Annotated in this window: 104 protein-coding genes, 1 tRNA gene and 1 riboswitch (1 of these 106 only partly in view); of the genes, 45 read left to right on the top strand and 60 right to left on the bottom strand. The window is 67.6% G+C overall.

The window, feature by feature from the left end; genetic code table 11:
* Positions 1–462 carry the 3' end of a TPM domain-containing protein gene (locus AC0IYU_RS10995; protein WP_472116417.1) on the top strand. It extends 981 nt beyond the left edge of the window, so 462 of the gene's 1,443 nt are visible here — the last part of the coding sequence; its start codon lies beyond the left edge, outside the window; the stop codon is at positions 460–462.
* 18 nt (positions 463–480) lie between these two features.
* Here the strand turns inward: AC0IYU_RS10995 and AC0IYU_RS10990 are convergent, their stop codons facing one another.
* Complete coding sequence (locus AC0IYU_RS10990; RefSeq protein WP_472116414.1) at positions 481–1,374, bottom strand: LysR family transcriptional regulator; 894 nt, start codon at positions 1,372–1,374, stop codon at positions 481–483.
* Positions 1,375–1,681: 307 nt separating this feature from the next.
* Here AC0IYU_RS10990 and AC0IYU_RS10985 point away from each other — a divergent pair, with 307 nt between their 5' ends.
* Complete coding sequence (locus AC0IYU_RS10985) at positions 1,682–2,362, top strand: FadR/GntR family transcriptional regulator (protein ID WP_472116411.1); 681 nt, start codon at positions 1,682–1,684, stop codon at positions 2,360–2,362.
* The gene (locus tag AC0IYU_RS10980; protein ID WP_472116408.1) at positions 2,359–3,606 is read left to right on the top strand and encodes a CynX/NimT family MFS transporter; all 1,248 of its coding nucleotides are present in this window, start codon (positions 2,359–2,361) and stop codon (positions 3,604–3,606) included. Before AC0IYU_RS10985 ends, AC0IYU_RS10980 begins: the two co-directional genes overlap by 4 nt.
* A gap of 39 nt (positions 3,607–3,645) precedes the next feature.
* Here AC0IYU_RS10980 and AC0IYU_RS10975 read toward each other — a convergent pair whose 3' ends face one another.
* From AC0IYU_RS10975 to AC0IYU_RS10945, 7 genes are all read right to left on the bottom strand, one after another.
* The gene (locus AC0IYU_RS10975; RefSeq protein WP_472116405.1) at positions 3,646–4,830 is read right to left on the bottom strand and encodes a M20 aminoacylase family protein; all 1,185 of its coding nucleotides are present in this window, start codon (positions 4,828–4,830) and stop codon (positions 3,646–3,648) included.
* A gap of 41 nt (positions 4,831–4,871) precedes the next feature.
* A complete protein-coding gene (locus AC0IYU_RS10970) occupies positions 4,872–6,374 on the bottom strand; it encodes a M81 family metallopeptidase (RefSeq protein WP_472116402.1) in 1,503 nt (500 codons plus the stop codon).
* Positions 6,375–6,428: 54 nt separating this feature from the next.
* The gene (locus AC0IYU_RS10965; protein WP_472116399.1) at positions 6,429–8,045 is read right to left on the bottom strand and encodes a dipeptide ABC transporter ATP-binding protein; all 1,617 of its coding nucleotides are present in this window, start codon (positions 8,043–8,045) and stop codon (positions 6,429–6,431) included.
* A gap of 120 nt (positions 8,046–8,165) precedes the next feature.
* A complete protein-coding gene (locus AC0IYU_RS10960; protein ID WP_472116396.1) occupies positions 8,166–9,116 on the bottom strand; it encodes an ABC transporter permease in 951 nt (316 codons plus the stop codon).
* Positions 9,117–9,144: 28 nt separating this feature from the next.
* Entirely contained in the window at positions 9,145–10,086 is a 942-nt protein-coding gene (locus AC0IYU_RS10955) for an ABC transporter permease (protein ID WP_472116394.1), read from the bottom strand.
* Between the two features lie 23 nt (positions 10,087–10,109).
* Positions 10,110–11,702, bottom strand: a complete 1,593-nt coding sequence (locus tag AC0IYU_RS10950) for an ABC transporter substrate-binding protein (RefSeq protein WP_472116391.1) — start codon at positions 11,700–11,702, stop codon at positions 10,110–10,112.
* 142 nt (positions 11,703–11,844) lie between these two features.
* A riboswitch (glycine riboswitch) is annotated at positions 11,845–11,968 on the bottom strand.
* A gap of 93 nt (positions 11,969–12,061) precedes the next feature.
* Positions 12,062–12,910 carry a hypothetical protein gene (locus AC0IYU_RS10945; protein WP_472116388.1) on the bottom strand — a complete coding sequence of 283 codons (849 nt, stop codon included), beginning with the start codon at positions 12,908–12,910 and terminating at the stop codon, positions 12,062–12,064.
* 95 nt (positions 12,911–13,005) lie between these two features.
* Between AC0IYU_RS10945 and AC0IYU_RS10940 the strand changes: the two genes are divergently transcribed.
* The 3 genes from AC0IYU_RS10940 (at position 13,006) to AC0IYU_RS10930 (ending at position 16,491) form a co-directional block, all read left to right on the top strand.
* Entirely contained in the window at positions 13,006–13,641 is a 636-nt protein-coding gene (locus AC0IYU_RS10940) for an ABC transporter ATP-binding protein (protein ID WP_472116385.1), read from the top strand.
* A gap of 149 nt (positions 13,642–13,790) precedes the next feature.
* Positions 13,791–16,028, top strand: a complete 2,238-nt coding sequence (locus AC0IYU_RS10935; RefSeq protein WP_472116382.1) for an NADP-dependent isocitrate dehydrogenase — start codon at positions 13,791–13,793, stop codon at positions 16,026–16,028.
* A gap of 124 nt (positions 16,029–16,152) precedes the next feature.
* Positions 16,153–16,491 carry a DUF1161 domain-containing protein gene (locus tag AC0IYU_RS10930; protein WP_472116379.1) on the top strand — a complete coding sequence of 113 codons (339 nt, stop codon included), beginning with the start codon at positions 16,153–16,155 and terminating at the stop codon, positions 16,489–16,491.
* Positions 16,492–16,498: 7 nt separating this feature from the next.
* Here AC0IYU_RS10930 and AC0IYU_RS10925 read toward each other — a convergent pair whose 3' ends face one another.
* The gene (locus tag AC0IYU_RS10925) at positions 16,499–17,125 is read right to left on the bottom strand and encodes a helix-turn-helix transcriptional regulator (protein ID WP_472116376.1); all 627 of its coding nucleotides are present in this window, start codon (positions 17,123–17,125) and stop codon (positions 16,499–16,501) included.
* A 232-nt stretch (positions 17,126–17,357) separates the two neighbouring features.
* Between AC0IYU_RS10925 and AC0IYU_RS10920 the strand changes: the two genes are divergently transcribed.
* Complete coding sequence (locus AC0IYU_RS10920) at positions 17,358–18,371, top strand: helix-turn-helix domain-containing protein (RefSeq protein ID WP_472116373.1); 1,014 nt, start codon at positions 17,358–17,360, stop codon at positions 18,369–18,371.
* Positions 18,372–18,386: 15 nt separating this feature from the next.
* On the opposite strand, the gene AC0IYU_RS10915 is transcribed toward AC0IYU_RS10920, so the two are convergent.
* Both AC0IYU_RS10915 and AC0IYU_RS10910 read right to left on the bottom strand, forming a co-directional pair.
* Positions 18,387–19,262, bottom strand: coding sequence for an alpha/beta fold hydrolase (locus tag AC0IYU_RS10915; protein WP_472116370.1), 876 nt, complete (start codon positions 19,260–19,262; stop codon positions 18,387–18,389).
* 67 nt (positions 19,263–19,329) lie between these two features.
* Positions 19,330–19,890: a nucleoside 2-deoxyribosyltransferase gene (locus AC0IYU_RS10910; protein WP_472116367.1), complete on the bottom strand. Its 561-nt coding sequence runs from the start codon at positions 19,888–19,890 to the stop codon at positions 19,330–19,332.
* Between the two features lie 258 nt (positions 19,891–20,148).
* Between AC0IYU_RS10910 and AC0IYU_RS10905 the strand changes: the two genes are divergently transcribed.
* Positions 20,149–20,907 carry an SDR family oxidoreductase gene (locus AC0IYU_RS10905; protein ID WP_472116364.1) on the top strand — a complete coding sequence of 253 codons (759 nt, stop codon included), beginning with the start codon at positions 20,149–20,151 and terminating at the stop codon, positions 20,905–20,907.
* Here the strand turns inward: AC0IYU_RS10905 and cynS are convergent.
* The 7 genes from cynS to AC0IYU_RS10870 form a co-directional block, all read right to left on the bottom strand.
* The gene (gene cynS / locus AC0IYU_RS10900; RefSeq protein ID WP_047784436.1) at positions 20,901–21,344 is read right to left on the bottom strand and encodes a cyanase; all 444 of its coding nucleotides are present in this window, start codon (positions 21,342–21,344) and stop codon (positions 20,901–20,903) included. The genes AC0IYU_RS10905 and cynS overlap by 7 nt on opposite strands.
* A 48-nt stretch (positions 21,345–21,392) precedes the next feature.
* Entirely contained in the window at positions 21,393–22,232 is an 840-nt protein-coding gene (locus AC0IYU_RS10895) for an ABC transporter ATP-binding protein (protein ID WP_472116360.1), read from the bottom strand.
* 31 nt (positions 22,233–22,263) lie between these two features.
* A complete protein-coding gene (ntrB, locus tag AC0IYU_RS10890; protein WP_472116357.1) occupies positions 22,264–23,133 on the bottom strand; it encodes a nitrate ABC transporter permease in 870 nt (289 codons plus the stop codon).
* A gap of 3 nt (positions 23,134–23,136) precedes the next feature.
* A complete protein-coding gene (locus tag AC0IYU_RS10885) occupies positions 23,137–24,489 on the bottom strand; it encodes a CmpA/NrtA family ABC transporter substrate-binding protein (protein WP_472116354.1) in 1,353 nt (450 codons plus the stop codon).
* 158 nt (positions 24,490–24,647) lie between these two features.
* Positions 24,648–25,316 carry a response regulator transcription factor gene (locus AC0IYU_RS10880; RefSeq protein WP_435482979.1) on the bottom strand — a complete coding sequence of 223 codons (669 nt, stop codon included), beginning with the start codon at positions 25,314–25,316 and terminating at the stop codon, positions 24,648–24,650.
* Position 25,317: 1 nt separating this feature from the next.
* On the bottom strand, positions 25,318–26,505 hold the full coding sequence (locus AC0IYU_RS10875; protein WP_472116351.1) for a sensor histidine kinase: 1,188 nt from the start codon (positions 26,503–26,505) through the stop codon (positions 25,318–25,320).
* A 158-nt stretch (positions 26,506–26,663) separates the two neighbouring features.
* Entirely contained in the window at positions 26,664–27,086 is a 423-nt protein-coding gene (locus AC0IYU_RS10870; protein WP_472116348.1) for a nuclear transport factor 2 family protein, read from the bottom strand.
* 87 nt (positions 27,087–27,173) lie between these two features.
* Here AC0IYU_RS10870 and AC0IYU_RS10865 point away from each other — a divergent pair, with 87 nt between their 5' ends.
* A complete protein-coding gene (locus AC0IYU_RS10865) occupies positions 27,174–27,788 on the top strand; it encodes a TetR/AcrR family transcriptional regulator (RefSeq protein ID WP_472116345.1) in 615 nt (204 codons plus the stop codon).
* A gap of 72 nt (positions 27,789–27,860) precedes the next feature.
* Positions 27,861–28,745 (top strand): LysR substrate-binding domain-containing protein, encoded by an 885-nt coding sequence (locus AC0IYU_RS10860; protein WP_472116342.1) that lies wholly within the window; start codon positions 27,861–27,863, stop codon positions 28,743–28,745.
* Between the two features lie 66 nt (positions 28,746–28,811).
* On the opposite strand, the gene AC0IYU_RS10855 is transcribed toward AC0IYU_RS10860, so the two are convergent.
* The 3 genes from AC0IYU_RS10855 to AC0IYU_RS10845 are packed head-to-tail and all read right to left on the bottom strand — an operon-like array spanning position 28,812 to position 30,777.
* Positions 28,812–29,795, bottom strand: coding sequence for a TAXI family TRAP transporter solute-binding subunit (locus AC0IYU_RS10855; protein ID WP_472116340.1), 984 nt, complete (start codon positions 29,793–29,795; stop codon positions 28,812–28,814).
* 20 nt (positions 29,796–29,815) lie between these two features.
* Positions 29,816–29,980: a hypothetical protein gene (locus tag AC0IYU_RS10850; RefSeq protein ID WP_472116337.1), complete on the bottom strand. Its 165-nt coding sequence runs from the start codon at positions 29,978–29,980 to the stop codon at positions 29,816–29,818.
* Positions 29,977–30,777, bottom strand: a complete 801-nt coding sequence (locus tag AC0IYU_RS10845) for a hypothetical protein (protein ID WP_472116335.1) — start codon at positions 30,775–30,777, stop codon at positions 29,977–29,979. The genes AC0IYU_RS10850 and AC0IYU_RS10845 overlap by 4 nt, the downstream gene beginning before the upstream one ends.
* 422 nt (positions 30,778–31,199) lie before the next feature.
* Between AC0IYU_RS10845 and AC0IYU_RS10840 the strand changes: the two genes are divergently transcribed.
* The 3 genes from AC0IYU_RS10840 to AC0IYU_RS10830 all read left to right on the top strand — a co-directional run bounded on the left by AC0IYU_RS10840 (position 31,200) and on the right by AC0IYU_RS10830 (position 34,521).
* Positions 31,200–32,357 carry an alpha-hydroxy acid oxidase gene (locus AC0IYU_RS10840; protein WP_435435170.1) on the top strand — a complete coding sequence of 386 codons (1,158 nt, stop codon included), beginning with the start codon at positions 31,200–31,202 and terminating at the stop codon, positions 32,355–32,357.
* A gap of 137 nt (positions 32,358–32,494) precedes the next feature.
* Entirely contained in the window at positions 32,495–33,835 is a 1,341-nt protein-coding gene (locus AC0IYU_RS10835) for an MFS family transporter (RefSeq protein ID WP_472116331.1), read from the top strand.
* A gap of 77 nt (positions 33,836–33,912) precedes the next feature.
* Entirely contained in the window at positions 33,913–34,521 is a 609-nt protein-coding gene (locus tag AC0IYU_RS10830) for a hypothetical protein (protein WP_472116329.1), read from the top strand.
* A gap of 18 nt (positions 34,522–34,539) precedes the next feature.
* On the opposite strand, the gene AC0IYU_RS10825 is transcribed toward AC0IYU_RS10830, so the two are convergent.
* From AC0IYU_RS10825 to AC0IYU_RS10810, 4 genes are all read right to left on the bottom strand, one after another.
* The gene (locus AC0IYU_RS10825) at positions 34,540–34,980 is read right to left on the bottom strand and encodes a helix-turn-helix domain-containing protein (protein WP_435482971.1); all 441 of its coding nucleotides are present in this window, start codon (positions 34,978–34,980) and stop codon (positions 34,540–34,542) included.
* Between the two features lie 133 nt (positions 34,981–35,113).
* Positions 35,114–36,091 carry a tripartite tricarboxylate transporter substrate-binding protein gene (locus AC0IYU_RS10820; protein ID WP_472116325.1) on the bottom strand — a complete coding sequence of 326 codons (978 nt, stop codon included), beginning with the start codon at positions 36,089–36,091 and terminating at the stop codon, positions 35,114–35,116.
* A gap of 27 nt (positions 36,092–36,118) precedes the next feature.
* A complete protein-coding gene (locus AC0IYU_RS10815) occupies positions 36,119–37,426 on the bottom strand; it encodes an alpha/beta hydrolase family protein (protein ID WP_472116852.1) in 1,308 nt (435 codons plus the stop codon).
* Positions 37,427–37,488: 62 nt separating this feature from the next.
* Positions 37,489–40,218, bottom strand: coding sequence for a tannase/feruloyl esterase family alpha/beta hydrolase (locus tag AC0IYU_RS10810; RefSeq protein WP_472116323.1), 2,730 nt, complete (start codon positions 40,216–40,218; stop codon positions 37,489–37,491).
* A 130-nt stretch (positions 40,219–40,348) separates the two neighbouring features.
* Here AC0IYU_RS10810 and AC0IYU_RS10805 point away from each other — a divergent pair, with 130 nt between their 5' ends.
* Together AC0IYU_RS10805 and AC0IYU_RS10800 are read left to right on the top strand one after the other, a co-directional pair.
* On the top strand, positions 40,349–41,269 hold the full coding sequence (locus AC0IYU_RS10805) for a LysR family transcriptional regulator (RefSeq protein WP_472116320.1): 921 nt from the start codon (positions 40,349–40,351) through the stop codon (positions 41,267–41,269).
* Positions 41,266–42,252 (top strand): Bug family tripartite tricarboxylate transporter substrate binding protein, encoded by a 987-nt coding sequence (locus AC0IYU_RS10800; protein WP_472116317.1) that lies wholly within the window; start codon positions 41,266–41,268, stop codon positions 42,250–42,252. The genes AC0IYU_RS10805 and AC0IYU_RS10800 overlap by 4 nt, the downstream gene beginning before the upstream one ends.
* Here AC0IYU_RS10800 and AC0IYU_RS10795 read toward each other — a convergent pair whose 3' ends face one another.
* The gene (locus tag AC0IYU_RS10795) at positions 42,253–42,816 is read right to left on the bottom strand and encodes a putative glycolipid-binding domain-containing protein (RefSeq protein WP_472116315.1); all 564 of its coding nucleotides are present in this window, start codon (positions 42,814–42,816) and stop codon (positions 42,253–42,255) included.
* Positions 42,817–42,936: 120 nt separating this feature from the next.
* Here AC0IYU_RS10795 and AC0IYU_RS10790 point away from each other — a divergent pair, with 120 nt between their 5' ends.
* Genes AC0IYU_RS10790 through AC0IYU_RS10780 form a run of 3 tightly spaced genes read left to right on the top strand, consistent with a single transcriptional unit; the run spans position 42,937 to position 45,570 of the window.
* Positions 42,937–43,575, top strand: a complete 639-nt coding sequence (locus AC0IYU_RS10790; protein ID WP_472116312.1) for a YiiX family permuted papain-like enzyme — start codon at positions 42,937–42,939, stop codon at positions 43,573–43,575.
* 52 nt (positions 43,576–43,627) lie between these two features.
* Complete coding sequence (locus AC0IYU_RS10785; protein WP_472116309.1) at positions 43,628–44,878, top strand: DNA polymerase Y family protein; 1,251 nt, start codon at positions 43,628–43,630, stop codon at positions 44,876–44,878.
* 11 nt (positions 44,879–44,889) lie between these two features.
* Positions 44,890–45,570 (top strand): TIGR02117 family protein, encoded by a 681-nt coding sequence (locus AC0IYU_RS10780; protein ID WP_472116306.1) that lies wholly within the window; start codon positions 44,890–44,892, stop codon positions 45,568–45,570.
* Positions 45,571–45,580: 10 nt separating this feature from the next.
* On the opposite strand, the gene AC0IYU_RS10775 is transcribed toward AC0IYU_RS10780, so the two are convergent.
* Positions 45,581–46,636 carry a purine-nucleoside phosphorylase gene (locus AC0IYU_RS10775; RefSeq protein WP_472116303.1) on the bottom strand — a complete coding sequence of 352 codons (1,056 nt, stop codon included), beginning with the start codon at positions 46,634–46,636 and terminating at the stop codon, positions 45,581–45,583.
* Between the two features lie 146 nt (positions 46,637–46,782).
* Here AC0IYU_RS10775 and AC0IYU_RS10770 point away from each other — a divergent pair, with 146 nt between their 5' ends.
* On the top strand, positions 46,783–48,036 hold the full coding sequence (locus AC0IYU_RS10770; RefSeq protein WP_472116300.1) for a DNA topoisomerase IB: 1,254 nt from the start codon (positions 46,783–46,785) through the stop codon (positions 48,034–48,036).
* On the opposite strand, the gene AC0IYU_RS10765 is transcribed toward AC0IYU_RS10770, so the two are convergent.
* The 5 genes from AC0IYU_RS10765 to AC0IYU_RS10745 all read right to left on the bottom strand — a co-directional run bounded on the left by AC0IYU_RS10765 (position 47,979) and on the right by AC0IYU_RS10745 (position 53,989).
* Positions 47,979–48,659, bottom strand: a complete 681-nt coding sequence (locus AC0IYU_RS10765) for a hypothetical protein (protein ID WP_472116297.1) — start codon at positions 48,657–48,659, stop codon at positions 47,979–47,981. The two genes, AC0IYU_RS10770 and AC0IYU_RS10765, sit on opposite strands and share 58 nt — an antisense overlap.
* A gap of 170 nt (positions 48,660–48,829) precedes the next feature.
* Positions 48,830–49,009, bottom strand: a complete 180-nt coding sequence (locus AC0IYU_RS10760; RefSeq protein WP_435435151.1) for a DUF3606 domain-containing protein — start codon at positions 49,007–49,009, stop codon at positions 48,830–48,832.
* 114 nt (positions 49,010–49,123) lie between these two features.
* The gene (locus AC0IYU_RS10755) at positions 49,124–50,620 is read right to left on the bottom strand and encodes a class I adenylate-forming enzyme family protein (protein ID WP_472116294.1); all 1,497 of its coding nucleotides are present in this window, start codon (positions 50,618–50,620) and stop codon (positions 49,124–49,126) included.
* A gap of 3 nt (positions 50,621–50,623) precedes the next feature.
* Positions 50,624–51,619 carry a Bug family tripartite tricarboxylate transporter substrate binding protein gene (locus tag AC0IYU_RS10750; protein WP_472116291.1) on the bottom strand — a complete coding sequence of 332 codons (996 nt, stop codon included), beginning with the start codon at positions 51,617–51,619 and terminating at the stop codon, positions 50,624–50,626.
* A gap of 42 nt (positions 51,620–51,661) precedes the next feature.
* Positions 51,662–53,989: an acyl-CoA dehydrogenase gene (locus AC0IYU_RS10745; RefSeq protein ID WP_472116288.1), complete on the bottom strand. Its 2,328-nt coding sequence runs from the start codon at positions 53,987–53,989 to the stop codon at positions 51,662–51,664.
* A 139-nt stretch (positions 53,990–54,128) separates the two neighbouring features.
* Between AC0IYU_RS10745 and AC0IYU_RS10740 the strand changes: the two genes are divergently transcribed.
* From AC0IYU_RS10740 to AC0IYU_RS10730, 3 genes are read left to right on the top strand one after another with little or no spacing between them, the layout of a single operon-like run.
* Positions 54,129–54,911, top strand: coding sequence for a citryl-CoA lyase (locus AC0IYU_RS10740; protein WP_472116285.1), 783 nt, complete (start codon positions 54,129–54,131; stop codon positions 54,909–54,911).
* A 27-nt stretch (positions 54,912–54,938) separates the two neighbouring features.
* Complete coding sequence (locus AC0IYU_RS10735; protein WP_472116282.1) at positions 54,939–56,102, top strand: acyl-CoA dehydrogenase family protein; 1,164 nt, start codon at positions 54,939–54,941, stop codon at positions 56,100–56,102.
* A 14-nt stretch (positions 56,103–56,116) separates the two neighbouring features.
* A complete protein-coding gene (locus AC0IYU_RS10730) occupies positions 56,117–57,478 on the top strand; it encodes an MmgE/PrpD family protein (RefSeq protein ID WP_472116279.1) in 1,362 nt (453 codons plus the stop codon).
* Here the strand turns inward: AC0IYU_RS10730 and AC0IYU_RS10725 are convergent.
* The 10 genes from AC0IYU_RS10725 to yaaA form a co-directional block, all read right to left on the bottom strand.
* The gene (locus tag AC0IYU_RS10725) at positions 57,447–58,193 is read right to left on the bottom strand and encodes an arylmalonate decarboxylase (protein WP_472116276.1); all 747 of its coding nucleotides are present in this window, start codon (positions 58,191–58,193) and stop codon (positions 57,447–57,449) included. The two genes, AC0IYU_RS10730 and AC0IYU_RS10725, sit on opposite strands and share 32 nt — an antisense overlap.
* 101 nt (positions 58,194–58,294) lie before the next feature.
* The gene (locus AC0IYU_RS10720) at positions 58,295–59,308 is read right to left on the bottom strand and encodes a Bug family tripartite tricarboxylate transporter substrate binding protein (protein WP_472116273.1); all 1,014 of its coding nucleotides are present in this window, start codon (positions 59,306–59,308) and stop codon (positions 58,295–58,297) included.
* A gap of 104 nt (positions 59,309–59,412) precedes the next feature.
* Positions 59,413–60,567, bottom strand: a complete 1,155-nt coding sequence (locus tag AC0IYU_RS10715) for a mandelate racemase/muconate lactonizing enzyme family protein (RefSeq protein WP_472116270.1) — start codon at positions 60,565–60,567, stop codon at positions 59,413–59,415.
* Positions 60,568–60,667: 100 nt separating this feature from the next.
* Positions 60,668–61,555 (bottom strand): LysR family transcriptional regulator, encoded by an 888-nt coding sequence (locus AC0IYU_RS10710; RefSeq protein ID WP_472116267.1) that lies wholly within the window; start codon positions 61,553–61,555, stop codon positions 60,668–60,670.
* A gap of 13 nt (positions 61,556–61,568) precedes the next feature.
* Positions 61,569–62,459, bottom strand: a complete 891-nt coding sequence (locus AC0IYU_RS10705; RefSeq protein ID WP_435435140.1) for a LysR family transcriptional regulator — start codon at positions 62,457–62,459, stop codon at positions 61,569–61,571.
* A gap of 101 nt (positions 62,460–62,560) precedes the next feature.
* Positions 62,561–63,466, bottom strand: a complete 906-nt coding sequence (locus tag AC0IYU_RS10700) for an SDR family NAD(P)-dependent oxidoreductase (protein ID WP_472116264.1) — start codon at positions 63,464–63,466, stop codon at positions 62,561–62,563.
* Between the two features lie 122 nt (positions 63,467–63,588).
* Entirely contained in the window at positions 63,589–64,479 is an 891-nt protein-coding gene (gene queF / locus AC0IYU_RS10695; protein WP_472116262.1) for an NADPH-dependent 7-cyano-7-deazaguanine reductase QueF, read from the bottom strand.
* The gene (locus tag AC0IYU_RS10690; protein WP_472116259.1) at positions 64,476–65,378 is read right to left on the bottom strand and encodes an alpha/beta fold hydrolase; all 903 of its coding nucleotides are present in this window, start codon (positions 65,376–65,378) and stop codon (positions 64,476–64,478) included. Before AC0IYU_RS10690 ends, queF begins: the two co-directional genes overlap by 4 nt.
* Before the next feature lie 20 nt (positions 65,379–65,398).
* Complete coding sequence (locus AC0IYU_RS10685; protein WP_435482945.1) at positions 65,399–66,241, bottom strand: 2OG-Fe(II) oxygenase; 843 nt, start codon at positions 66,239–66,241, stop codon at positions 65,399–65,401.
* A gap of 153 nt (positions 66,242–66,394) precedes the next feature.
* Positions 66,395–67,180, bottom strand: a complete 786-nt coding sequence (gene yaaA, locus AC0IYU_RS10680; protein WP_472116257.1) for a peroxide stress protein YaaA — start codon at positions 67,178–67,180, stop codon at positions 66,395–66,397.
* A 106-nt stretch (positions 67,181–67,286) separates the two neighbouring features.
* Between yaaA and AC0IYU_RS10675 the strand changes: the two genes are divergently transcribed.
* Together AC0IYU_RS10675 and galU are read left to right on the top strand one after the other, a co-directional pair.
* On the top strand, positions 67,287–70,166 hold the full coding sequence (locus AC0IYU_RS10675) for a valine--tRNA ligase (protein ID WP_472116254.1): 2,880 nt from the start codon (positions 67,287–67,289) through the stop codon (positions 70,164–70,166).
* A 102-nt stretch (positions 70,167–70,268) separates the two neighbouring features.
* Positions 70,269–71,159: a UTP--glucose-1-phosphate uridylyltransferase GalU gene (galU, locus tag AC0IYU_RS10670; RefSeq protein WP_472116251.1), complete on the top strand. Its 891-nt coding sequence runs from the start codon at positions 70,269–70,271 to the stop codon at positions 71,157–71,159.
* A 69-nt stretch (positions 71,160–71,228) separates the two neighbouring features.
* Here galU and AC0IYU_RS10665 read toward each other — a convergent pair whose 3' ends face one another.
* Genes AC0IYU_RS10665 through cysM form a run of 3 tightly spaced genes read right to left on the bottom strand, consistent with a single transcriptional unit; the run spans position 71,229 to position 72,990 of the window.
* On the bottom strand, positions 71,229–71,462 hold the full coding sequence (locus tag AC0IYU_RS10665; protein WP_472116248.1) for a sulfurtransferase TusA family protein: 234 nt from the start codon (positions 71,460–71,462) through the stop codon (positions 71,229–71,231).
* A complete protein-coding gene (locus AC0IYU_RS10660) occupies positions 71,452–72,027 on the bottom strand; it encodes an NUDIX domain-containing protein (protein WP_472116245.1) in 576 nt (191 codons plus the stop codon). The genes AC0IYU_RS10665 and AC0IYU_RS10660 overlap by 11 nt, the downstream gene beginning before the upstream one ends.
* A gap of 60 nt (positions 72,028–72,087) precedes the next feature.
* Positions 72,088–72,990 carry a cysteine synthase CysM gene (cysM, locus tag AC0IYU_RS10655; protein WP_435435129.1) on the bottom strand — a complete coding sequence of 301 codons (903 nt, stop codon included), beginning with the start codon at positions 72,988–72,990 and terminating at the stop codon, positions 72,088–72,090.
* Between the two features lie 42 nt (positions 72,991–73,032).
* Here cysM and AC0IYU_RS10650 point away from each other — a divergent pair.
* Positions 73,033–73,117 (top strand) — tRNA-Leu (locus tag AC0IYU_RS10650).
* 132 nt (positions 73,118–73,249) lie between these two features.
* On the opposite strand, the gene AC0IYU_RS10645 is transcribed toward AC0IYU_RS10650, so the two are convergent.
* The gene (locus tag AC0IYU_RS10645) at positions 73,250–74,182 is read right to left on the bottom strand and encodes an SDR family oxidoreductase (protein WP_472116242.1); all 933 of its coding nucleotides are present in this window, start codon (positions 74,180–74,182) and stop codon (positions 73,250–73,252) included.
* A 55-nt stretch (positions 74,183–74,237) separates the two neighbouring features.
* Between AC0IYU_RS10645 and AC0IYU_RS10640 the strand changes: the two genes are divergently transcribed.
* Together AC0IYU_RS10640 and AC0IYU_RS10635 are read left to right on the top strand one after the other, a co-directional pair.
* The gene (locus AC0IYU_RS10640) at positions 74,238–75,302 is read left to right on the top strand and encodes a CDP-6-deoxy-delta-3,4-glucoseen reductase (RefSeq protein ID WP_472116239.1); all 1,065 of its coding nucleotides are present in this window, start codon (positions 74,238–74,240) and stop codon (positions 75,300–75,302) included.
* 29 nt (positions 75,303–75,331) lie between these two features.
* Positions 75,332–76,309, top strand: a complete 978-nt coding sequence (locus AC0IYU_RS10635; RefSeq protein WP_472116236.1) for a Bug family tripartite tricarboxylate transporter substrate binding protein — start codon at positions 75,332–75,334, stop codon at positions 76,307–76,309.
* A 105-nt stretch (positions 76,310–76,414) separates the two neighbouring features.
* Here AC0IYU_RS10635 and AC0IYU_RS10630 read toward each other — a convergent pair whose 3' ends face one another.
* The 8 genes from AC0IYU_RS10630 to AC0IYU_RS10595 all read right to left on the bottom strand — a co-directional run bounded on the left by AC0IYU_RS10630 (position 76,415) and on the right by AC0IYU_RS10595 (position 85,708).
* A complete protein-coding gene (locus tag AC0IYU_RS10630; protein ID WP_435440664.1) occupies positions 76,415–77,176 on the bottom strand; it encodes an ABC transporter ATP-binding protein in 762 nt (253 codons plus the stop codon).
* A gap of 16 nt (positions 77,177–77,192) precedes the next feature.
* A complete protein-coding gene (locus tag AC0IYU_RS10625; RefSeq protein WP_472116233.1) occupies positions 77,193–77,969 on the bottom strand; it encodes an ABC transporter ATP-binding protein in 777 nt (258 codons plus the stop codon).
* 20 nt (positions 77,970–77,989) lie between these two features.
* Positions 77,990–79,198 (bottom strand): branched-chain amino acid ABC transporter permease, encoded by a 1,209-nt coding sequence (locus AC0IYU_RS10620; protein WP_472116230.1) that lies wholly within the window; start codon positions 79,196–79,198, stop codon positions 77,990–77,992.
* A gap of 10 nt (positions 79,199–79,208) precedes the next feature.
* On the bottom strand, positions 79,209–80,138 hold the full coding sequence (locus tag AC0IYU_RS10615) for a branched-chain amino acid ABC transporter permease (RefSeq protein ID WP_435440650.1): 930 nt from the start codon (positions 80,136–80,138) through the stop codon (positions 79,209–79,211).
* Positions 80,139–80,379: 241 nt separating this feature from the next.
* Positions 80,380–81,672, bottom strand: a complete 1,293-nt coding sequence (locus AC0IYU_RS10610) for a replication-associated recombination protein A (protein WP_472116228.1) — start codon at positions 81,670–81,672, stop codon at positions 80,380–80,382.
* A 16-nt stretch (positions 81,673–81,688) separates the two neighbouring features.
* Positions 81,689–82,321 carry an outer membrane lipoprotein periplasmic chaperone LolA gene (gene lolA, locus AC0IYU_RS10605; protein WP_435482933.1) on the bottom strand — a complete coding sequence of 211 codons (633 nt, stop codon included), beginning with the start codon at positions 82,319–82,321 and terminating at the stop codon, positions 81,689–81,691.
* Between the two features lie 181 nt (positions 82,322–82,502).
* Complete coding sequence (locus AC0IYU_RS10600) at positions 82,503–84,938, bottom strand: DNA translocase FtsK (protein ID WP_472116225.1); 2,436 nt, start codon at positions 84,936–84,938, stop codon at positions 82,503–82,505.
* A 95-nt stretch (positions 84,939–85,033) separates the two neighbouring features.
* Entirely contained in the window at positions 85,034–85,708 is a 675-nt protein-coding gene (locus AC0IYU_RS10595; RefSeq protein WP_435440646.1) for a Crp/Fnr family transcriptional regulator, read from the bottom strand.
* A gap of 180 nt (positions 85,709–85,888) precedes the next feature.
* On the opposite strand from AC0IYU_RS10595, the gene trxB reads away from it, so the two are divergent.
* The 3 genes from trxB (at position 85,889) to rpmG (ending at position 87,448) form a co-directional block, all read left to right on the top strand.
* Positions 85,889–86,848, top strand: a complete 960-nt coding sequence (gene trxB, locus AC0IYU_RS10590; RefSeq protein WP_472116222.1) for a thioredoxin-disulfide reductase — start codon at positions 85,889–85,891, stop codon at positions 86,846–86,848.
* A 181-nt stretch (positions 86,849–87,029) separates the two neighbouring features.
* Complete coding sequence (rpmB, locus tag AC0IYU_RS10585) at positions 87,030–87,263, top strand: 50S ribosomal protein L28 (RefSeq protein WP_007830293.1); 234 nt, start codon at positions 87,030–87,032, stop codon at positions 87,261–87,263.
* Between the two features lie 11 nt (positions 87,264–87,274).
* Positions 87,275–87,448: a 50S ribosomal protein L33 gene (gene rpmG / locus AC0IYU_RS10580; RefSeq protein ID WP_007830291.1), complete on the top strand. Its 174-nt coding sequence runs from the start codon at positions 87,275–87,277 to the stop codon at positions 87,446–87,448.
* A 171-nt stretch (positions 87,449–87,619) separates the two neighbouring features.
* On the opposite strand, the gene AC0IYU_RS10575 is transcribed toward rpmG, so the two are convergent.
* From AC0IYU_RS10575 to AC0IYU_RS10565, 3 genes are all read right to left on the bottom strand, one after another.
* Positions 87,620–88,834, bottom strand: coding sequence for a DesA family fatty acid desaturase (locus AC0IYU_RS10575; protein WP_435482930.1), 1,215 nt, complete (start codon positions 88,832–88,834; stop codon positions 87,620–87,622).
* Between the two features lie 132 nt (positions 88,835–88,966).
* Complete coding sequence (locus tag AC0IYU_RS10570; RefSeq protein ID WP_435482929.1) at positions 88,967–90,238, bottom strand: RsmB/NOP family class I SAM-dependent RNA methyltransferase; 1,272 nt, start codon at positions 90,236–90,238, stop codon at positions 88,967–88,969.
* A gap of 53 nt (positions 90,239–90,291) precedes the next feature.
* The gene (locus AC0IYU_RS10565; RefSeq protein WP_472116219.1) at positions 90,292–92,145 is read right to left on the bottom strand and encodes a M48 family metallopeptidase; all 1,854 of its coding nucleotides are present in this window, start codon (positions 92,143–92,145) and stop codon (positions 90,292–90,294) included.
* A gap of 48 nt (positions 92,146–92,193) precedes the next feature.
* Between AC0IYU_RS10565 and AC0IYU_RS10560 the strand changes: the two genes are divergently transcribed.
* A complete protein-coding gene (locus tag AC0IYU_RS10560) occupies positions 92,194–92,427 on the top strand; it encodes a DUF1653 domain-containing protein (protein ID WP_435440641.1) in 234 nt (77 codons plus the stop codon).
* A 69-nt stretch (positions 92,428–92,496) separates the two neighbouring features.
* Here AC0IYU_RS10560 and AC0IYU_RS10555 read toward each other — a convergent pair whose 3' ends face one another.
* Positions 92,497–92,814, bottom strand: coding sequence for an I78 family peptidase inhibitor (locus tag AC0IYU_RS10555; RefSeq protein WP_435493828.1), 318 nt, complete (start codon positions 92,812–92,814; stop codon positions 92,497–92,499).
* A 36-nt stretch (positions 92,815–92,850) separates the two neighbouring features.
* Complete coding sequence (gene purN, locus AC0IYU_RS10550; protein WP_472116216.1) at positions 92,851–93,447, bottom strand: phosphoribosylglycinamide formyltransferase; 597 nt, start codon at positions 93,445–93,447, stop codon at positions 92,851–92,853.
* Positions 93,448–93,580: 133 nt separating this feature from the next.
* Here purN and AC0IYU_RS10545 point away from each other — a divergent pair, with 133 nt between their 5' ends.
* The 4 genes from AC0IYU_RS10545 to AC0IYU_RS10530 all read left to right on the top strand — a co-directional run bounded on the left by AC0IYU_RS10545 (position 93,581) and on the right by AC0IYU_RS10530 (position 98,144).
* Positions 93,581–94,762 (top strand): acyl-CoA dehydrogenase family protein, encoded by a 1,182-nt coding sequence (locus AC0IYU_RS10545; RefSeq protein ID WP_472116213.1) that lies wholly within the window; start codon positions 93,581–93,583, stop codon positions 94,760–94,762.
* Between the two features lie 12 nt (positions 94,763–94,774).
* The gene (locus tag AC0IYU_RS10540; RefSeq protein WP_472116210.1) at positions 94,775–95,890 is read left to right on the top strand and encodes an acyl-CoA dehydrogenase family protein; all 1,116 of its coding nucleotides are present in this window, start codon (positions 94,775–94,777) and stop codon (positions 95,888–95,890) included.
* A gap of 85 nt (positions 95,891–95,975) precedes the next feature.
* Entirely contained in the window at positions 95,976–97,346 is a 1,371-nt protein-coding gene (locus AC0IYU_RS10535; protein ID WP_472116207.1) for an alpha/beta fold hydrolase, read from the top strand.
* Between the two features lie 9 nt (positions 97,347–97,355).
* Entirely contained in the window at positions 97,356–98,144 is a 789-nt protein-coding gene (locus tag AC0IYU_RS10530) for an enoyl-CoA hydratase (RefSeq protein ID WP_472116204.1), read from the top strand.
* Between the two features lie 6 nt (positions 98,145–98,150).
* Here AC0IYU_RS10530 and AC0IYU_RS10525 read toward each other — a convergent pair whose 3' ends face one another.
* On the bottom strand, positions 98,151–98,711 hold the full coding sequence (locus tag AC0IYU_RS10525; RefSeq protein ID WP_093440106.1) for an HNH endonuclease: 561 nt from the start codon (positions 98,709–98,711) through the stop codon (positions 98,151–98,153).
* Between the two features lie 167 nt (positions 98,712–98,878).
* Between AC0IYU_RS10525 and AC0IYU_RS10520 the strand changes: the two genes are divergently transcribed.
* The 10 genes from AC0IYU_RS10520 (at position 98,879) to AC0IYU_RS10475 (ending at position 110,981) form a co-directional block, all read left to right on the top strand.
* Complete coding sequence (locus AC0IYU_RS10520; RefSeq protein ID WP_472116199.1) at positions 98,879–99,916, top strand: bifunctional riboflavin kinase/FAD synthetase; 1,038 nt, start codon at positions 98,879–98,881, stop codon at positions 99,914–99,916.
* A gap of 135 nt (positions 99,917–100,051) precedes the next feature.
* Complete coding sequence (gene ileS, locus AC0IYU_RS10515) at positions 100,052–102,901, top strand: isoleucine--tRNA ligase (RefSeq protein WP_472116196.1); 2,850 nt, start codon at positions 100,052–100,054, stop codon at positions 102,899–102,901.
* Entirely contained in the window at positions 102,901–103,413 is a 513-nt protein-coding gene (gene lspA, locus AC0IYU_RS10510) for a signal peptidase II (RefSeq protein WP_472116193.1), read from the top strand. Before ileS ends, lspA begins: the two co-directional genes overlap by 1 nt.
* 164 nt (positions 103,414–103,577) lie before the next feature.
* Positions 103,578–104,597, top strand: a complete 1,020-nt coding sequence (locus AC0IYU_RS10505) for a LacI family DNA-binding transcriptional regulator (RefSeq protein WP_472116190.1) — start codon at positions 103,578–103,580, stop codon at positions 104,595–104,597.
* 55 nt (positions 104,598–104,652) lie between these two features.
* Complete coding sequence (locus tag AC0IYU_RS10500) at positions 104,653–105,663, top strand: ABC transporter substrate-binding protein (protein WP_472116187.1); 1,011 nt, start codon at positions 104,653–104,655, stop codon at positions 105,661–105,663.
* Between the two features lie 15 nt (positions 105,664–105,678).
* Positions 105,679–106,527: an ABC transporter permease gene (locus tag AC0IYU_RS10495; protein WP_472116184.1), complete on the top strand. Its 849-nt coding sequence runs from the start codon at positions 105,679–105,681 to the stop codon at positions 106,525–106,527.
* A 19-nt stretch (positions 106,528–106,546) separates the two neighbouring features.
* Positions 106,547–107,347, top strand: coding sequence for an ABC transporter permease (locus AC0IYU_RS10490; RefSeq protein WP_472116182.1), 801 nt, complete (start codon positions 106,547–106,549; stop codon positions 107,345–107,347).
* Positions 107,337–108,398 carry an ABC transporter ATP-binding protein gene (locus tag AC0IYU_RS10485; protein WP_472116179.1) on the top strand — a complete coding sequence of 354 codons (1,062 nt, stop codon included), beginning with the start codon at positions 107,337–107,339 and terminating at the stop codon, positions 108,396–108,398. The genes AC0IYU_RS10490 and AC0IYU_RS10485 overlap by 11 nt, the downstream gene beginning before the upstream one ends.
* A complete protein-coding gene (locus AC0IYU_RS10480; protein ID WP_435482915.1) occupies positions 108,395–109,255 on the top strand; it encodes a phosphodiesterase in 861 nt (286 codons plus the stop codon). Before AC0IYU_RS10485 ends, AC0IYU_RS10480 begins: the two co-directional genes overlap by 4 nt.
* 64 nt (positions 109,256–109,319) lie before the next feature.
* On the top strand, positions 109,320–110,981 hold the full coding sequence (locus AC0IYU_RS10475; protein WP_435440625.1) for a Na/Pi cotransporter family protein: 1,662 nt from the start codon (positions 109,320–109,322) through the stop codon (positions 110,979–110,981).
* Positions 110,982–111,387 lie beyond the last annotated feature (406 nt).

Genomic DNA, 111,387 nt, shown 5'->3' with positions numbered 1-111,387 from the left:
ATCGCGCTCGCGATCGCGGGGCTGGTCGTCCTGGCGTTCGCGCTCGGCGCGGAGCGGTTCTGGTGGGGCTTTCTGTGGGCCATGGGCATCGGCGGCGTCGGCCTGTTCGCCACGGTCATCGTGGTGTGCATGCGCAACACCTGGCAGCGCAGCGTGCTCGGCTTCACGGTGCGCCTGCTGGTCGTGGGGGGCATCTGTGTCTTCATGGTGTCGACGACACACCCGGGCCCGGTGCCCGACGAGACCTGGATTCCCGCGGCGCTCGCGACCTTCATCGCGCTGCTGTTCGCTTTTCTGCCTTACGGCGGGGGCAGCGGTGGCGGCAGCGACGACGGCGACAGCGGCTGGAGCCGCAGTTCTTCGTCGTCGTCCTCTTCTTCGTCTTCTTCGTCTTCTTCCAGTTCGTCCTCGTCGTCCGGCGGCGGCTCCAGCAGCGGCGGCGGCGCCTCGGGGAGCTGGTAGCTCCGGGGCGTCAGCGCGTCAGGACGCCCGGAACACACCCAGCACGTAGTCGACGAAGGTCTTGATCTTGGGCGAGTTGCGCCGCGCGGGCAGGTAGACCAGGTTGATCTCCTGCGGCTTGAGCTGGAGCGCGGGCAGCACCGGCACCAGCAGGCCGGCGCCGACCTGCGGCTGCGCCAGCGACACCGGCAGCAGCGCGATGCCGCGCGCCGACAAGGCCAGCTGCAGGGTCAGCTCCAGGTCGTCCGACTGGCACACGCTGTCCACGCAAACGCGGTGGGTCCGCTCGAGGGTCGCGAGATGCACCTCCCGCTTGCGCCCCTCGGCTTCCGCCGACAGGAAAGCGTGCGGGGCCAGGTCGGCCAGGTTTTCGAGCGGGGCGTGCGGCGCCAGGTAGCCCGGCGCGGCGCACAGCATGAGCGGCTCGTTCTTCAGGTGGCGCGCCACCAGCTCGTCGCAGCCTTCGCGCCCGCGCCGGATGGCCACGTCGGCTTCGTCGCGCACCAGGTCCGCGCGGTCGTTGCCGGTTTCGACCACCACGTCGAGCTGCGGGTGGGCGCGCATGAAATCGGGCAAGTGGCTCGTCAGCAGTTCGCGGCCGTAGTAGTGCGGCACGGCGATGCGCAACCGGCCGGTGACGGTGCCTCCGCCCGCGGACAGGTCCAGCATCACGTCGTCGAGGATGGTCAGCACGTGCTGGGCGGCCACCAGGAACTGCCGCCCCTCTTCGGTCAGGGCGAAGCGGGCGGCGCCGCGGTGCAGCAACTGGTGCCCCACCGTGGCTTCCAGCCGCTGCAGTTGGCGCGACGCGGAGGCCTTGGGCACGTTCAGAACGTCGGCCGCCGGGGTCAGTCCGCCAAGCTGGACGGCCTTGGTGAAGAGCCGCACGTCCGACAAAGAAAAGTCCTTCATTTCAACTTCTGGGGAAAACCGTTTTTTTCTGCTTTTGGGTTGTTCGGAAGGCGTGACGCGTCTGCGAGTGACCTTTAGTTTCATTTTCAGCCACTCAAGCAATAATTAGTAACAATTGCTGAACGTTTCCTCGAATCCGGAAAAAGTTCACTTTTTGATGACATATCTTTGAACCCAACTTGCGCAATCCTGCGAACAAGGGTCTGCACCTCTGTTGCGTCAATGCACGGGCCACCACCGCACCCCTGGCCCGGGCTTTCCATTGGCGGCAGAATTCGTCCAATCATTGAATGAATAGGCCCTCTCGATGCTCGCCCAAGCTCCCCGTACCTCCCTGGCAGATACCGCCGCCGACAGCATCAGGGCGGAAATCTCCGCCGGACGCTGGACGGTCGGCTCGCGCATTCCCATCGAGCCGCAGCTCGCGCAATTGCTGGGCGTGAGCCGCGGCACGGTGCGCGAAGCGGTCAAGACGCTGGTCTCGCGCGGGCTGCTCGAAGTGCGCCAGGGCTCGGGCACCTACGTGCGCTCGGGTTTCGACCCCTCCTCCAGCCTGCAGAAGATGCGCCTGGCCAGCCTGCGCGACCAGTTCGAGGTGCGCCGCGCGCTCGAGGTGGAAGCCGCGCGGCTCGCCGCCGTGCGCCACACCGCGCGCGACCTGCGCCGCCTGCATGCCCTGCTCGACAAGCGCGGCGTGCCCGAGCCGGGCGACGACGGCGCATCGTTCATCGAGCGCGACCTGGCCTTTCACCTGGCCATCGTCGACGTCTCCGGCAACCTGGCGCTGGCCGAGACCTGCCGCTTCATCACGGGCTACATCAAGGAAACCATCGCCAGCACCATGGGCACGGTGCTGCCCGAGCCCGACGAGGCCGCGCACCGCGCCGTCGTCGAAGGCATTGCCAGCCGCGACCCCGACGCGGCGGCCGCGGCGGTGCGCGCGTTCATGGCGCCGATGATCAACGCACTGTCGCTGGGCACGCCATGAACTCGGCCACCATCTCTTCTTCGGCTTCTACCGCCACCGCCGCGCCGGCACATGGCCCCCAGGGCCTGGCGCGCCGCATCCTGCTCGGCGCCAGCGTGGTGCTGATCGCCTTCAACCTGCGCCCCGTGTTCGCCAGCCTGTCGGTGGTGCTGCCGGAGATCATCCAGGCCACCGGCCTCTCGGCCACCGCCGCGAGCCTGCTGACCACGCTGCCGATCCTCTGCCTGGGCGTGTTCGCGCCGCTGGCTCCGGGCCTGGGCCGTCGCTTCGGCACCGAGCGCACGCTGCTCGGGTGCATGGTGCTGATCCTGGTGGGCACGCTGCTGCGCGGCACCGGCAACATCCCGCTGCTGTTCCTGGCCTCGGCCATCGCCGGCAGCGGCATCGCCGTGTCGAACGTGCTGCTGTCGGGCCTGGTGAAGCGCGACTTCGCCAGGCAGGCCGCGCTGATGATGGGCCTGTACACCATGGCCGTATGCGGCGGCGCCGCCAGCGCGGCCGGGCTCACGGTGCCCATCGAGCATGCGCTGGACGGCGGCTGGACCACCGCGCTGGCCATGTGGGCGCTGCCGGCCGCGCTGGTCACGCTGATCTGGGCGCCCCAGGCGCTGGCACGCAGGCCGGTGGCCAGCGAATCGGGCTTCACCGTGCGCGGCCTGTGGCGCGACCGGCTGGCCTGGCAGGTCACCTTCTTCATGGGCCTGCAGTCCGCGCTCGCCTACATCGTGATGGGCTGGCTCGCGCCGATCCTGCGCGAGCGCGGGCTGGGCAGCGAGACCGCGGGCTACGTGGTGTCGCTGTCGGTCATGACGCAGGTCGTCACCTGCCTGGTGGTGCCGGCGCTGGCCGTGAAGCTGCGCAACCAGCGCGGCCTGTCGGTGGTGCTGGCGGCGCTCACGGTGACGGCCATGCTCGCGATGCTGTTCGCGCCGCTCGGCGGGGTGTGGGCCTGGGCCGTGCTGCTGGGCATCGCCCAGGGCGGCACCTTTGCGCTGGCGCTCACCATGATCGTGCTGCGCTCGCCCGACTCGCACGTGGCCGCGCACCTGTCGGGCATGGCGCAGGGCGTGGGCTACATGGTGGCGGCCTTCGGCCCGCTGCTGGCCGGGCTGCTGCACGGCTGGACGGGGAGCTTTCGCGCCTCGTCGTGGCTGTTCATCGGCCTGGGCATCGCGCTGGTCGTCGCGGGCCTGGGCGCAGGCCGCACGATGCACGTGGGCACGACGACCGTGCCCCGGCACTGAAGCGGCCCCCGCAGGGCTGCGGCCCGGCCCTTTCCCCCTTTACTGCAGGTACGTTTCGGCCAGCAGCGCCCAGTAGGCCGCGCCGATCGGCAGGTTGCCGTCGTTGAAGTCGTAGCCCGGGTTGTGCACCATGCAGCCGCCGTGCTCGCCCGGCGCGCCGTTGCCGATGAACAGGTAGCAGCCGGGCTTTTTCTCCAGCATGAACGCGAAGTCCTCGCTGCCCGTGACGGCCGGGCCCTGCGGCTCCACGTGCGCCTCGCCCACCAGCGCGTAGCCGACGCGGCGCGCGAACTCGGTTTCCTCCGGCGTGTTCACCAGCACCGCGTAGCCCTTGCGGTAGTCGATGTGCGCCTTCACGCCGAAGCTCTCGGCCTGCGCGTTCACGATGGCCTTCAGGCGCTTCTCGAGCAGCACGCGCACCTCGCGGTTCAGCGAGCGCACGCTGATCTCCAGCGTGCAGGTCTCCGGAATCACGTTGTTGGCCTTGCCGGCGTGGATGGCGCCCACGGTGACGATCGACAGCTCCTGCGGATCGGCGTTGCGCGAGACGATGGTCTGCAGCGCCATCACGATGCTCGACGCCGCCACGATCGGGTCGGCCGTGCGGTGCGGCATGGCGCCGTGGCCGCCCACGCCGGTGAGCGTGACGGTGGCGTAGTCCGACGAGGCCATGGCCGCGCCCTCGCGGAACACCAGGTCGCCCTGCCTGCGGCCCGGCGAGTTGTGCATGGCGTACACCGCGTCGCACGGGTACTTCTCGAAGAGGCCGTCGTCCATCATCTTCACGGCGCCGCCCATGCCCTCTTCGGCCGGCTGGAAGATCAGGTTGAGCGTGCCCGAAAACTCGCCGTGCTGCGCCAGGTACTTGGCCGCGCCAAGCAGCATGGCCGTGTGGCCGTCGTGCCCGCAGGCATGCATGATGCCGGGCCGTCCGCTGCGATAGGCCAGGCCCGTCTTCTCCTCGATGGGCAGCGCGTCCATGTCGGCGCGAATGCCCACGGCGCGCGTGCCGTTGCCGCGCTTCAGGCGGCCCACGAGCCCGGTCACGCCCAGGCCGCGCTCGACCTCGTAGCCCCAGGCCGTGAGGCGCTCGGCGACCAGGTCGCTGGTGCCGAACTCCTCGAAGCCGAGCTCGGGGTTCTGGTGGATCTGCTGGCGCACCGTCACGAATTCGGCGGCGTGCTTTCTCATGTACTCGAGGTAGTGCTGTGCGTTCTGGGGCATCGTGTGCTCTGGTTCGGTGGAAGGGAAGACGGGGTGGGTGCTCAGGGCTGCAGCGCCATCGTGGCCGGCAGCCGCGTCCATGGCAGGTCGGCCGGGTCGGCGGCCATCGGGCCCGGCGCCTTGGCCACGAGGATGGTGCTGGCGATGGGCGCGAAGTCGGCGCGAAAGTGCACCGAGCTCTTGTTGACCAGCACCTTCATCGCCTCGGGCTCGATGCCCACATAGCGGAAGAACTCGCGGTCGAGCATCTGGCTCTTGCCGCTGGCCACGGCGATGCGCACGCCGTCGATCTCCAGGCAGGCGCTGGGGCCGAGCGACACCGTGCCGCCGCGCGACATCGGCCCCTTGCCCTGCACCTGGCCGTCGCTGAGCGCGGTCACGGTGAACAGGCCTTCGACCGGCACATCGCTGAACTGGCCACCCCAGGTGGGCACCGAGGTGCCCAGCGCGATGCGGATCTGCGCGCCCACGCCGGCCTCGTGCGCCGCGGCCGCGGCGGCCGGGTCGAACATCAGTCCGAGTGCCACCTTGCCCGGGAAGCGCTTGCCCGCGCCCTCGGCCAGCAGCGCATGCAGCATGCCGGTGGTGTTGCTGTCGGCGCCCGCGCCGGGGTTGTCCTGCGTGTCGGCGATGACCACTGGCTGGCTCGCGCCCTCGGCCAGTTCGAGCGCGCGCGCCACGGCCACGCGAGGCTCCAGCACGTCGAGCCGCCATTGCGAGCGCGGCTGGTCGATGCGCTCGTACAGCGCGGCCACCGCCGCGCCCGCGTCGTCGCCGTAGCCCCACACCACAGGCCCGCATTCGGCGATGTCCGCGGCCGGGAAGCCGGTGGCAAAGCTCAGCACCGCGTCGTGCTTCACGTCGAGTTCCTTCAGCAGCGCGTACACCGATGCAGCCGGCTCGATCATGGTCGACTGCACGTTCAGCGGCAGCAGGAAGCTGAAGCGCCGCGCATGCAGCGGCTCGCGCGAACCGCGCGCCATGCGGCGCTCCAGCAGCGTCGCGGCCAGGCGGCCGGTGTCGGCCATGTCGATGTGCGGGTAGGTGCGGTAGGTGGCCAGCGCATCGGCCTCGGCCAGCATCTGCGCGGTGATGTTGCCGTGCAGGTCCAGGCTCGCGACGATGGGCACGTCGGGGCCCACCAGCGTGCGGATGCGCGCAATCAGTTCGCCTTCAGGGTCTTCGAGGTGCTCGGTCACGGCCGCGCCGTGCAGGTCGAGGTACACCGCGTCGATGCCGCCGTCGGCCAGCGCCGCGGCCAGGTCTTCGGCAATGGCTGCCGAGATGCGCTCGAAGGCGTCTTCGGTCACGTGCGCCGAAGGCGTGGCGCCGGCCCATGCCGAGGGCACCAGCAGCCAGCCCTTCTCGCGCGCCGCGTCGATGAAGCCGCCCACCGGAATGTTGCGCCCCGCATAGGCCTCGACGATGACCGCGCCGCGCCGGTACGGCGGAAAGCTGGAGCCCGCGTTGAACGCAGCCCAGTCGGCCTTGCTGGGGGCGAAGGTGTTGGTCTCGTGCTGGAAACCGGCGATGAAGACTTTCATGGATTCCTTGTCGTGGGATGAAGCGATGAATGAATGAATGACCGGCGCGCGGCTTCAGCTGCGCGCGAAGGCAAAGTCGCGCCCGGGCGCCGCGGCCAGCAGTTTGCGCGTGTAGTCGTGTTGCGGCGCGAAGAACACGTCTTTCACCATGCCGCGCTCCACGATTTCTCCCTGGCTCATGACGAGCACGCTGTCGCAGATCTGGCTGGCCACGCGCAGGTCGTGGGTGATGAACAGAATGCCGATCTTCAGCCGCTGCTGGATCTCGTCGAGCAGCCGCAGGATCTGCGCCTGCACCGACACGTCGAGCGCGGACACCGCCTCGTCGGCGATCAGCACCTTGGGCTCGCAGGCCAGCGCGCGCGCAATGGAGATGCGCTGGCGCTGGCCGCCCGAGAACTCGCTCGGGTAGCGGCGCAGCGCGTCGGGCGACAGGCGCACCAGGTGCATCAGCTCCTCGGCGCGCGCCCAGGCCTGGTCGTGCGGCGTGCCGAAGTTGACCGGCCCTTCGACAATGGAAGCGCCCACGGTCTGGCGCGGGTTGAGCGAGCGGTACGGGTCCTGGAAGATCACCTGCACCGTGCGCCGGAACGGCGACAGCGCACGCCCCGTGGCATGCGCCACCGAGCGGCCGTCGGCAAAGATGTCGCCGGAGGTCGGGTCGATCAGCCGCGCGATGCAGCGCGCCACCGTCGACTTGCCCGAGCCCGACTCGCCGACGATGCCCACGGTTTCGCCGGGGCGCACTTCGAGCGTCACGTCGCGCGCGGCGTTTACCGTGCGGCGCTTGCCCGGCCAGCTGCCGGTGACGTAGGTCTTGCAGATCTTCACCGCGTTGAGCAGCGGGTAGGCATCGGCCACGGGCGGGCGCCGCGGCGCCGAGAGCTCGGGCACCGCGTCGAGCAGCATCTTCGTGTACGGCTCGCGCGGCGCGGTGAGCACCGCCATCTTGTCGCCTTTCTCGATCATGGCGCCCAGCTGCAGCACCACCACCTCGTCGGCGATCTCGGCGACCACGCCGAAGTCGTGCGTGATGAACAGCACGGCCGTGCCGCTCTCGGTCTGCAGCTCCAGGATGAGCCGCAGGATCTCGGCCTGCGTGGTCACGTCGAGCGCGGTGGTCGGCTCGTCGCAGATCAGCAGCGCGGGCTTCAGGATGAGCGCCATCGCGATCACGATGCGCTGGCGCTGGCCGCCCGAGAGCTGGTGCGGGTACGAGGCATAGATGCGCTCGGGCTCGGGCAGCCGCACGCGCGCCATGATGGCCAGGATCTTCTGGCGCCGCTCGGCCGCGCCCATGTGCACGTGCTGCGCGAGCATTTCGTCGATCTGCGCGCCGCAGGTCATCACCGGGTTGAGCGCGGTCATCGGCTCCTGGAACACCATGGCCATCGCGGGACCGCGCAAGGCGCGCAAACGGCCCTGCGGCGCCGCGAGCAGGTTCTCGCCCTGCAACTCGATCACCCCGCGCACGGGCACGAGCCCCGGCGGCAGCAGGCCCATGACCGCATTGGCGATGACCGACTTGCCCGAGCCCGATTCGCCGAGCAGGCAGACGATCTTGCCGGGCGGCACGTCGAAGGAGATGTGCGCGACCGCATGCGCGCGGTCGCCGCCGGGCGGCAACGCAATGGCGAGGTCGCGCACGGAAAGTACTGGCAACTGTGTCATTTGAATTTTCCCGTGCGAGAAACACCGTGGAACCGGCTTTGCCGGGCCACCGGTGTTGCCCCCTGCAAGGGGGTTGGCGAAGCGACACGAAGTGCGCGAAGACTGGGGGTGTTCTTCATACTAGCCTCCCCGCTTGTTGAACTTCGGGTCCAGCGTGTCGCGCAGCCCGTCGCCCAGGATGTTCACCGCCAGCACCGTGAGCGCCAGGAAGATGCCCGGGAACAGCACGTTGTGCGGGAACTGGTTGAACTGCGCACGGCCCTCGGCCATGATGTTCCCCCAGGTCGCCATGTCCGCCGGCAGGCCCACGCCGAGGAACGACAGGATGGCCTCCACCAATATGGCCGAGGCGCACACATAGGTCGCCTGGATGATCAGCGGCGCAATCGCGTTCGGCAGGATGTGGCGCGTGAGGATCTTCCAGGTCGGCGTGTCGAGCGCGATGGCCGCCTCCACATAAGGCTCCTCGCGCACCGTGAGCACCACCGAGCGCACCAGCCGCGCCACGCGCGGAATCTCGGGCACCGCGATGGCCACCACCACGGTGAGCAGCTTGCCGCCGAAGAGCGCCACCAGGCTGATCGCGAACAGGATGCCGGGGATGGCCATGACGCCGTCCATCAGCCGCATGAGCACGCTGTCGATGCGCCGGAAGTAGCCGCCCAGCAGCCCGACGACCATGCCGAACACCATGGCCAGCGCGGCCACCGCGATGCCCACGGTGAGCGACACGCGCGCACCGTACAGCGTGCGGCTCCAGATGTCGCGCCCCAGGCTGTCGGTGCCCATCACGAACAGGTGCTCGAAGGTGTCGCCGGCCAGGCTGTTGAACTCGCCGCGCGTGCCCGGCAACAGGTTCGAGCTGGCGGGGTCGATGGCGGTCGGGTCGATGGTGCCCAGCCACGGCGCGGCCAGCGACATCAGCACGAGCAGCACCAGCACGCTGCCGCCCGCGCGCACCGACCAGTTGGCCAGGATGCGCTTGAGCAGCGAGCGGCGCCTGGGTGGCGGCAGCGCCTCCACGGCGGCATCGGGTGCAACGGGAGCAAGGGAAAGGGATGAATCGGTCATGGTGTTTCTTCGTTGCGGTTCCGTGGCTTCAGTAACGGATACGTGGGTCGAACACCAGGTAGCTCACATCGATCAGCAGATTGATGAGCACGTAGATGACGGAGAAGAACAGCGTGATGCCCTGGATGAGCGGAAAGTCGCGCGACAGCACCGCGTCGACCGTGAGCTGCCCGAGCCCCGGAATGGCGAACACCGTCTCGGTGACCACCACGCCGCCGATCAGCAGCGCAATGCCGATGCCGATCACCGTGACGATGGGAATCGCCGCGTTGGCGAGCGCGTGCCGCATCAGCAGGCGTTTTTCGGAAATGCCCTTGGCGCGTGCGGTGCGGATGTAATCCTCGGTCATGGCCTCGGCCACGGCCGCGCGCGTGACGCGCGCGATCAGCGCCACATAGATGACCGACAGCGTGATCGACGGCAGTATCAGATGCTTGATCCACAAGAGCGGCCCCTGGCTCAGCCGCGCATAGCCCTGCACCGGCAGCCACTGCAGGTGCAGCGCGAAGATCCAGATGAGCACGTAGCCGATCACGAACGCCGGAATGGAAAAGCCCATCACCGAAAAGCCCATGAGCATCCGGTCGAGCCAGCCGCCGTGCCGCCACGCGGCAATCACGCCCAGCGGCACCGCGATGAGGATGGTGACCACCAGCGTCACGGCCGCGAGCGACACGGTGGCCTCGATGCGCTGGCCGATCAGCTCGGTCACCGTCTTCTTCATGAAGTACGACTCGCCCAGGTTGCCCTGCAGCAGTTGCGCGCTCCAGTGAAAGAACTGCACCGGCAGCGACTGGTTGAGCCCCAGCTGCTCGCGCACCTTGGCGATGTTCTCGCTGGTGCCGCTGTCGCCCACGATGGCGGCCGCGGGGTCGCCGGGCGCGAGCCGCAGCATCAGGAACACGATCAGCGCGACGATGACGAGCACCGGCACGGTCGACAGAATGCGGCGTGCAAGAAAGAGCAGCATGGGGCGGGTTCCGTGGCGTTGGCTCAGTTCTTCTTCAGGTTCCAGAACACGCCGACCGGCGAGCGCACGACGCCGCTCACCACACCCTTGCGGTAGGCCGTGAGCGGCTTGTATTCACCGATGGGCGCGTAGATGCCGGTGTCGTACACGCGCTGCTGGATGGCCGTGGCCAGCTCCTTGCGCCTGGGTTCGTCGGCCGTGGCCAGGAACTCGGACTTGAGCTGCTCCAGCTTGTCGTCGGTGGCCCAGCCGAACCAGCCTTTCTCGCCGTTGCCAGTGAGCGGTGCGAAGAACATCGGGTTCATGTTGTCGGCAATGCCCCAGCCGGTGATGAACAGGTTCCAGCCGCCCTTGTCGACCGGGTCTTTCTTGGCGCGGCGCGTGACCAGCGTGGGCCAGTCCATCGACTGCATGTCGACGTTGAAGCCGGCCTGCTTGAGCAGCTGCGCCATCACCGGCGGAAACTTGTTGAGCACCGCAAAGTCGGCCGGGTACATGAGCACGACGGGCTTGCCGTCGTAGCCGGCTTCCTTGAGCAGCGCCTTCGCCTTTTCGAACTGCGGCTTGCCGGCGAAGTAGCCGGTCTTGTCGGAGGCATAGGCCGAGCCGCACGGGTAGATGGAGGCGCAGCTGTTGTAGAGCTCCTTGTGCACCAGTTGCGCACGCATCAGCGCTTCCTGGTTGATGGCCATGAACGCGGCCTGCGCGATCTTGGGGTTGTCGAAGGGCGGAATGAAGTGGTTCAGGTGCAGCGCGAACGAGCCCTTGGCCACCGGGCTGTCGAGCGTGATGGCCGGGTTGTTCTTCAGCGCGGTGTACTGCTCGGAGGGCACCCACTCGATCATGTCGACCTCGCCGTTGGCCAGTGCGTTGGCCTGTGTCTGCGCGTCCTTCAGGATGATCCATTCCATGCGGTCGACGTACACGTTCTTGCCGCCCGCGGTGCCCGAGGGCGCCTCGGTGCGCGGCACGTACCTGGTGTTCTTCAGGTAGACGATCTTCTCGCCGGGGCGGTACTCGTCCTTCTTGAAGATGTAGGGACCGGAGCCGGTGGCGTCGTCGATCTGCTTGTCGGCGGGCGTGGCCGCCACGCGCGCGGGCATGATGAACGGCGGGTTCGACGACGGCTTGCTCAGCGCGTCAAGCACCATGCCGAAGGTGTCCTTGAACACCAGCCTGAAGGTGTTGGCGTCCACGGCCTCGGCCTTGTCGAGCGCGGTGAACATCTTCTGGCCCAGCCCGTCGCGCTGGCCCCAGCGCTTGAGGGATGCAATGACGTCTTCCGAGGTGACGGGCTTGCCGTCATGGAAGGCCAGGCTCTTGCGCAGCGTGAAGGTCCAGGTCTTGCCATCGGGACTGGTCGTGTACTTGTCGACCATCTGCGGATGCACCTTGCCTTGTTCGTCCACGCCGAAGAGCGTGTCGTACACCATGTAGCCGTGGTTGCGCGTGATGAAGGCGGTGGTCCAGATCGGGTCGAGGATCTTCAGGTCGGACTGCGGCACCAGGCGCAGCACCTTGCCGGCATCCTGTGCGAAGGCGGTGGCCGCCGCCGCGGCCAGCAGCGCGCCCACCAACATGGCTTTCACGGCTTTCAGTTGTCGTTTCATCAGCATGGGTCAGTTCTCCGGTTGAAAAAAGGGGACGCGAGCACGTGCGACGCCAGGGAAGACATTCGTCGTGCGGCGTTGCGGGAAGCAGGTCATGAAAGAAAGCGGCTCCGGAAGCGAACAAGGGCACCCCGCGCTCTGTGCGCGGCGTGCCCCTGCTGTCCTTTTGCCTGAGAGATTCACCCTGCGCGCACATCGCACAGGGCTTGCCCCTTCGGCGGCTGCCCTCGGCCCCTGCAAGGGGTCGGTCAGCGCTCTCCAGCGTTAGAAAAAATCCAGTCTTGGGACCTGAGCGTTCTGGGCCATCGCCTTCGGTAATGCACTAACTCGAAGCATCGAGCCGGCATTTCTCCTGGATGAACTTCTCAAAGCAGATTGCGTGCCAAACGCAGCAACGCGCGAGAAGTCTTCGGTGCCTGCTGCGGTCCGCCGCAGAAGTCCGCACGCTCGGTGGTCTTGGCGGTGAAGCGGATGCGCGTGGTGGTGGCGGCGCGCTGCGGCTCGTTCTGCGGCCACTCGCTCTGCAGCCACATGTACTGCCAGTCGTAGGGCGCGCCGGGTCTGGCGGCCTCGCCGTACACGATGCGCAGGCTGCCGTTGCTTTCGTCATGGCAGTGCTTGGAGGTCTTGTACTCCTTCTCGCTGAAGCAGGCGCGGATCATCTTGAAGCACGAGAAGGGAATGCCTTCGTGCAAGGCCTTGCCGCCTTCGAGCGGCACGAAGTCGGCGGTGTCGAACGAGGCGCCGCCGCCCGAGTACATCTCCGACACGGTCTGCAGCACGGCCACGGCCCACTTGCCTTCGGCCAGCGGGTAGAGCGCGGGCGCGAGCGACAGGCGCATGTCGCGCTTGTCGCCGGTGTCGCTCGCGGTGCCGGTGTCTTCTTTCTTGAGGGACTGCGCATAGCCCGAGAAATCGTGCAGGCGGTCGAGCTGCCAGCCCTTCGCGTCGGTGGTGCGCTTCACGCGCGCCATGGCCAGCGGCTCGGCCGAGAGCACCACGTAGTCGGCAGGCGTGGCGCCGCGCGGGCGGTACAGGCCGAGCTGCTGCACGTCGCAGGGCTGCGGCAGCAAGGCGCACAGGCGGGTGCGCCACTGCAGGTCGAGCGCCTCGGGCTTCTTCACCGCGTCGAACACCTGGGCCGACGGCGCGGCGAACACGGGCACGGCGAACAGCGACGCGAGAAGACCGGCGGTGAGCAGCAGCTTTTTCATGGAGCCGAATGGTAGCCATGCCTTGGCGTTCGCGTGCGGCTGCTCGATTGATAGAGTCGGCCCCGACCATGAACCGTTCGTCCCCTTCACCCTCCTTGCCCTCCTTGCCCCCCGTGCTCCGGATCGACGCGCTCGGCTTCGCCTACCCCGGCCAGCCGCCCATCGCCTCGCACTGGACCGCCGCCATCGGCCCCGGCGTCACGCTGCTGCACGGCGACACCGGCAGCGGCAAGTCGGCCCTGCTCCAGGTGATGGCGGGCACGCTGCCCGCCACCGGCCGCCTCACCGCGGCGGACGCCAGCCTGGACACCGCGCCCGAGGCCTACCGCCGCCAGGTGTTCTTCGTAAACCCCTCCACCGACCGTTTCGATCAGGCCACCGTGCACGAATGCACCGCCGCGCTGCGCCAGGGCGACGCGGGCTTCGACGATGCGCGATGGCAGGCGCTGGTCGAAGGTTTTTCCCTGACCCCGCACCTGGCAAAGTCGATGTTCATGCTGTCCACCGGCTCCAAGCGCAAGGTGTGGCTGGCCGCGGCGCTGGCCTCGAGCCGCCCGCTGGTGCTGCTCGACGAGCCGACGGCCGCGCTCGATGCGGGGTCGGTGCGCTGCCTGTGGCGTTCGCTGGGCGAACTGGTGCACACGGAGCCGCACAGGGCCTTCCTGGTCGCCAGCGCCGAGCGCATCGACACCGTGCCGCTGGTGGCCACCATCACCCTGCCGCTGCCCTGAAACCCCATTGACAGAGCCCCCCATGGGGGTGTTAGGCCCCTTGGCGGACCGAACCGGCCGCCGACGGGTGACAATCGGCGATTCCGGCGGTGCGATTCCGCCAGAAGTTCCAGCCAACCCGACAACTCAAGTTTTACGGAAGCCAGCGCATGAGCTCGAAGCAACCCACCATCGTCTACACCCTCACCGACGAGGCGCCCCTGCTGGCGACCTACGCGTTTCTGCCCATCATCCGCGCCTTCACCCAACCGGCCGGCATCAACGTCACCACGAGCGATATCTCCGTGGCCGCCCGCATCCTGGGCGAGTTCCCCGAATTCCTGAGCGACGCGCAGAAGGTGCCCGACAACCTCTCCGAACTCGGCAAGCTCACGCTCCAGGCCAACGCCAACATCATCAAGCTGCCCAACATCAGCGCTTCGGTGTCCCAGCTCAAGGCGGCGATCAAGGAACTGCAGGACAAGGGCTACAAGATCCCCGACTACCCCGAGAACCCGACCACCGACGAGGACAAGGACATCCGCGCGCGCTACAACAAGTGCACCGGCAGCGCGGTGAACCCGGTGCTGCGCGAGGGCAACTCCGACCGCCGCGCACCCAAGGCGGTGAAGGAATACGCCCGCAAGAACCCGCACAGCATGGCCGAGTGGAGCCAGGCCTCGCGCTCGCACGTCTCGCACATGCACGGCGGCGACTTCTATCACGGCGAAAAGTCCATGACCCTGGACCGCGCGCGCAACGTCAAGATGGAGCTGATCACCAAGAGCGGCAAGACCGTCGTGCTCAAGTCCAAGGTGGCACTGCTGGACCGCGAAGTCATCGACTCCATGTTCATGAGCAAGAAGGCGCTGCTGGCCTTCTATGAAAAGGAGATCGAGGACGCGCACAAGACCGGCGTCATGTTCTCGCTGCACGTCAAGGCCACCATGATGAAGGTCTCGCACCCCATCGTGTTCGGCCACTGCGTGAAGATCTTCTACAAGGAAGCCTTCGAGAAGCACGGCAAGCTGTTCGACGAGCTGGGCATCAATGTCAACAACGGCATGGTCGATCTGTACACCAAGATCGCCACGCTGCCCCAGAGCACCCAGGACGAGATCAAGCGCGACCTGCACGCCTGCCATGAAGGCCGCCCCGAACTGGCCATGGTCGACTCGGCCAAGGGCATCACCAACTTCCATTCGCCCAACGACGTCATCGTGGACGCCTCCATGCCCGCCATGATCCGCAACGGCGGCAAGATGTGGGGCGCCGACGGCCGCCTGAAGGACGTCAAGGCCGTGATGCCCGAATCGACCTTCGCCCGCATCTACCAGGAGATCATCAACTTCTGCAAGTGGCACGGCGCCTTCGACCCCAAGACCATGGGCACGGTGCCCAACGTGGGCCTCATGGCGCAGAAGGCCGAGGAATACGGCTCGCACGACAAGACCTTCGAGATTCCGGAAGACGGCGTCGCCAACATCACCGACCTGGACACCGGCGAAGTGCTGTTGAGCGAAGACGTGGAGCAGGGCGACATCTGGCGCATGTGCCAGGTCAAGGACGCCGCGATCCGCGACTGGGTGAAGCTGGCCGTCACGCGCGCGCGCAACTCCGGCATGCCGGTGGTGTTCTGGCTCGACGCCTACCGCCCGCACGAGGCCCAGCTGATCACCAAGGTCAAGATGTACCTGCACGAGCACAACACCTCGGGCCTGGACATCCAGATCATGAGCCAGGTGCGCGCCATGCGCTACACGCTGGAGCGCGTCGTGCGCGGCCTGGACACCATCAGCGCCACCGGCAACATCCTGCGCGACTACCTGACCGACCTGTTCCCCATCATGGAACTGGGCACCTCGGCCAAGATGCTGTCCATCGTGCCCCTGATGGCCGGCGGCGGCCTGTACGAGACCGGCGCGGGCGGCTCGGCCCCCAAGCACGTGCAGCAGCTGGTGGAAGAAAACCACCTGCGCTGGGACTCGCTCGGTGAATTCCTGGCGCTGGCCGTGAGCCTGGAAGACCTGGGCCTGAAGACGGGCAACGCGCAGGCCAAGATCCTGGCCAAGACGCTGGACACCGCCACCGGCAAGCTGCTGGACAACAACAAGAACCCGTCCCCCAAGACCGGTCAGTTGGACAACCGCGGCAGCCAGTTCTACCTGGCCATGTACTGGGCACAGGAGCTGGCCGCGCAGACCGACGACAAGGAACTGCAAGCCAAGTTCAAGAAGCTGGCCGAGACGCTGACCGCCAACGAGAAGAAGATCGTCGACGAACTCGCCGCCGTGCAGGGCAAGCCTGTCGACATCGGCGGCTACTACCTGGCCGACCCCGAGAAGTTCACCGCCGTGATGCGTCCGAGCGCAACGCTCAACGCGACGCTGGCGGCGGCGCAGGCCTGAGGCCGGCCAAGGCATGGGGGCAAGCCCCATGCCTTTCCTGCGCCCCTTCCAACAGGGGATGCACAGCGCACGGGCGTGGGACTAGACTGTTTCCCCCTCCCACGCTGTGCAAGGCAGGCCCCCCATGAAACACTGGTTGCTCCCCACCGCGCTGGCCCTTGCCGGCGCGGCCCATGCGGCGCACGGCGCCGAAAGCTGCGACGCCCTGCGCACACAGATCGAGTCGAAGATCGCCGCCGCGGGCGTGGCCCGCTTCACCGTCACCGTGGTCGATGCCAACGCATCGGCCAGCGGGCAGGTGGTGGGCAGCTGCGAGCTGGGCAGCAGGAAGATCGTCTACGAGAAAGACGCCGGGCCCGACCGCGGCACGAAGCCCGCGGCACCCGCAGCCTCTTCGGGCGCGCCCATCCTCACCGAATGCAAGGACGGCACCGTGTCCGCCGGCGGCGACTGCAGGAAATAGCGGGTGGCTATGCGCCGGCTTGGGGATTGAGCAGGCCGTTCTGCATGGCGTCGCGCACCGCCTGCGCGCGCGACTTCACGTCCAGCTTGCGGTAGATGTTCTTGACCTGTGCATCCACGGTGTGCGTGGAGCGGTAGCTCGCCTCGGCAATCTGCCGATTGCTCAACCCCTGCGAAATCATTCGCAGCACGCTGAGTTCGCGCGGGGACAACCTGCTGGCCTGACGGTCCGGCCCCGGTGGCTGCGCGGCGCGCGGGCGCCTTGCCTTCACGGGCAGCGCAACCGGCTGTGCAACGAGCGGCTGCGCACGCGCCTTCGGCTGCAGCGGCATCGAGGCCGCCTTCGGCTGCCCGGGTGCCGCAACGGACGGCTTCCCTGCCACGATGCGCTGCGCGATCCGCGACGCGGTGGCCGTGTCGCCCTCGGCGATCAGCCGCATCAGGAAAGCCAGCTCCACCTCGTTCACCTCGGAGAACAGCAGGCCTACGGCGGTGGCGGCCACGGCCGAATCGACCCGCTGCACATCGTCGTCGAGCGTGCGCAGCAAGGGCTCGTGGCTGTTGCGCCTGGACATGCCGGCGCCGTCGCCGCTGTCCCGCTGCACTGCAACCCGCTTGATTTTTCCGACGGACATGGACACCTTCATTCGCTCGGCAAGAGAGGGGGAGCGCGCGGCCCAGCGGGCCGGGCTGCGCGGGCGAGGCCTTGCAACCACGTCCACGCCGAGATTGCAGGTTTGCGGCCTGCGGGCTTGACCGTGCGTCTCAGTTTTTGGAGAATTCGCCGGTTTTGCAGCATTTGTTGGCACCTTTTCCTTATTTCCGGGTTTTTTCAACGGGCTACCCCTCGTTTTCCAAGCACCTGTGATGGGCCTGCGTCACCTCGCACCCGGCGTCCGTTCCTCCCTGCAGAACGGCCTTTCCCACAGTCATTTCAATGTGCTGGAAGAGCCGCCAGCGCGCCAGTTCCAGGCATGGCGGGAGCGCGTGGGGCATGTCATCGACGTGCAGCCCGCGGCGGGCGGCATCGGCCGGCCGTTTCACGCGGCCATCGACCGCTACGACATCGGCGACATCGCCTTCACCGACTGCCGTTCCGACGCCATGCAGCTCGAACGCTCGCTGGCACGCATCTCCACCGACAACGTGCGCAACTACGCCCTGCATGTGTTCCTGGAGGGCGACGTCGAAGGCGTGAGCGTGCGCTCGTCGGCGCAGCCCAGGACCGCCCCGCAGTCGGCCAAGGTGCTGGCGCTGGACATGGGCCAGCCGGTGCGCATGCAGCGCAACACCTGCCGCGTGCTGACCTTCTTCGTGCCCGGCACGCTGGTGGAAGAGGTCTTTCCCGACCCCGAGGCCCTTCACTGCCGGGCGATGTCCATCGACACCCCCCTTGCGCGGCTGGCCCTGGCGCAGGTCGAGGCGCTGGGCCGCGACATCGCCCACATGAGCGCGCCCGTGGCACAAAGCGCCGTGCGTGCGAGCGCACAACTGCTGCTGGCCGGCTTCGGCAAGGAGGCACGCCTGAGCGGCGGTGCGCGCGCCGCCGCACGCGCGGCCATGTTCGGCCAGGTGCGCCGCTATGTCCAGGCCAACCTGCACCGCAGTGAGCTCTCCCCGGAGCAGGTGCTGGCCACGCTGCACCTGCCGCGCCCCACGCTGTACCGCATGTTCCAGCACGAAGGCGGACTGGGCGCGTACATCCGCCACCTGCGGCTGCGTCATGCGGCCGACGACCTGGTGCGCTACCCGCACCTGATGGTGACCGACGTGGCCTACGGCGTCGGGTTCAAGAGCCCGTCGGACTTCACGCGCGCGTTTCGCAGGGCGTACGGCATGTCGCCGCAGGAGTTCAGGGCCTCCTCGGGCAAGGCGGCGTAGGCAGCTGCGGCGCGCTCAGCGCGGCTCGCCGACCACCCGCGCAATCCAGGCCAGCAGCACCGCCTCGACCTCTTCGCGGTTGGTCTCGTTCAGCGTCTCGTGGCGCGCGCCGCCGAACACGTGGCACGACACGTCGCGCAGCCCGGCCGCGCGGTAGCGCTGCACCAGCGGATAGAACCATTCGGCCTTGTTGCTGACCGGGTCCTCGTCGCCCACGAACAGGTACAGCGGCAGCTCGGGGCGGATGTGCCGGCGCATCGCCTCGGGTGCCAGGTCGGCCAGGTTCGCGAACATCGAGCCCATGCCCTCGGCCGACACGGTGAAACCGCACAGCGGATCGGCGATGTACGCGTCGACCTGCGCCGGGTCGCGGCTGAGCCAGTCGAAGGGCGTGCGCACATCGGGCAATGCGGCGTTCATGTCTTCCAGCTTGAAACCTGACTGCAGCGCGGCGCCCAGCAGGTCGAGCGCCGTGGTGCCGGAGAGCACCGCGCCCGACAGCAGTTCGCTGTGCCTGACCAGGTAGTACTGCGTGGCGAACGAGCCCATGCTGTGGCCGAGCAGGACCAGCGGCAGGCCCGGATGCACGCCGCGCACATGGCGGCTGAGCAGCGCCATGTCGTCGACCAGCCCGGCGAACCCGCGCGGACCGAACTCGCCCAGTTCGCCGCGCGCCGAGGCGCCCTGGCCGTGGCCGCGGTGCTCGTTCGAATAGACGACGTAGCCGGCCTCCACCAGCGCATGCGCCAGGTGCCGATAGCGCAGCGAATGCTCGCCCATGCCGTGCGCCAGCTGGATGACGGCGCGCTGCGTTGCGCCCTGCCAGCGATGGGCCTCCACCGTGACGCCGTCGTTGGCGGTCAGGTCGAAGTGCGTCTCGGTGATTGGCATGCGTGCTCCAGTGGTCCGGTTGAAAAAGGGGGACCGCCATCCTAGGCGGTGGCGGCCGGGGCGGGCATCAGGGGTTTCCAGCTTTAGACGCGCGACCGGCCGCGAGCACGTCGGCCATCCTGCGCAGGGCCGCCTCCGGCGTCGGCTCGATGTGGATCGAGCAGGCCAGCATGAGGTTCAGTTGCTGGCCGAAGTCTTCGACGGCAATGCCGGTGGCGCTTTCGCGCAGCACGCCGCTGGCGTCTTTCTCGCACGGCAATGCGGCCTGCGCGCGCTCTGCATAGCTGCCTTCGGGCACGCCGTAGGCCACGACGGGAATCCCCAGCGCCACCGCCGCGCCCACCTCGAACACCGTGCCCGAGTCGGGCTCCAGGCCCCGGAAGCATGCGAGGTTGGCGACGACGCCGTCGGCGCCGCGAAGGCGCTGCATGTTGGCGACGCAGATCTGCTTTTCCGGTGCTTCGGTGGTCAAGCCTTCGTTGCCGTCGGCCGGCAGCAGCGCAGCGAGGCCGAGCGCGTCGCAAGCAGCGGCGAGCCGCACGAAGTGGTCCCTGGCATCGGGGCGGAAGACATCGGGGCCCGCCAGGTAGATCCGAGGGCGCTGGGGTGTTGCTGGGGTTTCGGCCATCGACAGAGCATCTTCGATTTTCGGAGCTGGCTCAACCTGAAGCTGCCGCTGGTGAATCGGGCAAGAAATGCACACGAAAGGGTGACCACCCGCCCGATCGGTGCGACCGGCTCGCTTCGTGTTTTGCAGGATCAGGCAAAAACCGAGTTCGATTCGGATACCGCCTCCGGCCCCTGCCGCGAGACACTTCTTTCCATGCCCGGTTCACCCTCTTCTGCGTGGACCCTACTGCAACCGACCCGCACGAGGAGTTTTCAAATGAGCGCAATCCAGGAAAAAGTCGTACTCATCACCGGCGCGAGCAGCGGCATCGGCGAAGCGACCGCGCGGCTGCTGGCCCGGCGCGGCGCCAAGGTGGTGCTCGGTGCGCGGCGCACCGAGCGCCTGGCGGCACTCGTGGCCGAAATCGAGGCCACGGGCGGCACCGCGAGCTTCCAGCGGCTCGACGTGACGCACCGGCCCGACATGGAGGCCTTTGCCGAGTTCGCCCTCGAGACGCACGAGCAGATCGACGTGCTGGTGAACGCCGCGGGCGTGATGCCGATGTCGCCGCTGTGGAACCGCAAGATCGAGGAGTGGGAACTCATGATCGACGTGAACCTGCGCGGCGTGCTGCTGGGCATCGCGGCCGTGCTGCCGGCGATGCAGGAGCAGGGCTGGGGCCACATCGTGAACGTGGCGCCGGTGGCGATGCAGGGCGTGTCGCCCAGCTCGGCCGTGTACCACGGCACGCAGTACGCGGTGAACGCCATCTCCGAGGGGCTGCGCCAGGAGCATGCGGGCCGCCTGCACGTGACGGTGGTCAGCCCCGACGTGAACGGCCCGAGCGATCCGCTGGCCGAGCGCATCGCGGCCAGCTATTGCCGCGAGCGCATGCGCACCAACCGGCGCATCGCGGTGCCGGTGGATGCGGTGGCCCGGTCGATTGCCGGGGCCATCGAGGGCTACGGCATCACGGCCGGCACGATGCGCCCGCCGGCCAGGCACCGGCCGCATCCGGCCGAGTACGTTCAGTAGGTCTTGTAGGGCAGGAACTTGCCCGACAGCACCACGTTGACGCGGTCGCCCTTGGGGTCGGCCTGGCGCTGGATGTCCATGCTGAAGTCGATGGCGCTCATGATGCCGTCGCCGAACTCTTCGTGGATCAGTTCCTTGATGGTGGTGCCGTACACGCTCACCACCTCGTACCAGCGGTAGATGAGCGGGTCGGTCGGCACCGGCGTGGGCAGCGAGCCCTTGTAGGGCACCACTTGCAGCCACTTCTGCTCTTCGACCGTGAGGCCGAAGATCTTGCCGATGACCTTGGCCTGCTTGTCGTCGAGCGTCATCTGGCCGAGGCAGGCGGCAGTGGTCCACTCCTTCGAAAGGCCGACCTTCTTGGCCACGTCGGCCCACTGGATGCCCTTGCTCACCTTGACGGTGATGATCTTCTCGGTGACGTCGTTGCGGTTCATGCGGGTTTGCTCCTGATGGAATTGAAAGATGGAAAGAGAACGCGGAAGTCACGACGCCTTCGCGCGCGTGACGAGGAAATCGACGATGTGGTTGCGCAGCGCGTAGTAGCCGTCCAGGTGGTGCAGCGACGCGCGCGTGCGTTCGCGCGGTAGCGGGTTGACCACGGTCTCGACGATGTTGCCGGCGCGGTAGCCGCCGCCGGGCTGCTCGGCGCCGTTGGTCATCAGCAGGATGCGGTCGGCCAGCAGGATGGCCTCGTCCACGTCGTGCGTGATCATGAAGACGGTCTGCTGCGTCTGGCGCACGATGGCCATGAGCTCGTCCTGGATGGTGCCGCGCGTGAGCGCATCGAGCGCGCCGAAGGGCTCGTCGAGCAGCAGCATCTTGGGCTGGATGGCAAAGGCGCGCGCAATGCCCACGCGCTGCTTCATGCCACCCGAGAGCTGCGAGGGTTTCTTGTCGATGGCGCCCTGCAGGCCCACCATGGCCACGAAGCGTTCCACCTGCGCATCGACCTGCGCGGCCGACCACCCGGGCCAGCGCGAGACCACCGCAAAGGCGATGTTCCTGCGCACGGTGAGCCAGGGCATGAGCGCATGGCTTTGAAATACCACGCCGCGTTCCAGGCTGGGGCCGGCCACCTCGCGCCCGTCCATGAAGACATGGCCCACGCTGGCCTGGTCCAGGCCCGCCAGCACGTTCAGGATGGTGGTCTTGCCGCAGCCCGAGTGGCCGATGATGCAGACGAACTCGCCGCGGTCGATGGTGAACGACACGTCGGCGAACACCGGCCGCGCGGGCACGAAGGCCTTGGCCAAGCCCTCGATGCGCAGGAAGCCGCGCAGGCCCGCAACGTCCAGCGGCGTGGGAGGCACGAGTGAGGTCATGGCAACGCCCGGGTTGGGAAGATGGACGCGGTCACTCCACATAGGTCACCTTGCGCTGCAGGCCGGCAAAGGCCTGGTCGAGCAGCATGCCCACGACGCCGATCAGCAGGATGGCGAAGATCACGTTGGTGAGCGAGAGGTTGTTCCACTCGTTCCACACGAAGTAGCCGATGCCCGTGCCGCCCACCAGCATCTCGGCCGCCACGATGACCAGCCACGCAATGCTCATGCTGATGCGCATGCCGGTGAGGATGGTGGGCGCCGCCGCCGGCAGGATCACGCGCAGCGCCCGGCGCAGCGGCCTGACTTCGAGCGTGCTGGCCACGTTGAGCCATTCGCGCTTGACCGAGGCCACGCCGAAGGCGGTGTTCAGCAGCATCGGCCACACCGAGCAGATGAAGATCACGAAGATGCCGCTGGCCGACGAATCCTTGATGGTGTAGAGCGCCAGCGGCATCCACGCCAGCGGCGAGATGGGCTTGAGCACCTGGATGAACGGATCGAAGGCCTTGTGCAGCAGCGGCGACATGCCGATGACAAAGCCCAGCGGCACCGCCACCAGGCAGGCCAGCGCAAAGCCCAGCCCCACGCGCGCCAGCGAGTAGGCCAGCTGGATGGCGATGCCCTTGTCGTTGGGCCCGTTGTCGTAGAACGGGTTCGACAGGTGCGCCCATGCGGTGGCGCCCATCTCGGCGGGTGTGGGAAAGCCCGAACTCTTCACCTGGCCTTGCGTCGGGTCCTTGCCCAGCATCTTCTGGTATTCGATCTGCTCGGCGGTCATGCCGGCCGCCGCAGAGACATCGGCGCCGGGCATGGTCGCCAGCTGCCACACGCCAAGCAGCAGCAGGAACATCAGCAGCGACACCAGCGCCGCCTTGAAGGTGATGGCTTTCTTCGGCATGGCTCAGGCCATCTTCGCGATGGCGAAGCTCTTGACGTAGTCGTCGGGCTTGGACGGATCGAACACCTTGCCCATGATGGTGAACTTGGGGTACGCGCCGTCGGGCACGGCCTGGCCGAGCTCCTTCATGCGCTTCCTGGCGTCGGTGAGCAGGAACACCTTTTCGGCGATCTGTTTGTAGTTGATGTCGCCCTTCACGTAGCCCCAGCGCTTCATCTGCGTGAGCATCCACACGGCCATCGACTGCCAGGGAATGGGGTCGAAGTCGGCGCGGTCGGGCACGGTGCGGATGTTGCCCAGGCCGTCGGCGAACTTGCCGGTGAGCACCTGGTTGAGCACGACCTCCGGCTGGTTCAGGTACTGCGCGGGCGCGATCACCTTGGCAATGAGCTCGCGGTTCTTCGGGTCGCGCGCCATCGCCGAGGCGGTGAGCACCGAGCGCACCAGCGCGGCGAAGGTGTTGGGGTTCTTCTCGATGAACTCGGTGGAGGTGCCGAAGGCGCAGCACGGGTGGCCGTCCCACAGGTCCTTGGTGAGCAGGTGGATGAAGCCGATTTCCTCGAACACGGCGCGCTGGTTGAACGGGTCGGGGCCCAGGTAGCCGTCGATGTTGCCGGCGCGCAGGTTGGCCACCATCTCCGGCGGCGGCACCACGCGGATCTGGATGTCGGTGTCGGGGTTCAGGCCCGCCTCGGCCACGTAGTAGCGCAGCAGGAAGTTGTGCATGCTGTACTCGAAGGGCACGGCGAACTTCAGGCCCTTCCACATCTTCGGGTCGCGCTTGTCCTTGTGCTTGTTGGCCAGGGTGATGGCCTGGCCGTTGGTGTTCTGGATGGTCGCGACGTTCATGGGCACGGCGTTGGAGCCCGCGCCCATCGAGATGGCCAGCGGCATGGGCGACAGAAAGTGCGTGGCGTCGTACTCCTTGTTGAGCATCTTGTCGCGAATGAGCGCCCAGCCCGCCGTCTTGACCACTTCCACGTCGAGGCCCTGCTTGGCATAGAAGCCCAGCGGGTGCGCCATGATGAGCGGCGTGGCGCAGGTGATGGGAATGAAGCCGATCTTCAGCTTCGTCTTCTCCAGCGGCGCCTTCTCCTGCGCCATGGCCTGCAGCGCGCCCAGCGGCATCACCGAGGCGATGGCGGCGCGCGCGGTGTTGGCGCCCACGGCCCGCAGGAAGCCGCGGCGCACGCTGTCGACGGGGAACAGCGCCTTCATGAGGCTGGCCTCGAGCTTGTCTTCCGGCAACACGCCCGAGCTGCCCGCACCATGCACGCGCCCGCAGGCGCAGCGCATTTTCAGAGGCCGGTCGGCATCGTAGGGATCGCAGGCGGTCGGTTCGTGCGGGCTGGACATGGTGGTGCACCTCGTTGGAAAGATGCAGCCACCGTTGCAAGCGCCGGGCCGGAATTGCCGCGCACCGGCCGTTCGGCGCGTTGCGGCTTCAGATCGTGCCGCCGATGTCGAGGCCTTGTAGGGCTGGCACTACAAGCCGGGGCATGCGCGCCGGGTTTTCAGCCGGCTGCGCCCTGCTTGCCGTGGCGTTCGGCATACAGGGCCAGTTCGACGTCGTTCTTGGTGCCGGTCTTTTCGAGGATGCGTGCACGGTAGGTGCTGACGGTGTTGGGCGCCAGGCCCAGTTGCGCACCGATTTCGCTCACGCTGTGCCCGGCGCTGAGCAGGCGGTACACCTGGTGCTCGCGGTGCGAGAGCACTTCGGCGCCCTGCCCCGCGCCCCGGCCGACGGCGGTGGCCAGCGCCTCGGCCGTGGCCGCCGACACATACAGCCCGCCGGCCGCCACCTTGCGCACCGCCCCGACCATGTCGTCGGCATCGGCGCTCTTGTTCAGGTAGCCCGAGGCGCCGAGCTTGATGCAGCGCACGGCGTACTGTTTCTCGGGGTAGGTGCTGAGCATGAGCACGGGGAGCGTGGGCCACTGCTTGCGCAGCGCCTGCAGCACGTCGAGCCCGTCGCGCTCGGGCAGCGCGATGTCGAGCAGCACCACGTCGAGGCCTTCGGGGCCGCCGAGCGCCTGCACGGCCTCCAGCACTTCGGGGCCGGTCTGCGCTTCGGCGCGCACGGCCATGGCGGGCAAGCCGTTGGAGAGGTCGCCCAGCATCTGCTTGAGGCCCTCGCGCACGATGCGGTGGTCGTCGCCTATGAGGACGCGGATGTCGCTCATTTCAACGTTCCACCGCCAGCGGCAGGTGCAGGCAGAAGGTGCTCCCTTCGCCGACATGGCTTTCGATGTCGATGCGCCCGCCGAAGTGGCGCGCCCGCTCCCGCATGCCGAGCACGCCGTAGGAGGTGGCGGCCTCGAAGGCCTGCGCCGGCGCCCCGACGCCGTCGTCGCGCACGCTGAGGCTCAGCTGCCCTTCTTCGACGCCGATGCGGATGCCGAGGCTGCGCGCCCTGGCATGGCGACCGACATTGCTCAGCATCTCCTGGAAGATCCGGAACACCGCGATGGCCGCGGCCTCGGGCAGTTCCACGCCCGCCGGTACGTCGAAGCGCCAGTCGAGCGCGAGCTCGGCCGTCTGCACGAACTCGTGCGCCTGCCACTCGAGCGCGGCCCACAGGCCCTGGTGGTCGAGGATGCTGGGGCGCAGGTCGGTGATGATGCGGCCCACGTTGTCGACCGCGCGCTCGATCAGCTGGCTCATGTTGCTGCACTTGCAGCGCATCTGTTCGCGCATGGCCTGCGCCGCGTCGGGCGCGCGCTCCTGCTGCTCGCCCAGGCGCTTGCCGATCCAGTTGACGTCCATCTTCAGCGCCACCAGCAGGCTGCCGAGCTCGTCGTGCACCTCGCGCGCGATGCGGGTGCGCTCGTCTTCGCGCACCTTGTCGAGCCACGCGGACAGTTCGCGCAGTTGCACCAGCGCGTCGCTGAGCTCGCGGGTGCGCTCCTGCACGCGCAGGCCGAGTTCGTCCTTGGCCTGCTGCAGCGCCTCGGCCTGGCGGCGGCGCTCGGTGATGTCGACGAAGGTGATGACGGCGCCGCGCACCTGCGCGCCGTCCATGATCGGGTGGCTCGAATACTCGACCGCGAAGGCGCTGCCGTCGCGGCGCCAGAACACCTCGGTGTCGATGCGGCACGGCAGGCCGCGGCGGAAGGCGTTGAAGATGGGGCAGTCGGTGTCGGCATAGTGCGAGCCGTCGGGGTGCGAGTGGTGCGTGAGCTCGTGCATGTTGGAGCCGAGCACGTCGCGCGCCTCGTGGCCCAGCATCTGCGCGCCGGCCCGGTTGATGAACATGCAGTGGCCGTCGAGGTCGATGCCGAAGATGCCCTCGCCCGTCGACTCCAGCAACAGGCCGAGCTGGTGCTGCCAGAGCGGATGGCTGGCGGTCGGGTCGAGTACGGGCGTCTCCATGCACCAAAAGCAAGCAACAGCCGTGCCCGATGTCTTGCTCCCTCCCCCTCTGGGGGAGGACCGGGGTGGGGGCACGCGGCCTTCGAGAAAGCATTGCGCCTGTGCGAAGGCCTGCCCCCATCCCGACCTTCCCCCAGAGGGGGAAGGAGCCAAACCGGTCAGCGCTCCCAGCGGAACTTGCGGTCTGCCTCTGCGATGGGCTGGTCGTTGATGCTCGCGTAGCGCCGCTGCATCAACCCGTTCTCCGCGAACTCCCAGTTCTCGTTGCCATGGCTGCGAAACCACTGCCCCGCGGCGTCGTGCCATTCGTACTCGAAGCGCACGGCGATACGGTTGTCCATGAAGGCCCACAGCTGCTTCTTCAGCCGGTAGTCGTGCTCGCGCTCCCACTTGCGCGTGAGGAACTCCACCACCTGCTCGCGCCCGTTGACGAAGTCGGCGCGGTTGCGCCATTCGGTGTCGGGCGTGTAGGCCAGGCTCACGCGCACCGGGTCGCGCGTGTTCCAGGCATCTTCGGCGGCCTGGACTTTCCTGGTGGCGGATTCGAGGGTGAAGGGCGGCAGCGGCGGGCGGGATTCCATGAGCGTCTTTCGATGAAGAAGTGAAGAGGGGATGCGCCGCAATGTGCCACACGTAGACAGACCTGTCTACATGCCTACAATTGCGGCATGGACATCTCCACCATCGCCTCGCTCCCCGCGCGCGAGCGCATCCTGCTCACCGCGCACGACCTCTTCTATGCCGACGGCATCCGCGCCACCGGCATCGACCGCGTGATTGCCGCAGCGGGCGTCACCAAGGTCACCTTCTACCGGCACTTCTCCTCGAAGGACGACCTGGTGCGCGAGTTCCTCGATCACCGGCACACGCGGTGGATGGCCTGGTTCGTCGATGCGCTGGGCCGGCGCAGCGCGCACGAGCGCGCGGACGATGCCGATGCGTTGCTGCTGCTGGCCGACGTGATGGCCGAATGGTTCGCCGACCCGGCTTTTCGCGGCTGCGCCTTCATCAACGCAGCAGCCGAAGTGGGCGGCAGCGTGGAAGGCGCCTTGCAGCGCGCGCGCGAACACAAGCGCGAGATGGTCGAAGTCATCGCGGGCCTGCTGCCCGCACGGCTGCCGGCGCGCATGGCGCTGGCACAGGCGGCAGGGCTCGGTGTCGACGGCGCCATCGTCAAGGCCCAGATGGGGGACGCGGCCGTGGCGCGCGAGGCCGTGGACGACCTGCGGCGGCTGCTCGAAGCGCTGGCAGCCGTTGCTGCTGCTTCACGACCATCGCCGTGAGCGGCCCCGCACGGCACGGGCAACCGACGGCGTTTCGCTAACATCCCCTCTCACTCCCCCAACCCGCAACCGATGGCTTTCACGCGTCTCCCCTCGACCCAGGGCCTGCAGGCCTTCGAGGCCGTCGCACGGCTGCGCAGCGTGAACCTGGCCGCCGAGGAACTCAGCGTGACCCCCAGCGCGGTGAGCCACCGCATCCGCCAGCTCGAGCTGCTGCTGGGCCTGAAGTTCTTCGCGGGCAGCGACTTCGGCCTGAGCGCCGACGGCATGACCTACCTGGCGCGCGTGCGCGAGGCCATTGCGGCGCTGCAGCAGGTGCCCGGGCGCGAACCCGCCTCGCAGGTGCGGCGGCTGCGCGTGGCCGTCACGCCCACCTTCTCGCGCCAGATGCTGCTGCCGCGGCTCGCGCGGTTTCGCGATGCGTACCCGAACATCGAACTGATGCTGCAGGTGACCGCGCCGGTGCGCAACACCACAGTGGAAGAGGCCGACATCGAGCTGCGCTTCGGCACCGGGCCGTTCCACGACCGGGAGTCTTTCCAGTTGCTGGCGGACGAGGTGTCCCCGGTGTGCAGCCCCGCCTACCTGAAGCGCCACGGACCCTTCGACGGCTTCGCGACCGACGCCGAGGTGTCGCGCGCGCAGTTGCTGCGCACGCCGCTGGAGTCGTGGCGCACCTGGTTCAAGGCCTGCGGCGTGGGCCTGCCCGAGCCGGCCACGGGCCACCAGTTCAACGACCTGGGGCTGGCGCTGGACGCGGCGGCCGAAGACTTCGGCGTGGTGCTGATGCACCTGCGCCTGGGCAGCGCCTGGCTGGACAGCGGGCGGCTGGTGCGGCTGTCGGCGCGCAGCGTGCCGTCGCCGAACGCCTACTTCCTGTGCTGGCGCCCGGGCGCGATGGAGCGCTGGGAGTGCGCGACCTTCGTGGACTGGCTGCGGCAAGCGCTGCGGGACTGACCCCGCCTCGCTGGGCTTGCGCTCGGCCCACTTCCGTGGTGCCAATCGCAACGACAGACATTCGGACTACTTCGGGGAGGCGATTTTCTTGCCGCCCTGTGCCGAGATGCGAGGCGTCGCCGACTGCGTCGAGCTTGCAACTTCGGGCGGCAACTCATACCAGGCCCACTTGCCTCTGTTATTGACGTCGACTGCCTGCCACTTTGCATGCGTGCCCGTTGTTTCCTTCAGGCCCTCGATCGCCTGAAGGGCACAGACACGAAACTTGGCAAGGCTCTCGACCATCCTGGGCGTCTTGTACTCCCGCGTGACGAAAAGGGCATCGGTCGCGACAGTGGGAACGCCCGCCGCACCCATCTTCGGATAACTCAGACGCGCAGCGCGGTACACGCCTTTCAATTTGGCGGCCACGCTTTCCGGAATGGAAAGCAGCTTGAAGTCGTTCCCCAAGTTGGCCACTTCACCGTATGGAGCTCCACCGACCATGAGCGCCGCTTGGACACGTCCGTTCGAGAGAGCCGCCAGCAGGTCGGCATTGGAACTGAATTGTTCGACTTGAAACGGAATCTCGGTCTGCAGACGAATCACCTGCGCGGTGGTGAATGCCCCGCCAGCCGCCCCCACTTTGTGACCGCCGAGACCCGCGATGTCGCTGAAGACCACGGCTTTTCCGCCCACGCCCAGCATGCCGCCGGCCTTCAGACCGGAGTCGGCGCGCGCCAGAACATGAACTTCCTCGGGGTGGAGCGTCAGCAGTGTCTTGACATTGCCAAGCTCCTCCGTGCGAGCCCGAAAGTAAAGCACGTCTGTTTGCGTGAACGCGCCGTTCACCTGATTTCCTGTCAGCAACGTGATGTTGTCGTTCGACCCTGAACTGTTGACCTCGACCAACGGCACATCGGACGCACAGGCGTTATTCAATTCCTTGAACATGGTCGAGTAGGTACCTTTGGGGCCGCCCGTGGCGACCTTCAGGCTCTGGGCTTGCGTCATGGTGCTGGCCATGATGGCGACTGCCGCAAGGGCGAGGATTCGGGAGCGCAACTGCATTTCCTTGGTGTCCGGAGTGTTTAGTCGATCTTGAGGTTCTTCATCACCTTGTCGTCGCCCGAAGAGGCCGGCGGAGGTGAAGCGGTGTTGCCGGGATCTGTGAAAGCACTTCCTGCTTCGGTCAGATAAACCAGCACAGCAAGCACTGTTGCCAGCAGCAGCGACGCGATGATGCGAAAGGTCATTGCAATGCACTCTTGCCTGCGCCAGCCGTGCGCGGCGCAAGTGCCACCATCAATTCCTGGGTGTTGACCGTGGGGGCATCCAGCATCACAGGCGTCTTGAAATCGATCTGTTGCAGATCGATATCGTCCATTGGTATCTCTTCAACCATGATGGCCGTCCTTAGAGAAGCCATGCTCAGGTTCACTGTTTCGTCGACAGCGTTGAACGCGATGTCCTCGAGGATCTTGTCGAGCACTGTCCCTTGCGTTTCGCCAGCCGCCTTGGTGACTTCCTGAGCGAGAAGCGCGACGCGATACCGCGACTGTGCAAGCTCGACCTTCTGGCGTCGGGCCTTGACGTCTTCTGCTGCGCGTTTGTATTTCAGACGCCTGAAGGCGAGCAGTCGCTCCATCTGACGAAGTGTGGGCACGCCGGTGGCAGCAGCTTCGGGCTGCTCCTGTGCTTCCGCCATGAGCTGGGCGCGGAAGGTCTCGACCGCAGCATCGAACTGGCTGATCTTCTCGGCCTCCGACTTCAGGTCTCGCTCCTTTTCGGCCTGCTGGTTCTGCAATGTTTCGATGGGGTTTTTGCCGGCTTCGTGCTTGAGCGCCCTGAACTTCCAATTTGCAAACTTCATGCTCAACACAGGCGCCAGATTCACGATCGCCAGGCCCACCATCAGCGCTAAAGCCAAGCCCACCAGCCCCTTGACAGCAAGAAATATCACGGGAGATATCACTGCGGCCGCCGCGAGGACCATTCCCCATTTCATGCTGGCGGCGATTCGCCGTTTGCCGGTATCGGGGTCCGTGGTCATTGGGCCATCGCCTGCGACACTGGATGTCGGCCATCGGAAGCCGACGCTTGTACGCCGAGCCGAATGCGGCAAGCGCTCGGGCGATCGCCCAGGCGCGGCCAGCGAAATTTGCAGCAAGCACACGCCGTTTCCATGAAACGCATTGTTGATCTCTCCCTGATTTTTGTGCGTCGAAATTCTAGGCATGGCCTCTGTCAGGATCACCGACGAATACAAGTCGGATGCGGGCAAAGTGCGCGGGACTGCCAGTTCTTTCGCGTACGGCGTGCGGCTTTGCTTCTGAAGTTGACCTTGCCGGACATCACATCGCCGTTGAATTCTTTTCAGTTCGCCTCTCCGAAACTTTCAGATCTCCCCAATGGGGTCTGTCGATAATGCTCAGTTCGCTTACATAAACTAACCAACCACGCAGGAGACAGCCCGTGTCCGACCTTTCCAAGATCACCAGCATCGAAGACCTGCGGGTGATCGCCAAGCGCCGCGTGCCCAAGATGTTCTACGACTACGCCGACTCCGGCGCATGGACCGAAGGCACCTACCGCGCCAACGAGAGCGACTTTCAGAAGATCAAGCTGCGCCAGCGCGTGGCCGTGAACATGGAAGGCCGCTCGCTGCGCACCACCATGGTCGGCCAGGAAGCCGCCATGCCCGTGGCCATTGCGCCCACCGGCCTCACCGGCATGCAGCATGCCGACGGCGAGATCCTCGGCGCGCGCGCGGCCAAGGCCTTCGGCATTCCGTTCACGCTGTCGACCATGAGCATCTGCTCCCTCGAAGACATTGCCGAGCACACCGGGCGCCACCCGTTCTGGTTCCAGCTGTACGTCATGAAGGACCGCGACTTCATCGAGCGCCTGATCGAGCGCGCCCGCGCCGCCAACGTGACGGCGCTGCAGCTCACGCTGGACCTGCAGATCCTGGGCCAGCGCCACAAGGACATCAAGAACGGCCTCACCGCGCCGCCCAAGCCGACGATCAAGAACCTCATCAACCTCGCGACCAAGCCGCGCTGGTGCATGGGCATGCTGGGCACCAAGCGCCGCACCTTCGGCAACATCGCGGGCCACGCCAAGGGCGTGAAAGACCTGTCGTCGCTGTCGTCGTGGACCGCCGAGCAGTTCGACCCCGCGCTGAGCTGGGCCGACGTCGAGTGGATCAAGAAGCTCTGGGGCGGCAAGCTCATACTGAAGGGCGTGATGGACGTGGAAGACGCGCGGCTTGCGGCCTCCAGCGGCGCCGATGCGCTCATCGTGTCGAACCACGGCGGCCGGCAGCTCGACGGCGCGCCCTCCTCCATCGCGGCGCTGCCCGCCATCGTCGACGCGGTGGGCACCGAGATCGAGGTGTGGATGGACGGCGGCATCCGCAGCGGGCAGGACGTGCTCAAGGCACGCGCCCTGGGCGCGCGCGGCACCCTGATCGGCCGCAGCTTTTTGTACGGGCTGGGCGCGCACGGGCAGGAAGGCGTGACGCGCGCGCTGGAGATCATTCGCAAGGAGCTGGACATCACCATGGCCTTCTGCGGCCGCACGAACATCGACGAGGTCGATTCGAGCATCCTGCTGCCGGGCACGTTCTGACGGCAGCCGCTCTGGCAGGCCCGCGAAGGCCACTTCGGGGGTAGGCCGATGCGGCGGCGGCTGACACGCGGCACCCCGCTGCCGGCGCAGAATGTTTTGGCAACAACAACATTGCCTGCACGGCACAAGAAGGCACCATGAGCGCAGTCACGCCTGTTTCTGGAGGCCCGGCGGCCTCGTCGCCAGAAACCTCTCCCCCTCACTACTCGGCCGAAGAAAAACGCCACCGCGTCTTCGCGATCATGGCGGCCTCCTCCGGCAACCTGGTCGAGTGGTTCGACTTCTACGTGTACGCGTTCTCCGCGCTGTACTTCGCGCCGGCCTTCTTCCCCAAGTCGGACCCCACCGCGCAGCTGCTGAACACCGCCGGCGTGTTCGCCGCGGGCTTTCTCATGCGGCCCATCGGCGGCTGGCTCTTCGGCCGCATGGCCGATCGGCTCGGGCGCAAGACCTCGATGCTGATCTCCGTCACGATGATGTGCGGCGGCTCCCTCGTCATCGCGTTCCTGCCCACCTACGCGCAGATCGGCGCGTGGGCGCCCTTCCTGCTGCTGATGTGCCGCCTGTTCCAGGGCCTGTCGGTGGGCGGCGAATACGGCACCACCGCCACCTACATGAGCGAGGTGGCGCTCAAGGGCCAGCGCGGCTTCTTCTCGTCGTTCCAGTACGTCACGCTGATCGGCGGGCAGCTGCTCGCGGTGCTGGTCATCGTGGTGCTCGAACAGCTGCTGACCGAGGCTGAACTCAAGGCCTGGGGCTGGCGCATTCCGTTCGTCATCGGCGCCATTGCCGCCGTGGTGGCCCTGCTGCTGCGCCGCACGCTGCATGAAACGCAGAGCGCCGAAGCCAAGGCCAACAAGGAGGCCGGCAGCATGGCGGGCCTGCTCAAGCACCACACGCCCGCATTTCTCACCGTGCTGGGCTACACGGCCGGCGGCTCGCTGATCTTCTACACCTTCACCACCTACATGCAGAAGTACCTGGTGAACACGGTGCACCTGCCGATCAAGACCGCCAGCTACGTGATGACCGGCGCGCTCTTCTTCTACATGTGCATGCAGCCCTTGTTCGGCGCGCTGTCGGACCGCATCGGGCGGCGCAACAACATGCTGCTGTTCGGCGGCCTGGGCGCGCTGGCCACGGTGCCCATCCTGACGGCGCTGCAGTACACGACCAGCCCGGTGGTGGCGTTCGTGCTGATCATCGTGGCGCTGGCCATCGTGAGCTTCTATACGTCGATCAGCGGCATCGTGAAGGCCGAGATGTTCCCGCCCGAGGTGCGCGCGCTGGGCGTGGGGCTGGCCTACGCGGTGGCCAATGCGATCTTCGGCGGCTCGGCGGAGTACGTGGCGCTGGGGCTCAAGTCGCTGGGCCACGAATCGGCGTTCTTCTGGTACGTGAGCGGGATGATGGTGCTTGCGTTCGTCGTCAGCCTGCGTTTGCCGAAGCAGGCCAGCTACCTGCATCACGATCATTGAGCGGCTTAAGTCCCTTTGTTCGGGCAATTCAAGCGCCCGGCCCCGGGACATACTTCCAGCCTCCGAGGGGAAGAGGCATGAAGTCAAAGTTGGAAACCGTGGCGGTGTATGGCACCGCCGTGCTCATTTGCGGCGCGTTGATCGGCGTCTTTGCGGCCTATCCGCCGGTCACGCCCGGGGATTGGGCCGAATGGGCGCAGGCCTTCGGGTCGATTGCCGCCGTCGGGCTGGGCCTGTGGGTCGTGCAGCGGCAGCGCGGGCTGGAAGCGCAGCGGCATGCGGACATGGCATCGGCGGCACGGCTTTCGCTGCACCAGGGGGCCTTGCAACTGGTCGACGCGGTCTACAAGGTTGCCGAGAAGGTCAAGTCGCACCCTGACGAAACCGCGCTCGACCTGCTGCACCTGTCGCTCGAACTCGAGGGCGTGACGGCGGCGCTGGCGGCGGTGGACCACCTGCGCTTCGACATGCCGCGCGCCATCGATGCGTTGCTGGTGGCGCAGGCATCTTCAAGAAAACTGCTGGCGCACCTGCAGCGCGCCTATGACCTGTCGCTCGACGGGCGTGGGCACAAATGGGCGCCGGTGAAGGAGTTTGCCGAGCAGGCGAGCGATGCCGTCAAGCCGCCGATGGAGGCGCTGCGTGCGGAACTCGAGCAGGCGCGGCAGGCTTCAATGCCTGCCTGAACCTCTGATTCGGTGCCGTTATTCGGCGCCGAGCCGCTCGGCCACTTCGTGCTTTCCAAGCCCACGCACGGCAGCCAGGCTCTCCAGTTGCGCAGCCCGGGGGCGTGCCTTGCCCTGTTCCCAGTGGTAGATCGTCTGGCCCGACACGCCCACCAGCTTTCCATAAGACGCAGCGGAAATACCCAGCTTGGTGCGATGCGAGGCCAACCGGCCCGCGCTGAAGCGCCGCTTGGTCCCGCCCTCGTCCGCCTCGTCGCTTTCGCTGGCGCGCGCGCTGCGCGTCGCGCCCTTGGCAACGCTGCGCAGTTCCTTTTCCAACGCACTCACCTGGCGGCGCAACGCGGCAATGGCCGCGCGGTGCTGTACAGATGCCTTCTTGAGGGTCTCGATTTCCACGCGCACTTCCTTGCGGGCGACGCGTGAAATTTCGGATTTAAGGATCGATGCAATGTTTGGCATGCTGGCATTGTGCCCAGCAAATGTGAACACGCGAAAAGAATGCTGAATTTCCGAGCAATTCAAACTTGGAACTTTTGATCGCGCCGCAAGGATCCCGCACCGCGCGCAACGGGGTGCCGATAGCGGGTAGCGATCAATCCGCGTACACGCCGGCCGCCTTGATGACCGGCGTCCATTTCGCGATTTCATCGATCACGAACTTCTTGTGGCCTGCCGGTTCGATGCGCCCGTCGGTGGCCACCACCGCGCCCAGCAGTTCTTCGCGGCGAATGAAGTCCGGGTCCTTCAGCGCCACCTTCAGTGCGTCGTTCAGCTTCTTCAGCACCGGCGCCGGCGTGCCCTTGGGCGCATACAGGCCGTGCCAGATCGTGACCTGGAAGTTCTTCAGGCCCGCTTCGTCCAGCGTGGGCAGGTCTTTCAGCAGCGGCAGCGTGAGGCGGTGCGGGGTGGTCACCGCATAGGCCTTGACCTTGCCGCCCTGGATCTGCGGCGTGGTGTTGGTGGTCTGGTCGCACAGCAGGTCGATCTGCCCGCCTATCAGGTCGGTGATGGCGGGTGCGGTGCCCTTGTAGGGCACGGGCGTCATCTCCGTCCTGGTGGCGCTCTGGTACAGCAGGCCGCACAGGTGCGAGGCCGAGCCCACGCCCGCGTTGCCGATGTTGATCTTGCCCTTGTTCGCGGCAATCCAGCTCGCCAGTTCCTTGTAGTTGGTGGCCGGGATGCTGGGCTTGGCGATGAGCGTCATGGGCACGTCGTTGACGATGCCCAGGTACTCGAAATCGGTCTCGACCTTGAACGGCACGTTGCGCACCAGGCTCGGCACGGTCGCCATGGCGATGTGGTTCAGCAGCAGCGTATAGCCGTCGGGCGTGGCACGCGCCACCTTGGCCGCGCCGATGGAGCTGCCCGCACCGGGCACGTTGTCGATGATGACGGTGCCGCCACCCAGCGGCTTGCGCAACGCCTCGGCCAGGTCGCGCGCGACGCGGTCGGTCGGGCCACCGGCCGCGAAGGGCACGATGATGGTGATCGACTTGCTGCCGGGAAAGTCCTGTGCGTGGGCAGCGACGGCGGCAGCGGCGAGCGCCGCGAGAGCGAACAGTTTTTTCATGAAGTCTCCGTAACGTGGAAAAGAAAATCAGGGCGCGCGCGCGGGCACGCGGCTTTCGAGCGTGGGCGGTTGCCACGCGGGCTGGATGTGGCAGCCGTTCTTGCCGTCGGTGTCGTAGCGTGCCGCGAGCGCCTTGCAGCGTTGCGCCAGGCCTTCGGGCGTGGGCTTCTCGCCCTTGTCGATCCAGTCGAGCAGCGCGGCGAAGAGCGCGGGGTACTCCGAGTCGCTCAGGTAGCTGTGCTCGCGCTCGCTGCTGAAGCTCTGCACCAGCAGGCTGCCGGTGCCGGCCGCGTCGCGGATGCGGCGGTACGCGTTCTCCAGTTCGACGAAGGCGGTCGGGTCGTCGATGGCATGCAGGCCCACGGTGGGCAGCGCGGTGCGGCCGGTCGGCTGGCTGTCCGCCGCCAGGGCACCCATGGCCTGCGGGTCGGCCGCGTAGCGCGCCACGCCGGCATTCAGCGCCGCATCGTCGGCCGAGCCGGTGTACACCACGCCGATGTTGCCGAAGGGGTTGCGCCCGTCCAGGCGCTTCTGCACCAGGTCCTGGAACAGCCAGGTCGCCCACGTGAGGTGGCCGAGCAGCGAGCGCTCCTGGATCTTCACGACCGACAGGATGGTCTTCAGGTGCGCCGCCTGCTCGGGCGTGCGCTGCGCGGCAGGCAGGCCGACGCCGGTGCATTCCTTCACGCGCTCGGCGAGGTCGGCGCGCGTGAGCTTCGAATCCGCCGGCAGGCCCATCCACAACGGGTACTGCGGCTCGTCGGGACGCGGATGATTGCGGCAGACGTACTGGTAGACCACGCGCAGGTCGAGGCGGAAGTCGTAGTTGCTGTTGCCGCCGCCGATCACGCCGCTCGTGAGCAGCAAGCCGTCGTAGGGGCTCTTCGCATCGCCGGCGGGCGCATACAGTTCGGCCGCCTTCGCGGCCACGCCGCCGCCGTAGCTCTGGCCGTGCAGCAGCGTGCGGCGCGGCTGGCCGAAGTAGCGCACGAAGACCCGGCGCAGGCGCTCGGTGTCTTCGGCCGCCATGGTCACGCCGTAGCCGCCGCGCCGGTAGGTGGAGCCGGCCCAGGCGTAGCCGGCCTTCACGGTGACGGCCCAGCGCTTGAGGTCCTCCTCGCTGCGCGCCAGCTTGGGCGGCCCGGTCTCGGGGCCGCCGTGGGCGTGCATGACGAGCACGCCCTTGCCGTCGTTGGCCCAGTCCTTCGGAATGGCGATCCAGTACAGGGCGCCCGTGCCGTCGTCTCCGGTGTAGCAGCGCGCGGCGTCGGGCACCGGCGAGGGGCAGGCCGCGGCCTTGGGCGCGGACGGTGGTGCCGCATGCGCGGACAGCATCGGCGCCAGGCCGAGCAGGGCGAATGCCGCGATGAATGCCACGTGATGGCCGTTTGCCTTGTTCAATGCCGTACTCCGAGTTCCAGCGCCGCATTCGTGCCCGGGTTGGAAACGAATGCGAGAACGCCGCTGTTGAAAATGAAATTGCCCGGCCGGCCTGCATCGGCCTGCACGACGCCGGGCACGGGCGTGTCGTAGCTCAGCACCGCGGCCGCACCGGCGAGATTGAACCCGCTGCCGGCCACCGTGGCATCGTGGTTCTCGCCCTTGACACTGACCAGCGCATAGCTGCCGTCGGCCGCGCCGGTCACCAGGCTCTGCTGCAGGCCGAACACGCGCAGCCCCGCATTGGCGGCCGACTCGCGCACCAGGTGCAGCGGCACGGCCGCGCCGCTCACCAGCCCGATCACCATCGAGCCGGTGAGCGTGCCGCCGGTGGTGACGGCGCTGCCCGTGGGCGAGGTGGAGAACAGGTCGAAGGCGCCATGCGCGGCGTTGTAGTTGATGTAGCCCTTCTCGGTCTGCGTGCAGGCGGCGTCGTAGGTGACGAAGCCGCCGGTGACCGCGTCCCGGCAGTACTGGAAAGTGCCCGCATTGCGCAGCCGCACCGAAGACGCATGCGCCGCCGTGCCGCCCGTGCCCTGCTGCACGCCCACCGCATTGAAGACGGCCGCCACCGGGTTGAACACCGCGGGCGCCGCCGTGTTCTCGAAGGTGTTCTGGAACGCCACCAGCGGTGCGAAGCCGCCGCCGCTCGGCGCGTTCACGCCGCCCAGCAGCACGCCGCCCGGCGCGAAGCTGAAGACGGCGCCGCTCTCGCCGCTCGCATAGCTGCAGCTGCCCTGAGCGACCAGCGAGCCGGTGCGCTGCGTGCCCACGGCGCGCTGCAGGCTGGCATCGACGGTCACGGTGTAGGCCATGGTGGACGGGTGGATCAGCACGCGCAACTCTTCGCCGAAGCTGTTGCCGCCCTTGTAGCTGGTCACGGAGGCGGGCAGGTTCGGGCAGGCCAGCGGGTCGCCGACTTCGGTCACGCAGCTGTAGTTGACGGCCGCGTCCAGGCTGCCGCTGCCGCGGTACTTGGGCCATGCCGGAAACTGGCACAGCGGGCGCGTGCGGCCGTAGGTGCCGGCCACCGCATCCACCGCCACGCCGGTGGCGGGCGCGAGCCCCCCTTCCACCCAACCCTCGAGCGCGGCCAGCGAGTCCCAGTTGGGAATGAAGCTGCCGGTGCCGTGGCCCATGCCGGGCACGGTGTAGAAGCGCACGTTCTGGTCGACCGCCGCCTGGCCCACCGTGGCGATGAGCTGCTTGTAGTAGTCGATGGTCGAGTTCGGGCTGATCACCTCGTCGGCCAGGCCGTGCAGCATGATGAGCCGGCCGCCATGCGCGAAGAACGGCGCCAGGTCGGGGTTGGTCGCGTCGGTGAGGTTCGACACCTCGGTCACGCGCGCCGCGTAGGCACCCGGGTCCAGCGGGTCGAAGCCGAGCGTGTCGAAGCCGGCGATGCGCGTCACGAAGTACTTCACCCACTGGTCGCCGGTGAGGTACACGTTGGCGTCGGCCGAGGTGGCCGGATTGCCCGGCACCTTGCGCGTGCCGAGGTCGCGCGAGGTGTACGGGCCCGCCACCAGCGCGCCTTCGAGCAGGTTGTAGCCGCCCGCGCGCCTCACGCCGTTGGCCAGCGCATAGGTCGTGAAGTCCAGCGGCGACTCGATGGTGCGCACGGTGGCGATCTGCGCGTCCGACAGGCAGCTGTCGCCCGTGTCGGTGCCGCCGCTGCAGCGCAGCGAGGCCAGGACCTGCGCGTTCAGCAGGCGGCAGCTTTCCACGTTGCTCACGATGTTGTCGGCCGCGCCGTCGAGCCTGTCGCAGGCCTGCATGGCGGCCTTCTGCACCAGCAGCGTCTTGGCCACGTTCATCCAGCCCGCGCCGCCGTTGGCGTACAGCGCGCGCCCCACGGCCACGTTCGACAGCCGCGTGCCGGTGTAGTTGAGCGCGGGTTCGTTGGCGATCACGCCGTCGTAGTCCAGCGGCCAGCGCTGGATGTAGCTCAGCGCGTCGCGCCCGCCGGTCGAGGTGCCGAGGAAGTAGGCATGCTTCGGCGCCACGCCGTAGCGCGCGAGCACCAGCGCCTGCGCCACGTCGCGCGTCTTCTTGAGCGACTGGCCGCCGTAGTTGGCCAGTTGCTCGTCGTTGGCGGCGAAGCGCCCGTCGGTGATGCTGCCCGACTGGTGGCCCGAATCGTCGCCGTAGGTGGCGTAGCCCAGCGCCAGCGGCGCGGGCTTGCCGGCGGGGCCGAAGCGGATGACCTCGGTGCCGTCGATGAGCACGCCGTCGAAGCCGCCGCCCCCGAAATGGATGGTCTTGCGGTTCCACTGCTCGGGCAGGTTGACCGCGAAGTTGATGACCGACGCGCTCGCGTCCACGGGCTGGATGGTGCCGCGCACGCGGCAGTGGTCGCCGAGCGTGTTGCCCGCGTCGCCGGCGGCCACGGGCGTGGCGCTGGTGACGGTGGCGCCTTGCGTGGGCAGGCCGATGAGCGCCGCGGGCAGGCTCCTGCCCGCCAGGTCGGCGCAAGCGACGACCGGCTGCACGGGCGGGGCCGGCAGGTTGTCCGGCGGATCGTTGGCCGGCGGGGCGCTGCCGGCGGCAGGCGCCGTCGGCAGGAAGAAGCCGGCGCCGCCTGCTCCTCCCCCGTCGCTTCCGCCGCCACAGGCAGCCAGGACCAGCGAGAGGCCGGTCGCGCAAAGGACAACACGAAACTTTGGTGCGGGGCGCGGTGTGCGCATGGGTTTGTCTCCGTCGTGCGGCCTCGGTGGGCCGCTTTTTGAATGGGCGGCCGGACGATAGATTCACGGGTGACTTAGGGTCAAATAAAATAAAGTGGCACTCGCTATATAAAAAACATATGAGAGACACATGGACATCCGGGCGCTGAGGTACTTCGCCGCCGTGGCCGAGACCGGCCACATGACGCGCGCGGCCGAGCAGTTGGGCATCCAGCAGCCGCCGCTGAGCCTGCAGATCAAGTCGCTCGAGCGCGAGCTGGGCGTGCTGCTGTTTCGCCGCCATCCGCGCGGGGTGGCGCTCACCGACGCGGGCCGGCTGTTCCAGGCCGAGGCGTTGCGCATGCTGCAGGACATGGAGGCCATGAAGCAGCGCATGGCGCACGTGGCCACCGGCCAGGCCGGCACACTGGCGGTCGGCTTCACCAGCTCGGCCGCGGCGCACCGCTTCATGCCCGAGGCGCTGCGCGCGTTCCGCCGCGCCTACCCCAAGGTGGCGCTGCAGCTGCGCGAAGACAACGCGGCCGAACTCACCGAGGCGCTGGCGGCAGGCCGCCTGCACTGCGGCCTGCTGCGCGTGCCGGTGGCGCGGCCCGAGGGGCTGGTGTTCGAGACGCTGCTGCGCGAACCGGTGTGGGTGGCCATGCCCAGCGACCACCGCCTGGCCGTGGGCCGGGGCAAGGGCTCGCGCGCGCTGCCGCTGGACAGGCTGTGCGAGGAAGGCATCATCCTCGTGCGGCGCCCGGGCGCGCCCGGCCTCTATGCGGACCTGCTCGCGCTGTGCCACGCCAAGGGCCTGCGCCCGCGCGTGGTGGCCGAAGTCGATCGCATGATGACCAACCTGAACCTCGTGGCCGCCGGTGTCGGCCTGTCGGTGGTGCCGGCCTCGATGACCGGCGTGCACGCGCACGCCATCGCCTATGCGCGGCTGGCCGACGGCGGGCAGCTCGACGCGCCGCTCACGCTGGTGTCGCGCGCCGAGGAAGACAACCTGCCCGCGCGGCACTTCGCCGCCTTGCTGCGCCGGCTGGCCTCCGAGAGCCCGGAGCCATGAGCCCGCTTCGGCGCCGCGCGTTCATTCGACAGGCAGGCACCGCGCTGGCCGCCGTGTGCGCCACGCCGCGCCTGCTGCACGCCGCGGGCCCGAACCGCCCGTTGCGCCTGATCGTGGTCTACCCGCCCGGCGGCGTGAGCGACGGCATGGCGCGCGTGCTGGCGGAGCCGCTCGCACAGGCGCTCGGCGTGCCGGTGCTCGTCGAGAACCGCCCGGGCGCGGGCGGCAGCCTGGGCATGGACGCGCTCTCGCGCGCCGCGCCCGACGGCAGCACGCTGGCCTTTTCCGCCATCAGCCCGCTCACGCTGCACCCGCTGCTCGCGCGCGTGCCCTACGACCCGCTGCGCGGCTTCGTGCCCGTGGCCAGCGTGATGCGCACGCCGGTGCTGGTGGTCGGCACGCCGGCCTTCACGGGGCGCGGTTTCGGCGAACTGATCGCGCAGGCGCGCCAGCAGCCGGGCGCCGTGCGCTGGGCCACGTCGGGCGTGGCCACCATCGGCCACATGGTGCTGGCGCAGGTGCGCATGCAAAGCCGCACCGACATCACGCACATTCCCTACCAGGGCGGCGGGCCGCAGCTCAACGACGCGCTCAGCGGGCAGTTCGAGGTGCTGTCGACCAACGTCGCGGCGCAGCAGCTGCAGTACATCGAGGGCGGGCGCTTCCAGGCGCTGGCGGTCGGTGCGCCCGCGCGCATCGAGGCGCTGCCCGCGGTGCCCACGCTGGCGGAACTGGGTTTCGAGAAGGCCAACCGCGACTCGCTGTTCGGCATCTTCGCGCCGGCGCGCACGCCGGCGGCGGTGGTGCAGCGGCTCAATGCGCAGGTCAACCGGGTGCTCGGCAGCGAAGCGGTGCGCGAGCGGTTGCGCGGTGCGTACAACCTGCCGGCGGGTGGAAGCATCGACGACTTTGCGCAAGAAATCGCCGTCGACCGCCGGCGCAACCGTGCGCTGGTGGCGGGGGATCGGTCGCAGTTCGACTGATCAGTTGTCGGCGGCCCAGAGCCGCGGATAGTCGCGCACGAAGCCGTCTTCAGTGACACCCAGCGTGGCCGCATAGTCGAAGCGCTTGGCTTCGTAGGCGTATTCGCCGTCGCCCGTGCGCCGGTAGCGCTGCGCCAGCTCGCTCAGCACGCCGCCGCCATCCAGGTCGACCCAGGCGGCCGGCGCATCGGCGCTCTCGCCCTGTGCCAGGTTGAGCCGGCGCAGCTGCAGCAGGTTGGTGGCGGGCGTGAAGCCCAGGTCGAGGTCCACGCAGTGCGACAGGTCGGGGACCGCCTCGTCGTTGAGCTTCCAGTGGCCGCGCGCGTCGCGGGCAATCGACAGGTCGACCGCCGCATCCCCCAGCCAGCCGCGCACCGTGCCCCATTGCGTATGCCAGTGCAGGTCGCAGCGCACGCGGTAGTGCAACTGGCCGATGCGCCCGCCTTCCAGGCGGAACACGGCCGCGCCGTCGAGCTGCCAGGCCGAGGCGTTGCGTTCGAGACGGCAGGCATCGTGACCCGGTGCGTCGAGCCTGCGCCAGAGGATGGAGGCGACGGTTTGCATGGCGCGGATGATGGCACCGCCATGCTGCAGTGCGCAAGCAATGACCCGCGGCGCCCGCAGGTGGCGGTCAGGTTGCGGTTGCCTGGCCAGGCGCGAGGTGTGCCGCACAATGCGCGCCACATGACCTTCAAGCTCCCCGCGGCGCTGGCGCTGCCTCTGTCCGCAGCGCTCGCGCTGCTCCTGTACGCCCTGCCCTTCGGCACCAGCCACGCCGCCGCGCTGAAAGACGGCGACATCGTCTTCCACACCTCGCGCTCGGCCCAGAGCGTGGCGGTGCAGCGCGCCACCGGCTCGCGCTACAGCCACATGGGCATCGTGCTGTTGCGCGGCGGCAAGCCCTACGTGTTCGAGGCGGTGCAGACCGTGCGCTACACGCCGCTGGCACAGTGGACGGCGCGCGGCAACGGCGGGCACTACGTGGCGAAGCGGCTGCGCAATGCCGACACGCTGCTGACACCCGGCGCCATCGCGCGCCTGCACGCGAAAACCTCGGACTTCGAAGGCCGCCCCTACGACCTGACCTTCGAATGGTCGGACGGGCGCATCTATTGTTCCGAGCTGGTGTGGAAGCTCTACCAGCGCGCGCTGGGGGTGCGCATCGGCGAGCTGCAGAAGATCCGCGAATTCAACCTGAACGACCCGGCGGTGCGCGCCAAGATGCGCGAGCGCTACGGCGACAGGGTGCCGATGGACGAGCCCGTCATCTCGCCGGTGGCGATGTTCGACTCGCCCCTGCTCACGACCGTGGAAGCACGCTGACCCAATCGCCCCGCGCGGGCGCGCGGCGCCGTGCCGGGAGACAATTGTTGCCGTGAGTTCCCCGAACCCGTCCTCCCCACCAGCGCCCCCCATCCGCCGCATCGCGCACCTCGACATGGACGCCTTCTACGGCTCCGTCGAGCTGCTGCGCTATCCGCAGCTCAAGGGGTTGCCGGTGGTGATTGGCGGCGGGCGGCGGCGCGTGGACGAGGCCATCCGCGACCTGCCCGAAGGCGGCACGCTGGCCGACATTCCAATCAATTCGTTTCCCCGGCTCAAGGACTACACCGGCCGCGGCGTGATCACCACCGCCACCTACCCGGCGCGCCAGTTCGGCGTGGGCTCGGCCATGGGGCTCATGAAGGCCGCCAAGCTGTGCCCGCAGGCCATCATTTTGCCGGTGGACTTCGACGAATACCGGCGCTACTCGCGCGCCTTCAAGCAGGTGATCCTGGAGATTGCGCCGCTCATGGAGGACCGCGGCGTGGACGAGGTGTACATCGACTTCACCCACGTGCCCGGCGGCCAGCGCGACGGCGGGCGCTCGCTGGCGCGGTTGATCCAGAAAGCCATCCTCGACGCCACCGGCCTCACCTGCTCCATCGGCGTGGCGCCCAACAAGCTCATCGCCAAGATGGCGAGCGAGTTCGAGAAGCCCAAGGGCATCTCGGTGGTGTACGAGCACGACCTGGAAAGCCGCATCTGGCCCCTGCCCTGCCGCAAGGTGAACGGCATCGGCCCCAAGGCCGACGAGAAGCTCAAGCGCTTCGGCATCGAGACGGTGGGCCAACTGGCCGCGCGCGACCGCGACTGGCTCATGGCCACCTTCGGCAAGGCCACCGGCGCCTGGATGCACGAGGTGTCCTGGGGCCGCGACGACCGGCCCGTGGTGACCGAGAGCGAGCCGGTGTCGATGAGCCGCGAGACCACCTTCGAGCGCGACCTGCATGCGGTGCGCGACCGCGCCGAGCTGGGCGCGATCTTCACGCACCTGTGCGAGAAGGTGGCCGAAGACCTGCAGCGCAAGGGCTATGTGGGCAAGACCATCGGCATCAAGCTGCGCTACGACGATTTCAAGATCGCCACGCGCGACCAGACCATCGAGCGCTTCACGGCCGACGCGAAGACCATCCGCCAGACCGGCGGCCAGTGCCTCAAGCGCGTGCCGCTGGAGCGGCCGCTGCGCTTGCTGGGCGTGCGCGTGGGGGCGCTGGCCAGGGCGGACAGCCCCGAGGCGCAGGCGCCGGCCGGCCCGGGTCGTGCGGCGACGCAGCCGGTGGCGACCACGGCGTCGCTGTTCTGAATGGGCCCGCGATGAAACGCTGGCTGCGCCGCATCGCCTTCGCCTTGCTGGGCTTCGCGGCGCTGGTCGGCCTCTATGTGGCCACGGCCTGCGCGCTGATGTTCTGGCCGGCCAACGCCAAGTCGCCAGGCAAGGCCGCGCCCGAGGTGCAGGCCTGGGTGCTCAGCAACGGCGTGCACACCGACTACGTGTTCCCCATCCGCTCGGCTGCCGTCGACTGGCTGCAGGTGTTTCCGCTGCAAGACTTTCGCGCGCCGCCGCCCGATGCCGAGTTCATCGCCATCGGCTGGGGCGACCGCGAGTTCTACCTGAACACGCCCACCTGGGCCGACCTGACGGCGTCGCGCGCCTTCGGGGCGCTGTCGGGCGGCAACCGCGCGCTGTTGCATGTGAGCTACCTGCGGCGCGGGCAACTGGGGCGCGGCGCCTACGCGCTGCCGCTGTCGCAGGCGCAGTACGCCCGGTTGGTCGGCTACGTTCGCGCCGCCCTGCCCCAGGGCCGGGCCACGCCCATCGCAGGCGCGCACTACGACGACCAGGACGCCTTCTACGAGGCCAATGGCGGCTACAACCTGTTCGAGACCTGCAACACCTGGACCGGACGCGGGTTGCGGCAGGCGGGCGTTGCCGTGAGCCGCTGGACACCGTTCGACTTCACGGTGACCTGGCACCTGCAAGCTGCGGCGCCTTGAGCGGTGGTGTTCAGGGCTTCGGCACGCCCACCGACCACGTCGGCCAGTTCGCGACGATGTGGTCCACCACGCGGCTGCCCACCAGCTCGATGTTTTCCACCGTCTCCGCAAAGCCGCCCGCCGTCTCGCCCGGCGCCGGGTCCAGGTGCTGCAGCGTGGTTTCCTTCGGGCTGCCCTGGTCGAAGTTGACCGCGCCGCGCAGGCTCATCACCCGGTCGGTGCCGTGGGTGCGCTTGATGACGAGGGTGATGGCGGCGGCTTCCATCTCGGTGATGACGTAGTCGTCCGCGCCGTAGAGCTTCGCGATGTACTGCGCCTGCTTCGACATGCCCGGGCCGTGGAAGAAGGTGTCGCCGGTCATGTGCGTGCCGGTGCCCACGAAGGGCGCGCGGCGGGCGGCCGCGTCGGGGTAGCGCAGGCGGTACTTGCGGGCCGACTCGGAGTCCTTGAGCGGCGTGTCGCCCGAGAGCTTCATGGCCCAGCTCACCAGGTCGGGGTTGAGCCGGAAGCGGCGGTAGTCCTCGTAGCCCTTGCGCGGCATGAAGGTCGGCTCGCCGGCCTTGTTCTCCTCGGGCGCCCAGCGGTGGCCCAGGTCGTAGTCGACCAGCCAGGTCGCCCAGCTCACCTCGCCGATGGTGCCGCGCGAAGGCGGCGTGCCGGCCACGCCCGAAATCACGTAGTAGGCCTGCGAGAAATCGAGCTGCGGGTTCAGCAGGATGGCCTGCATCGACGACGAGGAATTGACCTTGCCCATGCCCAGCACCGCGCCGCACACGCCGTCGGCGTTGCAGTACACCGGCTGCAGCGCGCCCGGCACGGCCAGGGGCCTGGCGCCCCTCCAGTAGCGCTCGTACCAGTGCTGGAACTCGCCGGCGCGGTCGCCCGTGTTCTGGCCGATCTCGAACATGGCGGCGACGAAGACCTTGACCTTCACGGGTGCGGCCGGCGCCGGCGCCGATGCTGCCGGGGTGGATGTGGATGTGGCCGCGCACGCGGTGAGAAGCAGTGCCGCGGCGGGCACTGCCAGCCAGCGGGCGGTGAAGACGCAAGACGCGAGGGAAGTCATTCGGGTGGTCGATCGAAAGAAAAGAAAAGGGAATGCGACGGCAAAAGCAACAAGCGCGCCCAGCGCACGGCCGGCTCTTGCGGCGTCCTACAGGCGGCCATTGTCGGCGCTGGCACAAGCGGGTTGTCGCTTCACCATCTCACCCCATGCCGGCCACCACCGCTTCTTCCGCCCCCGCTGCCAAGCCCCCGTCGAAGCCCACGCCCATCGCCAACGGGCTGGTCTACGTGAACCCCGACATGCCGGGCATCCAGCGCCTGAAACACGGCGAGCGCTTTCGCTACCGGGACGCCAAGGGCCGATGGCTGCGCGATGTCGACGAGATCTCGCGCATCCGCATGCTGGCCATTCCGCCGGCCTACACCCAGGTGTGGATCTGCCCGCTGCCCAATGGCCACCTGCAGGCCACAGGCATCGACGCGCGCGGGCGCAAGCAGTACCGCTACCACGCTGACTGGCGCTCGATGAAGGACGAGAGCAAGTTCGAGCGCCTCGAGGCCTTCGCCCTGGCGCTGCCTCGCATCCGCGCCCGCGTGGCGCGCGACCTGCAATTGCCCCGGGGCAGCAAGACGCCCGGGCGCAGCCAGGTGCTGGCCGCGGTGGTGCGCCTGCTCGACACCACCCTGCTGCGCGTAGGCAACGAGGAATATGCGAGCACCAACGGCTCCTACGGCCTGACCACGCTGCGCAACCGCCATGCGGCGGTGCAGGGCCAGGCGCTGCGGCTGCGCTTTCGGGGCAAGAGCGGCGTGATGCACGACGCCAGGCTGGACGACCCGCGCGTGGCCAAGGTGGTGCGCCAGTGCCAGCAACTGCCCGGGCAGACGCTGTTCCAGTACGCGGACGACGACGGCGTGCCGCACAGCGTGTCGTCCACCGACGTGAACGACTACCTGGCCGAGGCTGCGCGCGGGGAACGCTTCACGGCCAAGGACTTCCGCACCTGGCACGGTACCGTGCAGGCGCTGGAACTCACCCGGCTGGCTTGCGAGCCCGGCCGCGCCGCCGCGGATGGCACCCGCTACACGGCAAAGGACATCCTGGCGGCCGTGGCCAAGCAGCTGGGCAACACGCCCGCTGTCTGCAAGAAGGCCTATGTGCACCCTGCGGTGCTGGCGCTGGGCAGCGCGCTGTCGGACGGCGACGAGGCCACGAGCGCGCTGTTCGAGAAGATCGGGGGCAGCAGCAAGGCCCGCACCTCACGCGGGCTGCATGCGGCGGAGCGCCGGATGCTGGCCTTCCTCAACGTGCAACGCCAAGGCCAGGCGCGCGAGCGGCGTGCCACCCGGGTGGCCGTGCCCTCGCGCAAGGGCGCGGCGAAGCCGGCCAGCAACAGCAAGGCTCAGTTGCCGGTGGCCAGGACCAGGCGCACGCTGTCCGCCTCCAGCGTCACGGCATAGCCCAGGTCTTCGGCCAGGCTCTGCAGCGCGACCGCGTCGATGGCCAGCGCGCGCGGCGCACGGTGTGCTTCGAACACCGCATGCGTGGCACCCGGCTCGCGTGGCACGGCCGTGAGGCGCAGCGCATTGGCGCCGTCCGCCACGACGCGAATGGCGCCGGCGTCGTCCACGCTGTCGTGCAGGAAGCCCAGCGAACCCAGGAACAGGTAGCGCAAGGCGGCGGCGGCGGGCCAGCGCTGTTCGCCCTCTTGCGGCGCGAGCGCGTCGTCGGTCTCGAGCGACACGCCGTGCAGGTCGAAGGCGGCGCGCATCAGCGTCACGCATTGCGCCACCAGCGCGCTGCGGCTGATGCCGTCGTCGGTCGTGGCCAGTTCCCAGTCGCGCAGGGAGCGGATGGCCTCGACCAGTTCGCTCACCTGGTTGTCGATCAGCGCCACGCGTTCCTCGCAGGCCTTGGGGTCGATGGCGGGCGCGGCGACCTGGCGCTTGAGCATCAGCAGCGCCATGCGGATCACCGAAACGGGCGCCGCCATGTCGTGGCGCAGGGCGGGCAAGGCCCGGGTCAAGAGTTCGTGGCGCACGCCGGCGGCGATCCAGCTGCGCGCGCTGGGAGAAGCTTTCATCGCGCGGCGGCCACGGGTGCAGGGTTGAACGGCACGGTCACGGTGTACTTCCTGAAACGAGAGGGGAAATACGAGTATCGTGCCCACCCCTGGCAACGGGTGTAGGAGCGTGCCTACGATGACCGCCCGGGCACCTCGGCGGGCGCCGCACGGCGCGGCCGGGGCCCGGTTCAGGGCTTGCCGAGGTAGGTGCGCACGTCCTTCACCTCGACGCCGGCGGCGGCGATCGCCGAGCGCAGTTGCGCTTCGGTCACGCCCAGGGTCTGGGTCCAGTAGCGCACTTCGTGCAGTTCGTTCACGTTGATGCGGGCGGCGTCCTGCGGTCCGCGCTTGCTCAGGTCATCGGCCATGGTGGGTGTCCTTTGTAGAAGACCCCACGATGGCGCGCATGGCGGCACCGGGCTGGAGGACGCCGGCGCGCCTGCGTGCAGGAGAACGCCCGAAGACCCGAAGGGGCCTCCCCCTCAAGGCAGGCGGCAGCGTTCCTGCAGCGCGCGCTTGAGCAGCTTGCCGTTGGCCGTGGTGGGCATCGCGTCGATCACCTCGATGCGCGCCGGCCGCTTGTAGGGCGAGAGGTGCTCGACCAGATGGGCACGCAACGCCGCCTCGTCGAGCAACGCGCCGGGCTTGAGCTCGACGAAGGCCACGATCTGCTCGTTGCCGTCGGCCTCGGGCACGCCCACCACCGCGCACAGGTGCACGCCGTCGAAGCGCCCGATCACCGCCTCGATCTCGGCCGGGTACACGTTGAAACCCGAGCGGATGATCATTTCCTTCAGCCGCCCGACCACGAACAGTGCGCCGTCGCTGTCGAAGCGGCCCAGGTCGCCGGTGGCATACCAGCCGCCGGGGCGCATCACCTGCGCAGTGGCCGCCGCGTCGCGGAAGTAGCCCAGCATCAGGCCCGGCCCGCGCAGCCAGATCTCGCCGGTGTCGCCCGGCGCCACATCGTGGCCGTCGACGGACACGATGCGGGCCTCGCCGCCCGCCACCGCGTAGCCCGCCGATGTGTCCGCGCGCGGCGCCTCGGTGCGCGTGAGGAACACCGAGCCCGCGTACTCCGACAGGCCGTAGCCGTAGTGCAGCGGCTGGCCGAACAAGGCCTCCACCCGCTGCTTGAGGGCCAGGTCGAGCGGCGCGGAGCCGGTGTACACGTAGCGCAGCTGCGGAAAACGCGGCGCGGCGCCCTCGGCCTCGATGTGCGCGAGGAGGCGCGCATACATCGTCGGCGGGCCGAGCAGGTTCGACACCTGTTCGTGCGCCAGCGCCTGCAGCATGTCGGCCGGCGAGAAGCTGCCGCGCAGCACCAGCGACGCACCGCCCGTGAGCGCGGCCATCAGCACGGTGCCGATGCCGAAGATGTGCGTCATCGGCAGGAAGGCATAGGCCCGGTCGCGCTCGCCCAGCGCGCGCACCTGCGCCGACACGCGCCCGAAATGCAGCAGGCCGCCGTGCGACACCATCACGCCCTTGGGCGTGCCCGAGGTGCCGGAGGTGAAGATGATCGCGGCGGTGTCGGCGAGTGCGGCGTCGGGCTCGGTGCGCGCCTGGGCACGCACGGCCGAGCGCATCACGCCCGGCAACGCGGCGGGTTGTGCACCGGCGCGTTGCGCATGCTTTTGGGCAGCCTCCGACGCGGCGACGGTGAAACAGCACAGCCGCGCATCGGCCCGATCGACGATGGCCGAAATCTCCCCCGGCGACATGCGCGCATTCACGCCGCACGACCACGCCCCCACGCGGCTGCAGGCCATGATCAGCGCGATGTGGGCGGCGCAGTTCTCCGCCACCAGCACCACGCGGTCGGTCGGCCGCACGCCGGCGTCCCGCAGGTCTTGCGCGGCCGCGTCGACCATCGCCTGCAAGGCCGCATAGGTCGTCGTGCCGCCTGGCTCGAAGAGAAAGACCGTGTCGGGCGTGCGTGCCGCGCGCGCCTCCAGCAGGGGATGAATGCGCTGCATCGCTTACTCGGCCTCGATGCCCTTGGACGCCGTGGCCCAGAGCCTGCGGTCCGACTGCCCCTTGGTCGCCAGCACCTCGGCCGCGCCCGACCACACGTCGTAGCCCTGCTCGCGCAGCCGGTTCGCGATGTCTTCGCGTGCCAGCATCTTCTGCGCGGCGGCGTTGATGCGCGCGGCCAGCGCCGGGTCCATGCGCGCGGGGCCGTACAGGCCGAACCAGCCGCCCACGTCGTAGCCCGGCACGCCCGACTCGACCATGGTCGGCACGTCGGGCAGCATGCGGTTGCGCTGGCGCGAGGTCACGGCCAGCGCGCGCACCTTGCCCGACTGGATGAAGGGCTTGGAGGTGGCGATGATGTCGAACATCATGGTCACGGTGCCGCCCATCACGTCGGCCAGGGCCGGCGCGCTGCCCTTGTAGGGCACATGGGTCATCTGCACGCCGGTCATCTTCTCCAGCAGCGCGCCGCTCAGGTGGTTGGACGCACCCACGCCCGCCGAGCCGTAGAACACCTTGCCGGGGCGCGCCTTCGCATAGGCCAGCAGCTCGGCCACGTTGCGCACCGGCACGTCGTTGTTGACGACGAGCACGTTGGTGTAGTCCACCAGGGGCGCGAGGGGCGTGAGGTCCTTCATCGGGTCGAAGGCCATCCTGCGCTGCACGTTCGGGTTGATGGTGATGGTCGGGCTGGCGCCGAAGAACAGCATCGCGCCGTCCGGCGCGGCCTTGGCCACGGCGTCGCCGCCCAGCGAGCCGCTCGCGCCGGGCCGGTTGTCCACGATCACCTGCGTGCCCAGCTCCTGGCTCAGCGCGGGGGCCAGCAGGCGGGCCGCACCGTCCACCGGCCCGCCGGCGGAGTAGCCCACCACCAGCTTGATGAGAGACGGCAGAGGGGGCAAGGGTTGCTGCGCGAACACGCCGGCAGGCAGTGCAGCGAGTGCCGCGCCGCCTGCCATCGCGGCCATGAGGTGGCGGCGCGAGAAGTGAGTCGATGTCATGAGCGTTGTCTCCTGTTATGAATTCTTCGGCGGCCGCATCGCTCAGGCCGGCAGGTCCAGAACCTGCCTGGCGAGGATGTTGCGCTGGATCTCGTTGGTGCCGCCGTAGATCATTGCGGCCGTGGACCCGATGAGCGGCGAGAGCACGTTGAAGGTCTGCCCGTCGAGCAACTGGTCGCCGGCCACGGCGCCCTGCTCCTCGCCCGCCTCGACCAGCAGCGCGCCGATGCGGTGAAAGGTCTCGCTGGCCCAGATCTTCAGCAGCGACACCGACGCGGGCAGCGGCTTGCCCGCGCGCACGATGTTCGCGAAGCCGGTGTAGGCGGCCGACAGGTCGAGCACGTCGAGCCGCAGCGCCGCGAAGCGCTGCGCGAACACCGGGTCGGCGAACAGGCGCCTCGCCTGCGCCAGCCGCGCCAGCTGGCCCAGCGCGTACTGCGACTGCTTGGGGCTGCCTAGAAAGATGCGCTCGAAGCCCAGCAGCGCCTTGGCAATCGTCCAGCCGCCATGCAGCTTGCCCACGAGGTTCTCCGCCGGCACGCGCACGTTGTCGAAGAACACCTCGCAGAACTCGGGCTTGCCCGCGAGCGTGTGGATCGGGCGGATGGTGACGCCCGGCGTGCGCAGGTCGCACAGCAGGAAACTGATGCCCTCCTGCTTGCGTGCGTCCTTGTCGGTGCGCACCAGCATGAAGATGTGGTCGGCGTCCTGCGCGAGCGTGGTCCAGATCTTCTGGCCGTTGACGACGAAGTGCTCGCCCTGCGCGTCGCGCGCGGGCAGCGCCTCGGTGCGCAGGCCCGCGAGGTCGGAGCCGGCGTTGGGCTCCGAGTAGCCCTGGCACCAGATGTTCTCGCCGCTCAGGATGCGCGGCAGAAAGCGCTGTTGCTGCTCGGGCGTGCCGTGCTGGATGAGCAGCGGCCCGATCATCACGATGCCCTGGTCGGGCGCACGCGCCACGCCGTGCTGCTCCAGCTCTTCGATCCAGGCGATGAGCTTGTCCGCCGGCAGTCCCATGCCGCCGTGCGCCTGCGGCCAGGCGGGGGCGATCCAGCCTTGCGCCGACAGCGCGAGGTACCAGTCGCGCATCTCGCTCCAGCGCGCGCGGTGCGACAGGTAGCGCAGCGCCTGCGGGTAGCGCTGCTGCAGAAAGGCGCGCACCATGCGGCGGAAATCGGCCTCTGGCATCGCGGACCAGTCGGCGGTGCGCGGGAACTCGCCGGTCCAGGTGGCGGCGCCTGTGGCCGCCTCGGCCTCGCCGGCCAGCACCGCATGCCGGCGCTGGTGCGCGCTGGCGTTGCCCAGCCATGCCGACAGGCACAGCACACGTTTGTAGAACAGGCTCAGGTCGCACTCCTGCGTGTAGCCGATGGCGCCATGCAGTTGCACGCAAGCGCGCGACGCCTGCAGCGCGGCGGACGTGCAGCGCGCGTTCACGCGGCTGGCCTCGGCCTCGAGCCGCTCCGGTGCGAGCCCCTTGCCCGCCAGCGCCAGCACCTCGTTCAGCGTGGCCTGCGCCACTTCGAGGTGAATGAACATGTCGACGCAGCGGTGCTGCAGCGCCTGGAAGCTGCCGATGGGCTTGCCGAACTGCGAGCGCGTGCGCAGGTAGGCCAGCGTTTGCGCAAGCATGGCCTGCCCTGCGCCCAGCAGCTCGGCCGATTGCAGGATCTGCCCGGCCGCGAGCGCATGGCGCAGCGCGTCCTGCGCGGCCGGGCCTTCGGCCAGCACCGCACCGGGGGGCAGTGCCACCTGCTCGAAGCGCAGGTTGGAGGCCTGGCCGCCGTCGACCAGCGGCACCGGGGTTTCCGTCACGCCCTCGGTGCCGCGCGGCACCCACAGCAGCACCGCGTCGTCGTTGCCGCGCGCCGACACCAGCCAGCCGCTCGCGGCCGCGCCGGGCAGCACCATGAGCTTTTCGCCCTGCAGCAGCACGCCGCCGGCGTGGCCCCCGCGCGCTTCGCAACCACAGGCCAGCGGCACCGCGCTCAGGTCCCCGGCACTCTCCTGCCAGGCCAGCGCGGGCAGGCTGCGGCCGGCGACAAGCTCCACCAGCAGGCTGCGGGCCGGCGGTGTGTCCAGACGTGCCAGCAGCAGCGCGCTGAGACCGGCCACGGCCAGCAGCGGCTCGGGCGCCACGTGCTCGCCCGCGGCGCGCAAGACTTCCGCGGCGCCGTCGAGACCCAGCGCCAGGCCGCCGGCGGATTCGGGCGCCAGCATGCCGGGCCAGCCGAGCTCGGCGACGTGGCGCCAGCCTTCGGCCTCGTCGGCATGCGGCTGTTCCGTGCGGCTGCGCCGCCGGGCGATGGCGCGGCTGCGCACGAAGTAGTCCAGGGCGGCTTCGCGCACTGCCGCGAGTGATTCGGAGTCCATGTGTGGAGTTGCCTCGTTGCGTTGCAAAGACGAACCGCAGCGTGCCCCAAGACCCCTGCGGCGGGCATTTGCATTTGCCGAAGGGAGGGTTTCGCAATCAGAGAACCTCCTCGCGCGCTGGAGGACTAGATTCGTTGCCATGACGAAAATCAAGAAATCCCTGCACACCGAGCTGGGCCACAGCACGCCGGACAAGATCACCGTGCGCGGGCGCGACCTGCCCTCCGAGATCCTCGGCCACCTGAACCTGGGCGACATGGCCTTCCTGGAGCTGACCGGGCGCATCCCGACGCCGCAGGAGTCGGTGACCTTCAACGCCATCGTCGTCACGCTGGTGGAGCACGGCATCACACCCAGCGCACTGGCCGCGCGGCTCACCTATGCGGGCGCCCCCGAGGCGCTGCAGGCCGCGGTGGCAGCCGGCCTGTGCGGCCTGGGCACGGTGTTCGTCGGCAGCACCGAAGGCGCGGCCCGGATGCTCTACGAGGCGATTCCCTTCGGCGAGAAGCCCACGCGCCCGCTGGCCGACATGGCGCGGGACATCGTGGCCGACCACCGCGCGCGCAAGCAGATCGTGCCGGGCCTGGGCCATCCGCTGCACAAGCCGATCGACCCGCGCACGCCGCGGCTGTTCCAGATTGCGGCGGAGAACGGCCTCTCCAGCCACTACGTCGCGCTGCTGCAGGCGGTGCAGGAAGAGGCCGAGCGCGTGTCGGGCAAATCGCTGCCGATCAACGCGACCGGTGCCATCGGCGCGATTGCGGCGGAGTTCGGCTTTCCGTGGAAGATCATTCGCGGCTTCGGCGTGATGGCGCGCGCCATCGGCCTGGTGGGCCACATCCTCGAGGAGATCGACGACCCGATGGCCATCGAGATCTGGCAACGCGTGGAGAAGGAAGCCGGCGGCGCACGCCCCGACTGACAAGCCACGACTGACGAGCAACGACCGATGAACAACGCCAACGACAAGAACTACCCCGACATCCGCGACGCCGTGCGCGACCTGTGCGCGCAGTTTCCCGACGCCTACTTCCGCAAGATCGACGAGGCGCGCGGCTACCCCGCCGAGTTCGTCGACGCGCTGACCAAGGCCGGCTGGATGGCCGCGCTGATCCCGCAGGAATACGGTGGCTCGGGCCTGGGCCTGACCGAGGCCTCGGTCATCATGGAAGAGATCAACCGCTGCGGCGGCAACTCCGGCGCCTGCCACGGCCAGATGTACAACATGGGCACGCTGCTGCGCCACGGCAGCGAGGCGCAGAAGCGCGACTACCTGCCGCGCATCGCGAGCGGCGAGCTGCGCCTGCAGTCGATGGGCGTGACCGAGCCCACCACCGGCACCGACACCACCAGGATCAAGACCACGGCGGTGAAGAAGGGCGACCGCTACGTCATCAACGGGCAGAAGGTGTGGATCTCGCGCATCCAGCATTCGGACCTGATGATCCTGCTGGCGCGCACCACGCCGCTGGCCGACGTGAAGAAGAAGTCCGAAGGCATGTCGATCTTCATCGTCGACCTGCGCGAGGCCATCGGCCATGGCATGACCGTGCGGCCCATCCTGAACATGGTGAACCACGAGACCAACGAGCTGTTCTTCGAGAACCTGGAAATTCCGGCGGAGAACCTCATCGGCGAGGAAGGCCAGGGCTTCAAGTACATCCTCGACGGGCTGAACGCCGAGCGCACGCTGATTGCGGCCGAGTGCATCGGCGACGGCTACTGGTTCATCGACCGCGTGACGGCCTACACCAAGGAGCGCGTGGTGTTCGGCCGGCCCATCGGCCAGAACCAGGGCGTGCAGTTTCCGATTGCCGAGGCGTTCATCGAGATCGAGGCGGCCAACCTGATGCGCTACGAGGCGTGCCGCCTGTTCGACGCGCACCAGCCCTGCGGCGCGCAGGCCAACATGGCGAAGTACCTGGCGGCCAAGGCGAGCTGGGAGGCGGCCAATGCCTGCCTGCAGTTCCACGGCGGCTTCGGCTTTGCGTGCGAATACGACATCGAGCGCAAGTTCCGCGAGACGCGGCTGTACCAGGTGGCGCCGATCTCGACCAACCTGATCCTGAGCTACGTGGCAGAGCACATGCTCGGCCTGCCCCGGTCGTTCTGAAGGACGCCATTGCCATGAACCCTGTCGATCATCCGAGCAAGGTGCTCGCCACCTTCGCGGCCGAACTGCAGTTCGCCGACATTCCCGCGCCCGTGCTGCGCCGCACCGAAGACCTGATGCTCGACTGGCTGGGCTCGGTGCTCGCGGCCCGCACGGCGCGGCCCATCCGCAGCATCGAGCGCTTCGCGCAGCTGATGCGCCCGGCCGAGGGCCCCAGCGAAATACTGACCTCGCGCCGCACCAGCTCACCGCTGTTCGCGGCGATGGTCAATGCCGCGGCGTCGCACTTCGTGGAGCAGGACGACGTGCACAACGGCTCGGTGTTCCACCCCGCCGCAGTCGTCATAGCGCCCGCGCTCGCGGTGGCGCAGAGCATTGGCGCGAGCGGCGCGCAATTGCTGACGGCGGTGGTCGCGGGCTACGAGGTCGGCATTCGCGTGGGTGAATTCCTAGGCCGCTCGCATTACAAGACCTTTCACACGACGGCGACGGCGGGCACGCTCGCGGCCGCCGCTGCAGTGGGTCGCCTGCTCGATCTCACGCCACAGCAGATGCTGCACGCCTTCGGTTCGGCCGGCACGCAGTCGGCCGGCGTGTGGGAGTTCCTGCGCGACGCGGCGGATTCCAAGCAGCTGCACTGCGCGCATGCGGCAACCAGCGGCCTGATGTCGGCCTACCTGGCGCAGGACGGCTTCACCGGCGCGGCAAAGATCCTCGAAGGCGCGCAGGGCCTGGGCGTGGGCATGTCGAGCGATGCAGACCCCGCGAAGCTCACCGACGGGCTCGGCACGCGCTGGACGCTGGCCGAAACCTCGTTCAAGTACCACGCCTCCTGCCGCCACACGCACCCCGCCGCCGACGCGCTGCTGCAGGTGATGACGCAGCACGCGCTGCAGCCCGCCGACGTGTCGCGCGTGACCACGCACGTGCACCAGGGCGCCATCGACGTGCTGGGCCGCGTGACGGTGCCGACGACGGTGCACCAGGGCAAGTTCTCGATGGGCACGGTGCTGGGCCTGATCGCGGTGCACGGCCGCGCGGGCCTGGGCGAGTTCGACCGCGACTTCCTCGCGCCCGAGGTCTCGGCCTTCCGCGACAAGGTGGCGATGCAACTCGACGACGAGGTCGACAACGCCTACCCCGCGCGCTGGATCGGCAAGGTCAGCGTGCACACCGCCGACGGGCGCACGCTGCAGGGCCGGGTCGACGAGCCCAAGGGCGACCCGGGCAACAGCCTGAGCCGCGCGGAGATCGAGGACAAGATGCAGCGCCTTGCGCACTACGGCGAAGGCGCCACGCCCGGCGAGGCGAAGGCGCTGTGCGAGCGCGTGTGGCAGCTGGAAGCTACGCCGCGCGTAGGCCGCTGGCTGGCCTGAACGGACTCCAGGCGAACAGCCGGCCCTGCCCGGGGGACCGCGCATCGAGCCCCGCGGTGCCCGCCAGATCCCAGAAGCCGGCGGGCGAACTGGACACCACGGGCACTTGCAGTTGCGCCTCGACTTCGCGCACCGCATCGAGGGTGACGAGTCCGCCGCACGAAATGAGGATGCCTTCGGCGCCGGGCTGCGCCTCGAACACCTTCACGCACAGGTCGACCAGCACCTGCGTGGGCACCTGGCCGACGGCCTGCACATCGGAGATCGAAAGCCCTTCCAGCGCCAGCGGCTCGAAGTCGCTCTGTTCGAGGTACTTGCGCAGGTGCACGTTGACCTCGTCGATGTACGCCGTGGCGACCGCCACGCGCCGCACGTTCAAGTGCCGCAGCGCGCGGACGATGGCGTTGCTCATGGTGGTGCAGGGCAGCCCGGTGGCGCGCGCCATTTCGAGTTCGAGCTGCCGGTTGAACGCCACGCCGCGAAAGAAGCTCAGCGATGTCCCCATGAGCGAAACCGCGCTCACGCCCTCGTTCTTGAGCGCGACGGCCTTCTCGACCACGGTGTCGATCACGTCGAGGTAGCCGCGCGTCGATATTTCTCCAAGGCCCAGGCCCAGCGCGCTGAAGCGGATGCGATTGCCGTAGAGCAGCGGGCCGTCCACGGGCACTGCGCCGGCTGCTGGAGGAACGATCAGGCCCAGGTGAGGGGTTGCCATGTCAATGTCTCCGGTTTGTGTTGTGCGTGCTGTCGTTCGGGGCGAGTGCACAGGCCATCGGGTCCTCCCGCCGGCGTGAGCGTCACCGCGAACGGCAGCCTTCAGTTCCCTTCAACCACGATGTGCTGATCCGAGATGATCTTTTTCCATCGCACGGTCTCCGCCGCCATGTCCTTCCCAAGCTGAGCCGGCGTGGCGTAGGCCCGCAAGGTGCCCAGCGTGGCCGCGGCGGTGCCTGCCTCCGGCGCCTCGAGCACCGACTTCACGGCGGCCGAGAGCCTGTCGACCACATCGTTCGGCGTGCCGGCCGGCGCCAGCACGAAGATGCGCGGCGCCACGTCGAAACCGGGCAGCGCATCGGCCAGCGGCGCAACGCCTTCCACGCCTTCCAGCGGGGCCGTGTTCATCAACGCGAGCGCGCGCAGCTTGCCCGCCTTGGCCTGCGCCATGCCGGCCGTGGCGCTCACCACGCCGATGGGAATCTGCCCGCCGATCACGTCCGGCACGATCTGCGCGGCGCCGCGGTACGGCACGTGCACCACCGTGCTGCCGGTGGCCTGCTTGAGCATCTCGAAACCCAGGTGCTGCACCGTGCCCACGCCCGAGGTCGCGTACGAGTAGCGCGACGGATGCGCCTTGATCTCCTTCACCAGCTCGTCCGGCGTCTTCGCTGGAAAGTCGTTGCCCGTGACGATCATCAGCGGGGAGATGAACGCGCCCGCCACCGGCTTGAAGCTGGTGAGCGGATCGATGCCGATCTTCGGCTGCAGCAGCTTGGCGATGAGCAAGGCGCTGTCGCCCATCATCAGCGTGTAGCCGTCGGGCGGCGCCTTGGCGACGACCTCGGCCGCAATGAGGCCGGTGGCGCCGGTGCGGTTTTCCACCAGCACCTGCTGGCCCAGCGCGGCCGACAGGCGCACGCCCAGCAGGCGCGCCACCGCATCGACGCCGCCGCCGGCCGAATAGCCGACCACCAGGCGAATGGGCTTGTCGGGGTACTTCTGGGCCCAGGCCATGGGCGTGGCGAGCAGGGCGACGGTGGTGGCCAAGGCCAGTGCCGTCGCTGTGCGAAGGGCCTGCCGGCGCGGCGGCCGGATCGCTTGTCTGTCTTTCATCTTGTCTCCGTGGGGTTCGGGTGTCGCCGGCCGTCTGCGCGGCCTGGTCGTGAAGGAAAGCGGTGAACGATCTCGCCGAGCAGGGAACAATCTCGCCGCCCGGCTCAGGCCTTGCCCTTGCCGTGCGAGGTCGGCAGTTTCGCCAGTTCGCGCACGCGCTCTGCGTTGGGTGTGAAGCCCAGGCCCGGCGTCTCGGGCAGCGTGAGCCAGCCCTGGTCGGGCACCGGCAGGCCGTCGAAGATCTGCTTGAGCATCTGCACCGCCACGTAGTGGTACTCGACCAGCCCGCCGTTCGACACGCCCGCGTGCAGGTGCATGTTGTGGAAGGGCCAGGCGCCGCCGTTGTCGATGGGCACGTTGAAGGCCTGCGCCATGCCGGCGATCTTCAGGCACTGCGAATAGCCGCCCGAGATGGTCACGTTGGGCTGCAGCACGTCCGCCGCCTGGTTCACCAGCAGGTCGCGAAAGCGGTAGGCCAGGCCCTCGTTCTGGCCGCAGGCCAGCGGAATGCGGGTGCGCGCGCGCAACTGGGCCATCTGGCGCACGTCGTTCTGCGTGAGCGGCTCCTCGAAGAAGGCGATGCCGTAGGGCTCGATGCGCTGCGCGAGTTCGGTGGCGTGGAACAGGTCGAGTCCGCAGTTGGCGTCGACGTAGAGCTTCACGTCGGGGCCCACGGCCTCGCGCACGGCGGCCACGCGGCGCACGTCTTCTGCAATGACTTCGTCGAGCGGGCGCGGTTCGTCGCGGCGCGCGAGCGCGTGGTTGCCCACCGTCATCTTCAGGCGCTGGAAGCCCTGCGACACCCACAGCCTGGCGGCCGCGGCCAGCTGGTCGCGTTCGAAGAAGCCGAAACCGAAGGTGGCGTACACCGGCACCTTGGCGCGCGCGCCGCCCAGCAGGCGCCACAGCGGCTGGCCGAGCGCCTTGGCCTTCAGGTCCCACAGGGCGATGTCGAGCGCGGCGATGGTGTGGCTCGCATAGCCGGTCTGGCCGCGCGGCGAGAGCAGCCAGTAGAGCTTGTCCCAGAGGCGCTCGGTGGCCATCGGGTCTTCGCCGATCAGCGCGGGGCCGGCCACCTCGCGCACCGCGGCGGCAATGATTTCTTCCTCGGTGATCGCGGTCATGCCGTGGCCGACGAGGCCGGTGTCGGTCTCGATCTCGGTCAGGCACAGCGACAGCGAGGTCTGCTTGTTCAGGCCGAGCACGTCGATGGTGACGGGAATGTTCAGCGGCGTGGCGCTGACGCGAACGATCTTCAAGGCGGTCTCCTTCGGTTTGCACGCATCTTTGCGCGCGGGCCGCGGGAGAACAATTCGTTTTTGGCGAGTTCGAGCCTTCGCGCGGCGCGAAGGCTCACGCTCAGTCGGGCCGGCCCAGGTGCTCCAGCACCGAGCGCGCGGCCACGGTCAGCTCCTGCTGCCTGCGCACGCACAGCAGGTGGCGGCGCAGCGCCCAGGGCGCGTCGAGCTTCAGGCAGCGCAGCTTCAGGATCTGCAGCTGCGGCAGGATGGCCGCATAGGGCAGCACGCCGATGCCGATGCCCTGCTCCACCATGCGGCACACCATGTCGAAGCTGCCCACCTGCATGCGCACCTTGAGCGGCACCTGGGCCTCCAGCGCGGCGGCCAGCAGCACGCGGTGCAGCGCGGTGCCTTCGCGCACCACGATATGGTCGTAGCCCAGCACTTCTTCCACGCCGATGCGCTTGCGCCGGGCCAGCGGATGGTCGCGCGCAATGACCACGGCCAGCTCGTCGGTGCGGTACGGCAGGCATTCGAGGCCGTCGGCCTGGGTGTGGCCCTCGATCACGCCGATGTCGGCCAGGCCCGCCTGCACGGCCTTCACCACCTCGGTGCTGGCACGCTCCTGCAGGTCGATCTTCAGCACCGGGTGCAGGCGCAGGAAGGAGCCGATCTGCGCGGGCAGGAACTGCGCGATGGTCGAGGCATTGGCCGTGATGCTGACCACGCCCGCCACGCCGTGCTGGAAATCGTCGAACTCGGCGCCCAGCCGGTCCATGGCCGAGAGCACGGCGCGCGCATGCAGCAGCAGGCCGTGCCCCGCCGAGGTGAGCGTGACGCCGCGCGCATGGCGCACCAGCAGCGGCAGCCGCGCACGGGCCTCGAGGTCGGAGATGCGCTTGCTGGCAGCCGCCAGCGCGATGTGGCAGCGCTTGGCGCCCTCGCTGATGCTGCCGTGGTCGGCCACGGTGACGAACAGGCGCAGCGACTTCAGGTCGGTGGACATGGCGGGCGCGCCTTCAGGGCGCGACCAGGTGGTCGAACAGCTCGCGCGCGGAAGCCGGCAGCTGCTCGCGGTTGCGCGCGATCAGCTTCAGCTCGCGCTCGGCCCAGGGGTCGCTGAGCGACACCGTGGCGATGCGCATCGCCATCGACAGCCGCTGCGCCGAAGATGCCGGCAGCACGCCGACGCCCACGCCCGCCTCGATCATCAGGCAGATGGCCTCGAAGCTGCTGACCTGGATGCGCGGGTTGAAGCCCCGGCCCGCCAGCTCGGCGCGGCGCTGCAGGAAGCGGTGGATGGCGCTGCCGTGGTGCAGGCCCACGTGCTGCTCGTCGAGCGTGTCGGCGAAGGCCACGGCGCTCGCACCCGCCAGGTGGTGCGTGGTGGGCACCACCAGCACCAGCTGGTTGCTGCCGAAGGCGCGCGCGTCGAAGTCGCCGGTGTGCACATCGCCGGCCAGGATGCCGATGTCGGCCTCGCCGTCGGCCACGGCGCGCACGATTTCCTCGCTCAGGTATTCGCGCAGGTCGACCTGCACGGCCGGGTGCTGTGTGAGAAAGCCCGCGAGTTTCTGCGGCAGGTACTCGGTGATGGAGGTGGTGTTGGCGAACACGCGCACATGGCCCTTGATGCCCTTGCCGAAGTCCTGCATGTCGCAGCGCAGGTGCTCCATCTGCTGCATCACGCGCTTGGCGTGGTACAGCACCGCCTGCCCCGCGGCAGTGAGGCTCACGCCCTGGGCGCTGCGGTGCAGCAGCTTGCCGCCCACGGCTTCTTCCATCTGCTTGATGCGGGTGGAGGCGGCGGCCAGCGAGATGCAGGCCTTCTCGGCGCCGCGCGTGAGGCTGCGCGCGTCCGCCACGTAGACGAACAGTTTCAGGTCGAACAGGTCGAAATGCAGGTTCACCGGGTGCGGGTACGAGGAAGGAAGGGAACGTGCATTGTCCGGCGAACGCGGCGGCGCGCGGCCATCTCCGCGCGCGTCACCGGGTTAGTCCCCGGATGCCTTCACACCGGGTCCCAGCTGAACACGTCGGCCGAGCGGTCCAGCGGGAAGAAGCCGGCGCGCATCGCGGGCATGGCGTGCTCGGCAATGCTCTGCGGCGTCCACCCTTCGGACCGATGAATGGAGCGCACCGGGCGCGGCTGGCTGATGAGCGAGATCTCGTTGTTGCGCACCGAGAAGATCTGCCCGTTGACCGCGCTCGCCGCATCGCTCGCCAGGTACACTGCGAGCGGCGCCACCTTGGCCGGCGTCATCTGCTTGATCTTGTCCACGCGCACGCGCTGCTCCTCGGTGTCCGTGGGAATGGCGCCGATCATGCGGCTCCACGCGAACGGTGCGATGCAGTTGGAGCGCACGTTGAACTTGAGCATGTCCAGCGCGATCGACTTCGACAGCGCCACGATGCCCAGCTTGGCCGCCGAATAGTTGGCCTGGCCGAAGTTGCCGATGAGGCCCGAGGTCGAGGTCATGTGCACCATCGCGCCCGCGTTCTGTTCCTTGAAATGCGTGGCGGCCGCCCGGCTCACGTAATAGGCGCCGTACAGGTGCACCTTGAGCACGGCATCCCACTCGTCCATCGACATCTTGTGGAAGAAACGGTCGCGCAGGATGCCCGCGTTGTTGACCACCACGTCGATGCGGCCGAAGCTCTGCACGGCACATTCGACGATGCGCGCGGCGCTGATGGCGTCGGCCACGCTGTCGGTGCTGGGCACGGCCTGGCCGCCTGCGGCGCGGATCTCGTCGACCACCTGCTGCGCGGGGCCTGCACTGCCGCCTTCGCCGTCGAGCGCGGCGCCGATGTCGTTGACCACCACCTTCGCGCCGTGGGCCGTCATGGCCAGTGCGATGTCGCGCCCGATGCCGCCGCCAGCGCCTGTGACGACGACAACTTTGTCTTCAACCATTTTTGTCTCTGCTCCGGAAGTTCGGCCGCGGGTTTCGCGGCTGAATTTCAGAATGCCACAGGCAGGGCGGATGCGGGTTTGGGGTTTCCGAAGAGGGGCTTCGGTGGCGGCCTGCTTTTTTCCTATTGCCGCGCGGTGCGGATGTTCGCCGGCAGCGCCTGCGGCCAGCTTGTGCGGAACGGGTTGATGTCCAGCCCGCCACGCCGCGTGTAGCGCGCGTACACCGCGAGCTTGACCGGCTTGCAGTGCTTCCAGATGTCCGTGAACATGCGCTCGGCGCAGGGCTCATGGAACTCGTTGTGGTTGCGAAAGCTCACGATGTACGCCAGCAGCCCGGCCTGGTCGATGGGCGGTCCGCTGTAGCGGATCTGCACGCTGCCCCAGTCGGGCTGGCCGGTGACCAGGCAGTTGCTCTTGAGCAGGCGGCTGGTGAGGGTTTCGTTCACGTGCACCTGCGTGGTGTCGCTCGCGAGCAGCTCGGGCGCGGGCTGGTAGTGGGTGCACTCGATGTCCAGGCGGTCGAGGTCCAGGCCGTCGAGTTCGTGCACCGGCTCGCGGTCGAACATGTCGGGCGCCAGCAGCGTCACGCCGATGCCGCCCGAACGGTCGCTGCCGCGCCACGCGGCCTCGGCCAGGTCGGTGCGCAGGTGCTCGCGCACCGCGTCCACGCTCGCGAACTGGCTGTTGTTGAAGCTGTTGAGGTAGAGCTTGAAGCTCTTGCTTTCGATGATGTTGGGCGTCTCGCACGGGATGGTGAAGTGCGCGATGGCCAGCTGCGGCTTGCCGCGCAGGTTGAGCCAGCTCACTTCGAAGGCGGTCCAGAGGTCGGCGCCGAAGAAGGGCAAGGCGCCGGACTGGATGCCCATGGCCTCGCGCTGCGTGGCGCGCGCGATGGGGAACAGCAGCGTGGGGTCGTAGCGGTCGGCGTAGGCCGAGGCGCGGCCGAGCTGCGATTGCTCGGGGGTGTTCCCGTTGTTCGGGTTGTGCGGGTCAAGCGGGGTGTCGTGGCTCATGGGGCTTTGTCCTTGGCGTCCGCCGCATGGGCGAACGCGGCGATGTGGTTGGCGAGGATGGTGCACACCTCGGGAGGCAGGTCGTGGCCCATGCCGGGAACGGCGACGAACTGCGCGCCCGGAATGCGCCTTGCGGTGTCTTCGCCGCAGGCGATGGGCACGAGCGCGTCGGCGTCGCCGTGCAGCACCAGCGTGGGCGACTGGATGCGAGGCAGCACCTGCGGGCGCTCGGCGTCCGCGCCGATGGCCAGCATCTGGCGCATCAGGCCGGCCGGGTGGTAGGCGCGGCGCATGCTGAAGGTCAGGCGCTCGGCCAGCTCTTGGTCGGTCTGCGGATAGGCCGGGCTCTGGATGAGCCGCAGCAGCCTGATGCTGTGCGCGACCAGCTCGGGCTCGCTGCGGCCCAGCGGGCGGCGCATGAGCATCGTCGTCACTTCGCGGCGCGGGCCGGGCAGGCCGCGCGCACCGCTGGAACTCATGATGCTCACGAGGCTGGCCGTGCGCTGCGGCGCGGTGGCGGCCAGGCGCTGGGCGATCATGCCGCCCATCGAGGCGCCGACGATGTGGGCCCTGGCGATGCCCAGCGCGTCGAGCACGCCGAGCGAATCGAGCGTCATGTCCTGCAGCGTGTAGGCCGAGCGCACCTTCAGGCCGAGGCGATGGCGGATGGTCTGCCACACCACGTTGCCGGTGCCGGCGTGGTCGAAGCCCTGGCTCAGGCCGATGTCGCGGTTGTCGTGGCGCACCACGCGAAAGCCCGCGTCCACCAGCTGCTGCACGAAGCCCGTGGGCCAGGCCACCAGCTGCATGCCCAGCCCCATGATGAGCAGGATGACGGGGCGCCCCTCGCCGCCGGTGTCGTCGACTTCGATCTGCAGCCCGTTGGCGGTGACTTTCATCCGGCTCCTGTTTGCTGGGTCTATTTGAATTCGCGCTCGCGCAGCCACTTGGTGGCGACCCACTTCTCGCCCGCCAGCACCGGCGCGCCGCCGTGCAGGGTGCGGGTGACGGGGTCGGGGCGGTCGTAGCTGAAGAACACGCCGGTGCCGCGCACGGGCGCCACTTCGAGGCCCACGTCGGGGAAGGTGGTGGCACCACCGCCCTCGGGCTCCTGCAGGTACATGACGAGCGTGGCGACGCGCTGGCCGCCGCGCTTGAGGATGGTGGGCGTGCCGGGCTCGCCGGGGTCGAAGTAGTCGTAGTGCGGGCGGTACTGCGCGCCGGGGGCATAGCGCAGGATCTGCAGGCCTTCGCCGAATTCGAGCGGCCAGCGCAGCAGCATGGCGATGCGCTGCTCCAGGCGCGCGACGATCTCGTTTTCGCCGCGCTCGAAGAACATGCCTTCGCTGGTGCGGTCCACGTTGAGCACCTCGCCGCCGGTGCGGGTCTCCACCGTGAGCGAGCGCGCCAGGCGCACGCGCGCGGCGGCAATCAGCGCTTCGCACTCCTCGCCCGACAGCAGGTTGCCGAACACCACCACACGGGGATGCCGCAGGGTCTGCAGCACCTGCACGCGGCGGTCGCCGGCGTCCAGGTAGAGCGGCGCGCCGTCGAGGTCGGGGCCGGGCATTTCGGTGCGCACGGGCGCCAGCGCGGCTTCCACGTGCGGGAAACCGGCTTCGAGCTGGGCCAGCGCCGTGTCGGCGGCGGCATCCTGCCAGCCGGCCGCCCGCATCGACACGCGCAGCGCCGACACCGTGTGCCCGGCCGCGAGCTGGGCTACCAGCCATTCGCGCAGTTCCGGACTGATCGCTTGCGACATTTCAGTATTCCTTCCAGCTGAGGCGAGGCCCGCAACGCACGACCTCGCAGCGACCCGTTCCAGAAGCACCGCGGAACCGGCTTTGCCGGGCCGCCGGTGCCGCCCCCTGAAAGGGGGTTGGCGAAGCGACACGAAGTGCGCGAAGACCGGGGGTCAATCCAGCCTCCGCCTGAACACCAGCCTTTCGGCCGTGGACACGCTCGCGTCGAAACCATAACCCTCGAGGTCGAACTTTTCCAGCGCCTTGGGCGTGGCTGCCTTGTGCAGCACGGCCCAGCGGGCCAGCAGGCCGCGCGCGCGCTTGGCGAAGAAGCTGACGATCTTGTACTTGTCGCCCTTCCATTCCTCGAACACGCATTCGACCACACGGGCCTTGAGCACCTTCTTGTCGACCGACTTGAAGTACTCCTGCGAGGCGACGTTGACGATCACCGGCGTGCGGTCGGCCGCCAGGCGCTCGTTCAGGTGCTCTGCGATGCGCGAGCCCCAGAAGGCGTACAGGTCCTTGCCATGGCGGTTGGCCAGCTGGGTGCCCATTTCGAGGCGGTAGGGTTGCAGCAGGTCGAGCGGGCGCAGCAGGCCGTACAGGCCGCTGAGGATGCCGATGTGGTCCTGCGCCCAAGCCAGTTGCGCCGGGTTGAGCGTACGGGCGTCGAGGCCGCCGTAGACGTCGCCGTCGAACGCGAAGGCGGCCTGGCGCGCGTTCTTCGGGGTGCTCTTGCTGGCCCAGGCCTCGTAGCGCGCCACGTTCAGCGCGGAGAGCTTGTCCGACAGGTGCATGAGCTCGGCGATCTGCTGGGGCGACTTCTCGCGCAGCAGCTTGATCAGCTCGACCGAAGGGCCGCGGGCGGACTCGAAATGGGGCTGGGTGGCGGGGATTTCGGAAGGAACCGGGGTGTCGTAGTCGAGCGACTTTGCAGGGGAGAGCAGGAAGAGCATCCCGGAATTATGAGTGGGTGAAGTGACGCCAGGCCACGCCGGTAAAATCGCGGGCAATCCCACCCTGTCACCGACGGCGCCCCGAGGCTGCCGTTCTGCATTCCCCATGAGCGAATCCACCACTCCCCTTGCCCAACCCGGCCTCGACAGCCTGTCGAAATCGTTCGAACCCGCCGCCATCGAGGCGCACTGGGGCCCGGAATGGGAAAAGCGCGGCTATGCCAAGGCGGGCTTTCGCGGCACGCAGCAACCCAAGGACGGCGCCGAGTCGTTCGCCATCCAGCTGCCGCCCCCGAATGTGACGGGCACGCTGCACATGGGCCATGCGTTCAACCAGACGATCATGGACAGCCTCACGCGCTACCACCGCATGAAGGGCGACAACACGCTGTGGCTGCCGGGCACCGACCATGCGGGCATCGCCACGCAGATCGTGGTGGAGCGCCAGCTGCAGGAGCAGAAGGTCAGCCGCCACGACCTGGGCCGGAAGAACTTCGTGGCGCGCGTGTGGGAGTGGAAAGAGAAGTCGGGCAACACCATCACCCAGCAGATGCGCCGCATGGGTGACACGGTGGACTGGAGCCGCGAATACTTCACGATGGACGAAGACCTTTCCGCGGTCGTGACGCAGACCTTCGTGAAGCTCTATGAAGAAGGCCTGATCTACCGCGGCAAGCGCCTGGGCAACTGGGACCCGGTGCTCAAGACCTCCGTGAGCGACCTCGAAGTCGAGAGCGAAGAGGAAGACGGCTCGCTCTGGCACATCGCCTATCCGCTGGAAGACGGCAGCGGCACGCTGACCGTGGCCACCACCCGGCCCGAGACCATGCTCGGCGATACGGCAGTGATGGTCCACCCCGAGGACGAGCGCTACAAGCACCTGATCGGCAAGCACGTGAAGCTGCCGCTGGTGGACAAGCTGATTCCCATCATTGCCGACGACTACGTCGACAAGGAATTCGGCACCGGCGTGGTCAAGGTCACGCCGGCCCATGACTACAACGACTACGCCGTCGGCCAGCGACACAAGCTCGAGATGATCGGCGTGCTGACGCTGGACGCGACCATCAACGACAACGCGCCCGGGAAGTACCGCGGCATGGACCGCTTCGTGGCGCGCAAGGCCATCGTGGCCGACCTCGATGCGCTGGGCCTGCTGGTCGAGGTGAAGAAGCACAAGCTCATGGTGCCGCGCTGCGCGCGCTCGGGCGCCATCGTGGAGCCGATGCTCACCGACCAGTGGTACGTGGCCATGACGCGCCCGGGCGCCGACGGCCAGTCGATCGCGCAGAAGGCCATCGACGTGGTGAAGTCGGGCGAGGTGCGCTTCGTGCCCGAGAACTGGGTCAATACCTACAACCACTGGATGGAGAACATCCAGGACTGGACCATTTCGCGCCAGCTCTGGTGGGGCCACCAGATTCCGGCCTGGTACGACGAGGAAGGCAATGTGTACGTGGCCGAGAACGAGGCCGATGCACAGGCCAAGGCGCCGGGCAGGACGCTGCGGCGCGACGAGGACGTGCTCGACACCTGGTATTCGGCGGCGCTGGTGCCCTTCTCTTCTTTGGGTTGGCCCGAAAAGACGCAAGACCTGGAGCTCTACCTGCCCTCGCAGGTGCTGGTGACGGGCTACGACATCATCTTCTTCTGGGTCGCCCGGATGATCATGATGACCAAGCACTTCACCGGCAAGGTGCCGTTCAAGGACGTGTACATCCACGGCCTGGTGCGCGATGCGCAGGGCAAGAAGATGAGCAAGTCCGAAGGCAACGTGCTCGACCCGGTCGACCTGATCGACGGCATCCAGCTGCCCGAGCTGCTCGACAAGCGCACGCAGGGACTGCGCAAGCCCGAGACGGCGCCCGCGGTGCGCAAGAACACGCAGAAGGAGTTTCCGGACGGCATTCCGGCCTTCGGCGCGGATGCGCTGCGCTTCACCTTCGCATCGCTCGCCTCGCTGGGCCGCAGCATCAACTTCGATTCGAAGCGCTGCGAGGGCTATCGCAACTTCTGCAACAAGCTGTGGAACGCCACGCGCTTCGTGCTGATGAACTGCGAAGGCCAGGACTGCGGCCTGCTGGAGCACACCAAGGAAGACTGCAAGGTCGGCGGCCCGGCCCACGGCTACCTGAAGTTCAGCCGCGCCGACTACTGGATCGTCTCGCAGCTGCAGCGCGTGGAGGCCGAGGTGGCCAAGGGCTTCGAGGAATACCGCCTGGACAACGTGGCCAACGCGATCTACCAGTTCGCCTGGGACGAGTTCTGCGACTGGTACCTGGAAATTGCCAAGGTGCAGATCCAGACCGGCGACGACTCGCAGAAGCGCGCCACGCGCCGCACGCTGATCCGCACGCTCGAGACGCTGCTGCGCCTGGCGCACCCGGTGATTCCGTTCATCACGGAAGCGCTGTGGCAGAAGGTGTCGAAGGTCGCGGGCCGTGACGGCGAGTCGGTCATGGTGGCGGCCTACCCGAAGAGCCAGCCCGAGAAGATTGACGAAGCGGCCGAAGCCCATGTGGCGCGGCTGAAGGCACTGGTGGATGCCTGCCGCACGCTGCGCGGGGAGATGAGCGTGTCGCCGGCGACCCGGCTGCCGCTGTATGCGGTGGCCGACGACGCCGAGGGCGCGGCCTTCCTGCGCGAGTCGGCGCCGGTGCTGCAGGCGCTGGCCAAGCTCAAGGAAGTGAAGGTCTTCGACGACGAAGCCTCGTGGCAGGCAGCCGCCGAAGCGGCGCCCGTGGCGGTGGTGGGCGCAACGCGCCTGTGCCTGCACATGGAGATCGACAAGGCAGCCGAGAAGGTCCGCATCGGCAAGGAAATCGCGCGCATCGAGGGCGAAATCGCCAAGGTGCACGGCAAGCTGGGCAACGAGGCCTTCGTGGCCAAGGCCCCGCCGGCGGTGATCGACCAGGAGCGCAAGCGCCTGGCCGACTTCACCGCCACGCTGGAGCGCCTGCGCGACCAGCTTGTGCGCCTCGGCTGACAGACGTGCGAAATCGCGGGCGTTTAGGATGCTGGTTCGGCAATTGCTTGCCGTTTCAGCACACTGATTTACATCTTCCAACGAACTGAGCCGAACCTGCCCATGCCCACACCATCGACACGTATCCGCAAGGCTGTATTTCCCGTGGCGGGCTTCGGCACCCGCTTTCTGCCCGCCACCAAGGCACAGCCCAAGGAAATGCTGCCGGTGGTCGACAAGCCGCTGATCCAGTACGCGGTGGAAGAGGCCTACGCGGCGGGCATCCGCGACATGATCTTCGTGACCGGCCGCAACAAGCGCGCCATCGAAGACCACTACGACACCGCCTACGAGCTGGAAAGCCAGCTCGAGGCCAGCGGCAAGACCGCCCTGCTGAACATCGCGCGCTCGGTCATGCCCGACGACATGACCTGTTCCTACGTGCGCCAGCCGCGCATGCTGGGCCTGGGTCACGCCGTGCTCTGTGCCGAGCACCTGGTGGGCGACGAGCCCTTCGCCGTGCTGCTGGCGGACGACCTGATGGTCGGCCCCGTGGGCGGCCAACCGGTGCTGGCCCAGATGACCGCCGCCTTCGACCGCCTCGGCGCTTCGCTGCTGGCGGTGCAGGAGGTGCCCCTGGAACACGTGAAGCGCTACGGCATCGTGGCCGGCGACGCCATCGAAGACGGCCTGGTCAAGGTCACCCGCATGGTCGAGAAGCCCAAGCCCGAAGATGCGCCGTCGCGCCTGGGCGTGGCGGGCCGCTACATCCTCACGCCGGGCGTGTTCGCCGAGATCCGCAACCAGCCCAAGGGCGCGGGCGGCGAGATCCAGCTGACCGACGGCATCGCGGCGCTGATGAAGAAGGAATCGGTCTACGCCTATTCGTACAAGGGCGTGCGCTACGACTGCGGCAGCAAGGAAGGCTTCCTGCAGGCCTCCGTCGAGCTGGCGCTGGCGCACCCCGAGGTGGGCGCGGAGTTTCGCGAGTACCTCAAGAGCCTGAAGCTGTAGCCCCGCCGATTGCGCTCGTCGCGCTTGTGAAAAGGGCCGCTGCTGCGGCCCTTCTGCTTTTTGGCCGGGTCAGCGGCGCTTCAAGACGTGGATGAAGTCGCTTCCCACCGTCTCCTGCCCCATCAGCTCGTTGCCCGTCTGGCGCGCAAAAGCCTGGAAGTCGCGGATCGATCCGGGGTCGGTCGACACCACCCTCAGCAGTTGCCCGCTCGTCATCTCGTTGAGCGACTTCTTCGCCTTGAGGATGGGCAGCGGGCAGTTCAGCCCGCGCGTGTCGAGTTCGCGGTCGACTTCAACTGGCATTGCCAGGCTCCGGCGGCAGGGCCAGTCCGCGGCGACGCTCTTCGTTTTCGGCGGCGGTGAAGAACACCGGCTCGTGCCCGCGCGTGCGCAGCCAGTCGGCCAGCGCATAGCCGGTGCCGGCGGGCCAGCACCTCAGGTCGGGCAGGTCGTACAGGCGGTAGTCGACCAGTTCGGGCGAGAGCTTCACCTCGCCGTCGGCCACCACGTGGTACGCGATGATGATCTGGTTCATGCGTTGGAAGTCGTAGGCGCCGACCAGCTTGGTGGCGCTGACGTCGAGGTTGGTTTCTTCCTTCACCTCGCGCGCGATGCCCTCCTCGGGCGTCTCGCCGGCCTCCATGAAGCCGGTGATCAGCGCGAACATCTTGCCCGGCCACGCCGCGTTTCGCGCCAGCAGCACCTGGCCGCGGTATTCGACGATGGCGGCGAGCACGGGCGTGGGGTTGTTCCAGTGCGTGTGACCGCAGTTGGGGCAGCGCAGGCGCTCCTTGGGGCCGCCGTCTTCCATCAACGCGATCCATTCGAGCGGCGTGGCGCAGACCTGGCAGAACTTGGGATGGGGCATGGGGGCTCTCTTCTTTTTTATGGCAGCGCACGCCCAGGGGGCGGGGCAGCGGGTTGTCGTTTATGCCGGGAAGACGCCCGTGGAGAGGTAGCGGTCGCCACGGTCGCATACCACGAACACGATGGTGGCGTTCTCCACGGTCTTCGACACCTCCAGCGCGGCCCACAGGGCGCCGGCCGCCGAGATGCCGCCGAAGATGCCCTCTTCGCGCGCCAGGCGCCGGCACATTTCCTCGGCGTCGTCCTGGGTCACGCTGATTTCCTGGTCGACCCGGCTCGGATCGAAGATCTTGGGCATGTACTCGGCCGGCCACTTGCGGATGCCCGGAATGCGCGAGCCTTCGGCCGGCTGCGCGCCGACGATGCGCACAGCGGGGTTCTTCTCCTTCAGGAAACGCGACACGCCGGTGATGGTGCCGGTGGTGCCCATGGCGCTCACGAAGTGCGTGACCTTGCCCTTGGTGTCGGCCCAGATCTCGGGGCCCGTGGTCTCGTAGTGGATGCGGGGGTTGTCGGGGTTGGCGAACTGGTCGAGCACGCGGCCCTTGCCCTGCCCCACCATCTGCTCGGCCAGGTCGCGCGCATATTCCATGCCGCCGCTCTTGGGCGTGAGCACAAGCTCGGCGCCGAAGGCCTTCATGGTCTGGGCACGTTCGACGGAAAGGTCCTCCGGCATGATCAGCACCATGCGGTAGCCCTTGATGGCCGCGGCCATGGCCAGCGCGATGCCGGTGTTGCCCGAGGTGGCTTCGATCAGCGTGTCGCCGGGCTTGATCTCGCCGCGTTCTTCGGCACGCTTGATCATGGAGAGGGCTGGCCGGTCTTTCACCGAACCCGCCGGATTGTTGCCCTCCAGCTTGCCGAGAATCACGTTGCCGCGCTTGGCATTTTCTGCGGCGTGGATGCGTTGCAGGGCGACCAGGGGCGTCTTGCCGATGGCATCTTCGATCGTCGGATAATTCATGTCGGCCACTGTGCCATAATTTTGGGCTTGCTTCAGAACCCTGCCCGGGTGGTGAAATTGGTAGACGCAGGGGACTCAAAATCCCCCACCGAAAGGTGTGCCGGTTCGATTCCGGCCCCGGGCACCACACTTTTTCTCGCCCCCAGGCTTCGCGCACTTCGTGTCGCTTCTCCTTCCCCCTACCGGGGGCGATACCGGCGGAGCCGGTTCCGCGGTATCCCTGGAAGGGGCCGGGCCATCTGCCCCGGCCGACCCGCAGTCAGGCTGCTTCGCGCAGGCCGGTGTGCACGGTCGGATACACCAGCCGCACCCGCAATTCGCGCTTCAGCCGCGTGTTGTCCAGCAGGCGAGACTCCCCCATGAAACTCAACAGCTGCACCGGCAACTGACGCTCGGCCTCGCCGCGTGCCACGCGGGGCGGGCGCGGCAGGCCGTAGAGGTCGGCGGCCAGGTCGATGTAGTCGCCCATGCGCAGCTCGGTGTCGTCCGAGGCATGCACGATGCGCTGCGGCTTGCCGCGGAACAGCGCCGCCACGCAGGCGCGCGCCAGGTCGTCGGCGTGGATGTGGTTGGTGTAGACATCGTCCTCGCGCCGCAGCACCGGCGTGCCGCGCAGCAGGCGGGCGCGGGGCGTGCCGTTGTCGCGGTCAGGGGCATAGATGCCCGGAATGCGCAGGATGCTGGCGCGCACGCCCGCGCTGCGGCCCAGCCAGCGCACGGCGCGCTCGGCATCCACGCGGCGGTGGGCGCGCGGGGTGTCGGGCCGCACGGCACGGGCTTCGCCCACCCAGGCGCCGCCGCAGTCGCCATAGACGCCGCTGGTCGATCCGTAGACGAAGGCCGAGGGCACCGAGCGCAGGCGCAATGCCCGCGCCAGCGCCGTGGTCCGATGGTCGCGCCACCATTCCTTGCCGCCCTCGCGGGCGGGCGGCGCCAGGTGGAGCACGCGCGTGGCGATGCCCGCCAGCCGGCGCAGGGTGGCGGCATCGTCCAGATTGCCCACCAAGGGGCGAATACCGGCCGCCCGCAGGGCGCCCACCCGGTCGGCCGACGACGTGAGCGCCACCAGCTGCACGCGGCCTCTCAGGTCGCGCGCCACGCGCTGGCCGACGTCGCCGCAACCGACGATCAGGAGGCGCTCGCGCCGAAACCGCGCCGGCAGTGCGCCGGAGGGGCTATTGATTGAAGGCAAAATCCTGTTCCCTTTCCGTTTTCAGACACAGGCTGAAACAAGCCGAAGAATACCGATGACTGCTACAGCGCCGCTCGACGCGGGTTTTTCGATCACTGTCGAACCCAGCGGGCGGCATTTTGTCGTTCAGGGGGACGAAACCATCCTCGCGGCCGGCATTCGGCAGGGCATCGGCCTGCCCTACGGCTGCAAGGACGGCGCATGCGGCTCCTGCAAGTGCAAAAAGCTCTCGGGCGAAGTCACGCTCGGCCCGCACCAGAGCAAGGCCCTCAGCGCCGAGGAACAACTCGCCGGCTTCGTGCTGACCTGCTGCGCCCATGCCAAGAGCGACGTGGTGCTCGAATCGCGCCAGGTCACCGAGGCCGGGGCCATGCCGATCCGCAAGATGCCGGTGCGGGTGCAGGCGCTCACCCGCCTGTCGCACGACGTGATGATGATGCGCCTGCAACTGCCCGCCGGCGAGCCGCTGCAGTTCCACGCGGGCCAGTACGTGGAGTTCATCCTGCGCGACGGCGCGCGCCGCAGCTATTCGATGGCCAATGCGCCGCACACGCTGGGCGAGCCCGGCACGGGCATCGAATTGCACCTGCGGCACCTGCCGGGCGGCAAGTTCACCGATCATGTGTTCGGCACCATGAAGGAAAAGGAAATCCTGCGCATCGAGGGCCCGTTCGGCAGCTTCTTCCTGCGCGACGACTCCAGCAAGCCGATGGTCCTGCTGGCGTCCGGCACGGGCTTCGCGCCCATCAAGGCGCTGCTGGAGCACCTGAAGTTCAAGGCCAGCCAGCGGCCCGCCACGCTCTACTGGGGAGGCCGCCGGCCTGAAGACCTCTACATGGACGCCTGGGTGCACGAGCAGATGGCGCAGATGCCCCACCTGCGCTACGTGCCCGTCATCTCCAACGCCACGCCCGACGACAACTGGACCGGGCGCACCGGCTTCGTCCACCAGGCCGTGCTCGAAGACTTTGCAGACCTGTCGGGCCACCAGGTGTATGCCTGCGGTGCGCCCATCGTGGTCGACTCGGCCAAGCGCGACTACGTGGCGCTGGCCGGCCTGCCCGAAGAAGAGTTCTTCGCCGACGCGTTCACCACGGAGGCCGACAAGGCCGTTCCCTGAATTTCCCGAGACCACTACCGCTAGAACAAATGAAGACGAGACACTTCCTTCTCACGCTGCTCGCCAGCGCCACGGCCCTGATGGGCGCAGCGCCGGCGACGGCCCAGCAACAGCGCCCCATCCGCCTCGTGGTTCCGTACGCCGCGGGCGGCCCCATCGACAACACGGCGCGCATCCTGGCCGAACGCGTGAAGGACACGCTGGGCCCGGTCATCATCGACAACAAGCCCGGCGCAGGCGGCAACATCGGTGCCGACATCGTGGCCAAGGCGCCCGCCGACGGCCTCACGATCGGCATCGCGGCCACCGCCACCAACGCGGTGAACCCCTGGCTTTACAGCAAGATTCCGTTCAACGCCGCCACCGACTTCGCGCCCATCACGCAGATGGTCCGCGTGCCCAACGTGCTGGTGATGAACGCCGACACGGCCAGGCGCCTGAACATCAACACCGTGGCCGACCTGATCCGCTACGCCAAGGCCAACCCCGCCAAGCTCAACTACGGCAGCGGCGGGAACGGCAGCGCCGGGCACCTGGCAGGCGAGCTGTTCAAGAAGGAAGCGGGCATCTTCGCGCTGCACATTCCGTACAACGGCGGCAGCCCGGCGCAGCTGGCGCTGATTTCGGGCCAGGTCGACTTCAACTTCGACAACCTCGCCACCGCCGCGCCGAACATCCGCTCGGGCAAGCTCAAGGCGATTGCCGTGACGACGCTGCAGCGCAGCAGCTCGCTGCCAGACGTGCCGCCCATCGCGGACACGCTCAAGGGCTTCTCCATTGATACGTGGTGGGGCCTGGTGGCACCGGCCGGCACGCCGCACGACGTGGTCGTGAAGCTGAACCAGGCCTTCGTGGCGGCACTGAACGCACCGGAAACGAAGACCCGTTTCGCCGGCCTGCTGGCCGAGCCGGTGGCCAGCTCGCCGGAGCAGTTCGGTGCTTTCATGAAGAGCGAGCTCTCCAAGTACGAAGCGGTCGTCAAGGCGACCGGCGCGAAAGTGGACTGACCCCCGGGCTTCGCGCACTTCGTGCCGCTTTCCCCCTTGCAAGGGGGCAATACCTGCGGTCCGGCAGAGCCGGTTCCGCGGTATTTCCGGAAGGGAATCCGGCGGCTATTCGCCCAGGTAGGCGGCCCGCACGCGCGGGTCGCTGAGCAGGGCCTTGGCTTCACCGTTCATGGTGATCAGGCCCGACTCCATCACATAACCGCGGTCGGCCAGCTGCAGCGCGCGGTTGGCGTTCTGCTCCACCAGCAGGATGGTCACGCCCTGCGAGGCCACGGTCTGCACCACCTCGAAGATCTTGTCGCACATGATGGGCGACAGGCCCATGGTCGGTTCGTCGAGCAGCAGCACCTTGGGGCGGGCCATCAGCGCGCGGCCCATCGCCAGCATCTGTTGCTCGCCGCCCGACATGGTGCCGGCCAGCTGGTCCTTGCGCTCGCGCAGGCGCGGGAAGGTGACGAAGACGCGCTCCATGTCGCTGGCGATCTCGGCCTTGTCCTTGCGGATGTAGGCGCCGATCTGCAGGTTCTCGGTGATGGTCATGCGCGTGAACACGCCGCGGCCTTCCGGCACCATCACGAGGCCCTCGCCCACCAGGTCCCAGGCGCCGCGACCCTTGATGCTGCGGCCCAAGAACTCGATGGTGCCGGCCCCGGGCGGCAGCGTGCCGGTGATGGCCTTCATGGTGGTGGTCTTGCCGGCGCCGTTGGAGCCGATCAGCGAGACCAGCTCGCCCTCGCGCACCTCGAAGTCCACGCCCTTCACGGCCTGGATGCCGCCGTAGCCCACTTTCAGGCCGCTGACCTTCAGCAGCGTCTTGCCTGCCGCCTTGGCCTGCGCCGCGTTCGACACGGTTTCTTGTTCGCTCATGGTTGCGGTGCTCATGTCAGTGGCCTCCGGTGCCGAGGTAAGCCTCGATCACCTTTTCGTTCTTCTGCACGTCGGCCGGCGTTCCTTCGGCAATCTGCTTGCCGTAGTCCAGCACGGTGACGCGGTCGCACAGGCCCATGATGAGCTTGACGTCGTGTTCGATGATCAGGATGGTGCGGTTGTCGCGCCGGATGCGGTCGATCAGCTCGCGCAGCGCCACCTTCTCGGTGGAATTCATGCCGGCGGCTGGCTCGTCCAACGCGATGAGCTGCGGGTCGGTGGCCAGGGCGCGTGCAATTTCCAGGCGGCGCTGGTCGCCGTAGCTCAGCGTGCGGGCCTTGTAGTCGGCGAACTTGCCGATGCCCACGTAGTCGAGCAGCTCGTGCGCGCGGTCGGCAATGGCCTTCTCTTCGGTCTTGAAGCTGCGGGTGCGCAGCATCGCGCCGAACACGCCCGAATTCGTGCGAATGTGGCGCCCGACCATCACGTTTTCCAGCGCCGTCATTTCGGCGAAGAGGCGGATGTTCTGGAAGGTGCGCGCAATGCCGGCCTTGGCCACTTCATGCACGGCCGTCGGCTGGTAAGGCTTGCCCGCAAGCTCGAAGCTGCCGCTGTCGGGCGTGTACAGGCCGGTGATCACGTTGAAGAACGTGGTCTTGCCCGCGCCGTTGGGGCCGATCAGGCCGTAGACCTGGCCGCGCTTGATGGTGATGCCCACGTCCGAGAGGGCCTGCAAGCCGCCGAAGCGCTTGGAGATGCCGCGCACGTCGAGGATGGTGTCCGTAGTCGTCATGTTGATGGGTCCTGCGGCGTTCACGGATTGATCGACATGGGGCGCGAGGCCGCGCCCGGCAATTCGTCGGCGGGCGAGTCGATGCCCGGCGCATGCGTCTGCAGCGACCCCGGAGCCACGGCCGCATGGGCCGGGTCGACGGGCACGCCGCCCTTCTTGGTCAGCGTCTTGCCGTGCTCCGGCGAAGGCCACAGGCCACGCGGACGCACCAGCATGATGATGATCATGGCCAGCGCAATGAAGAGCTGGCGCAGGATCGACGCGTCGAGGCGTCCGCCCGTGATCGATTGCAGCGGGCCGGCCACGTAGCGCAGCACCTCGGGCAGCGCGGCCAGCAGCACCGCGCCCAGAATGACGCCGGGCAGGTGGCCGATGCCGCCGAGCACGACCATGGCGACGATCATCACCGACTCCATCAGGCTGAAGGATTCCGGAGACACGAAGCCCTGGAAGGCCGCGAACATGGCGCCCGACACACCGCCGAAACTGGCGCCCATGCCGAAGGCCAGCAGCTTCATGTTGCGGGTGTTGATGCCCATGGCCTTGGCGGCGATCTCGTCTTCGCGAATGGCCATCCAGGCGCGCCCGATGCGCGAGACCTGCAGGCGGTGCGAGATGATCACGGTGGCGATCACCAGCACCAGGAACAGGTAGTAGTAAAGCGACACCGAAGAGATCGTGAAGCCGTCGAACTTCCATGCCTTGCCCAGGTCCAGGCCCCAGAACTTGATGGAGTCGATGGCCGTGATGCCCTTCGGACCGTTGGTGATGTTCACCGGCTGGTCCAGGTTGTTCAGGAACACGCGGATGATTTCGCCGAAGCCCAGCGTCACGATGGCGAGGTAGTCGCCGCGCAGCTTGAGCGTGGGCGCACCCAACAGCACGCCGAGGCAGCCGGCCACCACCAGGGCCAGCGGGACCACGATCAGCAGCGAGGTGTGCAGGCCGTTCGGGAACATCTGCGCGAACCAGGGGAAGGTCTCGGTCAGGTGCGACGACCCCATCAACGCATAGAGATAGGCACCCACCGCGAAGAAGGCCACGTAGCCCAGGTCGAGCAGGCCGGCGTAGCCGACCACGATGTTCAGGCCCAGGGCCAGCAGCACGTAGAGCAGTGCGATGTCGGCGATGCGCACCCAGGCGTTGCCCTGCATCTGCAGCAGCAGGGGCAGTGCCAGCACGGCGATGATGCCGACGACGTAGAGAGCGAGGTTCTTGCTGTTCTTCATGGTTCGCTCCTTAGGCACGGTCCGCCACGCGCTCGCCGAGCAGGCCCGACGGCCGCAGGGTGAGCATGACGATCAGCACGATGAACGCGAAGATGTCGCTGTAGTTGCTGCCCAGCACACCGCCCGTCAGCGTCCCGATGTAGCCCGAACCGATGGCCTCGATGAGGCCCAGCAGGATGCCGCCGACCACTGCGCCCGCGAGGTTGCCGATGCCGCCGAACACGGCCGCGGTGAAGGCCTTCAGGCCGGGCAGGAAGCCCATCGCATGTTGCGCGATGCCGTAGTTCGATGCGTACATCACGCCGGCGATGGCCGCGAGCACGGCGCCGATGATGAAGGTGGCCGAGATGACCATGTCGGGGCGGATGCCCATGAGGGCCGCCACGCGCGGGTTCTCTGCGGTGGCGCGCATGGCGCGTCCGAGCTTGGTGTAGTTGACCAGCCACATCAGCACCACGAGCGAGAACGCCGTGACGCTCAGGATCATGACCTGGGTGGGCGAGATGACGGCGCCGCCCAGGTGGATGGGGTCGGTGGGCAGCAGGTTCGGGTAAGCCTTGTTGGTCGGCTTCCAGATGATCATGGCCAGCGTCTGCAGCAGGATCGACATGCCGATGGCGGTGATGAGCGGCGCGAGCTTGGGGCTGTTGCGCAGCGGCCGGTAGGCCACCTTCTCGATCACGAAATTCAGGGTTGCCGCAACGATGCAGGCAATGACCAGGGAAATGAGAAGGATCAGCCACCCGGGGGTGCCGGGCATGGCGTCCTGCATGAGCCCGATGATGGTCCAGCTCGTCAGAGCCCCCACCATCAATACCTCTCCGTGTGCAAAGTTGATCAGATTGATGATGCCGTACACCATGGTGTAGCCCAAGGCTATCAAGGCATACATGCTGCCCAGTACCAGACCGTTGATGATCTGCTGCAGCAATATTTCCATAACGCGATTTCCTATGTGTTGCACCGACGCGGGGTGCCATTCACCCACCGAGGCACCGGTTTGGCGCCCTTGGCATGACAAGCAAAAAACCAGCCAACATGTGTCGCTGGCGGATTTGTGGGCGGGATTGTAAGCACGCACCAGCGCTGAATTGGTGCGTGTTGACCGGGGTTTACCCGCTCACCTCATGCTGTATGCGCGTGAGGTCATGCACTCGCTGGGTGCATGTTGCAAGACGGTATCAATCGTTGGTTTCCGCGTTTCGGCGTCGCAGTTCGCGCAGCTTCTCGCCGATGCGAATTTCGAGTCCGCGATCCACCGGTTCGTAGAAGACCTGGCCTTCCAGGCCGTCCGGGAGGTAGCGCTCGCCAGCGGCAAAACCGCCCTCCTCGTCGTGCGCGTACCGGTATCCCTTGCCGTAGTCGAGCTCCTTCATGAGCTTGGTGGGCGCGTTGCGCAGGTGCATGGGCACCGGGCGCGTGCTGTCCTTCTTGATGAGGGCGCGCACCGCGTTGTAGGCCTTGTAGACCCCGTTCGACTTGGGTGCGATGGCGAGGTAGACCACGCACTCGGCCAGCGCCAGTTCGCCTTCGGGGGTACCCAGGCGTTCGTAGACCTCGGCCGCGTCCAGCGCCAGGCGCAGCGCGCGCGGGTCGGCCAGGCCGATGTCCTCGCTGGCCATGCGCACCAGGCGGCGCGCCATGTAGCGCGGGTCGGCGCCGCCGTCGAGCATGCGCACGAACCAGTAGAGCGCGGCGTCGGGGTCGCTGCCGCGCACCGACTTGTGCAGCGCGCTGATGGTGTCGTAGAACTGTTCGCCGCCCTTGTCGTAGCGCCGCATGCGCTCGCCGAGCACGCGCAGCAACCACTCGTCGGTGATCTGCCCGAGCTTTTCGGCCTGCGCCGCGACGGCAAGCGTCTCGAGGGTGTTGAGCAACCGGCGCGCATCGCCGTCGGCATAGGCCACCAGGCGTTCGACCGCGGCGGCCTCGATGCCGGGCACGGCCTGGATCGCCTGCGCGCGCACCACGATCTGCTGGAGGTCTTGCTCGTTGAGCGACTGCAGCACGTACACCGCGGCACGCGAGAGCAGCGCGGAGTTGACTTCGAAGGACGGGTTCTCGGTGGTCGCGCCGATGAAGGTGAACAGACCGGATTCCACGTGCGGCAGGAACGCGTCCTGCTGGCTCTTGTTGAAGCGGTGCACCTCGTCCACGAAGACGATGGTGCGCCGCTGCTCGAGCCCGTCGCGCGTCGAGGTGGCGCGGTCGACCGCTTCGCGGATGTCCTTCACGCCACCCAGCACCGCGCTGATGCTGAGGAACTGGGCATCGAAGGCATCGGCCATGAGCCGCGCGATGGTGGTCTTGCCGGTGCCCGGCGGCCCCCAGAGGATGCAGGAATGCGGCTGGCCCGACTCGAAGGCGATGCGCATCGACATGCCCGGGCCGAGCAGGTGCTGCTGGCCGATCACCTCGCCCAGCGTCTTGGGACGCAGGCGTTCGGCAAGGGGCTGGTGGGCGGAGGTGGCCAAACCGATGGAGATTGCGCTATTGCTTGACGACGTCGGCGCCGGCGGGCGCCTTGAAATCGAACACGCTCGCGGGCATCGACGGGTTCACTTCGACCTTGCTGAACTTGAGCACCGAGCGCTGGCCGAAGCTGTCAAGAATCTCGAGCGCCGCCAGCGCGTCGCCCTGGAAGCCGACCTGCACGCTCTGCAGCTGGCCGTCCTTGTTCTTCGGCGTGGCCTTGACCCATTGCAGGCCATCGCGCTCCGGCGCGGCTTCCAGCGTGAAATCGGCCTGCAAGGCGCGCAGGTCGGGCGCCGCGGCAATCAACGCCGCGGGTGTGGAGCCCAGCGCCTGGGCCTGCGTACGTTGCGTGACCTGGTTGAGGTCGGCGTCGTACAGCCACAGCGTCTTGCCGTCGGCCACGATGCTCTGTGCAAAAGGCTTCTGGTAGTCGAACTTGAACTTGCCGGGACGCTGGAATTCGAAGGTGCCCGTCGAGGTCTTGGTGCGGCCAGGCTGGCCTTCGCGCGGCGGGGCGGTCACGGTCTGGGTGAAGTCGGCGCGGCCCGACTTGACGGTCTTCACGAAGGTTTCGAGGCTCTCGAGCCCGCCGGCCCATGCATTGGCGGAACACAGGAGGCCGATCAATAGCCAATGACGCAATTTCAATTTGGATTCCTCGCGATTGCTCGCAATAGCTGTGCTGTTGCACGGGGCTGTGCCACGGGCCTCGACCCTAACTGCCGTCAATTGCGGCAGCTGTAGGTCTGGATGAAGATTTGCAATGCCGTACAGCGCTTTTGCAAATTGCCTTTCAGCACGTAACCTGAATTCGAAGGCCCGCGGCCAATTACTCCGACGCGCGTGCCGGCACCAGAATTTCGCGCTGGCCGCTGCCGCTCATGGAACTGACCAGGCCGGCCTTTTCCATGTCTTCGACAAGGCGCGCGGCGCGGTTGTAGCCGATCTTCAGGTGGCGCTGCACCAGCGAGATGCTGGCCTTGCGGTTCTTGAGCACGACCTCGACCGCCTGGTCGTACATCGGGTCTTTTTCGGCATCGCCGCCGCCCAGCAGGTCGCCGTCACCATCGCCGTCGACCGTGCCGCCCTCGAGCACGCCTTCGATGTAGTCGGGCTCGCCCTGGCTCTTCAGGTAGGCGACCACGCGATGCACTTCCTCGTCGCTGACAAAGGCGCCGTGCACGCGGATCGGAAGACCCGTTCCACTGGGCATGTAGAGCATGTCACCCATGCCGAGCAGCGCTTCGGCGCCCATCTGGTCGAGGATGGTGCGGCTGTCGATCTTGCTCGACACCTGGAACGCGATGCGGGTCGGGATGTTGGCCTTGATCAGGCCGGTGATCACGTCGACGCTGGGACGCTGCGTGGCCAGGATCAGGTGAATGCCAGCGGCACGTGCCTTTTGCGCAAGGCGTGCAATGAGCTCTTCGATCTTCTTGCCGACCACCATCATCAGGTCGGCCAGTTCGTCGATGACCACCACGATGTGCGGCTCGCGCTTGAGCGGCTCCGGATCGTCGGGCGTGAGGCTGAACGGGTTGTAGATGAACTCTTCGCGTGCCTTCGCTTCGTCGATCTTGGTGTTGTAGCCGGCCAGGTTGCGCACGCCGAGCTTGCTCATGAGCTTGTAGCGGCGCTCCATCTCGGCCACGCACCAGTTCAGGCCATGCGCGGCCTGGCGCATGTCGGTGACCACGGGCGCCAGCAGGTGCGGAATGCCTTCATAGACCGACATTTCAAGCATCTTGGGGTCGATCATGAGCAGGCGGACGTCGCGTGCCTCGGCCTTGTAGAGCAGCGACAGGATCATGGCGTTGATACCGACCGACTTGCCCGAGCCGGTGGTACCAGCCACCAGCACGTGCGGCATCTTCGCGAGGTCGGCCACCACCGGGTTGCCAATGATGTCCTTGCCGAGGCCCATGGTGAGCATCGACTTGCCCTCGTTGTAGATCTGCGAGCCCAGGATTTCACTGAGCTTGATCGACTGGCGCTTGGCGTTCGGCAGTTCGAGCGCCATGTAGTTCTTGCCCGGAATCGTCTCGACCACGCGGATCGACACCAGCGAGAGCGAGCGCGCGAGGTCCTTGGCCAGGCCAAGGATCTGCGAGCCTTTGACGCCGGTGGCGGGCTCGATTTCGTAGCGCGTGATGACGGGGCCGGGCGACGCAAGCACCACGCGCACCTCGACGCCGAAGTCCTTGAGCTTCTTCTCGATCATGCGCGAGGTCATCTCGAGCGTGTCGGAAGACACCGTTTCCTGGCGCACCAGCGCCGCATCGAGCAGGTCGACCTGAGGCAGCTTGCTGTCGGGCAATTCCTTGAAAAGCGGCTTCTGGCGCTCCTTGACGACGCGATCGCTCTTGGGCACTTCGGCCAACGCGGGCTCGATCTGCACCGGCGGGGAAGCGGCGCGGCGCTTGGGCCGCGGCTCGATGAAAATTTCTTCGTCGTCGTCAGCGAAACCGCCCGGCGCCGGCGCCATGGAGGGCTCGGCCTTGCCGAGCGAATCGCCGCGCATGAACGCCGGCTCGTCAGCCTCGGCGCGCTCGCGGGCGGCCTGCTTGCCCATGGCGATGTCGGCCGCCATTTCGCGTTTCTCGCGGCGCGACTCGAAGAGCGAATACGCACGCGCGCCGATGCGCTCGGCGATCAGGCTCCATGAGAAGCGGAACACCAGCGCCGAACCGATCACGCCGCCCGCGATGGCAATCAGCGCCGAACCTGTGAAGCCCATCCAGCGAACGCTGGCCGGGCCCACGAGGTAGCCCAGCGCGCCGCCGCCGGAACCCGGCAGATGGGCTTCGAGACGATACAGTCGCGACCATTCGAGTACCGTGCTCGCGCACAGCAGCAGCACGAGGCCGAACCAGAACGCCAGGCGGCTGCGATTGAAACGGCCGCGCGGGGGCTGCTCGGCCGCCGGCGCAGACTCACCGCCGCGCAGCCATCCTGCGAGCGAAGAGAGCCAGGCACGCAGCCCGGCGGCAAGGCACCACCAGACGGAATAACCCGCAAGGAAATAGCTGCCGTCGGCCAGCCAGGCGCCGATGCGCCCGCCCCAGTTCTTGATTTCGCCCCCGGTGCCCGATGTCGACCAGGCCGCGTCGGAAGGCGTGAAGCTCAGCATGGCGAGCAGCCAGAACAACAGCGCTGCGAATCCTGCAATCAGCGTGATCTCGTGGGCGAAGCGCATGGCGCGCACGCGCACGGGTTGGCCCTGGGCGGCAGAAGAAGATTGAAGCGTATTGAGCGAATAGGTCATGAAAAACACGGCGTCCGGCCCGGAAAAACGGAGGCGGACGCACGAACACTACAACAAAAGGCCAGGGCCGCCAGTGATGGGCCGGCCCCGCAGGCTCAAGCCAGGGACAGGAGCCGTTCCTTGACGATCATCGAGCCGTCTTCCTGGGTCTGCACGAAACCGCGCTCTTCGAGGTCCTTCATGACGCGGCTCACCATCTCGCGCGAAGCGCCCACCATCTTGGCCAGGTCCTGGCGGGAAATCTTGTCACGCACCTTCAGGTTGCCCGCGCCGTCCTCGATGGCGAACTCGAGCAGCGAACGCGCCACGCGACCATACACGTCCATCAGCGCCAGCGATTCGATCTTGCGGTCGGCGTGGCGCAGGCGCTGCACCAGGCCGCGCATGATGTTGTATGCCATGGAGGAGTTCTCGGGCAGGCAACGCGCGAAGGCGTCGCGCCCCAGCATGAGCACGTCGCACTGGATTTCGGTGCGCACGGTGGCCGAATGCGGCTCGTCGTCGATCAGGCTCATCTCGCCCAGGTAGTCGCCGGGATGCAGCGTGGCCAGGATGACTTCGCGCCCGCGGCTGTCGGCGCTGGTGACGCGCGCGCGCCCCGTCAGGATGATGTAGAGCGCGTCGGACTTCTTGCCTTGCTCCACGACGACCTCGGAGCGCTTGAATCGCTTCTTGATGATCGCGTCCGCGATGCTTGCGGACTGCGTGGCCGTCAGAGACGCGAACAAGGGAACGCGCCGAAGCAATTCGAGGTTGGACAGCATCGACATTAATCAATCCCTGAGACAGCGCACGGAGCAGTCCAGAAGACCCGCCAATGGATTACTACAATCGCGCGCATTGAAAACACCGTTTACCCGGTGTTGAACCGGGCAGTGATACTCCATACATATCGCTACCACCCTGAAAATGTACACGCTGACGAAGCGTTCATCCTAGGTTTTCCACTCATGTCCGCACCCCAACACGCCCAGGTTTTGATTCTCGGCTCCGGCCCCGCCGGCTACACCGCCGCCGTCTACGCAGCGCGCGCAAACCTGAAGCCATTGCTCATCACCGGCATCGCTCAAGGCGGCCAGCTGATGACCACCACCGAGGTCGACAACTGGCCCGCCGATGTGCACGGCGTGCAGGGCCCGGACCTGATGCAGCGCTTCCTGGAGCACGCCGAACGCTTCAACACGCAGATCGTGTTCGACCACATCAACAAGGTCGACCTGAGCAAGCGCCCCTTCACCCTGACCGGCGACAGCGCCACCTACACCTGCGACTCGCTCATCATTGCAACGGGCGCCTCGGCCAAGTACCTGGGCCTGGCTTCCGAAGAAAAGTTCATGGGCCGCGGCGTCTCCGCATGCGCCACCTGCGACGGCTTCTTCTACCGTGAACAGGAAGTCTGCGTGATCGGCGGCGGCAATACGGCCGTCGAGGAGGCGCTTTACCTCTCCAACATCGCAAACAAGGTCACGCTGGTGCACCGCCGGGACAAGTTCCGCGCCGAGCCGATCCTGATCGACAAGGTGATGGAGAAAGTGGCCGAGGGCAAGATCGTCCTGAAGCTGCACAGTGAACTCGACCAGGTGCTGGGCGACGATTCGGGCGTGACAGGTATCCGCCTCAAGAGCACGAAGACCGGCGCCACCGAACAGATCGACCTCAAGGGTTGCTTCATTGCCATCGGCCACCACCCCAACACCGACATCTTCCAGGGCCAGTTGGACATGAAGGACAACTACATCCTGACCCGCTCCGGCCTGCAAGGCTTTGCCACGATGACCAGCATTCCCGGCGTCTTTGCCGCAGGCGACGTGCAGGACAACGTGTACCGCCAGGCGATCACCAGCGCAGGCACCGGCTGCATGGCGGCCCTGGACGCGCAGCGCTTCCTGGAACAGGACGGCACGCTTTAAACCAGGCGGCGGGGGAAAGGGCTATAATCCGAGGCTTTGCCGAAATAGGACCACCCTTCAACCAGGACAGGTTACGGCAAAGCCGGGGTACCGCCACCCGTTTCTGGCGAGGTCAAGCTGCAAAACACCCTGCGACTTTTCGGTTGCGAGCGGTGCCAGCTGTTCAAGAAAGAGTGTCCTCATGGCACGCGTATGCGACGTAACGGGCAAAGGCCCGATGGTCGGAAACAATGTTTCCCACGCCAACAACAAAACCAAGCGCCGGTTCCTGCCGAACCTGCAATACCGCCGTTTCTGGGTCGAAACTGAAAACCGCTGGGTTCGCCTGCGCGTTTCGAGCGCTGCCCTGCGCCTGATCGACAAGAACGGTATCGACGCCGTGCTCGCAGACCTGCGCGCACGCGGCCAAGCTTAAGGAGCTGAATCATGGCAACGAGCAAAGGCGGACGCGAAAAGATCAAGCTGGAATCCACTGCGGGTACCGGCCACTTCTACACGACCAGCAAGAACAAGAAGACGATGCCTGAAAAGATGTCGATCATGAAGTTCGACCCGAAGGCGCGCAAGCACGTCGAATACAAGGAAATCAAGCTGAAGTAATTCAGCTCCCGTTTTCCAAAACAAGAAACCCGCTGCTTACCCAGCGGGTTTTTTGTTGCCTGCACTTTCTTCGCCTCACTGCACTTCTCGCAAAAGCAGGGCAGGCGCTCGAAACTGACAGACGTAAAAAAGCCGGCCCTCAGGCCGGCTTCTTGATTGGGTTGGCTCGCGTCAGGCGCGTGCGGCACGCAGGCGGGTCGAGAAGTCGCGCAGACCGGCAATGCCGCTGGCTTCCGCACGATGGCACCATGCCGCCAGATCGGCCGCAAGTTGCTCACGAGACTGCGAGGTGTTCAGCCAGAGCTGGCGCAACTCTTCGCGCATCGTGACCATCTTGTCGAGCACCGGATGAGCAGCGCGGGCCTGCACAACGTGCGTGCGGGCCGACGCCGGCACCTTGTCGTCGTCACGGTGCAGCCAGCGCTTGGCGGCCTTGAGCACCGACAGGTCGGCACCCTTGGTCTTCAGCGCATCCAGCTCCAGGCTGGTGGCGCGGCGCATTTCACGCGCATAGCCGGCCATGACTTCGTAGCGGTTGGCAATGACGGCTTCGAGGGTCTTCTCGTTGGCCACGGGCTGGATGTCGCCCATCTGCATCTTCGGCGGCACCTTCTTGACCTTGGCCCAGCCGAGTTTCTGGAACACCTGGATGTAGACCCAGCCGATGTCGAACTCGTACTTCTTGACCGAGAACTTGGCCGAGGTCGGGTAGGTGTGATGGTTGTTGTGCAACTCTTCGCCACCGATGATCAGGCCCCAGGGCATGATGTTGCGGCTGGCGTCCTGCGCCTCGAAGTTGCGGTAGCCCCAATAGTGGCCGATGCCGTTGATGATGCCGGCGGCGGTGATGGGGATCCACAGCATCTGCACCGCCCACACGGCCATGCCGAGCGTGCCGAACAGCGCCAGGTTGATGACCAGCATCAGGCCGACGCCTTGCCAGCTGTAGCGCGTGTACAGGTTGCGCTCGATCCAGTCATCGGGCGTGCCGTGACCATAGCGCTCCATCGTTTCCTTGTTCTTCGATTCGGCGCGATAGAGTTCTGCGCCGCGCCAGAGCACTTCGTCGATGCCCTTGACCTGCGGGCTGTGCGGGTCGTCGACGGTTTCGCACTTGGCGTGGTGCTTGCGGTGAATGGCAACCCACTCCTTGGTCACCATGCCGGTGCCGAGCCACAGCCAGAAGCGGAAGAAATGCGACGGAATCGGGCCGAGATCCATAGCCCGGTGCGTTTGCGTCCGGTGAAGGAAGATCGTGACCGCGGCAATCGTGATGTGCGTGGTGACGAGCGTGTACAGCACGACTTGCCACCATGCGAGGTCCCACAGGCCGTGTCCGAGCCATTGAATGGCCGCGTCGAGAACGGCGGAGTCAGGAAGCAACATTGAGTCAGGTACTCCATGGCCACACGAAGGTGCAGCCTTAAGGTAACCTGCGATTTTAAAGGGGTGGACCCGAAACGGGCCCTTTAAACCTTTAAGAAAACCGCAGATTTACCCTCGTTTGGAGTGCTGTCCCTATTTGCGGTTCCACACGGCGGCAAAGAAACCGTCGGTGGAATGACGGTGGGGCCACAGGCGCAGGTAGCGCAGCCCCCCCTCCCCGCCGGCGCACAGTGCTTCAAAACCCTCGACTTTCAGGCCTTGCAGCAGTTCTGCCGCGTCCACCGGCACGAAATCGGGGTTGGCAGCACCGAAAGCCTCGGCAATGGCCTCGTTTTCCTCCGGCAGCACGCTGCACGTGGCGTAAACCAGACGGCCACCCGATTTCACGAGCCGCGCCGCGCTTTGCAGGATGGCGGTCTGCTTGACCGTCAGTTCCTCGACAGATTTGACCGACTGGCGCCATTTCAGGTCCGGGTTGCGCCGCAACGTGCCCAGCCCGGAGCACGGCGCATCGACCAGCACGCGGTCGATCTTGCCCGCCAGGCGCTTGACGCGGTCGTCGCGTTCATGGGCGATGGCGGCCGGATGCACGTTCGACAGCTTGCTGCGCGCCAACCGCGGCTTGAGCGCGTCCAGCCGGTGCGCCGACGTGTCGAACGCGTACAGGCGCCCGGTGTTGCGCATCGTCGCGCCGATGGCCAGCGTCTTGCCGCCCGCGCCGGCGCAGAAGTCGACCACCATTTCACCGCGCTTGGCGTCCAGCAGCAGCGCGAGCAGTTGCGAGCCCTCGTCCTGCACCTCGACGGCGCCGCGGGCAAATGCGTCCAGCTTGGTCAGCGCCGGCTTGCCTTCGATGCGCAAGCCCCAGGGCGAGAACGGCGTTACTTCAGATTTGATAGCAGCCTTCGCAAGCTCCGCCTTCACTTCTGCCCGTTTGTCGGTCAACGCATTGACGCGCAGGTCGAGCGGGGCGGGTTGCTGAAGGCTCTCGACCAGCGGCCAGAAGCCGTCGCCCAGTTGCGCCTTCAGCGGCGCGACCAGCCACTCGGGCAGGTTGTGGCGATGGCGTTCGAGCAGGTCGTCGGGCTTGACGGCGTCGCAGTTGTCGAGCCAGCGCTTCTCGGTGTCGTTGAGCGCGCTCTTCAGGAAGTCGCGCGGGCCATAGAAGCCGAGGATCGCCATGCGGCGCTCCTTCGAGCCGCTGCCCGAGGGCGAGAGGTGGTCGAACAACAGCTTCTTGCGAAGCACGGTGTAGACGGTTTCGGCGAGCGTCGCGCGCTCGCGCGGGCCGAACTCGCGGTGGTCGCGGAAAAAGCGCGAAACGACCTGGTCGGCCGGGTGATCGAATTTCAGGACAAGGCCGACCAGATCGGCGGTGGCCTCCAACAGGGCTTTGGGGTGCATCCCCCCATTGTCTCAGCCAGCCGACCCCTTCGGTCCGGCGCCGCATTCAAGGGTTATGCGGTGCGTGCCCAGACCTCGCCAAACGCCTGCTGTTCGATGTCTTCCACCGAGGGCGAATGGCCCGCCCACAGCACCAGCGTGGCGCCCGGCAGGGTCAGCGTCTGCTCCAACTGGCGGCACATCTGCCAGCGGTCCTCGTCGTCGAGCCCCGGCAGGTCGACGAACACGATGTAGGCACGGCGCCATGGAAACTCGCGCAGATTCTTGCGCACCAGCCAGGCCCGCGAGGCGGGCAGGCAGCGCACGAGGTCGGCGCGAAGTTCTCCCAGCTCGTAGTCGCTGAGGTCGTGCCGCGAGATCTGGCTGAAGAACGGCGTGCCCGTGATTTCCTCCCAGGCGCGCGCCTCGGCCTCCTCCGCCTCCTTGAGACGGCCGCGCCACAGCTTGAGCGCCTCTTCCTCGTGCGGTCCCGCATCGGGGTCTTCCAACGTGCCCACCGCACTCCTGGCGGCCCACCAGCGGCTGGCCGCGCCGGAGCCGTGCAGCCGCTCGAGCACGGCGAGGCGCGACGCACGGTCGCTCGCGGGCAGCATCTGGGCCAGGCCGCGCAGCGCGCCCGGATGCTCCGGAGCGATGCGCAGGGCGCTTTCGTAGCGCACACGAACGGGCGCCGCCGGGTCGAGCCGCCGCTCCGAATCGGCCCACTCGACCATCTCGTCAGGCGTGTTGTGCTCGCCGCGCGCAGCCAGCACCGAGATGCGTTCACGAATGCGCAAGCGGTGCGCATGGTGCTGCTTCCAGTCGGCCGCGTGCGCGCGGCGCCACTGGTTGTCGAAGTACTCGATCCACTTCTTGCGGTCCGCGAGCAGTTCGAGCGCCGAGCGCTGGGACCATTCGGGCAGGGCCGCCTTCTGGTGGAGTGCCTCCAGCCGGTCGCGCAGCACCGGGTGGGTGTCGTCCAGGTCGCTGACGCGGCGCATCGCCTCGCGCAGCGCCTGGCGCGCAAAGTCGTCGTCTGGCGGCGTGCGCACGCGCTTGCGCAGCGCCGCGAACGGGCCTGGCGGCTGCGGATCGTGCTCGGCGCGCGACCAGTGCCAGGGCCAGAACTCGTTGGCGTACCAGCTGCCCCTGATCGCGATCTCGGTCAGCGCGGCGGCCGCCACCGAGGTGCCTAGCAAACGGCCCGAGATGCGGTCGGCCTCGTACTCGTCCTGCCGGGCCAGTGCGAAGGTCTTGGCCGCGAAGCGCGGGAAATACCAGCGAAAGAAAGCCTGCGAGAACAGCGCCATCACGCCTTCGTTGCGCTGCAGGTTGGCGTCGAGCTTGATCCAGGACAGCCGTGTGCGGTAGATCCACGCGCTCAGCTTGCCATGGTTGCCGCGCAGGTGGCCGTACTCGTGCGCCAGCACCGACAGCAGGCGCCGCCGGTCGAGCATCATCAAGAGCGGCAGGCCGATGCTCAAAGAATTGATGGCGCCGCCGAAGAGGCCGAAGCGCGGCACCTGGCGGATGCTGGCGTTGAATTCGTCGTCCAGGTAGACGTGGTGCACCAGCGGGCCCTTGATCTTGCTGCGGATGCGGTCCAGCGCCTCGAACAGCGCGGGCGCGTCGTCGCGCTGGAGTTCCACGCCCTCGGGCTCGTCGAAGCGCACCCAGAGCGCGCGCAGCGTGGCCCAGAGCAGCCCGCCCGCAAACAGCAGCACCCAGCCGCGCGTGAAGCTGAAGCGCTCGTCGCGAATCGACACAAGCACCCAGACAATGAGCCCCACCGCAAGTCCGAGGCAGCCCAGCACCCAGACATAGCCGAGCGCGGCAAAGGCCGCCACGCTGCGTCGATAGCGCGCACTGTCGTCCGCACTGGCATGCTCGCTCAGTCGAACCAGATGAACAAAATCCGCGCGATCCATCCGACTCCCGTCACATCAATCCCAGACAGTTCCTGAAAGAAGCCCCCGTTGAACGACGAAGACCTCCCGCCCCTGATCGAAACACCGCCCGGCCGCTACCGTCACTACAAGGGCGGCGAATACGAGGTGATCGGCACCGTGCGCCACAGCGAAACGCTGGAGCCGATGACGCTGTACCGTGCCTTGTACGGCGCCCACGGACTCTGGGTCCGGCCGGCCGCCATGTTCGGCGAGACCGTCGACATCGACGGCACACCGCGGCAAAGATTCACCAAAATCTAGTCATTCAAGCTGAAAACGCTTGTCCATCCTGAATAGTTTGCTACTTTTTCAATAGCAAACAAATTCACCTCAACCGCAGCGGACGTCGGTCACGCGGTTGCGCGCGTCCACATCGAGATTGAGTCGTCCGCCATTCAGTTCGGTCGTGGCTGCGTCACCTGGCTTCAGCACACGCACCGTGCCGGCCGCTGCGCGCACGCGGGCGGCGGCTTCGAGCTGGGGCGTCAGGGGCTGGCCCACGGCAAAACGTGCACCGTCGGCGCTGCATTGGAAGACCGGCTCCGGCGGCGGTACGGGTGCAGCCGCTGCGGGCGCGGGCGCAGGCGCTGCACAGCCGGCCAGCAGGGCGGCGGCGAAGGCGGCCAACAGCAACGATTGGGTTTTCACGTCAACACTCCCGAAAACCCGCGAATATAAACAACTTTAAGGTTTGTGACTCAATGTATCTGCAAGCCATCCCGCGATGGCACGCGGATACAACAGATGCTCCTGCGCAAGCACCCGGCCGGCCAATGTGGCGGCGGTGTCTTCGGGCAGCACGGGCACCACGGCCTGCGCCAGGATCGGTCCGTGGTCGAGCTCTGTGGTCACCTGGTGCACCGTGACCCCGGCCACCTTGCAGCCTGCCTCGATGGCACGCTGGTGCGTGTGCAGCCCCGGGAAAGCCGGCAGCAGCGAGGGGTGGATGTTCACCAGCCGCCCCGCATAGCGCCCGACGAAGCCCGGCGTCAGGATGCGCATGAACCCGGCCAGGACCACCAGCGCGGGCGCGTGGGCGTCGACCGCCTGCGCCAGTGCTTCGTCGAAGGCCTCGCGGGTGGCGAACGCCTGGTGCGGGATCACGGCCGTGGCGATGCCGTGCGAGGCGGCAATCGCCAGCCCGCCGGCCTCGGCCTTGTTGCTCATCACCGCGGCAATGCGCGCGCCAAAGCGCTCGGCCCAGCGCTCGCGCTCGGCGGCGCGCACGATGGCCGCCATGTTGGAGCCGCCGCCGGAGATCAGGATCACGATGTTCTTCATGGGAGGCGGGATTATCCGTGCCTGCCTCCCTTGTCGCGGCGCGGACACCGCATAGCAGCACGACCGTGCTAAAACTCCGGGCTCCGGAGACACACCGCGTCTGCGGCGAAACGATCAACACAGCGAGGCACGCATGGATTTGAGCTTCACACCCGAAGAACAGAAGTTCCGCGAAGAAGTTCGCGCCTGGGTCAAGGACAACCTCCCCAAGGAGATTTCGCACAAGGTGCACAACGCGCTCGAACTGACGCGCGACGATCTGCAAGGCTGGGCCAGGATCCTCGGCAAGAAGGGTTGGCTGGGCTACGGCTGGCCCACCGAATTCGGCGGCCCGGGCTGGACCGCCATCCAGCGCCACCTGTTCGAGGAAGAAACCGCACTGGCCGGCGCGCCGCGCATCATCCCCTTCGGTCCCGTGATGGTCGCACCGGTGATCATGGCCTTCGGCAACGCCGAGCAGCAAAAGCGCTTCCTTCCCGGCATCGCCAGCGGCGAAGTGTGGTGGAGCCAGGGCTACAGCGAACCGGGCTCGGGCTCCGACCTTGCCTCGGTCAAGACCAAGGCCGAGCGCAAGGGCGACAAATACATCGTCAACGGCCAGAAGACCTGGACCACCCTGGGCCAGTACGGCGACTGGATGTTCAACCTCGTGCGCACCAGCAACGAAGGCAAGCCGCAGACCGGCATCAGCTTCCTGCTGCTCGACATGAAGTCGCCCGGCGTCACCGTTCGCCCCATCAAGCTGCTCGACGGCGGGCATGAAGTGAACGAGGTGTTCTTCGACAACGTCGAAGTGCCGGCCGAAAACCTGATCGGCGAAGAGAACAAGGGCTGGACCTACGCCAAGCACCTGCTCTCGCACGAACGCACCAACATCGCCGACGTGAACCGCGCCAAGCGCGAGCTCGAACGCCTCAAGCGCATCGCCAAAAGCGAGGGCGTGTACGAAGACGCGCGCTTCCGCGACGAAATCGCCAAGCTCGAGGTCGACATCGTCGCGCTCGAGATGATGGTGCTGCGCGTGCTGTCGGCCGCCACCTCGGGCAAGAACTCGCTCGACGTGGCCGGCCTGCTCAAGATCCGCGGCAGCGAGATCCAGCAGCGCTACAGCGAACTGATGATGCTGGCCGGCGGCGCCTATTCGCTGCCGCTGATCCGCGAAGCGATGGAAGCCGGCTGGCAGGGCAACTTCCCCGGCGGCAACCCGGCGCTCGCACCGTTGGCATCGACCTTCTTCAACATGCGCAAGACCACCATCTACGGCGGTTCGAACGAAGTGCAACGCAACATCGTCGCGCAGACGGTCCTGGGCTGAGGAGACACGAACATGGATTTCAATTTCACCGACGACCAGGAACAGCTGCGCGACGCCGTTCGCAAGTGGGTCGACAAGGGCTATGACTTCGAGCGCCGCCGCGGCATCGAGGCCAAGGGCGGCTTCTCGCGCGAGGCCTGGGACGAACTGGCCGAGCTGGGCCTGGGCGGCCTGTACATCAGCGAGGACGACGGCGGCCTGGGCATGGGCCCGGTGGCCGGCATGGTCGTGATGGAAGAACTGGGCCGCGGCATCGTGCTGGAGCCCTTCGCGCAGACGCTGATCGCCGGCGCGGTGCTCAGCGGATATGCCGACGGCAGCACCAAGGAAAGCTGGCTGCCGCGCATCGCCGGCGGCCAGGCCATCGTGGTGCTGGCGTACCAGGAACGCAAGGCGCGCTACCGCCTCGACCTGTGCGACGCCACGGCCGTGAAGTCGGGCAGCGGTTATTCGCTGACCGGCGCCAAGAGCGTGGTGCCGGTGGGCGACGAGGCCGACGCCTTCATCGTGCCGGCCAAGGTCGACGGCAAGATCGCCCTCTTCCTGGTCGAGCGCAGCGCCAGCGGCGTCGAGGCGCGCGGCTACGGCACGCAGGACGGCAGCCGTGCGGCCGAGGTGGTGTTCGACAAGGCCGACGCCACGCTGCTCACGACCGACGGCCTGGCCGCGCTCGAACACGCGGTCGACGTGGGCATTGCCGCCCTCTGCGCCGAAGCGGTCGGCGTGATGGACAAGACCGTTGCGCTGACCATCGACTACATGAACCAGCGCAAGCAGTTCGGCGTGGTCATCTCCAGCTTCCAGGCGCTGCGCCATCGCGTGGCCGACATGAAGATGCAGCTGGAGCTCGCGCGCTCCATGAGCTACTACGCCACGCTCAAGCTCAACGCCCCGGCCGACGAACGCCGCCAGGCGCTCGCGCGCGCCAAGTACCAGCTGGGCACGTCGATGCGCTACGTCGCCGCGAACTCGGTGCAGCTGCACGGCGGCATCGGGGTGACCGACGAATACATCGGCAGCCATTACTTCCGCAAGCTCACGCAGATGGAAATGACCTTCGGCGACACCCTGCACCACCTGGGCGAAGTGTCGGCACGCATGCAGGACACGGCCGGCGTCTTCGCCTGACGGTCTTTTTCTCATAGCATCCAACGCCCGCCCGCCTTGCGCCGGCGGGCGTTTTCACTTGAAAACTCGCCCTCAGGAACGAAACATGCAGTCCCGTCGCACCCTCCTTGCCATGGCCGTCGTCACGACCTCCGCAATCGCCGCCGCCACCATGCTCACCGCCTGCGCCACCTCCCCGTCGCCGTCGTACACCGAACGCCCGCCCGTCGTGTTCGTGCACGGCAACGGCGATTCGGCCGCGCTCTGGCAAACGACGATCTGGCGCTTCGAGTCGAACGGCTGGCCGGGCGACCGGCTCTTCGCGTTCGACCAGCCCAACCCGCTGGCGCGCGACGACGATGCCGTGGCCCAGGCCGGGCGCAGTTCGACGGCCGATTCGGCCGTGTTCCTCAAGGCCCAGGTCGACCAGGTGCTCAAGGCCACGGGTGCCAGCAAGGTGGTGCTGGTCGGCAATTCGCGCGGCGGCAACACCATTCGCAACTACGTGCAGAACGGCGGCGGCGCGGCCGTGGTGAGCCACGTGGTGCTGGGCGGCAACCCGGCGCACGGTATATGGGCGGTGAAGGGTTTCCGCGAGAACAACGAGTTCTCCGGGCTCTCGGGCTTCATGCAGCAGCTCAATGCGCCGAAGGGGCCCAACGGCGAAGAGGTCACGCCGGGCGTGAAATGGATGACCCTGCGCTCCGACAACAATGACAAGTACGCCCAGCCCGACGGCGTGTGGATCGGCGCGCCGGGCAAGCCGACGAACATCGGCTTCGACGGGCCGGCGCTCAAGGGCGCGACCAACGTCGTGCTGCCGCGCGTGGACCACCGCGAGACCTCGTTCTCGCCCGCCGCGTTCGCCGCGACGTGGCAGTTCCTGACGGGCCAGGCACCGCGCAGCACCGACATCGCCTTGCAGCCGCACGTGGTGCTCGACGGCCGCGCGATCGGCGCCGAGAACCTGGCGCTGAACGGTGCGCAAGTGACCGTCCATGCGGTCGACCCGGCCACCGGCGTGCGGCGCGGCGAAGCCGTCCACACCCAGTCCGTGGGCGCCGACGGCCGCTGGGGGCCTTTCAAGGCACGCAGCGACACGAGCTATGAATTCGTCCTGGCAGCGCCCGGCTACGGCACCACGCACATCTACCGCAGCCCGTTTCCGCGCAGCGGCAACTTCGTGCATCTGCGGCCCGAACGCGTCACGCCGGCAGACAACGGCGCGAGCTCGGTCGTGGTGTTCACCCGTCCGCGCGGCTACTTCGACGCCCAGCGCGACACCCTGCGCTTCGACGGCAAGAGCCCGCCGGCCGGCGTGCCCCCCAAGGGGGCTGGCGTGTCGACCTCCCGGCTGCGCCTGGAAGGCGGCGGTGCGCCGCGCGCGGTGACCGGCGAGTTCAACGGCGAGCGCATCACGGGCCTCACATGGCCGGCCGCAAACGAACACACGACCGTGCTCGAACTCACCTACTGAGGCATCGCCATGAACGACACCGGCGCTCCCTTCGTGCTGCAGTCACGCGACGACCGCGGCGTGGTCACGCTCACGCTGAATCGGCCATCGTCTTTCAATGCCCTGTCGGAAGGCATGCTCGGCGCGCTGGAACAGGCGCTCGGCGAGGTGGCGGCCGACGAGAGCGTGCGCGCCGTCGTCATTGCAGCGGCGGGCAAGGCCTTCTGCGCGGGCCACGACCTGAAGGAGATGCGCGCCGAACCGTCGCTCGGCTACTACCAGCGGCTGTTCGAGCGCTGCGGCGCGATGATGCTGTCGATCCAGAAGCTTCCGGTGCCGGTGATCGCCCGCGTGCACGGCATTGCGACGGCGGCGGGCTGCCAGCTGGTGGCGGTGTGCGACCTGGCCGTGGCATCGAGCGACGCGCGGTTCGCGGTCAGCGGCGTGAACATGGGCCTCTTCTGCGCCACGCCCAGCGTCACGCTGTCGCGCAACCTGGGGCGCAAGGAGGCCTTCGAGATGCTGGTGACGGGCGAGTTCATCGGTGCGCAGGAAGCCCGCGACAAGGGGCTGGTCAACCGGGTGGCGCCGCCTGCGGAACTCGATGCGGCCGTCGAATCGCTGGTGGCCAGCATCGTCGCCAAGCCACGCCGGGCGCTGGCTCTGGGCAAGGCCCTGTTCTACCGCCAGCTCGAAACCGGCATCGAGGCCGCGCTGGCCGACGCCAGCCAGACCATGGCCTGCAACATGATGGACGAGAGCGCGCTCGAAGGCGTGCAGGCCTTCATCGAGAAGCGCCCACCGGCCTGGAAACGCTGAAGCCAGCTAGCTGTCGTGCAGCCGCGAGCTTTGCGGCAGGTGCGCCATCAGAAATTCCATCTGGTCCGCCAGGATGCGGCGGTTGCGCAGGATGAAATCTTCCCAGAGGCTGGGCACGTAGGGCGCGTACAGCAGCGGCATGTTCGCCTGCTCGGGCGTGCGGCTGCTCTTGCGGTGGTTGCAGGGCTTGCAGGCCGTGACCACGTTCATCCAGGTGTCGATGCCCTTCTGGGCAAAGGGAATGATGTGCTCGCGGGTGAGTTCGTCTTCGTGGAAATGGCCGCCGCAGTAGGCGCAGACGTTGCGGTCGCGCGAGAAGAGCTTGCTGTTGGTCAGCCCCGGCCGCTGGGTGAAGGGATTGATGCGCGGCACGCCCTTGGTGCCGATGATGCTGTTGATCGCGATCTGCGACTGCTCGCCCGTGACCGCGTTGTGGCCGCCACGAAACACCGCCACCTGCGCGCCCACTTCCCAGCGAACTTCGTCCGCCGCGTAGTGGATCACCGCCTGTTCAAGCGATATCCATGACTGGGGCAGCCCTTGGGCCGACAGCTTCAAGACCTTCACCAACGTCTCCTCAAAAAAGGGAAGAACCACGGAAAGACCAGGGACACGGAGCGCATTGCAGACTCACGCCGGACAACGCACTGCGTCACAATATACCGGCTTTGTGACAAATCGGCCTGATTCGCCCAATTGGCGGGCGAAAGGCGCTATCAAAAAGATACTCACCGATGCAGGTTTTTCGCGGCTTCCGGCACCCGGGCGTGGCCCCTGCTTGCGCTCTTACCATTGGCAATTTCGACGGCGTGCACCGTGGCCACCAGGCCATGCTCGCGCTGCTGCAGACCGAGGCCCGCCAGCGCGGGCTGCCGAGCTGCGTGCTCACTTTCGAGCCGCATCCGCGCGACTATTTCGCGGCCATCACCAAGAAACCCGACCTGGCGCCGGCGCGCATCGGCACGCTGCGCGACAAGCTCAGCGAACTGGCGGCCTGCGGGGTGGCGCAGACCATCGTGCTGCCGTTCGACGGCCGGCTGGCCACCCAGTCGCCGGAGGAATTCATCCAGAACGTGCTGCTCGACGGCCTGGGCGCGCGCTACGTGCTGGTAGGTGACGACTTCCGCTTCGGCGCCAGGCGGGCGGGCGACTACGCCATGCTCGACGCGGCCGGCGGCGCGCAAGGCTTCGACGTCGCGCGCATGAACAGCTACGAGGTCCATGGCCTGCGCGTGTCCAGTTCGGCGGTGCGCGAGGCGCTGGCCGAAGGCCGCATGGCCGACGCCCACACCCTGCTCGGGCGGCCGTACACCATCTCGGGCCACGTGGTCCACGGCCGCAAGCTCGGCCGCGCGCTGGGTGCCTCGTCGCCTGGCCAGGACGACGGATTTCGCACCCTCAACCTGCGATTCAAGCACTGGAAACCAGCGGCCAGCGGCATCTTCGCGGTGCTGGTGCACGGCCTGGCCGAGCAGCCCCTGCCGGGCGTGGCCAACCTGGGCGTGCGCCCATCGCTGGACGCCAATGACGTCAACGGCGGGCGGGTGCTGCTCGAAACCCATTGCCTGGAGTGGCCCTCCCATCTCGGGAGCGAAGGGGCCTACGGTAAAATCGTCCGCGTGGAACTGCTGCACAAACTGCACGACGAATTGCGCTACACCAGCCTCGAGGCCCTCACTGCGGGCATCGCGAAGGATGGGCGCGACGCACGTGCGTTCTTTGCATCGACCCACGCAGAAACCCACCGCCAGACCACGCGCGATCGAATTTAGCCCTGCACGCACCGTGCTGCCGCCCTTCGACAAGCTCAGGGCGAACGGCTTTATCTTCCGCACCGACACGCTCCTTTTTTCCCGGGCAGTTCGGGCCGAGCCTGTCGGAGCCCCCCTGTTTCGCCGTACCCCACCATGTCTGACGCTGCTTCCCCCAAAGATTACCGTTCCACGCTGAACCTGCCCGACACCCCCTTCCCGATGCGCGGCGACCTGCCCAAGCGCGAACCGGGCTGGGTGAAGGAGTGGAACGACGAAGGCCGCTACCACCGCCTGCGCGACGCCCGCCACGGCGCGCCCAAGTTCATCCTGCACGACGGCCCGCCGTACGCCAACGGCCAGATCCACATGGGTCACGCCGTGAACAAGATCCTGAAGGACATGATCACCAAGGCGCGCCAGCTCGAAGGCTTCGACGCGCTCTACGTGCCCGGCTGGGACTGCCACGGCCTACCGATCGAGAACGCCATCGAAAAGCAGTTCGGCCGCAACCTGAGCCGCGACGAGATGCAGGCCAAGAGCCGTGCCTTCGCCACGGAGCAGATCGCCCAGCAGATGGTCGACTTCCAGCGCCTGGGCGTGCTGGGCGAATGGGACCATCCGTACAAGACCATGGACTTCGCCAATGAAGCCGGCGAGCTGCGCGCGTTCAAGCGCGTGATCGAACGCGGCTTCGTGTACCGCGGCCTGAAGCCCGTGTACTGGTGCTTCGACTGCGGCTCCTCGCTGGCCGAGTTCGAAATCGAATACGCCGACAAGAAGAGCCAGACCATCGACGTGGCCTTCAAGGCGCACGAGCGCGAGAAGGTGCTCGAGGCCTTCGGCACCGACCACACCATCCTCGGCGACATCTTCGCCGTGATCTGGACCACCACCGCGTGGACCATCCCGGCCAACCAGGCGATCAACCTCAACCCCGAGATCGAGTACTCGCTGGTCGACACCGAGCGCGGCCTGCTGATCCTGGCCAACTCGCTGGTCGAGATGTGCATGACGCGCTATGCGCTGGACGGCAAGGTGCTGGCCACCGTCAAGGGCGAGCAGCTCGGCGGCCTCGAATTCGAGCACCCGCTGTATGACGTGGATGCCGGCTACCAGCGCCTGTCGCCGGTGTACCTGGCCGACTACGCCACCGCCACCGACGGCACCGGCCTCGTGCACTCCTCGCCCGCCTACGGCGTGGACGACTTCAACTCCTGCGTGGCGCACGGCGTGGCGTACGACGACATCCTGAACCCGGTGCAGGGCAACGGCAGCTACGCACCCGACTTCCCGCTGTTCGGCGGCCAGAACATCTGGAAGGCCGTGCCGGTGATCATCGCCGCGCTGCGCGACGCCAACCGCCTGCTGACCACCGAGACCATCACCCACAGCTACCCGCACTGCTGGCGCCACAAGACGCCGGTGATCTATCGCGCGGCAGCCCAGTGGTTCATCCGCATGGACGAGGGTGAAGGCGTGTTCACCAAGGACAAGGCGCCCAAGACGCTGCGCCAGACCGCGCTCGACGCCATCGAGCAGACCAGCTTCTATCCGGAGAACGGCAAGGCGCGCCTGCACGACATGATCGCCGGGCGGCCCGACTGGTGCATCAGCCGCCAGCGCAGCTGGGGCGTGCCGATCCCGTTCTTCCTGCACAAGGATTCGGGCGAGCTGCATCCGCGCACCATGGAAATCCTCGACCAGGCCGCCGACATCGTCGAGAAGGGCGGCATCGAGGCCTGGAGCCGCGTGACGGTCGAAGAGATCCTGGGCGCCGAAGATGCGCCGAGCTACACCAAGAGCACCGACATCCTGGAGGTGTGGTTCGACTCGGGCTCGACCTTCTATCACGTGCTGCGCGGCACGCACCCCACGGTGCACCACGAGACCGGACCCGAAGCCGACCTGTACCTCGAAGGCCACGACCAGCACCGCGGCTGGTTCCATTCGTCGCTGCTGATCGCCTGCGCCCTGGAAGACCGCGCGCCGTACCGCGGCCTGCTCACGCACGGCTTCACGGTGGATTCCAAGGGAATCAAGATGAGCAAGTCGCTCAAGAACGGCATCGACCCGCAGGAAATCAGCAGCAAGCTGGGCGCGGAAATCATCCGCCTGTGGGTGGCTGCGAGCGACTATTCGGGCGACATCGCGGGCGACGACAAGATCCTGGCGCGCGTGGTCGATGCGTACCGCCGCATCCGCAACACGCTGCGCTTCCTGATGGCCAACACCAGCGACTTCGACATCGCGAAGGACGCGGTGCCGCTCGACCAGCTGTTCGAGATCGACCGCTACGCCATGGCGCGCGCGGCGAAGTTCCAGGCCGAGATCCTCGCGCACTACAAGGTGTACGAGTTCCATCCCGTGGTGGCCAAGCTGCAGATCTACTGCTCGGAAGACCTGGGCGGCTTCTACCTCGACATCCTGAAGGACCGGCTCTACACGTCGGCACCGGGTTCGCTGGCCCGTCGCAGCGCGCAGACGGCGCTCTGGCACATCTCGCAAGCCATGCTGCGCTGGATGGCGCCGTTCCTGAGCTTCACGGCCGAAGAGGCCTGGAAGTTCGTGGGCACCGGCAAGCCGGGCGAATCGATCTTCACGCAGACCTACAGCCAGTTCGACGCCCCTGACGAGGCGCTGCTCGCCAAGTGGGGCCGCATCCGCGAGATCCGCGATGCGGTGAACAAGGACATCGAGGCGGTGCGCGCCGAAGGCAAGGTGGGTTCTTCGCTGCAGGCCGACCTGCAGGTGACGGCGCCGGCCGACGACTTCGCGCTGCTGGGCTCGCTGGGCGAGGACCTGAAGTTCGTCTTCATCACCTCGGCCATCGCGTTGGCCACGGGTGAAACGCTGGCGACGGTGGTCACGCCGAGCACCGCGCAGAAGTGCGAGCGCTGCTGGCACTACCGCGACGACGTGGGCGTGGACGCTGCGCACCCGACGATCTGCGGGCGTTGCACGAGCAACCTGTTCGGCGCCGGCGAATCGCGGAGCTTTGCCTGATGGCCGCCGCACGCTCCATGTCGGCATCGCGCTCGCGCGCCGGCAGCATCTGGCCCTGGCTCGGGCTGGCGCTGATCATCGTGATCATCGACCAGTTCACCAAGACGCTGATCCTGGGCTACTACAAGCTCGGTGACGCGACCTACGTGACGAGCTTCTTCAATGTCGTGCGCGCGCACAACACGGGGGCCGCCTTTTCGTTCCTCGCCGATCACTCGGGGTGGCAGCGCTGGTTCTTCACGGCCATCGGCGTGGCCGCGGCGATCTTCATCGTGTGGATGCTTCGCTCGCACGCGGGGCAGAAGCTGTTCTCGTTTTCGATGGCCTGCATCCTGGGCGGCGCCATTGGCAACGTGGTCGACCGGATGATGCACGGCTACGTCGTGGACTTTCTGAGCTTTCACCTGGGCAACTGGTATTTCCCGGCGTTCAATGCGGCGGACAGCGCCATCACGCTGGGGGCGATCTGCCTGATCGTCGACGAGATCCGGCGGGTGCGCCGGGGCAAGTAAGCAAGTTTCTCAAGGGGCCCACGGGCCCCTTCTTCTTTTGGGGGTCGCGCCACCTTCGCCAGGTGCCGAGGGTTTGTCCCCGCTTCAAGGCTGTCATCGCAAAGTCATACTGCCGCGGTCCAATGTAATCGATTACATGAACACCGATCACTGACTTTCGCACGATGAGCATCCAAGCCGTAGCCGCCAAAGCGGGGGTCTCCGTGGCCACCGTGTCGCGGGCCTTCAATTTCCCCGACAAGGTGACGCCCGCCACGCGCGAGCTGGTGGAGCGCGTGGCGCGCGAGCTCAACTACCTGCCCAATGCCAGCGCACGCACCTTGCGCACCCAGCGCAGCCGCGTGCTCGGCGTGGTGCTGCCCACGCTGCTGAACCCGACCTTCGCCGAGTGCCTGCAGGGCATTGCGCGCGCCGCCGTCGCGGGCGGCTACGCAATCATTCCCGTCACCACCGGCTACCGGCTCGACGAGGAAGAGCGCGCCGTGCACCTGCTGCTGGCGGGCAACGTCGACGGGCTGATCCTCGTGGTGTCGAACCCCTCCACATCGGCCACCCTGCCCCGTCTGCAGGCCGCGGGCGTGCCCTATGTGCTGGCCTACAACCGCCACCCCGACCATCCGTGCGTGTCGGTCGACAGCGAAGGCGCCGTGGCCGATGCGGTGACGCGGCTCGTGCTGCTGGGCCACCGGCGCATCGCGATGGTCAGCGGCACGCTGGCCGCGTCGGACCGCGCGCAGCAGCGCTACCGCGGCTACCAGCGGGGCATGGCGGAAGCCGGCCTCGAGGCGCCGGCGCTCGTCGAGGTGCCCTTCGTCGAAACCGCCGTCGATGCCCTTTCCCGCCAGCTGCAGATGCGCAACCGCCCCACCGCCCTCGTCTGCTCGAACGACCTGCTGGCCATTCGCAGCATCCGCGCCGCGCACCTCAGCGGCCTGTCGGTGCCCGACGACCTGAGCGTGGTCGGCTTCGACGGCATTGCGCTGTGCGAAGACCTCACGCCCGCGCTCACCACCATCGCGCAACCCAACAGCGACATCGGCCGCCACAGCGTCGAGTTGCTGATGCAGGCCATGGCCGGCGGCACCGCGCTGCGGGCCGATGCCAGCCTGCTGCTGCCCCATGCCTTCCGAGACGGCGAGTCGTGCGCTTGCGCGCGCGAAGACAACAACGCCGCAGTGTCCTGACCTGACCCCCCTCTGTCCCTCGTCCTCCGACCACACCCCTCCAAGGAGCTCCCGCATGTCTCTTCGCCTCCAACGATTCGCCCGCCTCGGCGTGCTGGCCGCGGCATTCGCCGCCGGCGGCGCCATGGCACAGACCGCCATTTGCTACAACTGCCCCACCGAGTGGGCCGACTGGGGCACGCAGCTCAAGGCCATCAAGGCCAAGACCGGCGTCACCGTGCCGGCCGACAACAAGAACTCGGGCCAGTCGCTCGCGCAGCTGACGGCCGAAAAGGCCAGCCCCATCGCCGACGTGACCTACCTCGGCGTGACCTTCGCGGTGCAGGCCGCGAAGGACGGCCTGGTCGAGCCCTACAAGCCCGCCGCCTGGAAAGACATTCCCGACGGCCTGAAGGACCCGGCCGGCAACTGGTTCACCATCCACTCGGGCACGCTCGGCTTCATGGTCAACGTCGACGCGCTCAAGGGCAAGCCGGTTCCCAAGTCGTGGGCTGACCTGCTCAAGCCCGAATACAAGGGCCTGATCGGCTACCTCGACCCGGCCTCGGCCTTCGTGGGCTATGTCGGCGCGGTCGCCGTGAACGAAGCGCGCGGCGGCACGCTGGACAACTTCACGCCGGCCATCGACTACTTCAAGGCACTGCAGAAGAACGAGCCCATCGTGCCCAAGCAGACCTCGTACGCACGCGTGCTGTCGGGTGAAATCGCGATCCTGCTCGACTACGACTTCAACGCCTACCGCGCCAAGTACAAGGACAAGGCCAACGTCGCCTTCGTCATTCCGAGCGAAGGCACGCTGGCGGTGCCCTACGTGATGAGCCTGGTCGCCAAGGCTCCGCACGCGGCCGATGCGAAGAAGGTGCTCGACTTCACGCTGTCCGACGAAGGCCAGGCCATCTGGGCCAAGGCCTACCTGCGGCCGGTGCGCGCCAGCGCCATGCCCAAGGACATCGAGGCGCAGTTCCTGCCCGCCAGCGAATACGCCCGCGCCAAGAGCGTGGACTACGGCCGCATGGCGGCTGCGCAGCGCGCCTTCTCCGACCAGTACCTGAAGGAAGTGCGCTGAGTCGCGCCGCATGAGATGACGCAAGCCGCCACCTCCAACGCGTCCAACGCATCCAACGCCTGGGACCCGCGCTGGCGGCTGCTGGCCTGCGTCGCTCCCGCGGCCGCTTTCTTCGCGGCCTTCTGGCTGCTGCCGGTGGTGCGCCTGCTGACGCTGCCGGCCGACAAGGGCTGGGCCACCTACTTCGCCGTACTGACCGATTCGCGCTACCTCACGAGCATGGCCAACACCGTCGCGCTCTCGGTGGCCGTGACCTTGACCACGCTGGTGCTGGGCGCGGCGGTAGGCATCTACCTCGCGCGCCACACGTTCGCCGGCAAGCGCATGCTGCTGTCGCTGCTCACGCTGCCGCTGTCGTTCCCGGGCGTGATCATCGGCTTCTTCGTGATCCTGCTGGGCGGGCGGCAGGGCGTGGTGGCCGACCTGAGCGACAGCCTGATCGGCCAACGCATCACCTTCGCCTACGGCCTGCTCGGGCTGTTCCTGGCCTACCTGTATTTCTCGTTGCCGCGCGCCATCGCCACCTACGCCGCCGCGGCCGAGTCGATGAACACGCAGCTCGAGGAGGCCGCGCGTTCGCTCGGTGCATCGCGCCTGCGCGTGGCGCGCGACGTGTGGATGCCCGAACTCGCACCCACCACCCTGGCCTGCGGCGCCATCCTGTTCGCCACCTCCATGGGCGCCTTCGGCACGGCCTTCACGCTGGCCAGCAAGTTCGAGGTGATCCCCATCACCATCTACAACGAGTTCACCAACTACGCCAACTTCGCGCTCGCCGCGTCGCTGTCGATCTCGCTGGGCATCGTGACCTGGCTGGTGCTGTTCGTGGCGCGCCGCTTCGGCGCGAACCCCGTTGCACGCTGAACGCCGAAGCCCACGCACCATGCGAAACAACACACACGCCAAGGCGCCCTTCCTGCTGGCCGTCACGGTCATCGTGAGCCTGTTCATGATCTCGCCGATGCTGCTGTCGGTCATGGCGGGCCTCGTCAACAACTACAGCGTCGGACTGAAAAGCGGCCTCACCCTGCGCTGGCTCGCCGAGGTGTGGGAGAACTACGGCGGCACCGTCGGCTGGTCGATCGCACTGGCCGTAGCCTGCGTGGCGGGCACCGTGCTGCTGGGCGTGCCCTGCGCCTATGCGCTGGCGCGCAGCCGCTCGCGCGCGGCGCGCATCTTCGAAGAACTGCTGACGCTGCCCGTCGCGGTGCCGGGCCTGGCCACGGCACTCGCCCTGATCCTCGCCTACGGCCAACTCACCGCCTTTCGCCAGAGCTTCGCGTTCATCCTCGTGGGCCACATGATCTTCACGCTGCCCTTCATGGTGCGCACCGTGAGCTCGGCCTTCCAGCGCGACGACCTGCTCGCGCTGGAAGAGGCCGCGCGCTCGCTGGGCGCCAACTTTCGCCAGCGCTTCATGGGCATCCTGGTGCCGGCCGTGTTCCCTGCCATCGTGGCCGGCAGCCTGATGGTGTTCACGCTGTCGGTGGGCGAGTTCAACCTCACCTGGATGCTGCACACGCCGCTCACGCGCACCCTGCCCGTGGGCCTGGCCGACAGCTACGCCTCGATGCGCATCGAGATCGGATCGGCCTACACGCTGGTCTTCTTCGCCGTCATTCTTCCGGTGCTGTGGGGCCTGCAGTACCTTGCCAACCTGATGCAGAAACGCCATGGAACTTGAACGCATCCCTATCGACATTTCGAACTGCGCAAAGACCTATGCCGACGGCACGCGCGGCCTGCAACCCACCAACCTGCGGGTGGAAGCCGGCGAGGTGCTGGCCCTGCTCGGCCCCTCGGGCTGCGGCAAGACCACGCTGCTGCGGCTGATCGCCGGGCTGGAGACGCCCGACGCGGGCACCCGCATCGTGTTCGGCGACCAGGACGTGACGCAGCGCCCGGTCGAGCACCGCGGCGTGGGCATGGTGTTCCAGAGCTACGCGCTCTTTCCGCAGATGACGGTGGCGGCCAACATCGGCTACGGGCTTCGCATTCGCGGCGTGTCGCCCGCCGAAGAGAAGCGCAGCGTGGGCGAACTGGTCGACCTGGTGCGCCTGGGCGGGCTGGAGAACAAGCGCCCCGCCGAACTCTCCGGCGGCCAACGGCAGCGCGTGGCGCTGGCGCGTGCCGTGGCCGTGCGCCCGCGCGTGCTGCTGCTCGACGAGCCGCTGGCCGCGCTGGACGCCAAGCTCAAGGAGTCGCTGCGCGACGAACTGGCCGAGCTGCTGCGCCGCCTGCACATCACCGCCATTCACGTCACGCATGACCAGCAAGAGGCGCTGGCCATTGCCGACCGCCTCGCGGTGATGCGCGCCGGGCGCATCGTGCAGGTGGGGCGCGGCGAAGACCTGTACCGCGCACCGGCGCACCCCTTCGTTGCCGAGTTCCTGGGCCGGGTCAACCGGCTGGAGCGCGCTGCCGACGCCGTCGCGCAGGGCGTTGTCCGACTCGGAGGGTCAAACCTTCCCTGCCCGGGCGCGTGGCAAAGCCATGCGACCCTGCTGGTGCGGCCTGAAGACATCGAGGTCGGCGCACAGCAGCCAGGCTGGGGCGCCGCCACCGTCGAACGCCGCACCTTCCTCGGCGACCGCGTGCAGCTGCACCTGCGCCTGCAAGACCAGCCGGTGCTCGTGGCCGACGTCGGTCGCGACAATCCTTTCGCCCCGGGCGACGCGGTGGGTCTGCGCATCCACCCCGAGCGGCTGATGACATCGCAGGAAACCAGCGCATGACGACAACAACGAACAACAAGCTCACCGTCCTGGTCCAGCTGACCGACCTGCACATCCGCGAGCCGGGCCGGCTGGCCTACGGCCGCATCGACACGGCACCGTACCTCGAACGCGCGGTGCAGTCGGTGCTGGCCCTGCGCCAGCCGCCCGACGCGGTGGTTGTCACCGGCGACCTGACCGACTTCGGCCGTGCCGCCGAGTACGAGCACCTTGCCCGCCTGCTCGCCCCGCTGACCATGCCGGTGTACCTGCTGCCCGGCAACCACGACGACCGCGACCAGCTGCGCCGCAGCTTTCCCGGCCATGCGTACCTGGGCACCGGCGCCGAGACCGGCGGCTTCATCCAGTATTCGGTGCGCGTCGGTCCGCTGCGGCTGCTGACCCTGGACACCTGCGTGCCCGGTGCGAGCCATGGATCGCTGTGCGACCAGCGACTGGCCTGGCTCGAAGCCCAGCTCGACGCCAGCCGCGACGAGCCCGTGGTGGTCGCCATGCACCACCCGCCGTTCCAGACGCTGATCGGCCACATGGACGAGATCGGCCTGCTGCAGGGTGCCGAGGCGCTAGAGGCGCTGCTCTCGCGCTACACGAACGTCGAGCGCGTGATCTGCGGCCACCTGCACCGCGCCATCGACGTGCGCTTCGGCGGCACCATCGCCTCGACGTCGCCGGCGCAGGCTCATCAGGTGTGCCTCGACCTGGCGAGCGACGCGCCCTCGGCCTGGACGCTGGAGCCGCCCGCCTTCCGGGTGCATGCATGGTCCCCTGCCGGTCGACGGCTGGTGACCCATCTGGCGGCCTCTGGGAGCTTCGAAGGCCCTTATCCTTTCCACGACAACGGAGCGCTGATCGACTGAAACGCGTACTGGTGGAAAATGGGGTCAAAACGAACCAAAACGAAAAGGATAGAACCCGACACCCATGAAGCATCTCCTGAATCTGCTCGCGGCCATTGCCTTGCTGGTGTGGGGTACGCAACTCGTTCGAACCGGCGTGCTGCGCGTCTTCGGCGCCAACCTGCGCAAGATCCTCGTGCAGAGCATGCGCAACCGGTTCACGGCCGCCCTGTCGGGCATCGGCGTGACCGCGCTGGTGCAGTCCAGCACCGCCACCTCCCTCATGACCTCGTCCTTCGTCGGGCAGGGCCTGGTCACGCTGCCTGCGGCGCTGGCGGTGATGCGGGGCGCGGACGTGGGCACGGCGCTGATATCGGTGCTGTTCTCGGCCGACCTCTCATGGCTGTCGCCGATGTTCATCTTCGTGGGCGTGGTGCTGTTCATCACGCGCGCGGACACGGTGGCCGGCCGCGTGGGCCGGGTGCTGATCGGCCTGGGGCTGATGCTGCTGGCCCTGCAACTGGTGGTCGAAGCCACCGAGCCCCTGTTCTCCTCGCCGGCCGTGCGCGCGCTGCTCTCGTCGATCAACAGCGACGTGCTGCTGGAGATCACCATCGGCTCGGTGCTGGCCATCGTGGCCTATTCGAGCCTGGCGGTGGTGCTGCTGGTCGCGGCCATGGCGACCTCGAACGTGGTGCCCCTTGACGTGGCCCTGGGCCTGGTGCTCGGTGCCAACCTCGGCAGCGGCCTGCTGGCGGTGCTGACCACCGCCAAGGCGAGCGTCGCGGTGCGGCAGGTGACCATCGGCAACCTGCTCTTCAAGGCGCTGGGCGTGGCCCTGGTCGCGCCCTTCATCGGCCTGTGGATCCGCTACGTGCAGCCCGAGCTGCCCAACCAGACGCATGGCGTGGTGCTGTTCCACCTGGCGTTCAACGTGGTGATCAGCGTGGGCTTCATCGGCCTCACGCAGTGGGTGGCCAAGCTGGTCACCCGGATGCTGCCGACGCCGCAGCAACCCGCGGGTACCAGCCGGCCGCATCACCTCGACCCGTCCGCCTTGTCGACGCCGTCGCTGGCCATTTCGAACGCTGCGCGCGAAGCGCTGCACCAGGCCGACATCGTGGAGACCATGCTCATCGGCGTGCTCGACGTGATCCGCAACAACGACACGCGGCTGTCGCAGGAGCTGCGGCAGCTCGACGACACGGTGGACGAGCTGTACTCGGCCATCAAGTACTACATGACGCGCATCTCGCGCGAGGCGCTGGGCGAAGAGGAAAGCCGGCGCTGGACCGACATCATCAGCTTCACGATCAACATGGAGCAGATCGGCGACATCATCGAACGCGTGATCATCGACGTGGAAGACAAGAAGATCAAGCCGCAGCGCAACTTCTCGCAAGCCGGCATGGCCGAGATCGTCGAGCTGCATGGCCGGCTGGTGGCCAACCTGCGGCTGAGCATGAGCGTGTTCCTGAACGGCAACGTGCGCGACGCGCAGAAGCTACTGGAAGAAAAGGCGCGCTTCCGCGACCTGGAGCGGGCCTATGCCACGACCCACCTGGACCGGCTGTCGGACCGAACCACGCTGAGCATCGAGACCAGCTCGCTGCACATCGACCTGATCAGCGATTTGAAGCGAATCAATTCGCACATTTGCTCTATTGCTTATCCGATTCTTGAGTCGGCTGGGGCGTTGGCGCCTAGTCGGCTGCGGGAATCTCGGCTTGGGAAGATTGAGGGATAGGTTTGGGTTTCGGGGCCGGGTCTCGCCCCGGCGGGCGACTTACTTTCTTTGCTTCGCCAAAGAAAGTAAGCAAAGAAAGGCGACCCCTACTGGCTGCGTCCCTTCGCTTCGCTGCGGGCAACCTGCGGTGCTCACGTTTCGCGGGGTCTCGCCCAAACTCGCTTCGCTCAGACAAGGGCGAGCCCTGATCCGCGAAACGCTGCGCTCCTCGGCGCATCCAGAAGGGGTTGGAGAAACGGACAGGCCATCGCTGCGCTCGGCTCCGAACAGCCAACAACCAAAACCGACACCCAATACCAACCGTCGCAGGCGCGAAGCGCCAGCGACGGCTTGGTGGCCGAGCGAAGCAAAGGCCCGGGTGGTCTCCACCCCCTCTGGCTGCGCCGAGGAGCGCAGCGTTTCGCGG

This window comes from Variovorax sp. AC103 (assembly GCF_979254005.1).
This window is presented reverse-complemented; position numbering and strand designations above follow the sequence as displayed.

What these genes read in the sequence shown, in the direction of transcription:
- AC0IYU_RS10990 (WP_472116414.1), bottom strand. Translation starts at nt 1,374, where the DNA reads ATGAAGGACTTTTCTTTGTCGGACGTGCGGCTCTTCACCAAGGCCGTC.
- AC0IYU_RS10985 (WP_472116411.1), top strand. Translation starts at nt 1,682, where the DNA reads ATGCTCGCCCAAGCTCCCCGTACCTCCCTGGCAGATACCGCCGCCGAC.
- AC0IYU_RS10980 (WP_472116408.1), top strand. Translation starts at nt 2,359, where the DNA reads ATGAACTCGGCCACCATCTCTTCTTCGGCTTCTACCGCCACCGCCGCG.
- AC0IYU_RS10975 (WP_472116405.1), bottom strand. Translation starts at nt 4,830, where the DNA reads ATGCCCCAGAACGCACAGCACTACCTCGAGTACATGAGAAAGCACGCC.
- AC0IYU_RS10970 (WP_472116402.1), bottom strand. Translation starts at nt 6,374, where the DNA reads ATGAAAGTCTTCATCGCCGGTTTCCAGCACGAGACCAACACCTTCGCC.
- AC0IYU_RS10965 (WP_472116399.1), bottom strand. Translation starts at nt 8,045, where the DNA reads ATGACACAGTTGCCAGTACTTTCCGTGCGCGACCTCGCCATTGCGTTG.
- AC0IYU_RS10960 (WP_472116396.1), bottom strand. Translation starts at nt 9,116, where the DNA reads ATGACCGATTCATCCCTTTCCCTTGCTCCCGTTGCACCCGATGCCGCC.
- AC0IYU_RS10955 (WP_472116394.1), bottom strand. Translation starts at nt 10,086, where the DNA reads ATGCTGCTCTTTCTTGCACGCCGCATTCTGTCGACCGTGCCGGTGCTC.
- AC0IYU_RS10950 (WP_472116391.1), bottom strand. Translation starts at nt 11,702, where the DNA reads ATGCTGATGAAACGACAACTGAAAGCCGTGAAAGCCATGTTGGTGGGC.
- AC0IYU_RS10945 (WP_472116388.1), bottom strand. Translation starts at nt 12,910, where the DNA reads ATGAAAAAGCTGCTGCTCACCGCCGGTCTTCTCGCGTCGCTGTTCGCC.
- AC0IYU_RS10935 (WP_472116382.1), top strand. Translation starts at nt 13,791, where the DNA reads ATGAGCTCGAAGCAACCCACCATCGTCTACACCCTCACCGACGAGGCG.
- AC0IYU_RS10930 (WP_472116379.1), top strand. Translation starts at nt 16,153, where the DNA reads ATGAAACACTGGTTGCTCCCCACCGCGCTGGCCCTTGCCGGCGCGGCC.
- AC0IYU_RS10925 (WP_472116376.1), bottom strand. Translation starts at nt 17,125, where the DNA reads ATGTCCGTCGGAAAAATCAAGCGGGTTGCAGTGCAGCGGGACAGCGGC.
- AC0IYU_RS10920 (WP_472116373.1), top strand. Translation starts at nt 17,358, where the DNA reads ATGGGCCTGCGTCACCTCGCACCCGGCGTCCGTTCCTCCCTGCAGAAC.
- AC0IYU_RS10915 (WP_472116370.1), bottom strand. Translation starts at nt 19,262, where the DNA reads ATGCCAATCACCGAGACGCACTTCGACCTGACCGCCAACGACGGCGTC.
- AC0IYU_RS10910 (WP_472116367.1), bottom strand. Translation starts at nt 19,890, where the DNA reads ATGGCCGAAACCCCAGCAACACCCCAGCGCCCTCGGATCTACCTGGCG.
- AC0IYU_RS10905 (WP_472116364.1), top strand. Translation starts at nt 20,149, where the DNA reads ATGAGCGCAATCCAGGAAAAAGTCGTACTCATCACCGGCGCGAGCAGC.
- cynS (WP_047784436.1), bottom strand. Translation starts at nt 21,344, where the DNA reads ATGAACCGCAACGACGTCACCGAGAAGATCATCACCGTCAAGGTGAGC.
- AC0IYU_RS10895 (WP_472116360.1), bottom strand. Translation starts at nt 22,232, where the DNA reads ATGACCTCACTCGTGCCTCCCACGCCGCTGGACGTTGCGGGCCTGCGC.
- ntrB (WP_472116357.1), bottom strand. Translation starts at nt 23,133, where the DNA reads ATGCCGAAGAAAGCCATCACCTTCAAGGCGGCGCTGGTGTCGCTGCTG.
- AC0IYU_RS10885 (WP_472116354.1), bottom strand. Translation starts at nt 24,489, where the DNA reads ATGTCCAGCCCGCACGAACCGACCGCCTGCGATCCCTACGATGCCGAC.
- AC0IYU_RS10880 (WP_435482979.1), bottom strand. Translation starts at nt 25,316, where the DNA reads ATGAGCGACATCCGCGTCCTCATAGGCGACGACCACCGCATCGTGCGC.
- AC0IYU_RS10875 (WP_472116351.1), bottom strand. Translation starts at nt 26,505, where the DNA reads ATGGAGACGCCCGTACTCGACCCGACCGCCAGCCATCCGCTCTGGCAG.
- AC0IYU_RS10870 (WP_472116348.1), bottom strand. Translation starts at nt 27,086, where the DNA reads ATGGAATCCCGCCCGCCGCTGCCGCCCTTCACCCTCGAATCCGCCACC.
- AC0IYU_RS10865 (WP_472116345.1), top strand. Translation starts at nt 27,174, where the DNA reads ATGGACATCTCCACCATCGCCTCGCTCCCCGCGCGCGAGCGCATCCTG.
- AC0IYU_RS10860 (WP_472116342.1), top strand. Translation starts at nt 27,861, where the DNA reads ATGGCTTTCACGCGTCTCCCCTCGACCCAGGGCCTGCAGGCCTTCGAG.
- AC0IYU_RS10855 (WP_472116340.1), bottom strand. Translation starts at nt 29,795, where the DNA reads ATGCAGTTGCGCTCCCGAATCCTCGCCCTTGCGGCAGTCGCCATCATG.
- AC0IYU_RS10850 (WP_472116337.1), bottom strand. Translation starts at nt 29,980, where the DNA reads ATGACCTTTCGCATCATCGCGTCGCTGCTGCTGGCAACAGTGCTTGCT.
- AC0IYU_RS10845 (WP_472116335.1), bottom strand. Translation starts at nt 30,777, where the DNA reads ATGACCACGGACCCCGATACCGGCAAACGGCGAATCGCCGCCAGCATG.
- AC0IYU_RS10835 (WP_472116331.1), top strand. Translation starts at nt 32,495, where the DNA reads ATGAGCGCAGTCACGCCTGTTTCTGGAGGCCCGGCGGCCTCGTCGCCA.
- AC0IYU_RS10830 (WP_472116329.1), top strand. Translation starts at nt 33,913, where the DNA reads ATGAAGTCAAAGTTGGAAACCGTGGCGGTGTATGGCACCGCCGTGCTC.
- AC0IYU_RS10825 (WP_435482971.1), bottom strand. Translation starts at nt 34,980, where the DNA reads ATGCCAAACATTGCATCGATCCTTAAATCCGAAATTTCACGCGTCGCC.
- AC0IYU_RS10820 (WP_472116325.1), bottom strand. Translation starts at nt 36,091, where the DNA reads ATGAAAAAACTGTTCGCTCTCGCGGCGCTCGCCGCTGCCGCCGTCGCT.
- AC0IYU_RS10815 (WP_472116852.1), bottom strand. Translation starts at nt 37,426, where the DNA reads ATGCTGTCCGCGCATGCGGCACCACCGTCCGCGCCCAAGGCCGCGGCC.
- AC0IYU_RS10810 (WP_472116323.1), bottom strand. Translation starts at nt 40,218, where the DNA reads ATGCGCACACCGCGCCCCGCACCAAAGTTTCGTGTTGTCCTTTGCGCG.
- AC0IYU_RS10805 (WP_472116320.1), top strand. Translation starts at nt 40,349, where the DNA reads ATGGACATCCGGGCGCTGAGGTACTTCGCCGCCGTGGCCGAGACCGGC.
- AC0IYU_RS10800 (WP_472116317.1), top strand. Translation starts at nt 41,266, where the DNA reads ATGAGCCCGCTTCGGCGCCGCGCGTTCATTCGACAGGCAGGCACCGCG.
- AC0IYU_RS10795 (WP_472116315.1), bottom strand. Translation starts at nt 42,816, where the DNA reads ATGCAAACCGTCGCCTCCATCCTCTGGCGCAGGCTCGACGCACCGGGT.
- AC0IYU_RS10790 (WP_472116312.1), top strand. Translation starts at nt 42,937, where the DNA reads ATGACCTTCAAGCTCCCCGCGGCGCTGGCGCTGCCTCTGTCCGCAGCG.
- AC0IYU_RS10780 (WP_472116306.1), top strand. Translation starts at nt 44,890, where the DNA reads ATGAAACGCTGGCTGCGCCGCATCGCCTTCGCCTTGCTGGGCTTCGCG.
- AC0IYU_RS10775 (WP_472116303.1), bottom strand. Translation starts at nt 46,636, where the DNA reads ATGACTTCCCTCGCGTCTTGCGTCTTCACCGCCCGCTGGCTGGCAGTG.
- AC0IYU_RS10770 (WP_472116300.1), top strand. Translation starts at nt 46,783, where the DNA reads ATGCCGGCCACCACCGCTTCTTCCGCCCCCGCTGCCAAGCCCCCGTCG.
- AC0IYU_RS10765 (WP_472116297.1), bottom strand. Translation starts at nt 48,659, where the DNA reads ATGAAAGCTTCTCCCAGCGCGCGCAGCTGGATCGCCGCCGGCGTGCGC.
- AC0IYU_RS10760 (WP_435435151.1), bottom strand. Translation starts at nt 49,009, where the DNA reads ATGGCCGATGACCTGAGCAAGCGCGGACCGCAGGACGCCGCCCGCATC.
- AC0IYU_RS10755 (WP_472116294.1), bottom strand. Translation starts at nt 50,620, where the DNA reads ATGCAGCGCATTCATCCCCTGCTGGAGGCGCGCGCGGCACGCACGCCC.
- AC0IYU_RS10750 (WP_472116291.1), bottom strand. Translation starts at nt 51,619, where the DNA reads ATGACATCGACTCACTTCTCGCGCCGCCACCTCATGGCCGCGATGGCA.
- AC0IYU_RS10745 (WP_472116288.1), bottom strand. Translation starts at nt 53,989, where the DNA reads ATGGACTCCGAATCACTCGCGGCAGTGCGCGAAGCCGCCCTGGACTAC.
- AC0IYU_RS10740 (WP_472116285.1), top strand. Translation starts at nt 54,129, where the DNA reads ATGACGAAAATCAAGAAATCCCTGCACACCGAGCTGGGCCACAGCACG.
- AC0IYU_RS10735 (WP_472116282.1), top strand. Translation starts at nt 54,939, where the DNA reads ATGAACAACGCCAACGACAAGAACTACCCCGACATCCGCGACGCCGTG.
- AC0IYU_RS10730 (WP_472116279.1), top strand. Translation starts at nt 56,117, where the DNA reads ATGAACCCTGTCGATCATCCGAGCAAGGTGCTCGCCACCTTCGCGGCC.
- AC0IYU_RS10725 (WP_472116276.1), bottom strand. Translation starts at nt 58,193, where the DNA reads ATGGCAACCCCTCACCTGGGCCTGATCGTTCCTCCAGCAGCCGGCGCA.
- AC0IYU_RS10720 (WP_472116273.1), bottom strand. Translation starts at nt 59,308, where the DNA reads ATGAAAGACAGACAAGCGATCCGGCCGCCGCGCCGGCAGGCCCTTCGC.
- AC0IYU_RS10710 (WP_472116267.1), bottom strand. Translation starts at nt 61,555, where the DNA reads ATGTCCACCGACCTGAAGTCGCTGCGCCTGTTCGTCACCGTGGCCGAC.
- AC0IYU_RS10700 (WP_472116264.1), bottom strand. Translation starts at nt 63,466, where the DNA reads ATGGTTGAAGACAAAGTTGTCGTCGTCACAGGCGCTGGCGGCGGCATC.
- queF (WP_472116262.1), bottom strand. Translation starts at nt 64,479, where the DNA reads ATGAGCCACGACACCCCGCTTGACCCGCACAACCCGAACAACGGGAAC.
- AC0IYU_RS10690 (WP_472116259.1), bottom strand. Translation starts at nt 65,378, where the DNA reads ATGAAAGTCACCGCCAACGGGCTGCAGATCGAAGTCGACGACACCGGC.
- AC0IYU_RS10685 (WP_435482945.1), bottom strand. Translation starts at nt 66,241, where the DNA reads ATGTCGCAAGCGATCAGTCCGGAACTGCGCGAATGGCTGGTAGCCCAG.
- yaaA (WP_472116257.1), bottom strand. Translation starts at nt 67,180, where the DNA reads ATGCTCTTCCTGCTCTCCCCTGCAAAGTCGCTCGACTACGACACCCCG.
- AC0IYU_RS10675 (WP_472116254.1), top strand. Translation starts at nt 67,287, where the DNA reads ATGAGCGAATCCACCACTCCCCTTGCCCAACCCGGCCTCGACAGCCTG.
- galU (WP_472116251.1), top strand. Translation starts at nt 70,269, where the DNA reads ATGCCCACACCATCGACACGTATCCGCAAGGCTGTATTTCCCGTGGCG.
- AC0IYU_RS10665 (WP_472116248.1), bottom strand. Translation starts at nt 71,462, where the DNA reads ATGCCAGTTGAAGTCGACCGCGAACTCGACACGCGCGGGCTGAACTGC.
- AC0IYU_RS10660 (WP_472116245.1), bottom strand. Translation starts at nt 72,027, where the DNA reads ATGCCCCATCCCAAGTTCTGCCAGGTCTGCGCCACGCCGCTCGAATGG.
- cysM (WP_435435129.1), bottom strand. Translation starts at nt 72,990, where the DNA reads ATGAATTATCCGACGATCGAAGATGCCATCGGCAAGACGCCCCTGGTC.
- AC0IYU_RS10640 (WP_472116239.1), top strand. Translation starts at nt 74,238, where the DNA reads ATGACTGCTACAGCGCCGCTCGACGCGGGTTTTTCGATCACTGTCGAA.
- AC0IYU_RS10635 (WP_472116236.1), top strand. Translation starts at nt 75,332, where the DNA reads ATGAAGACGAGACACTTCCTTCTCACGCTGCTCGCCAGCGCCACGGCC.
- AC0IYU_RS10630 (WP_435440664.1), bottom strand. Translation starts at nt 77,176, where the DNA reads ATGAGCGAACAAGAAACCGTGTCGAACGCGGCGCAGGCCAAGGCGGCA.
- AC0IYU_RS10625 (WP_472116233.1), bottom strand. Translation starts at nt 77,969, where the DNA reads ATGACGACTACGGACACCATCCTCGACGTGCGCGGCATCTCCAAGCGC.
- AC0IYU_RS10620 (WP_472116230.1), bottom strand. Translation starts at nt 79,198, where the DNA reads ATGAAGAACAGCAAGAACCTCGCTCTCTACGTCGTCGGCATCATCGCC.
- AC0IYU_RS10615 (WP_435440650.1), bottom strand. Translation starts at nt 80,138, where the DNA reads ATGGAAATATTGCTGCAGCAGATCATCAACGGTCTGGTACTGGGCAGC.
- AC0IYU_RS10600 (WP_472116225.1), bottom strand. Translation starts at nt 84,938, where the DNA reads ATGACCTATTCGCTCAATACGCTTCAATCTTCTTCTGCCGCCCAGGGC.
- AC0IYU_RS10595 (WP_435440646.1), bottom strand. Translation starts at nt 85,708, where the DNA reads ATGTCGATGCTGTCCAACCTCGAATTGCTTCGGCGCGTTCCCTTGTTC.
- trxB (WP_472116222.1), top strand. Translation starts at nt 85,889, where the DNA reads ATGTCCGCACCCCAACACGCCCAGGTTTTGATTCTCGGCTCCGGCCCC.
- rpmB (WP_007830293.1), top strand. Translation starts at nt 87,030, where the DNA reads ATGGCACGCGTATGCGACGTAACGGGCAAAGGCCCGATGGTCGGAAAC.
- rpmG (WP_007830291.1), top strand. Translation starts at nt 87,275, where the DNA reads ATGGCAACGAGCAAAGGCGGACGCGAAAAGATCAAGCTGGAATCCACT.
- AC0IYU_RS10575 (WP_435482930.1), bottom strand. Translation starts at nt 88,834, where the DNA reads ATGTTGCTTCCTGACTCCGCCGTTCTCGACGCGGCCATTCAATGGCTC.
- AC0IYU_RS10570 (WP_435482929.1), bottom strand. Translation starts at nt 90,238, where the DNA reads ATGCACCCCAAAGCCCTGTTGGAGGCCACCGCCGATCTGGTCGGCCTT.
- AC0IYU_RS10565 (WP_472116219.1), bottom strand. Translation starts at nt 92,145, where the DNA reads ATGGATCGCGCGGATTTTGTTCATCTGGTTCGACTGAGCGAGCATGCC.
- purN (WP_472116216.1), bottom strand. Translation starts at nt 93,447, where the DNA reads ATGAAGAACATCGTGATCCTGATCTCCGGCGGCGGCTCCAACATGGCG.
- AC0IYU_RS10545 (WP_472116213.1), top strand. Translation starts at nt 93,581, where the DNA reads ATGGATTTGAGCTTCACACCCGAAGAACAGAAGTTCCGCGAAGAAGTT.
- AC0IYU_RS10540 (WP_472116210.1), top strand. Translation starts at nt 94,775, where the DNA reads ATGGATTTCAATTTCACCGACGACCAGGAACAGCTGCGCGACGCCGTT.
- AC0IYU_RS10535 (WP_472116207.1), top strand. Translation starts at nt 95,976, where the DNA reads ATGCAGTCCCGTCGCACCCTCCTTGCCATGGCCGTCGTCACGACCTCC.
- AC0IYU_RS10530 (WP_472116204.1), top strand. Translation starts at nt 97,356, where the DNA reads ATGAACGACACCGGCGCTCCCTTCGTGCTGCAGTCACGCGACGACCGC.
- AC0IYU_RS10520 (WP_472116199.1), top strand. Translation starts at nt 98,879, where the DNA reads ATGCAGGTTTTTCGCGGCTTCCGGCACCCGGGCGTGGCCCCTGCTTGC.
- ileS (WP_472116196.1), top strand. Translation starts at nt 100,052, where the DNA reads ATGTCTGACGCTGCTTCCCCCAAAGATTACCGTTCCACGCTGAACCTG.
- lspA (WP_472116193.1), top strand. Translation starts at nt 102,901, where the DNA reads ATGGCCGCCGCACGCTCCATGTCGGCATCGCGCTCGCGCGCCGGCAGC.
- AC0IYU_RS10505 (WP_472116190.1), top strand. Translation starts at nt 103,578, where the DNA reads ATGAGCATCCAAGCCGTAGCCGCCAAAGCGGGGGTCTCCGTGGCCACC.
- AC0IYU_RS10500 (WP_472116187.1), top strand. Translation starts at nt 104,653, where the DNA reads ATGTCTCTTCGCCTCCAACGATTCGCCCGCCTCGGCGTGCTGGCCGCG.
- AC0IYU_RS10495 (WP_472116184.1), top strand. Translation starts at nt 105,679, where the DNA reads ATGACGCAAGCCGCCACCTCCAACGCGTCCAACGCATCCAACGCCTGG.
- AC0IYU_RS10490 (WP_472116182.1), top strand. Translation starts at nt 106,547, where the DNA reads ATGCGAAACAACACACACGCCAAGGCGCCCTTCCTGCTGGCCGTCACG.
- AC0IYU_RS10485 (WP_472116179.1), top strand. Translation starts at nt 107,337, where the DNA reads ATGGAACTTGAACGCATCCCTATCGACATTTCGAACTGCGCAAAGACC.
- AC0IYU_RS10480 (WP_435482915.1), top strand. Translation starts at nt 108,395, where the DNA reads ATGACGACAACAACGAACAACAAGCTCACCGTCCTGGTCCAGCTGACC.
- AC0IYU_RS10475 (WP_435440625.1), top strand. Translation starts at nt 109,320, where the DNA reads ATGAAGCATCTCCTGAATCTGCTCGCGGCCATTGCCTTGCTGGTGTGG.